This window comes from Actinacidiphila sp. bgisy167, assembly GCF_057707665.1.
Genome location: NZ_JBYIQP010000021.1, coordinates 1 through 91438 on the forward strand (window position 1 = coordinate 1; position 91438 = coordinate 91438).

Consider the following 91438-nt stretch of genomic DNA (forward strand, 5'->3'; position numbering starts at 1 on the left):
GTGCCTTCGGGTTGAGCGGGTGACGATCAGACCAGCCGAACGTTTCCAAGCAGTGTCGGTCGCGGTTCACGTGTCGAACCTCGGCCAGCCACGTGATCAGGTACGGTGCGGCGGCGTTGATTCCCACCCTGACGGGCGGTTGTGGCGTGCGCGTAGCTCCTCTTCGACAAAGGTCGTCGGCGCACCTATCCGGCGTACCGGATCTGAGTGGGCGCCAGAAAAGTCAGCAGGGAGTCAGCATCCATCCGACCAGACCCTGTCGCAGGCTCCCAGAACTGAGACTGCGCGGGCCGTGATGGCGAGCGCCTGAGAGGGGCACAGTCGATCGATCGCCGGCCCCCCCGGCCGGCCGGAGAGCCCGCACGGCGATTCGGCCAGGGCTCCACCGGCTGCACGGAATGCATTTCCGCAGGTCAGCAGGCACTTTCAGGGGGACGTTGGGGAGCTGCGGGGCCGGCAGGCCGACACCACCACGAGCAGCGGCATCGTCTACAGCGCCGCCCACGCCAGCGCGAAGCTCGGCGAGCGGGTCGCCGGCCAGATCGCCCGGCAGCTCGCCGAGGCCGTCCTGCGGGAGTTCACCGCGCCCCTCCCGTTCTGACCCCGGGTCCGCGGGCCCGGCCGGGGACCCCTCGAAGCAGGTCCACCTCATGTCCGTCAGCACCGACCTGTTCGTGTTCTCGCCCTCCGCTTCCTACCCGCGGCCGTTCCGCAGCCGTCATCGACGACCACGCCCGGATCGTCCACGCTTGGTCAAGCCCGGTCGATCAGCCCGACATCGAGACCAGCCCGCCGTCCTAGGGCGCTCTGGGCGATCTTCCCGGCGCCACCGGCCGGGTGCCTCACGGAGGCCACCGAGGGCCGCCGGGCCGCCGGCGGATGATGGAACGGCGGCTCCAGATGTAGTGCTGTCTTCACTGGGCGCTCGAGCGAACGGTCATCGAGCCCGCTCCCGAGCACCCATGCCCGTCCGATCTCGCAGCCTCCTCCCGTTGCTGGGGGAGAGGCGGGCGTCGCGGCCATCCTTCGGGCACGCAAGAGACAGAATGTCCAGCCGGATAAGCCACCGCGTGGCAGTCAGGCGGTGGTCGCCGTGGGGGTGAGCAGGTGTCCCATCGCAGCCAGGACGGACGGCTCCACGCGGTAGTACACCCAGGTACCGCGGCGCTCTGAGAGCAAAAGTCCGGCGTCCTTGAGCTTCTTTAGGTGGTGGGAGACGGTCGGCTGCGAGACGCCCACGTCCGAGATGTCGCAGACGCAGGCCTCACTGTCAGGGTGCGAAGCGACCTTGGAGAACAAGCGCAGCCTTACCGGGTCGCCGAGCGCCTTGAACATGGCGGCAGTGATCTCTGACTCTTCCACCGTCAATTCGCGCTCGGTCAGGGCAGGACAGCACGGCGCGGCGGGGAGCGGGGCCGCCGCCTCCCCCTGAAGCTTTGACATGTGTCTATGTTGACACCTATATAACGCTGCTGCCAAGATCGAATAATTAGATGTCTGTCTAATCACTAAGGAAGCCGTTCATGGCCATACCCACGCAGGCTCCGCGGCAGCCCACGGCGGTAGTGACGGGGGCGAGCAGCGGTATCGGGGCGGCCACCGCACGCGATCTGGCCCGGGCCGGGTTCGCGGTGGTTCTCACCGCTCGGCGGACCGACCGTCTGGAGGCCCTCGCCAAGGAGATCCAGGCCGACGGTGGGACCGCTGTCCCGTACACGCTGGACGTCACCGACCGCGACGCCGTCGCTGCCTTCGCCGGCGGGCTGGGCGCCTGCGATGTGCTGGTGAATATCGCCGGTGGTGCGTTCGGCGTCGAGGAAGTGGCCACCGCCGATCCCGGGGACTGGCGGCACATGTTCGAGGTGAACGTGGTGGGCGCGCTTCAGATGACACAAGCGCTTCTGCCTACATTGGTGGCCGGCGGTGACGGGGTGGTGGTTGTGCTGACCTCGACGGCCTCCTTCACCTGTTACGAGGGCGGCGGCGGTTACAGCGCCGCCAAGCACGGGGCGCACGTGCTCGCGCAGACACTGCGGCTGGAAACGGTCGGGCAGCCGCTGCGGGTGGTCGAGATCGCGCCAGGGATGGTCCACACCGAGGAGTTCTCCCTCAACCGCTACCGCGGCGACTCGGATAAGGCCGACGCGGTGTACGCGGGTGTGCCGGGGCCGTTGGTGGCCGATGACGTCGCCGAAATGGTGACATGGGCGGTGACTCGGCCGCCGCACGTCAACGTCGACCTTCTGGTGGTGCGGCCGCGGGCGCAGGCAGCACAGCACAAGGTGCACCGCACTTCCTGAGCCACCCTCTCCCGCCCACCCGCCGGGGTCCTCGGCCGCGCTGATGCCTGCACCCGGATTCAGGGGTACAGGCATCCGCGTATTGGCGGGTGGAATCAGCAGCCGGTGGCGCCAGGGGCGTCGAACAGCTCGGCGGCGTAGGCGGCCAATTGCAGGGCGGCTGTCTCGTCCACGCCGAGCTCGGCCGCCGCGGCCAGCACGGCGTCCGCGGCGCTGGAGGCGGTGCCCAGGTGCCGGGCAGTGACGTGCAGCAGCTGCTCGTGCTGCTCCGGGGACAGGCCCAGGCGCAGCGCGAGAGCCTCTCCGCCGGCGGTGGCCGAGCAGACGCCGGTCTCGGGCAGCTGCAGTTCGACGGACTGGGCGGCCTCCAGATCGCCGGCCAGGAAGGCGGCGATGGAGCGGACCTGCTCGTAGCCGGTGAGCATCAAGAAGGTGGGGGCGCGGCCGTAGCTCTTCATGCCCACGGCCCAGTAGCCGGGCTCGGGGTGGGCCAGTTCGCGGTATCCGTGGGGGGTGACGGTGCCACAGGAGTGCTGGTTGGGGTCGATCAGGGGTGCCAGGGCCCGGGGGGCGGACATGATCGGGTCGAGTTCCAGGCGCAGTTCGCTGCTGATGCCGTGGTCGGGGCGAAAGCCGGTGGCGGCCACGATGCGGTCGGCGGTGACGGTCTGCTCGCTGCCGTCGGGGCCTCGGGAGATCAGCTGGACCTGGTCTCGGGTAGGGTCGTCGCCCAGTCGGCGGATGGTGTGGGCGCGGAAGTTGGCGGCCAGGGTGACGCGGCCGGTGTCGACGAGCATCTTCAGGCCGGAGCCGAGGGCGCCGCGGGCGGGCAGTTCATCGTCGCTGCCGCCGCCGAAGGAAGCGGCCGGGTCGGTGGCGCGGATGGCCCAGGTGATGGTAGTGCCGTCTTCGGCGTCCGCGAGCTCGGCCAGGGCGAGCAGGGTGTTGGCGGCGGAGTGCCCGGCGCCGACGACGACGGTGTGGCGGCCGGCGTGCTGGGCGCGGTCGGCGCCGAAGACGTCGGGCAGGCCGTGGGTGATCCAGGCGGCGGCGTCCGGCTCGCCGTGGGCGGGCAGGCCGTTGGCGCCGACGTGGTTGGGCTGGCGCCAGGTTCCGGAGGCGTCGATGACGGCGCGGGCCAGCAGTTCCTCGCCGTCGGCCAGACGCAGCACGAAGGGGGCGTCCTCGCGGTAGGCGGTGCGCAGCCGGTCGATGCCCAGGCGGCTGATGGCGGTGACGATGGCGTTGCAGCGGATGTGCGGGGCCAGGGCGGGGAGTTCGGCCAGGGGCTGGAGGTATTGCTTGACCAGGTCGCCGCCGGTGGGGAGTTCGGTGGCGTCGGGTTCCTGCCAGCCGGTGGCGGCCAGCAGGCGGCGGGCGGCCGGGTCGGTGTTGTACTCCCAGGGGCTGAACAGCTGGATGTGGGACCAGGCCCGGACGGCTGCCGCGGGGGTGTCACCGGCTTCCACGACAGTGAAGGGGACGCCGCGTTCGGAAAGATGCGCGGCGGCCGCCAGGCCGATGGGGCCGGCTCCGATCACGGCGACGGGAAGCTGGTCGAGGCTGTGGTCAACCACGGTGTGGTGTCCTTTCAGGCACTGGGGCAGGCAGCGATGGGGGTCAGGCGCCGGGCGCGGGTTCGTGCGAGGCGGACGCGAAGGCTTCTGCCTGCGCGCGCTCGGCGGCGCGCTGCTGGACCCGGCGCTGTAATTCGGCGATGGCCGCGCAGCAGGGGCTGGCGTCGGCCGCGGGGGCGTCGGCTGGGGGCTGCGGCGGTATCTGTTCGCTCAACGGTGTCGGCTCCTGTCGCGACGGGTCCGGCGGTTGCCGGGAAGGGTCCCGCATCACAACCGCCTATATAGATAAACGACGAATCAACCTCCAGGGTCGCCGTTGATTCGATGAATGTCAACCTGGCGGCGCGGCATCGCCGGCTGTGACGAGGGTCACCTTGAGCCTCGTTGCGTCTGGCCCCCTGAGGAGCCAATCTCGATACATGTCGAAACAACGGGGGGAGTTCGGCGCGGGCAACCAGCCCGCGTCGTAACGCCATTGGGAACCGGTGGCTGATGCCGAAACGCCGCCTTCGACCCGTGAACCGCACGACGCGCTCGCCACGCGCCGCACGGTCCGCCTGACGGGACCGGCCGTTCCCTCACCCCTCGCACACCCTTTTGCGTGCACGCCCGCCACCGGGCCCGGCACTGTCGCCGGCCCGCCCGCGTGCACGCCATGGGCCTTCCCGTGCTGCGCACCGTGAACAGCTTCACCATGCCCGGAAGGACACCCATGCCCCACGACCCCACCACCACGGCCGCAGCCGGTGAGCCGATCGCCATCGTCGGCATGGCCGGACGGTTCGCCGATGCCACCAGCCCGCAAGAGCTCTGGGACATGCTGCTGCAGGGCCGCGACGCCATCACCGAGATACCTCCCGATCGCTACGACATCGACGCCGTCTACGACCCCGCGCCCCGCACGCCCGGCCGTACCGTCAGCCGGTGGGGCGGCCTGCTGCGCGACATCGACGCCTTCGACGCGGAGTTCTTCGGCATCTCCCCCCGCGAGGCCGACCGGATGGACCCCCAGCAGCGCCTGCTGCTGGAGACCGCCTACGAGGCCCTCGAAGACGCCGGCCAGCCGCTGGGCCGTATCGCCGGAACCGACACCGGCGTGTTCATCGGGCAGCTCGGCGGCGACTACTGGCACCTGCAGTACGCCGACCGTGACAAGCTCGACCTGTACGCGATGACCGGCGCCGCCTCACGCGCCATCACCTCCGGCCGCTTGTCCTACGCCTTCGACCTGCGCGGCCCCAGCTTCACCGTCGACACCGCCTGCTCCTCCGCGCTGGTCGCCGTCCACAACGCCGTCCAGGCCCTGCGGCTGGGCGAATGCCCCCTGGCCATCGCCGGCGGCGTCAACATCGTGCTGCTCCCCGAGGAAGGCGTCGTCTACTCCGGCGCCGGCATGCTCGCCTCCGACGGCCGCTGCAAGTTCGCCGACGCTTCCGGCGACGGCTTCGTGCGCAGCGACGGCATCGGCGTGGTGGTCCTCAAGCCGCTGTCCGCGGCGCTCGCCGACGGCGACCGCATCCGCGCCGTCATCCGCGGCTCGGCCGTCGGTAACGACGGTCAAAGCAGCGGCTACCTCGTCACCCCGGCCGTCGAAGGCCAGCGCGACGTGCTGCGCCGCGCCTACACAAACGCCGGAGTCGACCCCGCCGACGTCGATTACGTCGAGGCCCACGGCACAGGCACCAGCGTGGGCGACCCCGTCGAACTGCAAGCTCTTGCCGACGTCCTCGGCCCCCGCGAAGACGGCCGCCACTGCCTTGTCGGCTCGGTCAAGACCAACATCGGGCACGCCGAAGCCGCCGCCGGCATCGCCGGCCTCATCAAGGCGGTGCTGTGCCTGGAACACCGCACCGTGCCGCCCAACCTGCACCTGAACAACCCCAACCCCGCCGTCGCCTGGGACACCCTGCCCCTGGCCGTCCCCACCCAGGCCACCGCGCTGCCCGACCGGGGCCGGCCCGCCATCGCGGGCGTGAGCAGCTTCGGCTTCTCCGGCACCAACGCCCACCTGGTCATCGAAGCCGCCCCCCAGCCCGCCCCCGCCGCCACTGCGGCCGCGGCGCCCGAGCGCACCGAACTGCTGGCGCTGTCGGCGTACAGCCCCGAAGCCCTGGCCGACCTGGCCCGCCGCACCGCCGACCACCTCGACGGCGACGGCGCCGGCCACAGCCTGCGCGACATCTGCCACTCCGCCGCGCTGCGCCGCACCACCCACGACGCCCGCCTGGCGCTGCCGGTCGACAACCACACCGACGCCGCCGCCGCGCTCCGCGCGTTCGCCGACGGCGAGGACGAGCCGGGGCTGTCCTTCAGCGACTACACCGACCCCACAGGCCGTCCCCGGATCGCGTTCGTCTTCCCCGGCCAGGGCTCCCAGTGGCCCGGCATGGGCCGTGAACTCCTCGACACTGAACCGGTCTTCCACCAGGCCATGCAGGCCTGCGACACCGCGATCAAGGCCGAGACCGGCTGGTCGGTCATCGAGCTGCTGCGCTCCGCCGACGAGGAGCGCATGAAGGAACTCGACGTCATCCAGCCCACCTTGTGGGCCATGGAGATCGCGCTGGCCCAGCTGTGGCGGTCCTGGGGCGTGGAGCCCGACGTCGTCATCGGGCACAGCATGGGCGAGTCCGCGGCCGCCTACATCGCCGGTGCCCTGTCACTGGCCGACGCCGCCGCCGTCATCTGCCGCCGCAGCCGCCTGGCCAAGCGCCTGTCCGGGCGCGGCACCATGGCCTGGGTCGCGCTGCCCGCCGACGAGGCCGCCGCCGCGCTGGCCGGCCACGAGGACCTCGTCGCGGTCGCCGCCGCCAACAGCCCCACCTCCACCCTGCTGTCCGGGGACGGCAACGCCCTCGCCAAGGTCCTGGCCGGACTCGACGCCCGCGGCGTCGACGGCCGCAAGGTCAACGTCGACTTCGCCTCGCACTGCCCGCAGATGGACGCTCTGCGCGAGGACCTGCTCGCCGAACTCGCCCACCTCACCCCCCGGGCCGGCAGCATTCCGCTGCACTCCACGCTGCTCAACGAGGTGATCGACGGCTCCGGCATGGACGCCGACTACTGGGTGCGCAACATCCGCCAGCCCGTCGACTTTGTCGGCGCCGTCCGCGGCCAGCTCGACGCCGGTGACACCGTCTTCGTCGAAGTCAGCCCGCACCCGCTGCTCGTGGCCGGCATCCGCGAGACCAGCTGCGCCCACACCGGCAGCGACACCACCGCCGTCGGCAGCCTGCGCCGCCACACCGGCGAACGCGCCTGCCTGCTCACCAATGCCGGTGCCCTGCACACCGCCGGCACCGCCCTGGACTGGAACGCGCTCACCGACGGCGGCCGCTTCGTGCCGCTACCCGCCTACCCCTGGCAGCGCACCCGCCACTGGATCAGCCCTGCGCCGGCTGCTGCCGCCGAGGCCAAAGCGGCCGCAGCACCCACCCAGGCCTCGGATCAGCGGGCCGAGCACCCGCTGCTGGGACGCCCGATGCCCGCGCAGGACACCACCTTGGTCTGGCAGGGCCCGCTCGACCTGGCCGGCAACGCCTACCTGCGCGACCACCGCATCCAGGACACCATCATCCTGCCGGGCACCGCCCACCTCGAGCTCGTCGCCGCGGCCGCCCGCACCGTCCTGACCAGCGGCCCGCTGTCGGTGACCGACGTGCACTACCACCGCGCGCTGTTCCTCGACGACCACGGGCCCGCGCCCGAGGTCAAGGTCACCCTCACCCCGCGCCCGGACGGATCGCTGCACTGCTGCATCCACAGCCTGCAGGAGGGCGACGACGGCGAGTGGCTCCTGCACACCGAGGCCACCGCGCGCATGGCCCCCTCCCCCGGCGCCACCGCGCCCGCGCCCGAGTCGCTGGAGGACCTCCGCGGCCGCCTCACCGAGCACCAGGACGCCGCCGGTTTCTACCCCTGGAACGCCGAACGCGGCAACCAGTGGAACGGCACCTTCCAAGGCATCCGGGAACTGTGGCGCACCGACGGCGAGGTCCTGGCCCGCCTGGCCTGCCCAGCCCCGCTCACCGACACCTTGGCACGTCACCACTTCCACCCGGCCCTGCTGGACGCCAGCGGCCACGCCATGGCCGCCGCCCGGCCGCTGACCGTCCCCGGCGAGGAGGGCGTCTTCGTCCTCGGCGGCATCGACGAAGTCGTCTTCCACCAGCAGCCGCCCGCGTCGCTGTGGAGCCACGCCAGGCTGCTGCCCGCCGCGCGTGAGGACTCCTTTAGCGCCGACATCGGCATCCGCGCCGACGACGGGCGCCTGATCGCCCAGATGCGCGGCCTGCGCCTGCAGTACCTGGCCGGGCACGCTCCCGCCCCCCTCGCCTCCCGCCCCAAGGACACGCCCGTGATCGACCCGACCCCCGCGCCCGCCTCCGCTGCAGGCGGCAGCGGCATGGACATCTGGCTGCACACCCTCACCTGGGACAGCGCCCCGCTGCCCGCCCCCGACGGGCCTTCCGGTGCGGACGGCTTCTGGCTCGTGCTCACCGACAGCGGCCCCACCGGCCGCGCCCTGGTGCGGGAGCTGACCGGCCGCGGGCAGCGCGTCGTGGCCCTCACCACCGGATCCGGCCGCACCGCCGGGGCCGGGGACCGCTACCGCATCGACCCGGCGCGCGAAGACCAGTACGCCCACGTCCTCAAAGACATCGCCCGCGACGGCACCTGCCGCGGCGTCATCCACCTGTGGGCGCTGGACGCGCACGCCGGACTGGACGCCACTGCCACCGAGATCCGCCGCGCCCAGCTGCTGGCCGCCCACAGCGTCCTGCACCTGACACGCGCCCTGGAGCAGCAGGACCTGGGCTGGCCGCCGCTGTGGCTGGTCACCCAGCACGCCCAGGCCACCGGCACTGGCGACGGCGTCCGCAACCCCTTCCAGGCCGTGCTGTGGGGCCTGGGCCGGACTCTTGCCGCCGAAGCACCCGCGCTGGCCTGCCGCCTGGTCGACCTGGACCGCTCGGCCGCCAGCATCACGGCCCTTGCCGACCTGCTGCACCGCCCCGACGCCGAGGACCAGATGGCCCTGCGCGACGGCCACCGCTACGCCGCCCGGCTGCGTCCCGCCCCGGCCGCCCCTGCCGCCCCGCGCGCCCTGTCGCTGCCGGCCCCGGGCGTGATCGACGACCTGCAGCTGCTCGACGTGTCCCGGCGGGACGTCGCCGCCGACGAGGTCCGGATCCAGGTCAGCCACGCCGGGGTCAACTACCGGGACGTGCTGCTGGCTCTGGGCATGTATCCCGGCCAGGACAACCGGCCGCCCGTCATGGGCTGGGAGTGCTCCGGCACGGTCATTCAGACCGGGCCCGCGGTCACCGGTGTCGCCGTCGGCGACGAGGTCGTCGCCTTCGCCGAGGGCGCCCTGGCCGGGGAAGTCGTCACCCGCGCCTGTCTGACCGCTCCCAAGCCCGCCCGCCTGACCTTCGCACAGGCCGCGACGGTGCCCGCCGCCTACCTCACCGCCTACCACGCCCTTATCGACCTGGCCGGCCTGCGGAAGGGCCAGAAGATCCTCATCCACTCCGCGACCGGTGGGACCGGGCAGGCCGCACTGACCATCGCGCGGTGGAAGGGCGCCCGCATCTTCGCGACCGCCGGCAGCGACGCCAAGCGGGACCTGCTGCTGCGGCTCGGGGCCGAACAGGTCGCCGACTCCCGCTCCCTGCAGTTCGCCGACGCCTTCCGGCCCGCCGTCGGTGACGGCTTCGACGTCATCGTCAACACCCTGGCCGGCGACGCCATCGCGGCCAACCTGTCGCTGATGGCGCCCTACGGGCACTACCTGGAGCTGAGCAAGCGCGACATCCTCGAGGACAACCCGCTGCCGCTCGGCGCGTTCGCCCGCAACCTGTCCTTCCACGCGGTCGACGTCGTCCACATGATCCAGCACGCGCCCGAGCGGGCCGGGCGGGTCCTGCGCGACGCCGCCGCCCTGATCGACCAGGGCGCCCTGGATGCGCTCCCGCACACCGTGTTCCCCGCCGAACAGGCCGCCGACGCCTTCCGCCTGATGGCCCAGTCCCGCCACACCGGGAAGATCGTCTTGTCCTTCGACGGCGCCGCCACCGGAGCAGCGGCCCCGGTCCGCACCCGGCCCGCGGCCATCCACGCCGACGGCACCTACCTGGTCACCGGCGGCGCTGGCGGCATCGGCGGCCGCCTGGCGCTGTGGCTGGCCGACCAGGGAGCCCGCCACCTGCTGCTGACCGGCCGCAGCGCCCTGCCCGACCCCGGCACCCCCCTGCCCGACGGCCACCCGCAGGCCGGTGCGCTGGCCGTGCTGAAGGAACTGTCCGACCGGGGCGTGGACGTCACCTACGCGGCTGTCGACGTCGCCGACCAGCACGCCATGCGCGACCTGCTGCAGGCCCGCAGCAAGCAGGGCCTGCCGCCCGTGCGGGGGGTGTTCCACGCGGCCGGCGTCATCGACTACACCCCGCTCGCCGACCTGGACCCGGCCGGCCTGGAGCAGGTCCTGGCCGCAAAGGTCTCCGGCGCCTGGAACCTGCACCGGCTTTTGAGCAGCCACGACCTGGACGCGTTCGTGCTGTTCTCCTCCGGCTCCGCGCTGCTCAGCTCCCCCATGCTCGGCGGGTACGCGGCTGGGAACGCGTTCCTGGACGCCCTGGCCCACTACCGGCACACCCACGGCCTGCCGGCGACCGTGGTCAACTGGGGCTTCTGGGACAGCGTCGGCATGGTCGCCCGCAAGGAACAGCAGGAAGAGCGCACCCTGCTGCCGCAGGGCATGGCCTCCTTCAGCCCGAAGGACGGGCTGGCCGTTCTGGGGCGGATCCTTGGCGAGGGCCGGCTGCACACCGCGGTGCTGCGCGCCGACTGGCCGGCCTGGGCCGCCGCCTACCCGTCGGCTGCGACCGCTCCCCTGCTCACTCCGCTGACCACCGCCCGGCCCACAGCCAAGCCCACTTCTGCCGCCACGGCGGTGCAGGCGCCCGCCCGGACGCCGGCGGCCCCGGCCCCGGCGCGGGCCTCGCAGTCCGCCCCAGCACCGGTGGTGGCGGCCGAGCCGGCCGAACCGGCGGCTCCTGCACCCGCTCCCGCCGCCGCGCCTGCGGCGTCCCGACCCGACACCGCTCACGACGAGGACGTCCTGGCGTTCGTCAAGCAGGAAGTCGCCCTCGTCATCGGACTGCGCCCCGAACGCCTCAACCTCAGCCGACCCCTCAACCGGCTCGGCATGGACTCCCTCATGGCCGTCGAACTGCGCAACCGCATCGAACGCCGCTACCACGTCAAGCTGCCCATGGTGCAGCTCCTCAAGGACGGCACCATCACCACCGTCGCCCAGGCCCTGACCACCGCACTCGCCCCCGCCCCGCAGACCGCCGCGCCCGCGCCGGCTCCTTCACCGGCCGCCGAGCCTGCGGCCGCCCCCGCTCCCGCATCGGCGGTGGCGGCTGAAGCAGCAGGCGAGGCCGAAGCACCAGCCCCCGCAGCCCCGGCGCCCGCGCCTGTGGCGTCCCGGCCCGACACCGCCGCCGACGAAGAGGTCCTGGCGTTCGTCAAGCAGGAAGTCGCCCTCGTTATCGGACTGCGCCCCGAACGCCTCAACCTCAGCCGACCCCTCAACCGGCTCGGCATGGACTCCCTCATGGCCGTCGAACTGCGCAACCGCATCGAACGTCGCTACCACGTCAAGCTGCCCATGGTGCAGCTCCTCAAGGACGGCACCATCACCACCGTCGCCCAGGCCCTGACCACCGCACTCGCCCCCGCCGACACCACGGCCTGACCCGACGAGGACCTCGCAGCCCATGAAGACCACCGACATCCGCATAGCCGGACTCGGCACCTACATCCCCGACATCGTCGACGCCCGCAAGGCCGTCGCCCTGGGCCTGTACGACGCCGACGACTACGAGTTCTACGGCTGGACCGGGGCCGCCGTCGCCGACGACATGCCCGCCCCCGACATGGCCGTCGCCGCAGCCCGCCAGGCCATGGAACGCTCCCGGCTCCACCCGCACGACATCGACCTGCACATCCACGCCTGCGGCCATGAGCAGGGCCCCGAAGGCTGGTCGCCGCAGCACTACATCCTGCGGCACATCACCGACCGCGACGTGCCCTCCTTCCGCGTCTGGCAGGCCTGCAGCGGCCTGATCGGTTCCCTGGAGATGGCCGCCTGCTATCTCATGGCCGTCCCCGAACGCACCACCGCGCTGCTGACCGGTGCCGACAACGTCGGTACCCCCAACTTCAACCGGTGGGCATTCGGCATCCAAAACGGCGTCCTGGGCGACGGCGCCAGCTCGGTCCTGCTGTCCAAGACCGACGGCTTCGCCAGCCTCCTGTCGATCAACACCGGCTCCACCGCCGAAGTCGAGGAGCAGTACCGCGGCTCGGAGCCGCTGTTCCCACCGTCCCTGACCGTCGGCCGCGGCATGGACTTCAAGGAGCGCCTGGCCGCCGCTGGAGGGCTGGAGGAGACAGTCGCCGAAGTCGTGCGCCGCCAGGGCGAGCTGCGCACCGAGATCGCGCTGCGCACGCTGGCCGAGGCCGGCCTGGAACCGGGCGACGTCACCCGCGTCGCCCACGTCTTCACCGGCCAGGAGAGCTACCTGAAGGTCATACTCGACCCGATGGGACTGTCCCCGCAGCAGGGCCTGCTCGACTTCGGCCGGAACCTGGGCCACATGACGGTCAACGACCAGGTCGTGGGCCTGACCCACCTCGTGGAGACCGGCCAGGTCGGACCCGGCGACCACGTCCTGATCGTCGCTCACGGCGGGGGTGTCTCCATCACCTGCGCCGTCGTGCGCATCGACCAGCGGCCCGCCTGGGCCGCCGGTTGAGCACCCCCGCACCGTGTGCCGGCCCCGTCACAGGGGCCGGCACACGGGCATGACCACCCGCTGGCACCACCACATCCCAGGGATTGACGTCCATGCTGACCACTGCCGCATCACCCTTGCTCAACGCCGAGGCGCTGATATCCACCTTCGGCCTGCTCGGCATCATGGCCACCGTCTTCGCCGAGTCCGGCCTGATCGTCTGCTTCTTCCTGCCCGGCGACTCGCTGCTGTTCACCGCGGGCCTGCTGGTCGCCAACGACCAGATCCTGCACCAGCCGCTGTGGCTGGTCATGCTCGCCATCGCCGTCGCCGCCGTGCTGGGCGACCAGTTCGGCTACGCCTTCGGCCGCAAGATCGGGCCGGCGCTGTTCCGGCGGCCCAACTCGCGGTTGTTCAAGCAGGAAAACGCGCAGCGCGCCCAGGAATTCATGCTCAAGCACGGCCCCAAGGCGCTGGTGATGGCCCGCTTCATCCCGGTCTTCCGCACCTTCATCCCGATCACCGCCGGCGTCGGCCGGATGGCGTACCGCACGTTCTTCCTCTTCAACGTCATCGGTGCCGTGCTGTGGTCGGTCAGCCTCACCCTGGTCGGCTACTACCTCGGCCAGATCGCGTTCGTCCGCGACAACATCGAGGGCATCGTCATCGGCATCGTCCTGGTCTCCGGGATCCCGATCATCATCGAGGGCATCCGGATGCGGCGCCGTGCCCGCGCCGCGAAGACTGAGCAGACTCCCGCCGCCCCCGCAACCCCCGCCGCCAGCCCGGAAACGGAGATGCCCCGCGCATGATTTCCGCTGAAGACTTCTGCGTCATCCTCGCCGACCGCGGCTTCACCACCGCCAGCGGTGTGCCCTGCTCCCACTTCGGCGGGCCGATCGCCCACCTGAGCACACAGAGCGGCCGGTACGTGCCGGCTCCGAACGAGGGCAGTGCCCTCGCGGTGGCCGCCGGCGCCGCCCTGGCCGGCCGGCGCGCCTACGTCATGCTCCAGAACTCCGGGCTGGGCAACCTCATCAACCCGCTCACCTCGCTGGTGATGACGTACCAGCTGCCGATCCTGACCTTCACCAGCCTGCGCGGCTGGCCCGACCCGGCCACCGACGAGCCCCAGCACGCCGTGATGGGCCCGGCCACACCCGCGCTCCTGGACAGTGTGGGCAGCCCGCACTACACGCTGCACGCGGCCGACACCGCCGAGGAGTTCCAGGCGATCCTCGACGCGGCGGAGAAGGATCTGGCCGCCCAACGAGCGCCGTTCGTGCTCGTCGAGCGCGGCGCCATCGGCAAGGCCACGGCTGCCGCCGAGCCAGCAGACCAAGGCCTGGAAGCGGCCGTGGCCATCGGTGTGGTCACCGCCGCCGCGCCGCAGGCCGCGGTCATCGCCACCACCGGCTACACCGGACGGGACGTGTTCGCCGTCGCCGACCGACCCGGCAACTTCTACATGCAAGGCTCCATGGGGCACGCCGGTTCCCTCGGCCTGGGCGTGGCGTTGTCCCAGCCGGAACGGACCGTGGTCGTGCTGGACGGGGACGGGGCGGTGCTCATGCACCTGGGGGCGCTGTCAATGATCGGGCACGAGGCCCCGGCGAACCTGATCCACGTAGTGCTCGACAACCGGGTGCACGAGTCGACCGGCGGGCAGGCGACGACGTCGGCTACCACCTCCTTCCCGCAGGTGGCGCTGGCGGCCGGATACGCCAGCGCGGTGGCGTGTGACAGCAGCGACGCACTGAGCGAGGCCATGGGGCGCGCGCAGGCCGCCCCGGGGCCGCACCTGATCAGTGTGCGGACGCTGCCGCGGACCGGGGCGATCCCGCCGCGGGCGACGAACGCGCTCAGCCCGCAGGACATCCGTGACCGCTTCCAGGCCAGCCTCACGCAGTAGGGGCTGCGCCCACCACACGCCAAGGGCCGTACCCCGCAGGTCGGGGGTACGGCCCAAGGCATGGCGTTCAGGTCAGCTGCCGGCGGCCGCCAGGGGTGTGTCGGCCTCGGGGTGGAGGCAGGCCGCCACCGTCTCCGGGTCCAGCGCGGCCAGGCTGGCGATCATCCGCAGCGGCTCGGCCAGAGTCTGGCAGCACATCACGTACTGGTTGCTGCGGCCCTGGGGGATGGCCTCCACCAACTGCTGCTCCCGCAGCGGGGCCAGGTGGTGGCTGACCAGGGTCTGACTCAGGCCGGTCGCTTCCTGCAACTCCTTGACCGTGCGAGGACGCTGGGCGATGAGCAGGATCAGCGTCAGCCGTGTCTCGTCGGCCAGCGCCCGCAGCTTGGGCGCCAGCATCTGGGCCCGCTCGCGTTCACTGAGCCACTGGGCGGGATCACTGACCGCGACCTTGAGCTTCGACGGCCGGGCCATCGCCACCTCCTCATCACCCCCGGGCCGGCCGCCGGCTGGCCCTCCCGCTACGGGAACGCTCCGGGCAGGCCGGGCGGTGCCTTCAATCCTACGCACGACGTTCCTCCCGGTCAGTTACGAGGTGGCATGTACGTCAGCGCTGCCGGGCTGGGTTGCCGGCTCGGCCTGCGCGGTGCCGTCGTCGGTGGTGCGGGCGCGGGGCAGAACGATCGCCGAGGCGACCGCGCCGGCCAGGGCGATGCCCACCGCGATCAGCAACGTGGTGGCGAAGCCGCCGACGAAGGCGTCCTGGGCGGCCTGCAGCACCCGCTGCCCGGCCGCTCCGCCGACTTCCTGGGCGACCGCCGAGGCACCGGCCAGGGACTCGCGTACGGCCTCACCTGCCTGGCCGGGCAGTTGTGCGGCCTGCGGGAGGTCATCGCGGTACAGGGTGGCGATCACACTGCCGCTCACCGCGATGCCGAGTGCGCCGCCGACCTGCATGCCGACGTCGGCCACCGCGGAGCCGGCGCCGGCCTGGCGGGCGGCGGAGACCACCAAGATGGCGTCCACAGCGGCCGGCAGCGCGATTCCCATGCCCAGCCCGAACACCGCAAGCCCCCACAGCGCCTGGGCCTGGTCGTCAACCTGGAGTCCGGCCAGCAGGCCCAGGCCTGCCGCGCACAGCAGCAGACCGATGACCACGGTGGCCTTCAGCCCGGCGCGCTCCACAAGCTTGGCCGACAGCGGGGCGCCGACCATCATGGTGCCGATCGCGAGCATCCGCAGGCCCGCGCCGAGCGGGTCCAGCTCGAGCACGGACTGCAGATACTGGGTCAGCAGGTAAAGGCCGCTGTAGAGGCCGAAGGAGGTGCAGGCGATGGCCAGTGCGCCGCCGCCGTAGCGGGCGTTGAAGAACAGACCGATGTCGATCATGGGGTGGGCGATGTTGCGTTCCCAGACCACGAAGGCGACCATCAGCGCGACACCGATCGCAAGGGAGGCGAGGGTGACGACGTCGCCCCAGCCGTAGTGCGGGGCTTCTACCAGGCCGTAGACAATCGCGACGAGGCCGGCCACGGACAGCAGGGCTCCGGTCAGGTCCAAGCCGGGGTGGCCTTCGGCCTTGGACTCGGGGATCAGCTTGGCGCCGCCGATCAGGGCGATCGCGGCCAGGGGGACGTTGATGAGGAACATCGAGCCCCACCAGAAGTGCTCCAGCAGCACGCCGCTGACCAGCGGGCCGAGCGGCACGCCGACGGCTGCGGCACCGGACCAGATGCCGATGGCCTTGCCCTGCTCCTCGGGCGGGAAGACGTCCTTGATGATGGCGAGGGTGGCAGGCATCATCAGCGCCGCCGCGATACCCATCAGGGCCCGGAAGGTGATCAGCAGTTCGGTGCTGGCAGCGAAGGCCGCGCCCAGGCTGGTCACCGCGAACGCGGCCAGTCCGATGGCCAGCAGCCGCTTGCGGCCGAACCGGTCGGACAGGCCGCCGGCCATCAGCAACAGGCCGCCGAAGGCCAGCGCGTAGGAGTCGACCGTCCACTGCAGTTGGCTGCTGGTGGCGTCCAGGTCCTTCTGGATGCTGGGCAGGGCCAAGTTCAGGATCAGGGTGTCGAGCCCGATCAGGACCAGGCTCAGACAAAGGATGGTCAGGATCTGCCATCGGCGCGGGTGTCCGGCGGGGCGGTTCACTAACAGATCTCCCTCAACGGTGTGTAAGTGGCAGCGCCGGCTCGGTGGTTGCGAAGGCACAAAAGCGGCAAGACGCTGCTCGATCGGACCGGCCGAGCACTGGCCGGTGCCTGCGGGATGTCGGCGCCGACCAGTCCCGGCCCCTCACAGGGTTATCAGCAGATCCTGCTAATAACAGTGAACGCTGTTGGAAATGGTCACCCGACGCTATGAGTTCCGGCCATCTGGCCGACCCCTCCCTACCTACCGGTATACCGAGCAGTACAGCGTGCTGACCTGGCCGAACATGAACTCGCCATGGCGCAAGCGCTCCCACAGACCAACCGGTCGGGATCTTGCGCCACCACACATCGCCGACACGCCCGTCATATGCCAAACCCGCAGTTCAGCTTCGTTTCCCCCGACCACAGCCTCTCAGTGAGGACGTCGGGCGACGAAATCTTGTCGGTATGGCGCAAAAGGTTCGCCGCCCGACGACCTACCCTCGAACACTTCGACCGCCATCGATAAATTGAGCGTGTAGCAGCACGAGGGGTGCCTGTGCAGGTTCCCTTCCAGATGCGCAGGGGGGTTGAACAACGTGCGCGCAACAGCCGGCAAGCCGTCACTTGGTGCGGTCACCTCCGGCACCGCCGCAGTCAGCCCCGCCGCATCCTCGGATTCTCTGGGACCGCGCGTGGCGGCACGGTCCCTGACATCTCCCCAGACACCCATCACGGCAGCGGCCTACGCGGTCGGCACGCGCACCGCTGCCCTCCCGAGGCTGGAACCGTCAATGGCGACGGCTGCGTTCCAGACCCTCTGAATCCTGTTCCGAAAGGGAAAACGATGTCAGTCTCTACGCAGCCGCGCCTTGCCCTGGTGGGAGACCGAGGCAATCACAACGAGCCCGCCCACCCCAAGATCGATGCAATGCGAGAGCAGTGGGACCTGGCTACCGAGTGGATCCCGACCGTGGACATCCACGACGCGTCCCTGCTGGAGGGCTTCGACGGCATCTGGGTGGTTCCCGGGGCGCCGTACTTCAACCAGAAGGGCGTGCACATCGCCGTGCGGCACGCCCGCGAGAACCAGCTGCCGTTCCTGGGCACCTGCGGCGGCTTCTTCAGCGCCCTGATCGAGCACGCCCAGAACGTGCTGCACCTGCCGGCAGCCGAGGGCGTGGACGAGGACCCGGAAAAGCTCATGCCGCTGGTCACGCCGCTGTCGTGCTCCTTCCGCGGGGAGAAGGCCCCGCTGACGGTCCGGGAGGACTCCCTGCTCGCCTCGATCTACGGCACGACCGAGGTCGACGAGATCTTCCACTGCGACTACGGGCTGACCGACGAGTTCATGGACGACGCCAGCCAGGGTGCGCTGCGCATCAGCGCCTGGGACCGTGACGGCGCGCCCCGCGCTCTGGAGATCACCGGTCACCCGTTCTTCATGGGCAGCCTCTTCCAGCCGGAGCTGTCCTCCGAGCCCGGAGCCGAACACAAGATCCTGCAGGCCTTCCTGGCGGCCGTGCGCACCAGGGCCGCCGCCCTGCAGGCCAAGACGGTGGCCTGACCTCCACAACTTCAGCAGTTCACGCGGCCGTGCGCCCCCAGTGGAGCGCACGGTCCCGGGCACCGCCATGCCCGCCTTGTTCCCCCACGCCAGGCGGAAGGATCCCTCACCTTCATGAAGCACGATCACAGCGGCCTGTCCCGGCGCAGTTTCGTTCGCGGCAGCGTCGTCGGCAGTGCAGGCATCGGCGGCCCCATGCTCCTGCCGGTGGTGTCCGCAAACGCTTCCGGAACCTCGAGCGCCGGTTCCGGCACAGGCGCTCATGGCGCCGGTTCGGGCCAGGCGGGCGCCGGCGGTGTGCCGGCGGCGTTCACCGACCAGTCCGCGGCCCTGACCCCGGACCGCACGGTGGCCACGGCCTGCCAGTTCTGCAACTCCAACTGCCGGCTCAACGTCGATCTCAAGGCCGGCCGGGTGCTCGCGGTCCGCGGCGAGGACGACGACCCCGTGCAGCAGGGGCAGATCTGCGTCAAGGCCGAGATGATGCCCCAGCTCGTGTACAACACCGAGCGCCTGACCACACCGCTGCGCCGCGTATCGGGCAAGAAGGGCTCCAGCAACTCCCGGTTCGAGGCCATCAGCTGGGAGGAGGCACTGCGCACCATCGCCGCCAAGCTGCTGAAGCTGCGCGACGCCGGGCAGGCCCACACCATCGCCAACCGCACCACCGGGCGGCTGCCCCGCGGCACCGGATCGCTGGTGGCGCGGCTGTTCGCGATGCTCGGCAGCCCCAACAACACCGACGTCGGCCCGGTGTGCAACGACGCCGGCGGCAACGCGCTCGCGGCCACGTTCGGGCTGGGCAACTTCACCAACGGGTACGGCGTCGACGGCGCCACCGGCAAGGACGACCTCGGCTCGGCGCGCCACTACCTGTTCCTGGGCACCAACCAGGCCGAGACCCACCCCGTGACCTTCGACTACCTGCTGCGCGGGCGGGCCAAGACCAAGGCCACGCTCACCGTCGTCGACCCGCGGCTGACCCCCACCGGGGCGGCCGCCGACCGGTGGGTGGCGCCCAAGCCGCACACAGACCTCGCGCTGCTGCTGGCCATGCTCCACCACATCGTCGAGCAGGGCCTGTTCGACCGGCAGTTCGTCAAGCGGTGGGTGATCGGCTTCGAGGAGCTGCGCGCCCACCTGGACAAGCACCAGTACACCCCGGCGTGGGCGGCAAAGGTCACCGGCGTGCCCGCCACGACGATCACAGCCATGGCCGAGGAGTACGCGTCGGCGAAACCGGCGGCGATCTTCTGCAACGCCGGGATCTCGCACCAGCTCGGCGCCTTCGACACCTACCGGGTGGCGACCTTCCTGGCCGCGGTGACCGGCAACATCGGCCGGCCCGGCGGCGGCTGCAACTTCATGCACAACACCTGGCCCGGTGATCTGCACCTGCCGCCGTTGAAGGCGGCGGTACCCGAGCGGCGCGAGGCGCTGCCGGTCGGCCCGGACTACTTCGCCCAGTCCATCCTGACCGGTGAGCCGTACGGGCTGCGCGCCATCATCACCCAGGGCAACCCGCTGGTGTCTTCCGCCAACACCAGCAAGGTCCGCAAGGCCTTCGAGCAGCTCGACTTCTACGTCTACACCGGGCTGTTCATGGAGGAGGCCGCCTACTACGCCGACATCATCCTGCCGGTGTGCAGCGGCCTGGAGATGGGCGGCGTCTACATGCGGCGCGACGACCGGGCCATCCGCTGGCAGGAGCAGGTCGTCGACCGCGTCGGCCAGTCCCGCCCGGACTGGGAGATCTGGATCGGCCTGGCCCATGCGCTGGCCGAGCTGGACACCCGCCGACCCGCCCACGAGTGGCGCGAGGCCTTCCCGAAGCGGTGGATGGACTACCGGCAGCTGTGGGACGACTTTGTCGCCCACACCCCCGGCATGGGCGGCATGACCCGCGAGCGCATGGCACAGCGCACCGAACCGCTGCGCTGGCCGTGCCCTACCACCGAACACCCCGGGGTCAGCACCCTGTATCTGGACCACCCCAGCTGGTACGAAGCCGTCGAGTCGCTGGATGCGGCCCATCGCGGCAAACGCTTCCTGACCCCCAGCGGCAAGGTCGAGCTGACCACCCCCGAGCTGGACAAGCAGCTCGCCGTGACCGGGCACAGCGCTCTTCCGATCTTCTACACGCATCCGGAAGTCACCGGCGCGCATCCCACCCTCGCCTACAGCCGCAAGCTGGTCACCAACCCCGTCAACCCGCAGGCGGTCACCCACCCGGTGCGGCTGGGCGTGCCCGGCAGCGACGAGGTGCACCGGCGCTTCCCGCTGATGGGCATGACCGGGCGTCCCAGCGTCGTCCACTTCGCCGAGGTCACCCACTGGACGGCCACCGGCAAGCAGCTCAACGGCATCCGCTTCGTGCAGATTCACCCCGACACCGCCCGCCGGGCCGGCATCGCCGACGGCGACGAGGTCCGCGTCGAAAGCCCCCGCGGCGCGGTGACCGGCACCGCGTTGCTGTGGGAGGGGATCCGGCCGGACACGGTGTTCGTGCCCAACACCTTTGGCCCGGCGCAGAAGGTTGGCGACGTCTTCGACGACCCGCGCTACGAGGCGGCCAACACCCTGCCCGACGACCAGTACTACGACAATCTCTCCGGCCAGCAGGCCTACAAGTGCTTCGCCTGCCGGGTCGTCAAAGCCTGACCCGGCAGACGAAACCGTGCGTCACCCGTCCCCCAACCATGGAGGCAGCCCATGACCCCCACTCCTGACCCCCGTCTGAAAGCCGAGACTCTCACGGTTGTTCCTCTGGCCGCCTTCGACGAGACCGTGCGCGTCCTGGGCTCCAAGAGCTACACCAACCGGTACCTGGCCATCGCCTCCCTGTCCGGGCAGGAGACGGTCATCGACAACGCGCTGCTGTCGGACGACACCGTCTTCCTCGCCCGGGCCATCGAGGCGTTCGGTCACGTCACCTGCGACATCGAGCACGATGCGGCGCGGATCCGGGTCACCCCCACCGGGCAGCCGATGCGCGCTCCGGACCAGGACATCTTCGTCGGCGGCGCCGGCACCCCGCTGCGGTTCCTGATCTCCATGGCCGGGCACGCCGAGGGCACTACGATCATCACAGGCAACGCCCGTATGCAGGAACGCCCCATGGGTGACCTCCTCAAGGCCTTGCCGGCCCTCGGGGTGGACGCCACCGCGGTGCGCGGCAACGGCAGCCCGCCGATCCGCGTGGTCGGCGGCTCCTTCAAGGGCGGCGCCACCAGCATCAGCGGCGCGGTGTCCAGCCAGTTCACCTCCAGCCTGATCATCAACGCGCTGCGCGCGGAGAACGACACCGAGATCACCATCAGCGACGAGCTGATCTCCAAGCCGTATGTGGAGATGACTCTGGCCGCGCTGGAGGAGATGGGCGTGTCCGTCGAGCGGGACGGCTACCGGCGCTTCACCGTGCCGGCCGGGCAGCAGGCGCGCGGCGGGCAGGTGACCGTGGAGCCGGACGCCTCCGGCATGTCGTACTTCCTGGCCGCCGCGGCCATCCTCCAGTCGCGGGTGACCATCCCCGGGATCGGCGCCGGATCCCACCAGGGCGACGTGCACCTGGTAGAGGCGCTCGAGCGGATGGGCTGCCACACCCAGGTCTCCGACAGCGAAATCACCCTGAGCGGTGGCCGGTTGCGCGGCATCGACATCGACATGGAGGCCATGCCCGACGTCGTCCCGTCGCTGGCCATCGCCGCCGCCTACGCCGAGGGCGTCACCCGCATCACCAACATCGCCTCGCTGCGCGTCAAGGAGTGCGACCGCATCGCCGCTGTCACCACCGAGCTCCGCAAGATGGGCATCGAGGTCGAGGAGCACCCCGACGCGATGTACATCACCGGCGGCACCCCGCACGGGGCGGTCATCGACACCTACGACGACCACCGCATCGCCATGACCTTCGCGATCGGCGGGCTGCGCACCGAGGGCGTGGTCATCAAGGACCCCGGCTGCGTCGCCAAGTCCTTCCCCACCTTCTGGCAGACCCTCGACACCCTGCACCCCACCCTGGAGAGCACCAAGTGAGCACTTCCGGTGCCGAGTTCGCCGGGCCGGGCATCCTGCTGGTGCTGGACGGCTGGGGGCACGCGCCGCCGGCCGCCGACAACGCCCTGGCCGCCGCGCACACCCCTGTCCTGGACGAGCTGGTGGCGCAGGGTGCGAGCACGTTCGCCGATGCGTCCGGCGAGGCGGTCGGCCTGCTGCCGGATACGGTCGGCAACTCCGAGATCGGGCACATGGTCATCGGGGCCGGCCGGCCCCTGCCCTATGACAGCCTGCTGGTCCAGCAGGCCATCGACTCCGGCGCCCTGCGCACCCACCCCGAGCTGGGCACGGCCCTGGAGGACGTGGCTGCCTCCGGCGGCGCCCTGCACCTGATCGGCCTGTGCTCCGACGGGCAGATCCACGCCCACGTCGAGCACCTCGGCGACCTGTTGGCCGTCGCGGCCGCCCACCGGGTGGGGCGTGTGTTCATTCACGCGATCACCGACGGCCGGGACGTCGCCGACCACATGGCCGGGGCCTACCTGCAGCGCGTGGCCGAACTCGCCGAGCGGGCCGGGACGGGACAGGTCGCCACGGTCATCGGCCGCGGGTACGCCCTGGACAAGGCCGGGAAGCTCGAGCTGACCGAGCAGGCGGTCGCGCTGGTCGCCGACGGTGTCGGTGCCCGCGTCGGCACTGCGCCCGAGGCGGTGACCGGCTCGGAGCGCGGTGATGAGTGGGTGCCGCCGAGCGTGGTGGCCGCGGCCGGGGACGCGCGCGTCGCCGACGGGGACGCCGTGGTGTGGTTCAACTTCCGCAGCGACCGCATCCAGCAGTTCGCCGACGCCCTGGTGGAGCACCTGGCTGCGTCCGGCCGCACGGTGGGCATGCTCAGCCTCGCCCAGTACGACACCCGCGCTTCGATTCCCGCCCTGGTCAAGCGGGCGGACGCCTCCGGCGGCCTGGGAGATGAACTCGCCGCGGCCGGGCTGCGCAGTGTCCGCATCGCCGAGGCGGAGAAGTTCGAGCACGTCACCTACTACATCAACGGCCGTGACGGCACCGTGCGGGACGTTGAGGAGCACGTGCGGATCACCGGGGCCCAGGCGCCGGACTACCTGACGCGGCCGCAGATGAACCTGGACCGGGTCACCGACGCGGTCGCGCAGGCTGCGACCCGCGACGACGTCGACCTGGTGATCGCGAACCTGGCCAACATCGACGTCGTCGGGCACACCGGCAACTACCAGGCCACCGTGACGGCGTGCGAGCACACCGATGCCGCGGTGGCCCGCATCCTCGATGCGGCCCGCGGCAGCGGCCGCTGGGTGCTGCTGGTCGGCGACCACGGCAACGCCGAGAAGATGACCAAGCAGGCTCCCGACGGCACCACCCGCCCCTACGGCGGGCACACCACCAACCCGGTGCCGCTGGTGATCGTCCCCGCCGCTGCGGGCACCGCGCCGGCCGCGTTGCCGGAGCAGGCCACGCTCGCCGACGTGGCCCCCACCGTGCTGCACCTGCTGGGACACAAACCCGGATCCGCCATGACAGGAAGGCCTTTGCTGTGAGCACGCTCGCCCCCGCTGCCGCACCCAACCGCACCGATGGCGCGCTGCCCGGTCTGCTCGCGTCCTTGCAGACGACCCTGCAGCACGCGCCCGGCCTCACCGGCTGCATGGCGTCCTCGCCGATCGCGGCCGCCTTCGCCGAGGACTCCGTCGTTCGGCCTCTCACCATCCCCGAGGGTGTGTGGGCCGTTCTGCGCGAGTCCGGCGACCGGACGCAGGCAGTGCTGTGCCTGCACAATCCGTCCGCCGACGCCGTCCGCGTCCGTCTCGACGCGGTCCTGCCCGGCCGTGCGGCCGAGCAGCTGCGCTTCGTCAGCGGCGCCATGCACACCACCCAGGAGGGCGACCAGCACTACGTCCACCTGGACGCCGTCGGCCACGTCTGGCTGGCCTACACCCCCTAAGGAGGATCTCCCGTAACACCCGGGCCGCTCGCTGCCGGATTGGCCGCGAGGTCAGGCCCGGTTCTGCAACCGGCCGCCGGTCGACAACGGCCGCCGGCCTCTGTGGTCCAGATCCACTTGCAGCCTGACGCAGGGCAGCCGCCTCCTGGCGGCGCTACTGCCCCGCGTTTCCTTTCAGGGCACCGCCAACCCCGAAGGATCTGACATGGACATACTCGTACTCGTCTTGGTGCTGGCGTTAGCCGCCGCCAACGGAGCCAATGACGTCCCCAAGGGCGTCGCCACCCTCGCCGGCGCCGGCGAGGCAAAGATCAAGACAGCCATCGCCTGGGGAACCGTCACCACAGCCATCGGCTGCCTGGTCTCCCTGCACTTCGCCAACAAGATGACCGCCCTGTTCTCCAAGGGCATCGTCTCCGCCTCCCCCACTACCTCCTTCGCCGCCGCCGTGCTGCTGGGCACCGCCGCCTGGATTGCGCTGGCCACCTGGCGCGGCCTGCCGGTGTCGACCACGCACGCCCTGACCGGTTCGCTGCTGGGCGCCGGCGCGCTGTTCGCCGGCAGTTCCGTGCAGTGGAATGTGCTGCTGGTCAAGGTGGTGCAACCGCTGCTGCTGAGCGTCCTGATCGCGTATGCGATCTCCGCGGCCCTGTCCACGGTGGGGCGCATCACCGCCCGGCGCCGCGCCTCACGCAGTCTGCAGCCTCAGCCCGACCCGGAGCCGGTACTGGTGACCACCGGCAGGCAGCAGACGCAGCGTGTCGCCGAGGCCGCCGTCGCGCAGCCGCAGGAGGCCGGTTCCGGGCGGATGAGCCCGGTCAGCATCGCCCATTGGGCCACCAGCGGGCTGACCAGCTTCGCGCGCGGCATGAACGACGCTCCTAAGATCGTGGCGATCGGTTCGTTCGCCATGGTCTCCGGCATGACGACCACGCATCTGCTGGTCGCGGTCACGCTCGCCATGGCCGTCGGTGGTCTGCTGGTCGGGCGCCGGGTGGCGGAGCGGATGGCCAACGACGTCATCAAGATGACGCACGTTGAGGGCTTCACCGCCAACCTGACCACCGCCGCTCTGGTCGGTGTCGGCGCGTTCCAGGGGCTGCCGATGTCGACCACGCAGGTGTCCATCGGCGGGATCTCCGGCACCGCGGGCACCGACCTGTCACGCATCAAGAAGAAGACGGTGCGTGACTTCGCGATCGCCTGGCTGGTCACACCGCCGTTCTCGGCCGCTGTGGCTGCCGTGGCGTATCTGCTGCTGCGCTGACCGGGGCCCCTGAGCAGGCAGTGCTCAGGGCCCCCGGCCCCTTATCCGGCCCCGTACCGCGGTGATTGGCCCACTGCGGTGCGGGGCCGGAGCCTTCCTCCCCGCCAGGTCCGTGCGGCTGGTCGAGCGGCCGCGAGGGCGGACCGGGCAGGTGCGCGATGCGCAGCAGCGCGGCGTGGGCCTCCTCGTTCATGCGATAGAAGACCACGCGTCCTTCGCGCCGCCCCTGGATCAGGCCGGCGCAGCGCAGGCGCTTGAGGTGGTGGCTGACGGTCGACAACGACACTCCGACGTCGCCGAGTTCGTGGACGGGGAGCTCGGCGCCTTGCTGCGCGGCCAGTTGGGCGAGCAGTTGCAGGCGTACCGGGTCGCCGAGGGTTTTGAACAGGTCGGCCCATCGCAGGGCGTCGACGGCGCTCAGTTTCAGGCATTGTCCGGTGCAGGCGGCGTCACCGGCCTGGTGGCACATGTCGTCTCCTTACCCCAGCGTCCCTCTGGGTGATGTGGATGGCAGGCATGTCCCACTGATCTCTGGCCGTGTTGTGCGCGCCGCGTGCTCCGTTGCGGGTTCAGGCTGCCGGGGACAGCAGGCCCGCGATGCTGGAGAGAACGCCGGGTGCTACGCGGTAGTACACCCAGCTGGCCCGCCGCTCCGACACCAGCAGTCCGGCTTCGCGCAGTTTGCGCAGGTGGTGGCTGACGGTGGGCTGGGATACCCCGACGTCCTGGATGTCGCAGACGCAGGCTTCCCCGCCGGGTTGGGCGGCGACCCTGGAGAACAGCCGCAGCCTGACCGGATCGGACAGCGCCTTGAACATGGCGGCGATCCGTTCCGCGTCGGGGGCGGAGAGTTCTTCTCGCCCCAGCGGCTGGCAGCACTCCAACGACGCGGTGATGTCCAGAACGCCGGAGTCCAGATTAGACATGCCTCTATGTTGACACTCATCTAATCACTTGCCAACCCTGCACGAAAGACGAATTCTCCTCGCTGATTCGACACACCTCTATGTTGACGGATGTCTATTCAGGGTCCATGCTGAGTGGCATAGACGCACATCGAAACCGAGGAGCGCTCCGTGACCCCGCCCGTTACTGCCGAGCTGCCCGTCGCCGTCATCGGGGCCGGACCCATCGGTCTGGCCGCCGCCGCCCACCTGGTGGAGCGCGGTCTCGTTCCCCTCGTCCTGGAGGCCGGACCGGCTGCGGGCGCCGCGCTGCGCCAGTGGTCGCACGTGCGGCTGTTCTCCACCTGGTCCGAGCTCACCGACGAGGCCGCCGAGAAGCTGCTCGCGCCTACCTGATGGGCCAAGCCCGACGCCGCTTCCTACCCCACCGGCGGCGACTGGGCCGCTCAGTATCTGGAGCCCCTGGCCGGCGTCCTCGGCGACAAGATCCGCTACGGCGCCACCGTCACCGGTGTCTCCCGTGCCGGGCGTGACCGCATCGTCGACGCCGACCGCGACACCCAGCCGTTCGCGCTGCACGTGAGTTACGCCGACGGCCGCGAGGAGCGCGTGGTGGCGCGCGCCGTGATCGACGCCTCCGGCACCTGGACAACGCCCAGCCCGGCCGGCGGCAACGGCCTGCCCGCGCTGGGCGAGAAGGCGGCGGCCGACCGGATCACCTACCGCGTCCCGGACCTGAAGGACCCTGCCGTGCGGGCCCGTTACGCGGGCAGGCGCACCGCCGTGATCGGTTCCGGCGCCTCCGCCTTCACCGCCCTTGCCCTGCTCGCCGACCTGGCCAAGGCCGAGGAGGGCAGCGGCACGCACGCGGTGTGGATCCTGCGCCGCGGGATCTCCGGTTCCACCTTCGGCGGGGGCACGGCCGACCAGCTGCCCGCCCGCGGCGCGCTGGGCCTGGCCGCCAAGGCCGCCGTCGACGCCGGCCACGCCGACGCCGTCACGGGTTTCCGCACCGAGGCGATCGAGCGCGACAGCGACGGGCGTCTGGTGCTGGTCGCCGACGACGGCCGGCGGCTGGAGCCGGTCGACGAGGTGATCGTGCTGACCGGGTTCCGGCCCGACCTGTCGTTCCTGTCGGAGATCCGTCTCGGCCTGGACGAGCGTCTGCAGGCCCCCGTGGAGCTGGCGCCGCTGATCGACCCCAACGTGCACTCCTGCGGCACCGTCTACCCGCACGGCCGCAAGGAGCTCTCCCACCCCGAACAGGGCATCTACCTGGTCGGCATGAAGTCCTACGGCCGCGCCCCGACGTTCCTGGCCATGACCGGCTACGAGCAGGCACGCTCCGTGGTCGCCGCCATCGCCGGTGACCTGGAGGCCGCCGACCGGGTCGAGCTGGTGCTGCCGGAATCCGGCGTGTGCGGCGGAGCCGGCCTGTTCGACACCCCGAACGCGCAGCAGGACACCGCAGGTGGCTGCTGCTCGGCCCCTGCTCCGCAGCTGATCCAGATCGCGCCCGGCGCCCTGACCCTCCCGGTCGCCGGCACCACGGGTTCCGGCAACTGCTGCTGACCCCGTCCTGGGTCCAGGGCCGGTGAGCCGGCCCCGGAACCGGTTTCCTTCCCCAACACCCCTGGAGGAACGACGATGTCCCGGCTCCAACTCGCCCTGCGCGTCCCCGACCTCGACGCGGCCATCGCCTTCTACAGCAAGCTGTTCGCCACCGAGCCCGCCAAGCTCCGCGACGGCTACGCCAACTTCGCCATCGCCGAGCCCCCGCTCAAGCTCGTCCTGTTCCAGGGCGAGCCCAGCGAGGACACCCGCATGGACCACCTCGGCGTGGAGGTCGCCTCCACCGACGACGTCACAGCTGCCACCCGCCGACTCGACCAGGCGGGCCTGGCCACCTTCGAGGAGAACGACACCACCTGCTGCTACGCCCTGCAGGACAAGGTCTGGGTCCACGGCCCCGGCAAGGAGTCCTGGGAGGTCTACGTCGTCAAGGCCGACGCCCCCGCCAAGGAACCCGCCGCCGGCGCCTGCTGCAGCACGGCCGAGCCCGGCACCAGCCAGACGGCTGCGGCCGGTTGCTGCTGATCCAGACGTGAACCTGTCCGCCCGCACGCGCGCGGCCGCACCCGACACCGGTCATCAAACGCGGCCGCGCGCCGCCCTGCCGGCGCTGTGCCTGACCCAGATCACCGGCTGGGGCATCGTCTACTACGCCTTCCCCGTCCTGAACCCGCAGATCACCGCAGCCACCGACTGGTCCCCCGCCGCGACCACCGCGGCGTTCTCCGCCGCACTGCTGGTCTCCGCGCTCTGCGGCATCCGCGTCGGACGCATCCTGGACGCCCGCGGACCGCGCACCGTCATGACCGCCGGGTCCGCCCTGGCCACCCTCGCCCTGATCGTCATCGCCACCGCCCCCAGCCTGCCCGTCTTCATCGCCGGCTGGCTGCTGGCCGGACCGGCCATGGCCGCCACCTTCTACCAGCCCGCGTTCGCCGCCGTCACCCGCTGGCGGGCCCCCGACCACGTGCGCGCCCTGACCGTCGTCACCCTGGCCGGCGGGCTGGCCTCCACCGTCTTCGCCCCCCTGACCGCCCAACTGTCCGGCCACCTCACCTGGCGCGGCACCTACCTGGTCCTGGCCGGCGTGCTCGCCGCCATCACCATCCCCGCCCATGCCATGGCCCTGCGCGCTCCCTGGCCCCCCGCGCCCCGCCCGACCGCCGGAGCGCCGCACACCACCACCGCGGTGGCACGCAGCCCCGTCTTCTGGCTGCTGGCCACCGCGCTGACCCTGTCCGCGTTCGCGATGTACGCCGTGGTCGTCACGCTCGTCCCGCTGCTGCTGCACCGCGGCTTCTCCACCACCCAGGCCGCCTGGCTGCTGGGCCTGGGCGGAGCCGGGCAGACCCTCGGCCGCACCCTGTACGCCGCGCTCGCCCGGCGCACCTCCCCCGCCGTGCGCACCACAGCCCTCATCGGCCTGGGCTGCCTGACCACCGCCGCTTTCGCGGTCATCCCCGGCCCCTATGCACTGCTGGCCGCCCTGTCCGTGCTCGCCGGAACCATCCGCGGCAACCTCACCCTGCTCCAGGCCACCGCCATCACCGACCGCTGGGGCACCACGCACTACGGGCGGCTGTCCGGGCTGCTGGCCGCCCCGGCCACCACGGCCTCCGCTCTCGCCCCGTTCGCCGGCACCGCCCTGACCGCTCCCCTGGGCGGCTACCCGCACCTTTTCGCCGTCCTGGCCCTCATCTCCGCAGCCGCCGCACTCATTGCATGGCACACCGCCCCGCGCACGCCCTGAGCCCCTGACCGGGCAATCACCGCAGGTCAGGGCGGCCGGACCCCTATGGTTCGATATGTGTGAACATAGATGCATGTCGAAAGCCAAAGGTCCGCCGGTACTCGACCTCGAGTCCGTGGCTCCGTGCTGCCCCTCGCTGACCGAGCGCCCGCTGAAGGTGGAGGAGGCCGAGGTCGCCGCCCGGATGTTCAAGGCGCTGGGTGACCCGGTCCGGCTCCGCCTGTTCTCCGCGGTCGCCTCCCATGAGGGCGGCGAGGCCTGCATCTGCGACATCTCCGACGTCGGCGTCACGCAGCCGACCGTCTCCCACCACCTGAAGAAGCTTAAGGAATCCGGCCTGCTCACCTCCGAGCGGCGCGGCACCTGGGTCTACTACCGCGTCGAGCCGTCCGTGCTGACCGCGATGGGCAAGCTGCTGTCCAGTGCCGGGGCGGCCTGACCCAAGCTCTCCCGGGCCGGCTCGCCGCTCCAGCGGTGGTCCTGGGGCCGACTGGCGGTCCCTGGCCCACCGCACCCGCGCCGACCTGGAGGCCGCCAGCCTCGACCTGCAGCTGAACACCCGCGCGGTGTCGATCGATGCGCAGCGGCGCACCGTCACCGTCCAGCACGCCGAGGACGGCACCCATGACGAACTGGGCTACGACCAGCTCGCGATCGGCACCGGTGCCGTTCCGGTACGCCGCCCGCCGATCGACGGCCTGGTGCTCGTGGTCGTCGGCGTGCGCCCCGACACCGCCGTGGCCGAGACCGCCGGGGTGAAGTTGGGGGTCCGTGGCGCGATCGCCGTCGACCGGACCATGCGCACCAGCGTGGACGGCATCTTCGCCGCCGGGGCCTGTGCGCAGACTTGCCACCGGGTGCTGGACACCGACACGTATCCCGCTGGGCACCACCGCCCACAAGCAGGGCCGCGTTGCCGGCGAGAACGCCCTCGGCGGCGCCCGGCAGTTCACCGGATCGCTGGGCACGCAGGCGGTGAAGGTGTTCGACCTGGTCATCGCCCGCACCGGACTGCGCGATAACGAAGCGGTCGCCGGAGGCTTCACCCCGGTCACGATGGCCGCGGCCGCCGACGACCACAAGGTGTACTACCCGGGCTCCCGCACGATCCGCTCGCGGATCACCGGCGACGCCGCCACCGGGCGGCTGCTCGGCGCGCAGCTCGTCGGCCACCTGGACAGTGCCGTGCACAAGCGGGTCGATGTCTTTGCCACCGCCTTGTTCCACGGCATGACCGTCGACGCGATCGAAGTTCTCGACCTGTCCTACACTCCCCCGCTGGGCAGCCCCTTCGACGCCGTGCAGAGGGTCACCCAGACCTGGGCCCGCGGTCGTCACCTTCACGACACCCGCTAGCGACCCGCGAAGTACGGGGCTAGGCACCTGAACGGCATCGATAGGTACCGGTGGCACCTATAAATTCAGGCAAGATAGACGGGCATCAATTTTAGGGCTGCTCTTTCGGTGGCCTCCATGCAAGATCGGGGCCCGTCTATCGCCGTCGTCGACCGTCGGCTGTGCCCGGGTAGCGGCAACGGCCCGCGCTGCCCTGCCCCGTGTGTGTGGGGCACGGCGGGCCGACACGCTCCGAGTAGCCGACCGAACCCGTGCAGCCAGGCGGTCAGCTCAGATGGCGCCGCACAAGGTCTCGCTCGGCACAGTGATCTGCATCCGGAAGGTCGTGGCGTCACGACCCACGAGTTCTGCGCCGTCGGGCATCTGGAACTCGTCGTTGTTCCTCACGGATTGATTGTGGCCCCGGGACTGACACTCAGGGGCGTCTTGCAGCCGAGGACGCCCGCGCCCGAACCGACAGGCATGCCCCCTCGCTCGCTGTCGGTTCGGGTCTATCACTGTGGGCCGTGCTCTGGGGTGAGGAGGGCTTTGATCTCGCGTGCCGCTTCGCGCGCGGGGCGGCCGACGCCGATGAGGGTGGCTGAGGCGGGGCCGGTCCAGTCTCCGTAGCCGAGCAGGTGCAGGCGGGGTTCGCCCAAGGCCCGGGTGCCGGTGGTGGCGACGCGGCCGTGCCGGTCACGCAGACGCAGGGGCGCCAGGTGGGCGAGGGCGGGGCGGAAGCCGGTGCACCAGATGACGGCGTCGGTGTGGGTGATGCTGCCGTCGGGCCACTGGGGTCCGGTGGCGGTGAGCCCGGTGAACATCGGGACCGCGTTCAGCAGGCCGGCATCCCGCGCAGCACGGACTGGGGGCACAGCAACGATGTCCCCAAGTCCTGCCACGCCGCCGGTGTCGGCATTGCCGTTGTCCAGGGCGCGCCGGCGGGCGGTGGCGGCATCGAACAGTGCCCGGCCGTCGATGTCGTCGGCCAGGAAGCGGGGGGCTCTGCCGGTGCGGGCGGCTCACCGGCTGGTTCCCTGCAGGGTCGGCGCGGCGAACTTCTTGCGCCAGGCCAGGGAGACGTAGACCAGGGCCACCAGGACGGGCACCTCGATCAGCGGGCCGACGACGCCCGACAGGGCCTGGCCGCTGGTGACCCCGAAGGTGGCGATGGCGACCGCGATGGCGAGTTCGAAGTTGTTGCCGGCTGCGGTGAAGGCCAGCGTGGCGGTGCGGTCGTAGGCGAGGCCGATGCCCTTGCCCAGGGCGAAGGTCCCGAACCACATGACGGCGAAGTACACCAGCAGCGGCAGGGCGATGCGGACGACGTCCAGCGGCTGGGACGTGATGGTCTTGCCCTGGAGGGCGAAGAGGATCACGATCGTGAACAGCAGGCCGTACAGGGCCCACGGGCCGATCTTCGGCAGGAAGTTGGTCTCGTAGTTCTGGCGGCCGAGCTTCTTCTCGCCGATCCGGCGCGTGAGGAAGCCTGCGATCAGGGGAACGCCCAGGAAGATCACGACGTTGAGTGCGATCTTCCACATGGAGATGTCCAGGTGCTGTCCGTCGCCCAGGCCGAGCCAGCCCGGCAGCAGGTCGAGGTAGAACCAGCCCAGCAGGCCGAAGGCGATGACCTGGAACACCGAGTTCAGGGCGACCAGGACGGCGGCGGCTTCCCGGTCACCGCACGCGAGGTCGTTCCAGATGATGACCATGGCGATGCAGCGGGCGAGACCGACGATGATCAGGCCGGTGCGGTATTCCGGCAGGTCGGGCAGGAACGTCCACGCCAGGGTGAACATCACGGCGGGCCCGATCAGCCAGTTGATGGCCAGCGAGGACACCATCAGCTTTTTGTCGCCGGTGACGGTGTCGAGCTTGTCGTAGCGGACCTTGGCGAGCACCGGGTACATCATGATCAGCAGGCCGAGGGCAATGGGCAGTGAGATGCCGCCGATCTCGACCTTGCTGAGGGCGTCGTTCAGGCCGGGGATGAGCCGGCCCAGTCCCAGGCCCAGTGCCATCGCGGCGAGGATCCACACGGCAAGAAAACGGTCCAAGGTCGACAGTTTGCCGACGATCCCCGCAGGGGCCGTTGTCGTGTCGGGAGGAGCGGTGGTGGTCACGGGCAGGCCCTCTTGGTGTCGGTTTCGAAGGTGGCGCGAGCAGTGGCGGCCAGTTCCGTGAAGGAGCCGGCCAGGGCTTCGATGACCTCAGGCCGCAGCTTGTAGTACGTGAACCGGCCGCAGGGCTCGGTCTCCACGACGCCGGCGTCTCTGAGCACCTTCAGGTGGTTGGAGAGGTTGGTCTGCCGGGCGCCGGTCTCCTCCACCAGGTGGGTGGTGCACAGCGTCTCGCGGGCGAGCAGGGTCACGATCTGAAGCCTGAGCGGGTCCGCCAGCACCCGGATCAGATCAGTGTCGACTGACGTCATCATGGACTGATACTGTCACATCAGCCGGGGCTGACACCAGTCCGGGCTGACTTTTCCCCGTCGTGAGACAAGAGAGACCGCCATGTCCGACAAGCCCTCCGTGCTCTTCGTCTGTGTCCACAACGCCGGCCGCTCCCAGATGGCCGCCGCGTGGCTGACCCACCTCGCCGGGGACCGCGTGGAGGTCCGCTCGGCCGGTTCCACCCCCGCCGACCAGGTCAACCCGGCCGTTGTCGAGGCGATGAAGGAGGTCGGCATCGACGTGTCGGCCGAGATCCCGAAGGTGCTGACCGTCGAGGCGGTCCAGGCTTCGGACGTGTGCATCACCATGGGCTGCGGCGACGCCTGCCCAGTCTTCCCCGGCAAGCGCTACCTGGACTGGACGCTGGAGGACCCTGCCGGTCAGGGCGTCGAGGCCGTCCGCCCCATCCGGGACGAGATCAAGGCCCGGATCGAGGGCCTGATCGCCGAGATCGCCCCGGAGCCCAAGGCATGAGCGAGCAGGTCCGCGACGTCATCGTCATCGGCTCCGGACCCGCCGGGTACACCGCCGCCCTCTACACCGCCCGCGCGTCGCTGAAGCCGCTGGTCTTCGAGCGCTCGGTCACCGCCGGCGGCGCGCTGATGCAGACCACCGAGGTCGAGAACTTCCCCGGTTTCCGCGACGGCATCATGGGCCCGGACCTCATGGACAACATGCGGGCCCAGGCCGAGCGGTTCGGCTCCGAACTCGTCCCAGACGACGTGAGTGCGGTCGACTTCAGCGAGGACGTCAAGACCGTCACCGACTCCGAGGGCACCGTCCACCGGGCCAGGGCCGTGATCGTCGCCACCGGCTCGCAGCACCGCAAACTCGGCCTGCCGGGCGAGGACGAACTGTCGGGGCGGGGCGTTTCGTACTGCGCCACCTGCGACGGGTTCTTCTTCCGCGAGCACGACATCGCCGTCATCGGCGGCGGCGACACCGCCATCGAAGAGGGGTGTTCCTGTCCCGCTTCGCCAAGACCGTCACCATCGTGCACCGCCGCGACACCCTGCGTGCCTCCAAGGCCATGCAGATGCGGGCCTTCGCCGACCCGAAGATCTCCTTCGCCTGGGACAGCGAGGTCGCCGCCATCCACGGCACCGACGGCAAGCTGTCGGGCCTGACGCTGAAGGACACCCGGACCGCCGACAGTCGCGAACTGCCCGTGACCGGCCTGTTCGTGGCCATCGGCCACGACCCGCGCACCGAACTGTTCAAGGGCATCCTCGATCTCGACGGCGAGGGCTACCTCAAGGTCGACGCGCCCAGCACCCGCACCAATGTCGCCGGCGTCTTCGCCGCCGGCGACGTGGTCGACCACACTTACCGCCAGGCCATCACCGCCGCCGGCACCGGCTGCTCCGCTGCCCTGGATGCCGAGCGCTACCTCGCCGCCCTGAACGACACCACCGCCTAGCAAACCGCGGCCGCCCGGCCGCAACCATCCTTTCTGCAGGTCAGCGGGCACTCCCCCGAGGCTTGAGAGGGACATTGGGGAGCTGCGGGGCCGGCAGGCGGTCTCCGTGGTAGCCCGTGACCTCACCGAACCGGGACCCGTTCTCCCAGTCGGCTCGCGCCTGCACGATCTCCTCGCTGGTCCGGCCGATGAAGTTCCACCACATGATGATCCGCTCACCGAGGGGCGGTCCCCCGAGCAGCACCGCGCGGGCGGGGGCGTCGGAGTGGTTGGTCAGGGTCAGCTCGTCGCCGCCGGGGGCCAGGTAGCCGAGCTCGGACGGGCTCAGGCGCGTGCCGGCCGTCTCGATGTCGCCGCTGTCGACGAGCAGGCCGTGCTCGTAGGCCGGGTCGACCGCCAGCGTGACGGTCGCACCGGGGTCGAGGGTGAGTTCGGCGCCGAGCAGCGGGGTGAACGTCGCCACCGGCGAGGCGTCTCCGGCCAGAGCCCCGAGGAACACCCGTGCTGTGCCCCCGCCGAGCGGCACGGGCCGCGGGGCGTAGTGCTCGAAGGCGGGCGCGGCGCCGCGGTCCCGCTCGGGGAGCACGACCCACAGCTGGACGCCGTGCAGGACAGTGGTGCGCTCGGTGGAGACCTCCGAGTGACTGATGCCGTGCCCACTGGTCATGAGGTTGAGTTCGCCGGGCCGCACATAGGCGTGCGTCCCGAGGCTGTCGCGGTGCTCGATCTCGCCGCTGAAGAGCCAGCTCACGGTCTGGAGCCCGATGTGCGGATGCGGTGCGACGTCCATGCCCCCAGTCTCGGAGACGTCGTCCGGACCGTAGTGGTCGGCGAAGCACCAGGCGCCGATCAGCGAGCGCTCCCGCTGCGGCAGGGTGCGCCGCACCGTCATCGCGCGGGGTCCGCCGAGCGGGACGTCGCGGGGGGACAGGATCTCCACGGCGGTCTCTGCCTGGGCCCCGTTCATGTCGCGCTTCTCACACGACAACTGCTTCGAAATTCAACAATCATGGTGTCGATGATACGGCGATGCCCGGGACGGACGACAGGGCATCCCGACGACGGCCGGAGACGGCCAGGCGAAGGAGTACCGGTGAGCGACACCACGGCGGTCCGGCGGCGCAGGCGGATCTTCATCGACAAGCAGAGTCCCCGGGCCTACAAGGCGATGCTGGCGGCCGCCGAGACCGTGCGCGACGTGGCCGCCGAGGCCGGTCTCGAACGCGAGCTGGTGGAGCTGGTGAACATCCGCGTGTCGCAGCTGAACGGTTGCGCCTTCTGCCTCGACCGCCACACCAGGGCCGCCCTCGAAGCGGGGGAGACGTCGCGGCGGCTGAGCCTGCTGCCGGCCTGGCGCGACACCGAGCTGTTCAGCCCGCGCGAGCGGGCCGCGCTCGCGGTGGCCGAGGTGACCACCGACCCGACCGACGCCACCGCCCAGGAACAGGCCTACCAGGCCGCGCTCGAGGTGTTCGGCGACGACGAGCTCTCCGCTCTCATCTGGGTGGCGATCACCATCAACTCCTTCAACCGGGTCTCCATACTCAGCAAGCACCCGGTCCGTGCCGTCCAGAAGCGATGAGGCGCCCACGCCGGGCCGCGCGGCACGGAACGCACAGGTGAAGGGCGCGGAACGCACGTAGGGAAGGGCGCGGTCACGCCGTTCCTGACGGCGGGACCGCGCCCTTCCTGGACCGGCGTCGTCAGCCGAGCGGCTCCCGTCGCGCACCCGGGCCGCTCTGCACCCGCTCGATGTACTCGGGCGCCAGCCGGCTGACCTCGTCGAGCGCGGCGAGGTCCTCCTCTGTGAGCGTGAGCCCGGCCGCGGCGAGGGAGCTGCTCCACGCGAGTCGCGCCGACCAAGACGCTGCTGACCCCGGGCTGCTGCATCACCCGGGCGAGGGCGACCTGCGCGACCGTCGCACCGTGCCGTGCGGCGATCTCGTCGAGGCCGTCGACCACGACGTAGCCGCGCGCCTCCTCGACCGGCGGGTTCGATGCCTTGCCCCAGCGTGTCGACTGGTCGCGCTCGCGACGCGGCGGAACTTGCCCCTCAGGAAGCCGCCGGCCAGGGGGCTGCAGACCATCAGGCCCAGGCACTGGTCGCGCACGGCGGGCAGGATCTCGCGACCGATGTCCCGGCCGACGCGGGAGTAGTAGGTCTGCAGGGAGACGAAGCGCTCCAGGCCATGCAGGGCCGAGACGCCCAGCGCGGTACGACTCGCCGGATGGCGAGGCCGACGCACCCCGTGGCGCCCGGGAGACCCGGAGACGCACCGCCCGTCCGCACCGCCTCGTGCCCGACGTCGTCGCGCAGCCGGGCGGCGCGAGGTCTCGGGCCGTCAGCTCCCTTCGTACGGCCGCAGCCCGGCCACCGAGCGGCGGACGGCGTCGGCGTGCCCGAAGAGCCGGGGCAGGCCGCCGGTGTGCAGGAAGACCGTGCGCTGTCCGCGGTGGATGACGCCCTCGCGGACGGCGGCGAGAAGGCCGGCCATGGCCCGCCCCGTGTAGGTGGGGTCCAGGACGATGCCTTCGGTGGCCGCCGCCGTCCGCATCGCGTCCAGGACGGGCTCATGGAGCGCCGCGTAGCCGGCGCCGACCTGGTCGGAACGAATGCGCAGCGCGTCCGGGGCGACTCGGCGGTGGGCGACCGCCCCGGCCAGGTCCGCCACGATCGGGGCGGGCCTTGTCACGGCGCCGCAGTGGACGCCGAGCACCCGCTCCTCACCCAGCGCGGCGACAAGACCGGCCATGGTGCCGCCGGAACCGAGTGCCACCACCACGTGGGCGAGGTTGGGCAGTTGGGCACGCAGTTCCTCGCCGCCCTCGCCATAACCGCGGGCGCCGGCCGGGCTGGAACCGCCGAAGGGAATGAGGTGGGGCAGCGCACCCGCGCGGCGCAGCCGGTCGCAGACCTCCATGGCCGCGTCCGCCAGGCCGGCCGGTTCGGCGTCGCCGGCCCAGACCACCCGGGCGCCGAAGAGGCCGTCGAGGACGAGGTTGCCGGTACCGGACCCTGCGGCGGGTTCCTTGCCGGGGAGGACGAGGACGACGTCGAGGCCGAGCCGTGCGCCGGCCGCGGCGGTGAGACGGGCGTGGTTGCTCTGCGCCGCACCGACCGTCACCAGTGTGTCCGCGCCCGCGTCGATTGCCTCGCCGACCGTCCACTCGAGCTTGCGGACCTTGTTGCCGCCGCCGCCGAGCCCTGTGAGGTCGTCGCGCTTGATCCACAGGTCGTCCGGGTCGAGGCCGACAGCTGCGGCCAGCCGGGGCAGGGGCTCGACAGGGGTGGGCCAGGCGGACAGCGTGATCTTGCCGGGCATCGGCGGCGCTCCAGGGTCTGACGGCGGCGGTGACCGGCGTCCGAGACGTCGGCGACTCCATTGTGGGCGCTGCGTGTGGGTACTGCGTCTGAGCCCTGCGTATGGTCCGCCGAGCGTCGCTCCGGCGGGCGGGCGGGACGCGCCCGGTCCGGCGTCGTCGGCCGAGTCCGCTGTGATCGACACGCTCGACACGCCTCCTTCGCCGCCTGACCGCCTGGGGCCGTGGCAGGCGGTCGCCGCGGCACGCCGTTCGCCTACGGGGCGTGCGTGCCGGGCGCGTTGGGGCTCGGCCTCCGTCGGCGGGTGGGGAGCGGGCCCATGACGCGTTCCTCCACCGCGGACAGCACAAGGAGCATCCCGAGCAGGAGCACCGGCAGTCCGAGCAGCAGCGCGTGGGTCATCGCCGATCCCCCGTGTGCGGCAGTCGGGTTCGTGGGTGGCGGGCAAGGGCGCGTCCGGATCGAGGGCGGCGGCCTCGGGTGCGGTGGAACACGGCGGACATGAGCACCTCCACTTCGGCGTCGCGTCCCCGCCTTCCCCGCTGTAGGCGTTGTATGGGTGCGTCGCCCGCACTCCGTCGCCTCCTCGCGTTCCGGCGCCGGGCGCCACCGCGCCCCGTCGGGTCAGTAGCGGAAGGCGTCGGAACCGTCCAGCCGCCCGAAGCGCCGCGGACGCGGGATCTGCTCCGGCCGCTGGGCCCACCGCGCGCGGTGGTTCGGGGCGCTTGCGCGCTCGCCCCGGGAGAGGACCGCTACGGCACCGGCAGCAGCGCACAGCAACGCCCCGACGACCACGCTGGAGAGCGTGCCCGCCGAGATCGCGCCGACCACCGCGCCCAGCACGACTACCGGCATCACGGCACCGGAGATGAGCCTGCGAATCTTCAAATCCATGAAGAATCACTTCCTTTCACAGGAACGCATTCCCCGGTGAACGTACGCCTATCCATGGATCGCCTTAACGAGTGACCGCCTGGATCGGCATGGTGATGCCTCCTCAGGCCGCTTCAACGGCAATTCCCGGCCACGTCAGGAAGGATGGCGTCAGCTGAGGGCGGACACCGCGGTTCCGTACAGGACTTCCTCGGCCCGGTCCCATGACCAGCCGTTCTCCACCACGAGTGTGCGCCAGCCGGTGGGGCCGAACCAGAACCAGAGCAGGTCCGCGGTCTCCTCGGGCGAGTACCGCCGGGCAGGAGCGCCGACTTCCAGGAAATGCCGCGCGACCGCGCGCAGCGCCTTCCGGTAGTCGGCCGTCGCCCTTTCCCACAGCGCTTCGCCGTTCTCGTGCACGGGCAGCGCCTTGCGAATCGCCTCGTGCGCCTTGAACTGGCTCTCGTTGCCGGCCCGGGTGCCGTGAGCGAGCGCCCGCAGCACGCCCTCGGGCGTCCGCACGGACAGGATGCGCGCGACGGCCTCCTCGTATCCCGACTGGGCGACCGCCTTGTCGACGATCCGGTCCAGGATGTCCGACTTGCTGCCGACGCTGGCGAAGACGGTCTTCGAGGCGACCCCGGACGCCGCCGCGATGTCCGCGACGGTCACCCGGCCGTAGCCGCGTTCGGCGAAGAGCAGCTCAGCGTGTTCGAGGATCAGCGCGCGCGTCCGCGCCGCGGCCTGTTCCCGGAGCGGTGATACATAAGCGCGCTTGGTGGCCATGACGGCATCCTAAGGGATGTCCATGCCGCTTTGACCTATCCAATCGGTCATCTATAACCTCAATAGTCGATGCGCGTCCTGCGTATCCGATGAGACCGGCCACGCGGGGCCGGCGGGCGAAAGGTGGGACCGATGGCGATGGACGCCAAGGACGTGGCCGAAGGCCTTTTCCGGATCCTGGAGACGGGCGACGCGGCCCTGGCCGCCGAGGTTGTGGCTCCCGACAACGACAACCGTGAGGCGGCCGTCGCGCCCGCCGCCTGTTCGATACCCGGTCCGGCGGGCGCCCTCGCCTCGGGCGCGTGGCTGCGCTCGGCCTTCAGCGATCTGCGCTTCCCCGTGCTGGACATCGCCCGCAATGACGACCAGGTGTGGATACGGCTCCGTATGCAGGGCCGGCACACCGGCCCTTTCGTGCGCTTCCGGAACGGCGTCCTCGACCAGGCGGTCCCTCCCACGGGGCGCGAGGTCGACTTCGAGCAGGTGCACCTGCTCGACCTGCGCGACGGCAAGGTCGTCCGGCACGAGGCACTGCGCGACGACATGACGATGCTGAGCCAGCTCGGCGTCTTCCCCCCGTCGCCTGCCATCGCCCTGCGCATGGCGGGCTGGAAGCTCTCCGGACGCGCCAAGCGGGCCGCCGAGGAGGTCACGAAGCTCGCCGCAGAGGCTGCCGGACAGGCACACTGATGAGGGCCGCCGACCCGAGTCGGCTCGCACGAACCCGCAGATGCGGGCGGGGTCACATGTGCGGGTAACGGCGGCGGCGCCAGATCCAGGCGATCGCGGCGGCGGCCACTGCCCAGCCGAGGAGCACGAGGTAAGGGAAGGCGTACTGGTCGTCGGCGAAGTAGATCGCGTTGTGCTGCGCGTTCACCGACGCCCCGGGCGGCAGCCAGCGGCCGATGACGCCCAGCGGCTGCGGCAGGAGCAGCCAGGAGACCGCGCCGCCCGAGGACGGGTTGCCCAGCAGCACCATCAGCAGCCACGTGGGCAGGATGGCCCACTTGTCGAACAGCATGTAGAACGCCGTGAACACCAGCCCCGAGGTCACCATCGTCAGGGTGAGTACCGCCCAGGACTCGGGGAAGGGCAGCCGCAGCACATGCAGGCCCCAGTCCACCACCGCGACGATGGAGAGGCTGCCGAGCGCGGAGTACACGACGATCGCCGCGAAGCGCTCCAGTGGTCTCAGCTCGGACGCGTGCACGGTCAGCTGCACCGCGCCGAGAAAGCCCACGATGACGGCGGCCAGCGTGATGTAGAAGATCGCGAGGCCCTGGGGGTCGCCGGGCTGCAGCGGTTTGAGATCGCCCAGGCTGAGCCGCACCCCGGCCTGCGCGGCCGCCGTCGGGGCGGCCGCCGCCAGGACGCGGGCCACCGACGCCCCCGCGGCGGACACGAGGTCGAAGGAGATCGCGCCGTTCTCGGCCTTCGTCTGCACCACGGCGAACACCCGCTGCCGCTCGACGGCGTCGACGGCGGCGGCGCGCGTTGCGAAGCGCCGCTGCACCAGCCGGGTGCTCAGCTCCGCGTCCATCCGTGCCACGAACCGCCGCGCCGACGGGGAGTCGTCCACGACCGCGACCGGGATGTGATGCGGCGTCGGATGCGCCATGGCGAAGCTGTAGGAGCCGGCGAAGAGGCCCGCGCCCACGGCGAGCAGCAGGACGATGACCACGGCCGGCCGGAAGCGTGAGCGCCCGGAGGGGTCGGTCATCGGCATACCCCCATCGCGCCCTCCGGACAGCAGGGGCCGCCCCGGCGGCGGCTGCAGGGGCCCGGGCCGTACGGCGGACCCGCCGCCCAACGTAATCCCGGTGGTCCACCCCCGCTACCGGACGGGAATGCGGCCCCGAGCACCGGCGCAGCCGCCTCCGGGGCGGCCCCGCTGCGCACCCGGCCCCGCGCCGTCGCTGGAGGCGTCGCGCGGCCGGCCCTGAGCACGACGGCGGCAGACGGTGCGCGCCGACATCATGGGCGCCGACGTCGTCCTGCTGCTCGGCGGCATCCATCAGACGGCGGCGCTGCTGCTGCCCGTGCAGCCGCAGGCGTGGCGCCGTTATCTCGCGCTGGCCTTCGACGGCCTGGTCGCCGCCGGCGCCGGGCCGCTGCCGGAACCGCCCCCCGCGCGCCTGGAGATCGTCGAACCCGCGACGCAGTCGTAGGACATACCTCGCCAGGCACCCCTCCCCGGTGCCCCTCCCCCGGCGTCAGTCACCCCTGCGGCCGCACTCCTCCGGCGCCAGTCGCCCCTCCGGACTTCGGAACACGCCGGGCAACCGATGTATACACACCAACGGGTGTTGACCGCACCCACCCCAAGGGAGAGCATTGCTCTCGTCGGTAAGTGATGCTCTCCACGGGGATGGCGATGATGACGACCTGGTTCAGTGCGGGCCCGCCGCTGCGGGAACTCCACGAGCTGTATGCCAAGAAGGGCCGGCTGGACGAGCGGGCGCCGATCAGGTCGACGAGCTCGATCTTGGTGGACGCACCGGTCGCCGTGGTGTGGCGGCTCGTCAGTGACCTGGGCTCCTGGCACACCTGGCGCTCCGACGCCCGGGTTGTCGACTTCGGGGCGCTGGAGCCCGACGCGCGCTTCCGATGGAAGCTGCGGGGGGTGGCGATCACGTCCACCTTCGCCATGGTTGCGCCCGAGCGGGAGCTGTCCTGGACCGGCGTGGCGATGGGCTGTATGAGAGCCGTCGAACGGATACGGATGACGCCCGTAGACGACGACCGGACGGCGGTCACCATGGAGGAGTCGCTCTCCGGACCGCTGCTGACGCTCTTCTACGACGAAGCGCGCCTCCGGAAGGGCCACGAGGCGATACTTCGCATGCTCAGGGCCGCTGCCGAGACCGGACGAGGCGGCGGCCGACCCGAACACCCGGAGGCGCCGGCCAGGACGGGGGAAGCCTGACCGGCGCCGGTCCTACGATGCGGGGCCGTGGTGGCGGTCACCCCCTGCAGGAGGCTCCGTGGGGCTGCAGCGGACGACGTCCCCACGGGCGGAACCACAGGGCCCGGGGACATCGGCCCACGCACGGCACCCGCGTCCATCCGGACCGTGCCGCGGCCCGCGTTGTTCCCGCGTCCCGGTGGTCCGTGCCCCGGGAAGGCATGCCGGTGGCCCGCTGCGGGGAAGCGCGTTGCATGACGAAGACCGGTCTCCCGGAGGGCATCCGGGCCTGCCTGTTCGATCTCGACGGAGTGCTGACCAAGACCGCGGTCGTCCACGCCGCCGCCTGGAAGGAGGTCTTCGACGACTTCCTTCGCCGTCGGGAGGCCGCCGGCTTCCGCCCCTTCGACGAGGTGGCCGACTACGACGAGTACGTCGACGGCCGCCCGCGCGCGGACGGCGTGCGGGCGTTCCTGGCGTCACGCGGCATCGAGCTGCCCGAGGGCGCCGCGGACGATCCGCCCGAGCGCGACACGGTGCACGGGGTGGGCAACCGCAAGAACGAGATCCTGCTGCAGAAGATCCGCGCCGAAGGCGTCGAGGCCTATCCGGGCTCCGTGCGCTATGTGGAGGCCGTACGGGCCGCCGGCCTGCGGACCGCCGTGGTCTCCTCGAGCGCCAACTGCCGCGACGTGCTGGTCTCGGCCGGCATCGAGGACCTCTTCGAGGTGCGCATCGACGGCGTCGTCGCAGCTGAGCGCAAGTTGCCGGGGAAGCCCAACCCGGACACCTTCCTGGAGGCAGCGCGCGAGTTCGGGCTCCAGGCGAAGGACGCGGTCGTCTTCGAGGACGCGCTGGCCGGTATGGATGCCGGCCGCTCCGGCCACTTCGGCTACGTCGTGGGGGTGGACCGGGTGGGCCAGGCGGACGCGCTGCGCGCGCACGGCGCCGACATCGTCGTACGGGACCTCGCCGAGCTGCTGGAGGCGGACGCGTGATCAGCCACTCCTCGTACATGGTCGAACCGTGGTGCGTGCGCGAGACCGAACTGGACCTCGAGGTGCTCGCCCAGAGCGAGTCGGTGTTTGCTCTGTCCAACGGCCACGTCGGCTGGCGCGGCAACCTCGACGAGGGCGAGCCGCACGGGCTGCCCGGCTCCTATCTGAACGGTGTCCACGAGCGCCACCCGCTGCCGTACGCGGAGGCGGGCTACGGCTATCCGGAGGCCGGCCAGACCGTCATCAACGTCACCAACGGCAAGATCATTCGTCTGCTCGTCAACGACGAGCCCTTCGACGTGCGCTACGGGCGACTCGTCTCGCACGAACGCGTCCTCGACCTGCGCAGCGGGCACCTGCGCCGGACCTGCGAATGGACCTCGCCGGCTGGCTGCACCGTCCGGGTGACCTCGACCCGGCTGGTCTCACTCACCCAGCGGTCCATCGCGGCGGTCGTCTACGAGGTCGAGGCCGTGGACGATGTGCGGCTGGTCGTCCAGTCCGAGCTGGTGGCCAACGAGCAGCTGCCGCAGACCTCGGGCGACCCCCGGGTCTCCGCCGTGCTGGAATCACCCATGATGCCGGAGGAGAACCAGGCGCGGGACAACCGGCTGCGCCTGGTGCACTCCACCGCGGTCACCGGGCTGCGGGTCGCGGCCGCGGCCGATCACACCGTGGACGGGCCGCCCTCGACGCGCTGTTTCAGCGAGAGCGCCGACGACACCAGCCGGCTCACCATCACCTGCTCCCTGGCCGCCGGGGAGAAACTCCGCCTGGAGAAGATGGTCTCCTACGGCTGGTCGCAGGTCCGCTCGCTTCCCGCCGTGCGCGATCAGGTGGAGGCGGCGCTCACCGGCGCCCGCAGCACCGGCTGGCAGGGGCTGTGCGACGAGCAGCGCGACTATCTCGACGCGTTCTGGGCGCGGGCGGACGTGGAGATCGACGGGGACGCCGAGATCCAGCAGGCGGTCCGCTTCGCCATGTTCCACGTGCTGCAGGCGGGCGCTCGCGCCGAGCAACGGGCGATCCCGTCGAAGGGCCTGACCGGCTCGGGATACGACGGGCACTCCTTCTGGGACACGGAGACCTTCGTCCTGCCGCTGCTCACCCTGACCTCGCCCGACTCCGTCGCGGAAGCCCTGCGCTGGCGCCAGGCCACCCTGCCCGCCGCCCGCGACCGTGCCCGCCAACTGGGCCTGAGGGGTGCAGCCTTCCCATGGCGCACCATCGACGGCTCGGAGGGCTCCGGCTACTGGCCGGCGGGAACGGCCGCGTTCCACATCAACGCGGACATCGCCGACGCCGTGGTCCTCTATGTCTCCCTCACCGGCGACGAGGACTTCGAGCGCGAGACGGGCGTGGAGATCCTCGTGGAGACGGCACGCATGTGGCACTCCCTCGGCCACCACGACCCGCACGGCAACTTCCACATCGACGGGGTCACCGGACCCGACGAGTACAGCGCCATCGCGGACGACAACGTCTACACCAATCTCATGGCCCGGGCGAACCTGCGGGCCGCCGCCGACATCGTCGAACGCCATCCCAAGGAGGGCGCGGCCCTCGGCGTCGACGACGAGGAGACGGCGGCGTGGCGGGACGCGGCCGCGGCCATGACCGTGCCGTACGACAGCGCGATCGGCGTCCACGAGCAGTCGGCGGGGTTCACCCGGCACCAGGCGTGGGACTTCGCCGCCACGCGGCCGGACCAGTATCCGCTGCTGCTGCACTTCCCCTACTTCGACCTGTACCGCAGGCAGGTCGTCAAGCAGGCGGATCTGGTGCTGGCGATGGTCAAGCAGCCGGAGGCCTTCACCGAGGAGCAGAAGGCCCGCAACTTCGCCTACTACGAGCCGCTGACGGTGCGTGACTCGTCCCTGTCGGCGGCGACGCAGGCGGTCATGGCCGCCGAGGTGGGCCATCTGCGCCTCGCCTACGACTATCTGGGCGAGGCGGCGCTGATGGACCTGCACGACCTGGAGAACAACACCCGCGACGGGCTGCACATCGCCTCCCTCGCGGGCACCTGGGCCGCCCTGGTCGGCGGCTTCGGGGGGATGCGGTACCGCAACGGCCGTGCCGCCTTCGCGCCGCGGCTGCCGGAGAAGCTGCGTCGGCTCGCGTTCACGGTGCAGGTGCGGGGTCGGCGGCTGAAGGTGGAGATCACGGGCGCCGCCGCGACGTACACCCTGCTGGACGGGGAGCCGCTGGAGCTGCAGCACTACAACGACCTGTTCACGCTCGCCACCGGTGACCCGCAGACACGCAAGGTGCCGGTCCTCCCGAGCCGTACGGCCCCGGAGCAGCCGCCGGGACGCAGTCCCCGGCACCGTTGACCCGGAGGGCCGGAGGGCCGGGGGGCCGGGGGGCCGGAAGGGCTGAGGAGCACCGTGCCGGCGCCGCGTCCCGGGGCCGGGCCCAGTGCCGCGTGCACGGCCGGGAAGTACGGCTGTGCCTTCCCGGCCGTTCACGCGGCGCCTCTGGGCGGGACGGCCCTGGACCGGCGATGCCGGTGATCTCCTCCCCGGCACTCCCCTCCTCCGGCGGTCAGTGCGGGGCGGTCAGCACGCTGTCCTCGGAGGTCGCCGCCCCCGTGACGAGCCGGCTGGGCCGGCCGCCGCCCCTCTTCTCCAGCGCCGCGGAGACGACCGCGAGCACGAGGGCCGAGGCGGTCAGGAGCGCGCCGACGAGATTCGGCGAGGTATAACCGAAGCCCGCGGCGATCACCACCCCGCCCAGCCAGGCGGAAAGGGCGTTGCCGAGGTTGAAGGCGCCGATGTTGACCGCCGAGGCCAGGGTGGGGGCGCCGGACGCCTGGTCCAGGACCCGCTTCTGCAGCGGCGGCACGGTCGCGAACCCCAGGGCGCCGATGAGGAAGATCGTCAAGCCGGCGGTGAATCCGTTGTGCGCGGTGAGCATGAACAGCGCCAGCACCGCTGCCAGGGCGCCCAGCGCCGTGTAGAGCATCGGCATCAGGGCGCGGTCGGCGTACCTGCCGCCGATCAGGTTGCCGACGACCATGCCGAGGCCGAAGAGCACGAGCAGCCAGGTGATCGAGGAGTCGGCGAAGCCGGTGACCTCGGTCATCATCGGAGCGATGTAGGTGATGGCCGCGAAGACGCCCCCGAAGCCGAGCACGGTCATCGCCATGGCCAGCAGCACCTGGACGTTGCGGAAGGCGCCCAGTTCGTGGCGCAGGCGCACGCCGTGCGGCTTGGGCATGTCGGGCACCAGCGTGAAGACGCCGGCGAGTCCGACGACGCCGAGGACGGCGACGACGGAGAAGGTCACGCGCCAGCCGGCGCTCTGCCCGATGAACGTGCCCAGCGGAACGCCGACCACGTTGGCCACGGTGAGGCCGGCGAACATCATCGAGATCGCGCGTGCCTTCTTCTCCGGGGCCACCAGGTCGGCGGCGACGACCGAGCCGATGCCGAAGAAGGCGCCGTGGGTGAAGGACGCGAGGATGCGCCCGGCCATCATCACCACGAAGGCGGGGGCGAGGGCGGAGACCAGGTTGCCGAGCACGAACAGGCCCATAAGCAGCATCAGCATGTTCTTGCGGGACACCTTGGTGCCGAGCAGCGTCATGATCGGTGCGCCGATCATGACGCCGAGTCCGTAGCCGGTCACGAGCAGGCCGGCGGCGGGGACCGAGACCCCGAAGTCGGCGGCGACCTCGGGCAGCAGACCCATGATCACGAACTCGGTGGTTCCGATCCCGAAAGCCCCGATGGCGAGGGCCAGGAGCGCGAGAGGCATAGCGGAGACCTTCCCTGTAGTGCAATGGCACCTAGCAGGCGCATACAATAATTGCAGGCGCGCTATAACGTCAAGCGCTAGACATCTACGCAGGGCGGCTTACCATGACCAGTAGGGGGAACATGCCTTCACCCGCACCCGCAGCCGCCGCACGAAGGGGACTCTCGATGACCGCCACCGATCCGGCACTGACCGCCCTCGCCCAGGGATGGCACGCCCTGTCACTGCTGCACGGACGGATCGAGGGGCGGATCGAGAAACAACTGCAGACCCACCACGATCTGAGCGTGCGGGAGTACTCCCTGCTCGACGTCCTCAGCCGCCAGCACGACGGCGAGGGAGGCCATCTGCAGATGCGCCAGGTCGCCGACGCCGTGGTGCTCAGCCAGTCGGCGACGACCCGCCTGGTCACCCGGCTGGAGGATCGCGGCCTGCTGGCCCGCTACCTGTGCCCCACCGACCGGCGCGGCATCTACACGGATGTGACCGAGACCGGCCTGAAACTGCTCGAGGAAGCACGCCCCACCAACAACGCGGCGCTGCGCGCGGCCATGGACGAGGCGGCGCTCGTCCCGGAGCTGGCACCCCTGGTCAAGGCGGTGGAGGGCCTGCAGGGCGCGAAGGTGCCGACCGCCTGAGCCCATCCGGGCATTCATCGACGCACGAGCTTAGTCCGCGCTTGCAATTAACTGCGTTTACAACTAATGTGGTCGTGGAGCCCGGGGCGGCGCGTCACCGCCCCTCCCTGGGACGTTCACCCGTCCGCACGCGCACCGGCGCCGCCGCCGGCCGCGACGCGAAAGGATCGCCTCATGGCCACTCCCGTCCCGCACATCACCCTGAACAACGGCGTCACCATGCCGCAGCTCGGCTTCGGCGTCTTCCAGGTGCCTGACGCCGACACCTCGGCCACCGTCGCCTCGGCCCTTGAGAGCGGCTACCGCAGCATCGACACGGCGGCGATCTACGGCAACGAGGCCGGTGTCGGCCAGGCCCTCGCCGCCTCAGGCATCGCCCGCGACGAACTCTTCGTCACCACCAAGCTGTGGAACGCCGACCAGGGCCACGACAGCACCCTCGCCGCCTTCGACGCCTCGCTCGCCAAGCTCGGCCTGGACCACGTGGACCTCTATCTGATCCACTGGCCGGCCCCTGCCCGCGACGCGTACCTGGACACCTGGCGGGCCTTCGAGAAGATCTATGCGGAGGGCCGGGCCCGGGCCATCGGGGTCTCGAACTTCCAGCCCGCGCACCTGCAGCGCCTGATCGACAACAGCGATGTCGTCCCCGCCGTCAACCAGGTGGAGCTGCACCCTCAGCTCCAGCAGGCAGAGCTGCGCTCCTTCCACGCCCGGCACGGCATCGCCACGGAGGCGTGGAGCCCGCTCGCGCAGGGCGCCCTCCTGCAGGACCCGGTCGTCACCGGCATCGCCGGCCGCCTGGGCAGGACCCCCGCCCAGGTGATCCTGCGCTGGCACCTGCAGCTCGGCAACGTGGTCATCCCCAAGTCGGTGACTCCCGAACGGATCCGCCAGAACATCGACGTCTTCGACTTCGTGCTCTCCGACGACGACATCGCGGCGATCACCGCCCTCGACAGCAGCACCCGCATCGGTCCGGACCCCGACGCCTTCAACTGACCATCCGGGCCGAAGCCGTCCGCCGGAACGCGGCGCCGACCCCACGACCCGACGGACGGCCCTGGCCGCACAGGCTCAGGAAGCGGCGGCGCGCTCCTCGATGCGGCGCAGAGCCTGCTTCAGGTAGCCGGCGAAGCGCGGGTAGTTCTCGCTCATCGGGAAGTGCCCGATCTCCTTCATCTCGATGAACTCGGCGCCGCGGATCTGCTCCGCGGTACGGGCCCCGTCCGCGGGCGTGGTCAGGTAGTCGTACTCGCCGGTGAGCATGACGACCGGACAGCGTTCCCCGTCGATCTCCCCCAGCCTGCCGCGCAGGTCGTGGTCGACGGAGTAGAAGTACAGGTCGCCCTTGAACGCCTCGGAGCCCTGGCTGTAGTAGAACCAGGTCGCCCAGCGGTCGGCGTCGGGCGACTGAGGCGCCATCAGGTCCCATACCCCGCTGGCGCAGACCTGTGCCGCGTTGACGTGCGGATGCTGCCACCAGTCGAGGTAAAAGCCCGGCGAGTAGTCGGCGCCCTCCACGGGGATCACCGCTTTGAAGCGGTCCGGGTGCCGCAGCGCGAGCTGCAGCGCCACGTTCCCGCCGAAGGAGGAACCCATGAAGATCGGGTCCTCCAGGCCGAGCGCGTCACAGAACGCGGTGATGAAGGCGACGTAGTGGTCGGCGGTGAGCTTGTACTCCTCCTTCCACCACTCCTTGTTCAGCGGCGGGTCCGACTTCCCGTGGCGGGCGAGGTCGTAGGCGATGACTCGGTGGTTGCCGGTGATCTCCTCGTCCTCCAGGAGGCCGCGCCATTGGTGGTTGTGGCAGCCCGCCGTGTGCTGGCACACCAGCGGCTGCCCCTGGCCGTTCTCCAGGTAGAAGACCCTGTACTGGACGTCCTCCACGTCGATCGTGACGTAGTGGCCGGTCACAGGGGAGATGCGGGAGGCGGTGCTCATGAAGGGGTCCTTTCGGCGGTGCGGAACCGGAGCGGTGGTTCAGCCCAGCGGGCCGGTGAGGCGGAGCAGTTCCAGCTGACGGGTGAGGCAGCGCAGGTTCTGCATGAGCACCAGCAGGTCGCCCTCAAGCCGCATGTCCCGCTGGAAGCTCGCCGCCCAGATGCCGTGGTACATCGGCTTCGGCGTCGGCACGCAGAACTCCCGCCAGGTCTCGGCACTGGCCCTGATGGCGAAGTCGTAGGCCGTGAGCGGCTCGGGGTCGACGACGAGGTCCTCCACCCGGCCGCGGTGCATGCGCACCAGGAAGGTGTGCCTCTCCATGTCCAGCAGATAGGTGCAGCTGAAGTACGCCCCGTGTGCCGTGAGCTCCGTGTCGCCGTCACTGAGGCGGCGGAACTCCGCCACGGGCCCCTGTTCCGTTGCCGTCGTCATGTCCACTCCTCGCTGACGCCGATCTTCCGGTCAGTCACAGCTAATACACCGTCAGGTTGCAGGGGACGCGGGCACGCCGGTACGTCCCCCGCACGGCGCGCTCCCCGAGTGCCGGGGCCCGGCCCGGGAAGGGGGGAAGGGGCCGGTCGCGCCGCGTCCGACGCCATCCGAGACCGTGACGGACCGAAGCAGCGGTACATGCGCATCGACCTCACCGGCCCTCCCGGGACGGCAGCCGGCGGGCCCTGAGCGGCTGCACCGCTCTGCCCTACGACATGGCCCCGCGGCTGCGCGGCCGGCTGAACGCCGGAGATGAACGTGCTCATCGCCGCGAACGACTACAGCCGGCAGAGCGAGCAGCCGCTGATGAAGAGCGTGAGGGTCACCATCGGACCCACTCCCTGAAGCGGATCCATCCCGGCACCGCGGCGCGGCGAAGCCGCCCCGCCACTGGCGGGGCGGCTCCCGGACGGGTGGTTCAGCCCACGACGGTGGCGTGGAGCGCCTCGAGGCCGTCGCGGTAGATGCCGGTGAACAACTCCACGACCTGCGCCTCGCTCGCCCCCTCCGAGACGAACCGGCCACTCCACACGACCTCGGCGGCTTCCGGCTGTCCGGGCACGGCGTGGACCCGCAGGTCGGAGAGATATCCGGTCACGGGGAAAGGCGATTCCACGATCGCGTAGGCATAGTGGCGCTCGGCTTCGCTGAAGGCCACCATGCGCTCGACGATCACCTCACCCTCGGGATTGCGGAGCCTGCGCGCCCGCCCGCCCTCCAGCGGGGTGCTCTCGGCGATGAACGGGAGCCAGTCGGGCAGGGCGTGAAAGCCGCCGATCAGGTTCCAGACGCGTTCGGGCGACGCGGGTACGACACGGCTGACCGAGGTGGATGCCATGGCCTTCCTCCTTGATTGTGGGGGTGCTTGACGTGCGGGCGTGTTTGATGTGCGCACGTCGGGGAGACGGCGGCAGGACCGGTTCAGGCGCCGGCAGGGAGCGGCGCTGCGGGGCTGACGAGGCCGGATGCGCGCAGATCCGCCCAGAAGTCGGCCGGGATCTCCTGGTGGAGCGCGGCGACGTCCTCCGCGATGCGACTCGGCTTGGTCGCGCCGGGGACGGCGGCGACGGCCACCGGATGCGCGAGGGAGAACTGCAGGGCCGCTGCCTTGACGCTCACCGCGTGGCGGGCCGCGACCTCCTTGATGCGCCGTACGCGCTCCACGACCTCCGGGGGCGCGTCCTGGTACTCGAAGTGGGTGCCGCCGGCGAGAACCCCCGAGCTGTAGGGGCCGCCGACGACCATGCCGACTCCCTGCTCCTGCGCCTTGGGCAGCAGCCGCTCCAGCGGGCGCTCGTGGTCGAGCAGGGTGTAGCGGCCAGCGAGCAGAAAGCCGTCTGGCTGCGGCTCGTCCAGGTCCAGCGTCAGCTCGATGGGCTCGACCCGGTTCACACCGAGGCCCCATGCCTTGATGACGCCCTCGTCGCGCAGCCGCGACAGCACGCGGAAGGCGCCGGTCCGGGCCTCCTCGAACGTGCCGAGCCAGAGGTCGCCGTGGAAGTCCTGGGCGATGTCGTGCACCCAGACGATGTCCAGGCGATCGACGCCGAGGCGCTGCAGACTGCCCTCGATCGACCGTTCGGTGGCGTCGGCGGTCCACTCGTGCAGCATCGCGTTCGGCCGGCCGTGCTGGAACAGTCCGCCTTTCTCGCCGAGGGCGCGGGCGCCCGGTTCGGGCTCGTCGAGGATGACACGGCCGACCTTGGTGGCCAGCACGAACGCGTCGCGGGGCTGCTGCGAGAGCAGCTCGCCGAGGCGCAGCTCCGCGAGGCCCGCGCCGTAGAAGGGGGCGGTGTCGTAGAAGCGGATGCCCTGCTCCCAGGCGGCTGCCAGGGTCGCGCGCGCCTCCTCTTCGGGGATCGCGCGGAACATGTTGCCGAGGGGGGCGGTACCGAAGCCGAGGCGACCGGGGATGAGTTCCTTGAGCGACATGATGGTGCCTTTCGTACGACCGAGCGGGGAGCGGGGTGCTCTGCCGTGGGGGCCGGGTGGTGAGGGGATCGTCTCCGGGGACGGGGCCGACGACTGCGGAGCGAGACCAAGTCCGCCGGAGTGGCGGCACAGGGCGTATCCCGCGTTCGGCGCCTCACCCAAACTACTTGCAAACGCACACTAATGCAAACGCTTGATATTTGCGTCATCTGGATGTGGGCGCAGGGTGGCGTACGAAGCATCTGAGCGCGCAATTATTGATTGAGCCTGTTGGGCGCAGGCGCATGGCGCGCGCGAGGGATGCGCGGCCGCCCCGACCGCCTGGACCGCTTGACCGCCTGCAAGAGGAGACAGTTTCGTGAGCACCACCCTGTTCGAACCTTTCACGCTCCGCTCGCTGACCGTTCCGAACCGGATCTGGATGGCCGCCATGTGCCAGTACAGCGCCGCGCCGGACGGGGAGCTCGCGGGCGTCCCGAACGACTGGCACTTCACGCACCTCGCCGCTCGTGCCGCCGGCGGCACCGGGCTGATCATCACCGAGGCTACCGCGGTCGGCCTGGACGGCCGGATCAGCCCGTACGACCTCGGCATCTGGAACGACACCCAGGTCGAGGCCTTCCGGCGGATCACCTCGTTCCTGAAGTCCCAGGGCACGGTGCCCGGCATCCAGCTCGCCCACGCCGGCCGCAAGGCGTCGACCGAGCGGACCTGGATGGGCGGTGCCCCCTTGCCCCCAGGGAAGCCGTACGGCTGGACGCCCGTCGCGCCCAGTGCCATCCCGTTCCACACCGGATCCACCACGCCGGAGGAGCTCAGCACCGAGCAGATCGACCGGGTCGTGACCGAATTCGCCGACGCCGCGCGGCGCGCACTGGACGCCGGCTTCCAGGTCGCCGAGATCCACGGCGCCCACGGATACCTCATCAACCAGTTCCTTTCCCCGCACAGCAACCACCGCACCGACGGCTACGGCGGGGACTTCGAGGGCCGCACCCGCTTCGCGCTGGAGGTCGTCGAGGCCGTCCGCGCCGTGTGGCCGCAGGAGCTGCCGGTCTTCTTCCGCATCTCCGCGACCGACTGGCTGAGCGAGAACGCCGACGACCACCGCGAGGGGTGGACCGCCGACGACACCGTCCGGTTCGCCAAGGAACTGCAGGCCCGGGGCGTCGACCTGATGGACGTCTCCACGGGCGGCAACGCGCCGAACGCCAAGATCTCCCCGGCTCCGGGCTACCAGGTGCCGTTCGCCGAGCGCGTCCGCAACGAGACGGGCATGCCCGTCGGCGCCGTCGGCCTCATCACCGAGCCGGAGCAGGCGCAGGCCATCGTCGCCTCCGGCCAGGCGGACGCCGTCCTCCTCGGCCGCGAGCTGCTGCGGGACCCGTACTGGGCGCGCCGCGCGGCCTCCGCACTGGGCGGCGAGGTCAACACCCCGATCCAGTACCACCGCGCCTGACCGGAGAGGAGCCCCGTCCCCGTCGTGCCGCAAAGGCACGGCGGGACGGGGCGCCCCTGGGGATGGGCCTGTGCCTGGACCGGGGCACGGACATCACCTTGCGCGGCACCATCCGGCGCGGGGAGCATCGCCTCCGTCATCCACCGACGCCGTGAGAGGTTCCCCCGGCATGAGCTACACACTGCGTGAGTACACCCCAGCCGACGAGTCCTCCTGGCTGCGCTGCAGGGTGCTCGCATTCCTGCGCACCGCCTACTACGACGACGTCGACCGCGCCAAGCCGTCGATCCCCGCCCCGGGCCTGCAACTCGTCGCCGTCGACACGGCCGGGACGGTCGTCGGCATCATGGACACCGCCGTCGACGCCTCGCTGGCGACCATCGACACCGTCGCCGTCCATCCCGACCACCAGGGCCGGGGCCTCGCAGCCGCCCTGCTGCGCCGCACCCGCGCCGTGGTCCGCGAGCGCGGCGCGTCCACCCTGGACGCCTGGACCCGCGACGATCCCGACACCCTGTCCTGGTACCACGCCATGGGCTTCACGGAGAGCGACCACTACCTGCACGTGTACGCCCACGAGTACACCGCCCCCGGCGAACCGGACCGCGCGGTCCTCACCCCCCGCCCGGGGCTGCGGCTCATGGCGGCCTTCCTCCACGCGAAGCTGGAGGACGAGGAGCGCATGCGGGCGGAGTTCAGCCGGGTGCATGTGTGCCGGCGCTTCTCGATGACGGCCTGACACTCCGGCAGAGGCGTTGCTCCGGAGCAGGCGAACCGACCTGCCTGACGACGGCCGCACGGCGGTAGTGTCGGACCCGTGATCGTATGGCTCAACGGCACCCATGGCGCGGGCAAGACGACGACCAGTGCGCTCGTCCAGCAACTGATCCCGGATTCGCGGGTGTTCGACGCCGAGAAGGTCGGCGAGACACTCATGGACATCTCCCCGGGGCTGCCCGAGACGGACAACTTCCAGCACTGGCCGCCGTGGCGGCCGCTGGTGGTCGAGACGGCCCGCCGCGTACTCGAGTACACCGGCGGCACTCTGGTGATCCCCATGACGGTCCTGGTCGAGCCGTACTGGCGAGAGATCAGCGCGGGCTCGCCCAGCACTCCATCCCGGTGCGGCACTTCGTCCTCCATGCCGACGCCGACACCCTCCGCGCGCGCATCGCGGGCGACACCGCGGTCGGCCCCGACTCCCCGTTCCGTCTCCGATACCTCGAGCCCTACGCCGAGGCGGCCCGCACCTGGCTGCACGCCGAGGCCGAGGTCGTCGACACCACGCACCTCACGCCCGCGCAGGCGGCCCTGCGTGTGGCGGAGGCCATGGGGCGGTGACACCAGGCCGTTGTGCGTGCCCAGCCTGCCCGAGCCGGCCGCGGTCCAGATCGTCGGCGAGGTCCCCGATGGGCCGCCGGGGCCCGAACCGCCACGGCCTTGAACGCAGTCCCCTGCTCCACGCCGTTCTACCCGACAGCGACGGCGTGCTGCGCGCACGATGGTGACCCGATTCATGAGCCGACGCTCAGAAGTTGTCCGGGCACCGGGCTGAGCCGGCGAATGGTGGCGGAGCTCGCGGCCTTGGACCCGCAGCGACGTCCTCATCGAGAAGATCGATTCCGGCACCGGCATGTCCTCCGGCCAGGCGGAGCGACCGCCCCCTGTCCGGTCAGCGCACCGGCCCGATGGCAGTGACATTCCCTACCCTGCGCTCAGGCCCGGGACGGCTCTGAAACCTCGTCCCGACCGGCGCTCTCTCGTCAAGTTCAACGGCTTTGCGACGATGGTTGGTTCCGAATAGGGACGTGACGTTTCGCTCAGCCCGTTGACCTGTAGCAGCACACCGAGACGGCGCCATACTCCAGGACCTGACGAACCGACCGGCGAAGGAGCACGGTGAGCGCAGCAGCTGCAGCAGGTACCTGGAAGCTCGGGGACCTGGAGGTGAATCGCATCGGCTACGGCGCACTGCGGCTGACGGGCAACGGCATGATGGGGAACTCCGGCGGCACGCCGATCGATCGCCATGCCGCCGTCGAGTTGCTGCACAGCGCGTTCGAGCAGGGCGTCAACCACATCGACACGGCCGCCTTCTACTTCTCACCACTGCGGTCCGCGAACGAGCTCATCAACCGCGCCCTCTCGACCTGGCACGGTGACGTGGTCGTGGTGACCAAGGTCGGCCCGGCACGCGATCCCTCCGGCGAGTGGATCTACGCCGTCCGCCCCGAACAGCTGCGTGGCCAGGTCGAGGAGAACCTGCGCCAGCTCGGCCGGGACTGCCTGGACGTGGTGAACCTGCGCGCCGGCGGCCCGGCCTCGATCGCCGAGCACTTCGGCGCCCTCGCCGAACTGCGCGATGCCGGCCTGATCCGGCACCTCGGGCTCTCCGCTGTCCGGCCCGAGCAGGTGACCGAGGCCCAAACGATCGCACCCGTGGTCTGCGTGCAGAACTCCTACGGCCTGGACTGGCGCCGCGCCGACGAGAGCGGGCTGGTGGACCTGTGCGGGGAACAGGGCATCGCCTTCGTCCCGTTCTTCGCGGTCTCCGGCCTGCGTCGCGAGGCAGCCGCAGGCCAGGAGCAGGATGCGCGCGTCCACTCCGTCGCCCGCGCCCACAACGCGACGCCGGCCCAGATACGGCTCGCCTGGACCCTCCACCGCGGTCCGCACGTGCTGGCCATTCCCGGCACCACGAATCCGGCGCACCTGGCGGAGAACATCACCTCCGGAAGCCTGCGCCTGACCGAGGAGGAGCTGGCCCTCCTCGACAAGCCGGACGAGAGCACCGCCTGACTCTGTGCCCGCGTTGCTCGGCGAACTTCCCCAGTCCGTTCGAGAACCGGACCGAAGGGGGCGAGGAGTGTCCCCGGCCGGTGTCAGGAACGTGTCCCGGGCATGGAAGCAAGCCTGGTCGGCGCCGATTGCGACTGGTTCCGACTCTCGTGACCAGGTTCCGACCAAACGTGTCACGGCTCAGGGTCCCGAGAGCGTTCAGTGACAGCGGCTGGTGACAAGCCTGCCCATGTGACAACCACCGTGCTCCGGGCCGCCCCTTGTGACTGAGCGCTTCAGCTGGCGAGTTGAGCGCTGTGGTCGGTGAGCAAGTCGATCGGTGACAACCAGCCTGCCTATGTGACAACCATCGTGCTTCGGCTCAGTGAGTGTGCCGAGGCTCGATAGTTGTCACCGGCGGAGCCGAGTGGCCTGGCAGAAGGGCCCGGCCGAAGCAGCCTGGTCGTCACCTGGAAGGCAGGCTACTTGTCACAGACGCTCGGTGCCTTTCGGTCCCTCACCTCGTTGGTCGGCCGTCGGCGGCTCGGGCTCGACGGCCGTATCGACATAGCGTGACGGCTCCGGTCGCGAGGCCGCGCTTGCGCCATCTCCCCGGGGCGGCGCGAACCGGAAACGCGTCACCAGGGCACCTCTCCCTCGTCGTCGAAGAAGCGGCCCGTCGGCCGTCGACCGATACGGTGGCCAGCCGGATCGCAGCGACTGCGCCCTGCTGGGGGGTCCGCACTCCCCGGAAGCCATTGAGGTCGGTCGCCGTGAAGCCGGGACAGACGGCGTTGATCAGGATGTGCGTGTCGGCCAGTTCCTTGGCGTACTGCACGGTGACGGCGTTGAGGAACGTCTTCGACGGAGCGTAAGCGATGGCGATGGGGCCGGTCTCGGCGCCGGGCGTGGTCTGGAGTGTGAGGGAGCCGACGCTGCTGGAGACGTTCACGATCCGCGGTGACGGCGAGCGGCGCAGCAGCGGCAGCAGGGCGTTGGTGACGCGGATGACGCCGATCACGTTGGTCTCCACGGCCGCCCGTACCCGGTTCACGTCGACCGTGGTGGGCTCCTGCGGCCCGCCCCCGGTGATCCCCGCGTTGTTGACGAGCGCGTCGAGCCGCCCGGCCCGCTCCTCCATCAGCCGAGCCGCCGCTGTCACGCTCGCGTCGTCGGTCACATCCAGCGGCACGCCGAACGCATCGGCTCCGGCCGCGCGCAGCTTATCCACAGCGGCCTGGCGCCGTTCCTCGTTCCGCGCGCCGATTCCGACGGACCAGCCGAGGGCGCCGAGCCCGGCGGCGATCTCGTACCCAATGCCCTTGTTGGCCCCGGTCACCAGCGCGACCTTGTGGTGGTTCACAGTGTTCGTGTTCGTCTCACTCATGACATCGATGCTTCTCCCTCGCTGGGCAGGGCGTCCAAGACCGACTGGGTGGACGGCGATACCGCCCGGGTATCGCTGCTGATCGGTCCGGTTAAGCTGGTGGGGTGGAGACACGTGAGCTGCGGGACTTCGTCGCGGTTGCCGAAGAGCTGCACTTCGGCCGGGCCGCGCGGCGGCTCGGGATTGCCCAACCCCCGCTGTCGCGGGCGATCGGCGGGCTCGAACGCCGCCTGGGCACCCTCCTGCTGGAGCGCGGCAGTCGGGGTGTCTCCCTGACTGGGGCAGGGGCGGTGCTGCTGCGGGAGGCGCGGGCTGCGCTGGACGCCGTCGAGGCCGCCGAACGGCGCACCCGCCGGGCCGCCCTCGCCGCGACCGGGCGCCCCACCGTGGTCCTGGCCGCGAAGGCGGGCGCCTCCGGTGAACTGCTGGCGAAACTCCTCGACGCCTACGCCGCCGAGCCCGGCGCCGTCGCCGTGGACGTCGTGCTTTGCGGACCGGGCGAGCAGGCACGGTTGCTGCACGATGGCCGGGCCGACGCAGCCCTGCTGCATCGGCCATTCGACGACACGGCCGGCTTCGACACCGAGGACCTGCACTGCGAGGGTCAGGTCGCGATCGTCCCGGCGGGCCACCCTCTCAGCACCCGCCCCCACGTGCGGCTCGCCGAGGTCACCGACCTTCCCGACCTGCCCCTGCCCCGCTGGCCGCGCCCTGACGGCACCTTCCCGGACGGCCTCGGACCGCAGGTGCGCGACCATACGCAACTCACCCAGCTCATCGCCCTCGGCCGCGCCTGCGCGGTCGTCCCGGAGTCGGGCCTCACCGGCCTGCGCGAGGGCCTCACCGCCGTACCGGTCGTCGACGCCCCCCACGTCACCACGGTCATCGCGTGGCCCCCGCACAGCCGCTCAACGGCGGTCGCAGGTCTGGTCCGCGCCGCCACTGCCCTGTGACCGACGGCGGTGGACGCCAGGACGTCGTGCTGGATTTCGGGGACAGCGTCCGGTCTCCCATCAGCTCCCGGCACATCATGCGGTACGAGGTGACTGGCCTGCACTGGCGTTGCCAGAACCGCGCCCCTGGCACAGCCAGGCTCCGACGCGAAGTGACAACAAGCTTGCCTTGGTGACACCTATCACGCCTCGGCTCAACAGCCCCCAGCGCGAGGAGCGCTGGGGGGTGGTTCAGAACTCGAACTCCACGTAGTCGATGTCGGTGAAGTCGACCTGGAGGCCCTGGGCGCGGCGGCCCCGGTCCCTGAAATAGATCTCCTGCAGTCCCTCCGCCGCGATGGCGCGCAGCTGCGCCTCCCCCGCGCCCGCGGACTGGGCGGTGAAGAGGCGGGCCGCGTAGTCGGGGGGCAGGGCCTGGGTCACGAGGCGGATGCGGGCGTCGTCCGTGGAGCCCGGGGCGGCCGTGAACCCGAAGCGGGCCCGGGTCTCGATGACGATGCCGCCGGTCGTGGCCGCGCGCCGCCGGGCGCGCTCGCGGACGCGGGGCTGCCACCGCCTGCGGACCTCGTCCTCGAGGCGGGCGGCGAGGTCCCCCCGCGGGCGTCTGATCTGGCCCGTCAGGTAGCGCTCGACGGTGCGCTGTGAGACGCCCAGCAGCGCGGCGACCGCCCTGGTGCCCTTCTCCTGCTTGACCAGGAAGCGCATCTGGGCCTGTGCCGACTTGGGCACGGGCCGCGTGAAGGTCTTCGCCGCGGCCTTGTCGAGGCTGTCGCCGAGCGTGCCCACGGGGCTCTCCTATTCTCCGTCGAGTGCGGCGTCGCCGCCCTTGATGTGGCGGGCGGGGTTGTGGCCGTCCTCCAGCAGCTCGACGGCCCACAGGAGGGGCTGGGTGCCCTCGTGCTTGACCATCCCGGGCGAGACGCCGAGCCGGAAACCGCCCGGCAGCGGCTTGCCGTCCGGCGTACGCGGCAGGAAGTCCAGCGGGCTCGGGCCGTCGGAGAGGTACACCGCGCAGTCGGAGAGCACCGCGACCGGGAAGAGGCCCGCGGCGGCGAAGCGGACCATCTTGCGGTGCATGTTGACGCGTGCCGTGGCGATGACCGCGGCGCGGATGTCAGGGCGCCACGTGGGGCGGTCGAGGGCGGGCCAGCGCTCCCCCGGGCGGTAACCGGCGCCCTGGGGGCGCTCACGGAGCTTGCCGATGCCGCCCTTGACCGTGGCTTTGACGGCCGAGAGGAGTGCGGCGCGTGCCGGGTCGGCGGCCTTGTGGTGTTCCATCGCGGTCAGGAACTCGGCCTCGGACATACCCGGGACGACGCCGAGTTCGGCCATGGTCGTCATATAGGCGTCGCGCAGGCGGCCGTACCAGGCGTCGAGGTACGCGCCGTGTTCGGGTCGGACGTACGCCTCGACCGGGCGCACCTCATGGCCGAGTTCGACGGCATAGGCCACGGTGGGGGTGGCGTACCAGGCGGGGCCCTCGGGGCGGGCGCCGTCAGGGGTGAAGGGGTTCGGCAGGCGCGGGTCGACGTCGACGTGGGAGAGGTCGACGAGCCAGGAGCCGGGCAGCGCCTTGTCGAACTGCGGGGCTCGGACGTGGACGGCTGCGCCCAGTCCGACGTTCAGCCGGTTGGCGGCGGCGGCGAAGGCCATGTTGACGTCGATTCCGACCGCGAATCTCCGGCCGCACTCGTCGTCGGCGAGCAGTTGCGGGTCCCGGATCCAGTCGAAGGCCTCCTCGTCGAGGACCTCGCCCGGGGTGCGGCGGTGTCCCCGCGCGAACCGCGAGGCCACAGCGGGGTGTTCGTCCGGGGCCTCGGGGGGCGCCGGGTCCACGGGTTCCGTGAGGGCTCCTGGGTTCGGTGCGGATACCCAGGCGCCGGTCGCCTGGTCCCTGACGGCACGGGTCGGCGGGCGCAGGGCCGTCATGAGCTCCAGCCCGGTCACGGCGGTGGACCCTCGCGGGGTCAGGACGCGTCGCGCGTACTCCGTGAGGAGCTCGGCGAGTTCGGGGGGCGGAAGACGTTCGGCGTCGCCCCAGGAACGGCTGTCGAGGGCGCCCCAGGGCAGGACGGCGAGTTGCACGCACTGGCGCCTGCCGTCCTGCGCCGGCCGGTAGACACGGGCCCAGGGGCCGAAGCCGCGGCGGGTGAGCTGCCACTTGGCGCGGGTGATCTGCCGGACGACCGTGTGGTCCGCGGGCAGGCGCAATGCCCGCCGGTCCTCCAGACGGGTGGGCAGGCCGAGGCGCTCGGCGGCCGGGGCCGTCAGGACGATGAGGGGATCGGAGTCCTTGCCGTTGCGGTGCAGCCGCGGCGCCCCCAGTCGCGCCTCGGAGAGCGCCCAGGTGACGAGCGAGGGGACATCGGTCGCGGGGCACGACAGCACGAGGCCGTCGGCGCAGTAGGCGGTGCCGTCACCGTCCAGCACAGCGAGCGGGCCGTGGGCGAAACGCGGGTCGGACGCGGTGGGTTCGGGCTCCGGTCCGCGCCGCGCGGGAGCGGTCGTCGGGCGCACCCGGGCGGTGGGGGCGGGCGCGGGCGGCGCGGCGGCGGGGGGCGTGGACGCTGGGGCGGCGGGCGCCGGCCCAAGTTCCGGGGTACGAGTGGGTTCCACGGACCCGAGCTGGGCGGCGATCCCGTCCAGGAGTCTGGCGTACGCGGATCGGGTGGCTCCCTGCGGCTCGCTGCGCCCGGCCTCCCACCCCGCCACCGTCGTCCGCGTCACGTCGAGCGCCGCGGCCACCTCCGCCTGCGTGAGGCCGTACTCCGTGCGCAGCCTGGCGCGTTCGGCGGGCTCGGGCAGGCGGGTCCGCCGCGGCCCCGACTCGAGGAGGGCGTCGACGGGATCGGACGTGCTGGCCATGCGGCGGCGGGCTCCTTCACTGCTTCAGTCCTGGCCTGATCCGACGGAGGCGGCGGGGTTCCGCGTCGAGGAATTCGCGCAGGTGCTGCCTCGTGAGGATACGGGCCAGGGCGTGTCCCGGGGGCGGCGGCAGCCCGCGTTCCGGTGCCCGGGGCAAGCGCCGTGCGGGTGCCGGGGCGAAGACGTACGTGTCGCCGTTGCGGCCATCGGGGCGGCTGCCGCGGCCTCGAATTCACCGACGCGGACCCGGCCGTCGACGAACACCGGCAGGAAGTCCCCGTGCCGCGCGACCGCCCGAGACGAGAAGCGCCGGGCACGGGGCGCGCTCTCCTCGACCGCGCGCCGCCGCGCTGTGCCTGTCGCGCGTCCATCACCGGCATCCCCGGCCCTCCCTCCACTGCCGCCACCGGCCCCGGGCCCGTTCCCCGTCAGTTCCACCGCACTTTATCGTCCGCGTCAGACGGCTGCCGCGCAGCGACGCCTCGTAGAAGGGGCCCGCACTAACGTGTCGTCCATGGAGGACCTGCTGGGCTGTCTGATCCTCGCGGCCGTGCTGGCCTCGGCCATGAGCGCGTCGGGCCGGCTGGCCCGTGTCCTGCGGCTCCGCGGTGCCGCCGGGCACGCGGTCGCCGCCGCCCTTGCGTTTTGCGAGGAGGCGTTCCGTGTCACCTCCCACGAGGCTCATCAGGAGATGCGCGCCCAGGCCGAACGCGGGCTGCCCTTCGAGGCTCCGGACGAGCCGTCGCGGCCCGGGCGGCTCACCCGGCCGCACGCCCGGCACGGGGGCCGCGCACGTGGATCTCCCGGCTGCGGCGGCGCCGCTGACCGGTCACCCCGGGCGATTCCGGGAAGCTCGCGGCGTGGCGGCGCAGGACGGGTCCATCGTCTCGCACACCCGCGCACGTTCCGCCCGGCCGCTCCTCTCCGCTCCTATCCGCTCCGATCCGGTCAGGGACGGTAGACGGCGCCCGGCTGCGGGGTGCCCGGCGCGAGGAGCTGGGGAACGGTCACGAAGGTGAAGCCGCGCTTCTTGAGCGCGTCGATGATGTCGGGCACGGCCTTGAGTGTGCCGCGGTAGCCCTTGGAGGTCGGGCCGGGGACGACGTCATGGAGCAGGATGATGCCGTCACGGTCGGCCTGGTCCAGGACGCGCTTGGTGATCAGGGCGGAGTCGCTGGTCTCGTAGTCCTTGGCGGTGACGCTCCACAGCACCTCGGACAGGCCCATCTCGCGCGCGATCTCCTGGACGGTGTCGTTGGTGCGTCCCTGCGGCGGGCGCACGAGGGTGGGACGACGACCGGTGATCCGCTCTATGGCGTCGTCGGGACGGCGCAGCTCCTCGCGGATCTCCTTGGGATCGATCTCCGGGAGGATCTTGTGCGACCAGGTGTGGCTGGCCACTTCGTGCCCCTCGGCGGCCATGCGCTTGACCATGTCCGGGTAGCGCTCGACGTGCTTCTTCCCGAGCAGGAAGAAAGTGGCGTGCACCTGCTTGTCCTTCAGGACGTCGAGCAGCTTCGCCGTGTTCTTGCTGGGCCCCGCGTCGAAGGTGAGCGCGATGCACTTGGCCTTGCGGCAGTCGACGCTGCCGAACGCGCCCTTACCGGTCGTGCCGGCCTCCTGCCGTACGGTGCTGGGCGAGGTGGTGTGCACGCGGGTGCAGCCGGTGAGTGCCAGCGCGAGCGCAAGCAGCGCCGCGGGCGCCGCTGCCCATCCGGCTCTGCGGACGGTCCCTGCGGGGGCGGAGGCCGAATGAGTGGGCAGGGAACGTCGAAATCGCATGAACGAGAAGATACACGGGGGTATACGCACCGTTCATACCGGGGCCTTGTCCGCGCATACCCGCTCAATTCTGACGTGTATGCCTCAAACATATAGTGGCGCCCATGTCCATCGGTCACACCCTCCTCGGCCTCCTCGAATCCGGCCCGCGCCACGGCTACGACCTCAAGCGCGCCTTCGACGAGCGATTCGGCCAGGACCGCCCGCTGCACTACGGGCAGGTCTACTCCACGATGTCGCGGCTGCTCAGGAACGGACTGGTCGAGATCGACGCCATAGAGCCCGGCGAGGGCCCGGAGCGCAAGCGCTACGCGATCACGGAGGCGGGCGTCACCGACGTCGGGCGGTGGCTGGCGACCCCGGAGAAGCCCGAGCCGTATCTGCAGTCGACGCTCTACACGAAGGTCGTCCTCGCCCTGCTCACCCGCCGTGACGCCACGGCGCTCCTGGACGTGCAGCGCGCCGAGCACCTGCGGATGATGCGCGAACTGACCGAGCGCAAACGGAACGGGGATCTGGCCGACCAGCTGATCTGCGACCACGCCCTGTTCCATCTCGAGGCCGACCTGCGCTGGCTGGAGCTGACCGCGGCGCGCCTCGACAGGCTCGCCCGGCAGGTGAGCACCTGACGGCCGCCGACCCCCGTCCACCGCCGACCCCGCGGGAGGCGGGACCGATCAGTCGGCCGCGGTCGGCGGCGGGGCGGTGGTGGCCCGGCGGGTCAGCCGCGCGGAGAGCTGGGTGGTCTCCGGTACGTCGATCCGGCCGGCGAGCTTGGCCAGCAGGAGTTCGACCGCACGGGTGCCGATCTCGGCGGAGGGGATGGCGACCGACGTGATCGGCACGGGTGCCTGCTCGGCGGTCTCGTCGGGGCAGATCGCGGCCACCGACAGGTCCTCCGGAACGCGTAGGCCCATGGCCTGGAAGGCGGAGATCAGGGGCTGGGTGATCGGCTCGTTGTGGACGACGATCCCGGACAGCCCCGGCTGCTCGTGGAGAAGCCGCTCGGCCAACGCCTGTGCGGCGGACGGGGTCTGCTGGCAGGGGTGGACGGACGAACGCAGGCCGAGACGGTCGGCGGCGGCCGTGAACCCCGCGGCGACCCGGCGGGCGAAGCCCGTGCCCCGGACGTAGACCTCCGGCGGTGAGCCGACGAGGGCCACGGTGCGGTGGCCGAGCGAGGCGAGATGTTCGGCACACGCCGCACCCGCGCCGGCGAAGTCCAGGTCGACGCAGGTCAGCCCGGCCGGGTCGGAGGGGAAGCCGATCAGTACGGACGGCCGCTCCAAAGCGCGCAGCAGCGGCAGCCGCCGGTCGTCCATCTCGACGTCCATGACGATGAAGGCGTCCGCCATCGCGCTCTGGGCGACCCGGGTGATGCCCTCCTCCCCCTCGTCCTGCGTGAGGAGGAGGACATCGTGGTCGTCTTCCCGGGCGGCGGTCAGCACGGAGGTGACGAACTGCATCACCACCGGCACATGGACGCCCTTGCGGAGGGGCAGCACCAGGCCGATCACCCGTGACCTGCTGCTGGCCAGGGACCGGGCTCCGGCGTGCGGCCGGTAGCCCAGTTCACGGATGCTGGCCTCGATGCGCCGCCGGGTCTCCGGGGAGATCGGCCGCTTGCCGCTGAGGGCGTAGCTGACGGTGCTCGGCGACACGTTGGCGTGCCGCGCGACGTCAGTGATCTTGACCATGCGGTTCCGTTCCCGTCCTTGCGCACCGCCTTGTTCTGTGCCGTGCCGTCCTCAGGAGCCGGCGAGCTCCAGAGTGAGGACGCCGGTACCGGCGGCGGCACGCGCGGAGGGACCGCCGGCGACCTCGACGCCCCACGGCAGGGACGCGTCGGAGGTCTCGGCCCGCAGCGTGGAGCCCTCGCGCACGACGGTGATCTCGGCCGCGGCCGTGCCGTCCTCGCGGGGGATCCGCACGGTGGTGCGGGAGCCGTCGGCCGGCTCGAACACCCGGACGGTCACGTCGTCGGCCCACACGTAGTCGGGGCGGTCGTCGACCGAGCCGACCGGGATCACGGAGCCGGGCCGGGCCAGCAGCGGGACGCTGAGGTAGTCGTGGGTCTCGCGCACCCAGCGCGGGCCGGTGACCTTCTCGCCGGTCGTGAAGTGCGTCCAGGTGCCCTCGGGCACGTAGTACGACACCTCGCCGTCCTCGGAGAACACCGGCGCGACGAGCAGGTCCCCGCCGAGCATGTACTGGCGCTCCAGCGAGGCGCAGCCCGGGTCGTCCGGGAACTCCAGCACCATGGCGCGCATCATCGGGACGCCCTCGGTGTGCGCCTCGTGCGCGGTGGCGTAGAGGTAGGGCATGAGGCCGAGCTTGAGCTTGGTGAAGTGGCGCAGGACGTCCACGGCCTCCTCGTCGAAGAGCCACGGCACGCGGTAGGAGGAGGAGCCGTGCAGCCGGCTGTGCGAGGAGAGCATCCCGAAGGCGATCCAGCGCTTGAACAGGCCGGCGTCGGGCAGGCCCTCGAAGCCGCCGATGTCATGGCTCCAGTAGCCGAAGCCGGACAGGCCGAGGGACAGGCCGCCGCGCAGGGACTCGGCCATCGACTCGTACGTGGACTCGCAGTCGCCGCCCCAGTGCACGGGGAACTGCTGGCCGCCGGCCGTGGCGGAGCGGGCGAAGAGCACCGCCTCGCCCTCTCCGCGGTGCTTGCGCAGCACGTCGAAGACCGTCTTGTTGTAGAGCTGCGTGTAGTAGTTGTGCATCCGCTCCGGGTCGGAGCCGTCGAACCAGGCGACGTCGGTGGGGACACGCTCGCCGAAGTCGGTCTTGAAGCAGTCGACGCCCATGTCGAGCAGGGCCTCGAGCTTGGAGGCGTACCAGGCGCAGGCGTCGGGGTTGGTGAAGTCGACCAGGGCCATGCCGGGCTGCCACAGGTCCCACTGCCAGACTCCGCCGTCGGGGCGCTTGAGAAGGTAGCCGGCGGCCTTGCCCTCGGCGAAGAGCGGGGAGCGCTGGGCGATGTAGGGGTTGATCCACACGCAGATGTGCAGGTCGCGCTCCTTCAGCCGGCGCAGCATGCCCTCGGGGTCGGGGAAGACGCGCGGGTCCCACTCGAAGTCGCACCAGTTGAACTCGCGCATCCAGAAGCAGTCGAAGTGGAAGGCGGACAGCGGCAGGTCGCGCTCGGCCATCCCCTCGACGAACCCGGTGACGGTCTGCTCGTCGTAGGAGGTGGTGAAGGAGGTGGTCAGCCACAGCCCGAACGACCAGGCGGGCGGCAGGGCGGGACGACCGGTCAGCGCGGTGTACTTGCGCAGGATCTCCTTCGGCGTGGGGCCGTGGATGACGTAGTACTGCAGTTGCTGGCGCTCGGCGCTGAACTGGACGCGCGAGACCTGCTCGGAGGCGACCTCGAAGGAGACCTTGCCGGGGTCGTCGACGAAGACGCCGTAGCCGGCGTCGGTCAGATAGAAGGGGACGTTCTTGTAGGACTGCTCGCTGCTCGTGCCGCCGTCGGCGTTCCAGATGTCGACGGTCTGGCCGTTCTTGACGAGGGGTCCGAAGCGCTCGCCGAGCCCGTAGACGGAGGTGCCGACGGCCAGCCGGAGCTGCTCGCGGATGTGGTGCTCCCCCTCGGCAGTCTCCATCAGCGCCATGGCCTTGACATCACTGCTGGTGAGGGTGCGTCCGTCGGCCTGGAACTCCATCCGCCACTCGCCGTCGAGGCGGAAGCGGACGCTCAGCTCGCCGGAGGTGAGGACGGCCTGCTCCTCGTCGACGGTCACGACGGGCTCGTGCGGCTCGTGGTGCAGCTCGAAGTTCGGCCCGGTCTCGACGCCGCCCTCGAAGTGGGTGATCCGCACACCGATGACGCCGGGCATCGGCGCGGTGCAGTCCACGGTGACGAGCGGGCCCTTGAGCGTGTCGCCGCGGTGCCGGATGTGCTGGGTGGGGGCGTGGACGCGCAGGGTTCCGGGGCCCGGCACGGCATCGAGGACCTCGGCCGGATACGCCGCCGTGACGCCTTCGCGCAGCAGCCAGTATCCGTTGGTGAACTTCATGGTCGATGCCTTTCCCGGTGGGCGGCCACCGGCGTCTCGGTACGAGTGGGGGCGAAGGGGGGTGGCTCTGCCTCCTTCCCCGGGAGGGGGAGGAGCGGAGGCAGAGCCACGGGCGGGAGGCGGGAGGCCGCCACCCGTCAGGCCTCGGACGACGCGGTCCGGGCGCGGATCACTTCACGGCGCCGACGGCGATGCCTCGGGTCAGGGTCCGCTGGAAGAGGAGGAAGAAGACGATGGCGGGCAGCGCGCCGAGGAGCCCGGCCGCGTTGGTCATCGTCGCGTCCATCAGACGCTGTCCCTGCAGCACGCCGAGCGCCACCGAAACGGTCTGGTTGTCGTTCGACGGCAGCATGACAAGAGGGAGCAGGAACTCGTTCCAGGTCCAGATGAAGAAGAACACCAGCAGGACGCCCAGGGTGGGCCGGCTGACCGGGACCACCATCCGCCAAAGGATCTGCCAGCTGTTGGCGCCGTCGATCCTGGCCGCCTCGATGATCTCCTTCGGGAAGGCCCCGAGCACCGAGGAGAGGAGGTACGTGCCGAAGGCCGCCTGCACGACGCTGAAGACGATGATCAGGCTCAGCCTCGTGTCGTAGAGCCCCACCTGCTTGGACAGGTAGTAGAGCGGGTAGACCAGGGCCTCCTGCGGCAGCACGTTGGCCAGCACGAAGAAGGCGAGGAAGTACGCCTTGCCCTTGATCCTGCCGATGCCGATCGCATAGGCGTTGAGCACCGAGAGGATCACGCCGAACACCGCGACGGAACCGGAGATCACGACCGAGTTCAGCAGCGTGTGCCCGAAGTCGACCCGCGTCCAGAAGTCCTTCAGGCCGTCCAGATGAAGGCCTTGGGGCAGGGAGAGCGGGCCGTGCGCGGAGTAGTCGGCCGGCGACTTCAGCGCGTTGATGAGCACGATCAGGAGCGGCAGCACCATGAAGACCGCGCCGAGGCTCATCGCCACCAGCACCGGGTAGCGCTTGAGCGCCTTCACTGTGCGTCCTCCGATCGGGTCTGGAAGCGCAGGCCGACCGTGGTCAGCGCCAGGATGATCAGGGTGAGGACCGTCGCGATCGCCGAACCGTAGCCGACGTCGGTCTTCTCGAAGAAGGTCGAGAAGGAGAAGTAGGACGGAACGATGGTCGCGTCGGCGGGTCCGCCCTTGGTGAGGACGTAGACCGCGCCGAAGACCTTCAGGGCGGCGATGGTGCACCACAGCATCACCACGTAGATCTCGGGGCGGATCTGAGGCAGCGTCACGTGCCAGAAACGCTGCCACCAGTTCGTCCCGTCCAGCTCGGCCGCCTCATAGAGCGAGGGGTCGACCCGCTGGAGTCCCGCCATGAAGATCACGACGGGGAAGCCCAGCTGCACCCAGACCATGACGGCCATCACGCTGTAGAGCGCGAACTTCGGGTCACCCAGCCAGTCCTGCTGGAGCGAACCCAGGCCGACCGCCTTCAGCAGCTCGTTGAGCGAGCCGTTCTCAGGGGCGAGGATCCAGCTCCAGACGATGCCCGCGACGGTGATGGGCAGGACCTGGGGGAGGTAGAAGCAGGCACGCAGCACACTGGCCAGCTTCGAACCGAAGTGCTTGCCGATAAAGTCGAACAGCGCCGCAGCCACCACGAGGCCTACCGCGGTGGGGATCACCGCCATCGCCAGGACCATGGCGACGCTGTGCCGGAAGGACTCCCAGAACCGCGAGTCCTTCATCAACTCCTGGTAGTTCTCCAGCCCGGCCCAGGTCGGCGAACCGACACCTTGCCAGTGGGTGAGGCTGAAGTAGATGTTCATCGCGAACGGCACGATCACGACGGCCAGGAAGGCGATGACACCCGGGATCAGGTACAGCGCGTAGGGATTGCGCAGCCGGAGGGGTCGGACGCTCATGACGTGGGCGCACCCGCGTCATAGGCCTTCTGCAGCTCGTCGAGGACCGCGTCGGGGCTCGCGCTGCCAGTGATCAGCTTCTGGGTGGCCGATACCAGCACGTCGTAGAAGCCGGGGACCGGCCAGTCCGGGTAGAAGGCGAGGCCGTCCTCGGACGAGACCTTGTTGAAGTTCTCGATCAGCTCCTTGGAACTGGGGTCGGTGATCGCCGAGGGATCGGCCGCGACAGGCACACCGCCGTTGTTGCCGAGGGTGTTCTGGATCCCCTTCTTCATCGTGATGTCGATGAAGTCGTAGGCCAGCTGCTTGTTCTTGGCGTTCTTCGGCACGACCCAGAGGTTGCCGCCGGAGCCGAGGGTCAGCTTGGTGCCGGGGAAGAGGAACGAGCCCCACTGGAACTTGTTCTCGTCACGGAAGCGGCCGTACCACCAGCTGCCCGAGAAGAAGATCGGGGACTTGCCGCTGATGAAGGAGACACCGGCGTCCTCGGCCTTCGCGCCGCTGCTGGTCTTGGCGATGTAGCCCCTCTTCACCCAGTCCGAGAGGGTGTTGGCGGCGTACGTCCAGGCGGCGTCGTGGAAGTCCGCCTTGCCCTTGTAGAGCTCGAAGGAGTCGACCCAGCTGCGGTCGGCCTTGGTCAGGGCGAGCTGGTACAGGTACTGGTGGGCCGGGTACTCGGCACCGCCGTTGGCGAGCGGGGTGATCCCCTTGGCCTTGAAGGCGGCGAGAGCCTGCTCGAACTCGTCGAACGTGGTCGGGACCTTCACGCCGTTCTGCGCGAAGAGGTCCTTGTTGTAGTACACCATCGTGTACTCGCCGAAGTTCGGGACGCCGTACCAGTTGCCGGAGCCCATGACGCCCTTGGCGTCGTAGCGGCTGGTGGTGGTGACGCTCGGGCTGAGCAGTTTGTCCCAGCCGTTCTTGGTGACCTGCGGGGTGAGGTCGGTGAGCAGGCCCTGCTTGGCCAGCAGGCCGGCCGTGGCGTTGCCCTTGTTGTACTCCATGAGGTCAGGGGCGTTGCTCGAGTTGAGCACCATCGAGGCCGTCTTCTGGATCTGCTCGAAGCCCTTCGCCTCGAACGCGACCTTGACGCCGGGGTGGCTCTTCTTGAACTCCTCTATCGCCTGGTTCCAGGCGATGCCCATGGCACTGTTCGGAGCTTCGTAGTGCCACAGCTTGAGCGTCTTTCCGTCGCCCTGCGCATCGCCGTCCGAGCTTGCGCACGAAGTGATGAGCATGGCGCCCGCAAGGGCAGCTGCTGCGAGAGCCAGCGGTCTGCGCACCTTCAACATTGAAGTGACCTCCACCTGGGCCGGACGAGTGAGGCGTCCATCGAATGTTTCGATGCGACGCGTCGAAGCGCTTCGACGCAGGACCGTATGCAGCGATCGCGAGTATGTCAATGGTGTTAACAAATCGCCGACCAGGGATTTTGAAGCGTCACGCCGGTACGACGACTGCATGACGCCGCACCGGATGCCCGCAGTGACGACCTAGGGACACAGCGCTTCCGTCATCGGCGCGGAAGCGCTTGGCGACGATTCGGACTCACTCGCTCCGAATTCCCGCGGAGTTCCCCTTGGCGCTCATGGGCAATTTCGTCTCTTCTGTCACAGTTTCCACACCAGCCCCTGCGATGTGCGGTTTCCGGCCCGCGCGGGAAGCTCGATGCATCCTCAACCAACCGGCGTACAAAGGGATTTCGGGGCCCGTCAGGCCGGCGGAGCCTCTACGGGGCGGACGGCCGAAAGAGCGTCAGAGTAGGGCACAAAGGAGCGGTGCGCACTTTTTGCCAGATCCCTTTGACTGGCGGTGCAAAACGTGCCTACCGTGCATATAGGGACGTCTTCAACTACAGACATCTGTTCCGGCGTTCCACGTCCGCAAGGTGCGTCGCTCCCCTGCGACCGCACCCCTATCCGCCGGGATGCCGCAGGTTCCCGCGCGACGGCGGTCAGCTCCGTGCGGACCGCGACCCGAAGAAGTCCAGATCCCCGAAGGGGGAGTCATGCGCACGCTTACCATCCGCAGGATCGCCGCCGCCGCTGTGGTGGCGCCCCTGCTCGCCTTCGCCGGAGCCACCGCGGCCAGCGCGGCGACGCCACAGACCGCACCCGTCACTGCGCAGTCCGTCGCACCGCAAGGCGGCGGCTGGGGCGGCGGACACGGCGGCTGGGGCGGCCACGGCGGCTGGGGCTGGGGTAACGGCTACGGCTGGGGCGGCTGGGGCTACGGCGGCTACTACGGCTTCTACCCCGGCTTCTACGGGACCGGCTTCTACGGACCCTTCTTCCGCTGAGGTCCTATGACAGGCGGCCGGCGGGCCCGCCCGGCGACGGGCCCGCCCGGCAGCGGCTCCCCGTTCAGCCGCCTGATGTGCCGCTGATGACGGCCCGCCCGGCGGCGGCTCCGCGGACCCGGGCCGTCCGGGCCCCTGGTTCGGGCGGTGGCGGTCGGCGGCGAGGCTGCTGTGCGGCGGGCGGAGGGCGGCAGCCGCGGGTGCCTGGACGGCAGCCGGAAAGGATCATTGCAGGCAGCAGCGGAAGCGGCCCCTCATGGGGGGCCGCTTCGGCGTGTGACGGCACAGGGCATGAGGCATGAGCGCCTTCGCTGCCTTCCTCAGGAGCGGGCCGTCGCCCTCATGAACGGGTCAGCATCGTCCCCACGGTCGGGCGCGCGGCCGTGCTCAGCCCCGTCACGCGGTCGGGCGCCTGTTCAGTCCCACAGTTCGCGGACCGGGTCGTGCGGCCAGGAAGGCTCGGTGTCGACATAGGTGATCGTGAGCTTGGTGAAGTGCCGCAGCTTCGGGTCGCCGGTCCAGGGTTTGGGGTCGGACAGCCTGATCTTGACCGGGAAGCTGTGGAAGTGGCCCGCCGCGCAGTAGGGATCGCAGTCGTTGGCCTCCTCGTAACCGGTTCCCACGGCATAGTCACTGCCCCAGTGCGACCAGTACAGGCCGCCCAGCCGGTCGTTCCCGTCCCCGCAGGCCAGCAGGAAGTCGGGGGGCATGACCAGCCCCCGGCCGAAGCAGGTGACCAGGACCGTGGCCTGGGTCGGCTCGGCCGCGGGCGCGAAGGCCTGGGCCGCCGGAACGCTGACGCCTGCCGAGGCGGGGGCGGCCGCCGCCACGGTCGCCAGCGCGGCGGAGGTGACGGTCAGCGCAAGGGTACGGAGGAGTGACATCTCGGCCTGCCTTCCTGGCCGCTGCCGCAGGGGTGGCGGTCGAGGACGAGGGTGCGGCCCCTGAAGCCGCTGTGCCGGTAAGCGGGGGTTGAGGGGCTTGGGCTGCGGGGACGACGGAGGGGGCGGGGAACGCCGGGCCTCCGGGGCGCCCGCACAGCCACGCAGTCACGTTCCTCCAAGCGGGTGAGGCGTGCAACCCGACCGGGGCGCGACGGGCCCGACGAGCACGCTCAGCTTTGCGTCGGATACGGAGAGGGAGCTCCCGGATCCGGATCGGCGGTGGAACAAATGCGACACTGGTTCCGGTTGAAGCCCCTGTCAAGGAGTTCGCCGTACCTCGAGGTGATGCCGCCATGGGCACCGACATGAGCAGTCCGACCACGGAGACGTTCAAGCGCGCCGTACTTTTCTTCAACCGGCAACGCTACGCGGCCGCGGCACGGACGCTCGCGTCGATCGTGGAGATCGCGCCCCGCAACATGGCGGTGCGCATGCTGCTGGCCAGGTCGTACTACTTCTCCGCGCAGCTCTCGCGAGCGGAGGCGGAACTGCGCGACCTGCTGCGCGCCGAGCCGCAGGACGCACATGCCCACCTCCTTCTCGGCCGCACGCTCGAGCGTCAGGGCCGTCTCGCCGAAGCGGCCCCCCACCTGCGGCTCGCCGACACGATGACGGCTTGGGACCTCGTCGCCGTGTGAGCCCAGGCCGGGGAAGACCGTGGAGCGTGCCGCGTCCGCGGGCCACTCCCCCGGCCCATCCCGAATTGTCCGAACCGTGTCGCCTCCGCAGGCTGCTCACGTGGGGGCCCATGACAGACCACGGTTCGGAGACCCGCAATGACCTGTCCGCACGTCCGGTCCATAGCGCGACGCAGGGCACGCTACGCCGTCGCAGTCCTGCTCGCCGCCGCCGCGAGCCTCACCGCCTGCGGTGAGAAGACGTCGAACGCCATGCGCGTCGACCACGCGGTGCCTGCCGACACGCCGGCGCCGAAGGTGCCCTGCGGCAATCCGCCGGTGGAGCTGGACCCCCAGGCCCAGACCTTCCTCGACCAGCTGGCGGCTGCCGGGGGCCCGCCGCTGTACTCGCTCTCCTACCCGGCTGCCCGAGAAGTGCTGGACACGTTGCAGGCGGGACCGGTGGACATGCTGCCGGCGCAGATCAGCCGGCGGACGGTGCCCGGAGGACCGACCGGCCCGGTGTCGGTGCACGTCGTACGGCCCGAAGGCGCCGAGGGGGACCTGCCCGGGATCGTCTACATCCACGGCGGCGGCTGGGTACTCGGCAACTTCTCGACACATGAGCGCCTGGTACGCGAGCTGGCCAACGGCGCGCAGGCGGCGGTGGTCTTCGTCGACTACACCCCCTCCCCCGAGGCCCGGTTCCCCGTGGCGATCGAGCAGGCGTACGCCGTGGCCAAGTGGGTCGCCGCCAACGGCGGCGAGATCGGGGTCGACCCCTCGCGCCTGGCCGTCGCCGGCGACTCGGTCGGCGGCAACATGACGGCTGCCGTGGCGATGATGGCCGAACAGCGCGGCGGACCCGACTTCCGCCGTCAGGTGATGCTGTACCCGGTCACGGACGCGAACTTCGACACGGCCTCGTATCACCGCTTCGCGGAGAACTGCTGGCTGACCAAGCCCGCGATGAAGTGGTTCTGGGACGCCTACGCACCGGACCTGAAGGACCGGCAGAACCCGCTGGCGTCCCCGCTGCGCGCCCCGGTCAGCGATCTCCGCGGCCTGCCGTCGGCGCTGATGATCACGGACTCGGACGTGCTGTACTCCGAGGGCACGGCGTACGCGCAGAAGCTGCGCGAGGCCGGAGTGCCCGTTCAGCTGACGCACTACCCGAAGATCACACACGACTTCATGATGCTCAACGCCCTGCGCGAGACGGAGTCCAACAAGAAGGCGGTGGCCGAGGTGACCGCGGCGCTCCGCGAGGCGCTGCACGGGGCTGCCGACCCCGGCAAGTAAGACGTCGCGCCGAGAGGCGCGGTGGGGTAAAGAGCGGGTCGAGGGCCGAGCCCGACAAGGCGGGGAAGGCAGCCGCAGCGCAGCTGCGGCGACCGACGAGAACGCCGCCGGGCGAGAGCCGTCGACCCGCGACGCCGCCCCGCCCTGTCCACGCGACCTCCAAGCCCCGGCACGACACGGGGCGTGGAAGGGGCGGGCACCCGAGGGCCGCCCTTTTGCGCCCCATCGACGGAGAGTGGTTCCTTTGGTAACAAGTTCTTGTTATCGTTGATTCATGGACGAGAGGGCGACCACCAGGGAGCGGATCATGTCCGCCGCCGCTGCCCTGCTCGCCGAGGGCGGCCGGGACGCGGTCTCCACTCGGTCGGTCAGCAGGGCGGCGGCCGTTCAGCCGCCGACCATCTACCGGCAGTTCGGCGACATGCAGGGCCTGCTCGACGCCGTCGCGGCGGAGGGCTTCGCAGACTACCTGCACCGCAAGACCGACCGGGCCCGGGCCGCCGATCCCATCGAGGACCTGCGCTGGGGTTGGGACCTGCACATCGAGTTCGGGGTGGCCCACCCGGAGATCTACCAGCTGATGTTCGCCCAGCCCAGGCCCGGGGCGGAGCCGGAGGCCGTGAAGGAGTCCTTCAACGTCCTGCGCGGCCTGGTGAGCCGGGTCGCCGAGGCGGGCCGACTGAAGGTCGGCGTCGAACGCGCCATGCTCATGATCCACGCTGCCGGCTGCGGGGTGGTCCTGACGCTGAACGCCATGCCGCCCGAGGCCCGCGACGCGGACCTGTCGCCGCGGACGCGCGAGGCCCTACTCGCTGCCATCACCACGGCGGAGCCCGGAGAGTCCCCTGCTGAAGAGCGCCGGGCGATCGCCCGTACCGTCGCCTTCAAGGCCGTGCTCCCCGAGATCGAGGAGATCCTCACCCCCGGGGAACGCATCCTGCTGACCGAGCTGCTGGACCGCATCACCCAGTCCGCCTGAGCCGTGCGCGTGCCGGGCTGCGGCGTGCGCCGCGGCGGCCTCACGGCTGCCGCGGTGCACGCGCCGCGATGACTCGTGATCGACCTTCCTGTGGCGCTTCCACCGGCCCTCCTCGCTGTTCCCACCACCGGCCGGTCAGCCGGTGATCCGCATCAGGGCGATCCTGTCCCCTTCGACCGTGAAGGCGAACAGTCCGAGGGGCCGTTGAAACCATTGCCACCGACCTGGGCGGAGACGATCACCTGGCTCCCACTGCGGCTCACCGCCGTGATCCGCAGGGAGACCTTGACGCCGATGAACTCGCGGTCGCTCCATGTCTCGAGGGCTTCACGGCCCACGAAGCGGCGCCCCCAGTCGTCCACCGCGCCGTCCTCGGTGAACAGGTCGAGAAAGCCCGCGGTGTCATGAGCGTTCGCCGCCTCCACAGCGCGCCTGACTGGTTCGGGAAGCCCGGAAAGGTCCGGCGTGGTGGTCATGGTGGTCTCCTTGTCGATGTCGATGAGCGTGCACCGGATCCCCGCGGGACGAGGTGCCTCGGGGCATCAGGCCCCGGCACGGGGGGACAGCAGATCTTCCAGGCCGATCCGGCGGTAGAACTCCGCGCGAATCCGGTCGGCGACCGCGGAGACGACCCCCGAGCCGTCGTCGGCGGGGTCGATGTGGGTACGGAAGGGCCGCTTGCCGGCGGGGAGTCCGACGACGCGGACGATCTCTCGTGCCACCTCTACGACGTCGGCGTCCTCCGGGGTGACGGCCGCCAGGGCGCGGCCGACCTGCTCGATCAAGCCCTCGTAGCGGCTCTGGTATGCCGCGACGGTGTCAGCGTCGGCGGGATGACCCGCGTTGGCGAAGTGATTGGTGCCGGAGGTGAAGACACCGGGGACGACGATCGAGGTGTCGATGCCGAAGCGGGCGAGTTCCGCAGCGTAGCTGACGGCGAGGGCGTCCATGGCCGCCTTCGCCGCGAAGTACGGGGCCAGGTAGGGCGGGGTCCCCCCGCGCGTGCTGCTGGAGCCGACCCAGAGCAGCAGACCGTGCCCCTGGGCCCGCAGGTGCGGCAGGGCGGCGCGGTTCACCCGCTGGGTGCCCACCTGCTCGGGTGCGGGTTGCGGGCATGCGCCGAGCCGACCGGGCATCCGGCGACGGGCGTGCCGGCCGGGCCGGGCTGAGCCAGGATGAGGGCGGCTCGAGGTCAGGCCGCTCCGCCGTTGGCGTAGATCGTCTGGCCGTTGATCCAGCGACCGGGGCCTGCCAGGAAGGAGACGATCGTGGCGACGTCCTCGGGGGACCCGAGACGCTCGAGGGGGTTCATCTTCGCGAACCGCTCGATCGTCGCCTCGTCCTTGCCCTTCAGGAACAGGTCAGTGGCGACCGGGCCGGGCGCGACGGCGTTCACCGTGATGTCGCGGCCGCGCAGCTCGCGGGCCAGAATCAGGCTGATCGCCTCTACCGCACCCTTGGACGCCGCGTACGCGGCGTAGGTCGGTGTGGCGATCCGCGTCTGGGACGTGGACACGTTGATCACCGCGCCACCGTCGCGGAGCCTGCGGGCCGCTTGCTGGTTGACGACGAAGGTGCCGCGGATGTTGGTGCGGTGCATGCGGTCCAGGGCGTCGAGGTCGAAGTCCGCCACGGTGTTCAGGATCATGAGTCCGGCCGAGTTGACCACCACGTCCACCCCGCCGAACTCCCGCTCCGCTGCGTCGAAGAGCGCCCGGACCGCCTCCTCGTCCGCGACGTCGGCCCGTACCGCGAGGGCGGAACCTCCGGCGGCGGCGATCTGCGCGACCGTCGCGTCGGCGTCAGCCTGGTTGCCGGCGTAGGCGATGACGACCGCCTGGCCGTCGGATGCCAGACGAAGGGCGACTTCCCGGCCGATGCCGCGGGAACCGCCCGTGACGAGCGCGACGCGGCGGGCGGTTTTGGTCTCGGTCATGGCAGTCTCCTGATCGAGCTATGGGGGCGACTCCTTCCGTCTCCCCGCTTCCACCGATAACACTGCCACGTTAGCGTCGAAAGCGCAAGCGACGATAGCGGAAACTCGTTAGCGTCGATAACAGGGCAGGGGGCGACCCGCGGCGCGGGCCCCCTGCGCGCCGAGGCCGCCACCCCGTACGGGGTGGCGGCCCGGGAACCGACGGCCGTCGCGCCTTCGACGTTCAGGCCGGATGGAGGTCAGCGGAAGCGACCGCCGAAGAAGAAGGGGTCGAAGAGGTAGGGGCCGAAGAAGTAGGAGCCGAAGAAGTAGGAGCCGAAGAAGCCGCGGTCGAAACGGTTGAAGTCACGGTGGCGACCGTGGCCGCCGTGGCCGCGGTCGTAGCCGCGACCGTGGTCGCCCGTGACGTGGGTTCCGTGCCCGCGGACGAGGTCCGGGGCCGCGGCACCGGCAGCGGTGGCACCACCCAGCAGTACGACAGAGGCCACGCCGAGAGCGGCCGCACAACGGGAAACACGCATACTGACTCTCCTGTCTCGACGGGCACCGTGGCGGTGCCCGCAGGGTTCCGACATGAAGAGCCTGCGTCGAGGACATCCGCGCCGCACGACGGGCGGTCGTTACGCTGTGTCACGCAACGGCGCGTCAATTACGGCGAACGGTGGACTCCGGCGACGGCGTCGACCCTCAAGGTCCTGATGAGCACGGGATGATGAGGCATCAACCGATCCACCACGGACCGTAATCACCAACCATCGCTTCAGGACCTCCCGACGGGTGAATCCTCGTCACCGACCACGGCCGGCGCACGTTCACCACCGCCTCGGGACACCCCGCGCAGGGTATCCCCGCAGCCGCGAGGAAAGTGCTGCGACACTGGTCACGGACTTGCGTGTCGCCACGGGTCCGGATCTGCCCGAAGTCACGGCGACACGCAAGCCCGGCCTTTCACGAGAAGACGGACGGCCCCGGCCGCCCCGAGCGGCGGGCACGGGGCCCCGAGGACAGCCGGACGGGCTGTCAGACGGATGACGACACCGCGTCAGCAGTCCTTCTCACGCAACGCGTGCAGGTGCGCACTCGACTTGCGGGCGAAGCTGAACGAATCGGTCGGCGTGTCGTGCTCGGTCTGCCAGTGGTGGTCGAGGCGTCCGCCGTGTGTCCGTGTCACAGCCGAGATGAACCGCTGGTAGTCGATGTCACCGTCCCCGACGTCGACCATGCGGTAGCCGTCGCGGGCGGTGTCGTCGCGCTCACCGTCCTTGACATGGAACAGGGGGTAGCGGTCGGGCTGCTTCAGTACGTAACGCAGCGGGTCGAAGGGGGCCGGGGTGCCGTCCTCCCGCTTGGAGAAGCGGAACTGACCCGCGTAGGCCCAGTAGATGTCCATCTCCAGGTAGACCAGGTCCGGGTCGGTCTCGGCGAGAAGGACGTCGTAGAGGCGCACGTTCGGGCGGTCGGTAGCGAAGGAGAACTCCTCCGCGTGGTTGTGCTGGTAGAACTTCATGCCCCGGGCCTTGGCCGCGGCTCCGTACTCGTTGAACTCCTCGGCGCAGCGCTTCCAGCCGTCGACGGTGCTGCCGTACCGCCAGGGGCCGGAGGCGGTCCCGATGTGCTTCAGCCCGAGGGCCTCCGCGTCGTCGAGGACCTTCGTCAGGTTCTGGGCGAAGGTGTAGGCCCCCGGGTTGCCGTCGTCGTAGTAGCCGACGTGGCTCCCGATGGCCTTCAGTCCGTGATCGCGGGCGAGCCGGCGCAGCTGGGCGAGCGTGATGGCCCCCGCGGAGCCCTGCGTGTAGCCGGCGTACTCGATCTCGTCGTATCCGTACTTCTCGAGCTCCGCGAAGACGGGGGCGAAGCCGAGGGTGGAGACCTTGTCGCGCAGCGAGTACAGCTGGATGCCGAGGCGGCCGGGAGGCACGACGGGACGGCCGTGGCCCTTGCCGTGGGCGGCGGCGGTGGGGGCGGTCGCGCCCAGGAGGGCGGCCGCGGTGGCTCCTGCGGCGACGCCGAGCATGCCACGTCTGCTGAGCTTGCGGCTGAGCTCCGGGTCGGGGGTGCTGTGACGACGCGTACCAGTCATTGTGGATAACTCCTTGGCGTCGGTGACATGTGGTTCAGTGGAGTCCTGCCAAGCGCAGGAGCAGGGACTTCACTTCGGTGGCCGCGACGCGGCCACCGACGGCATGCGGGACGGAGCAGATGATGAGCGGACCTTCGTCGTCGCTCGCCGGGAGACGGCCGTGGCTGCCGCGAATAGGCGAGGGATCGAGCGGCACGACCGCCATGCGGTAGCGCATGCCGAGCTTCTTGCGGGCCAGGGCAGTGGCGGCCTTGACGCGGACGTAGGGATCCTCGGGGTCCATGAACAGCTCGACGGGGTCGTAGCCGGGTTTGCGGTGGATCTCGACGAGCCTGGCGAAGTCGGGCGCCCTGTCGTCGTCGAGCCAGTAGTAGTACGTGAACCAGGCGTCCGGCTCGGCCACGGCGACGAGTTCACCGGAGCGGGGGTGGTCCAGGCCGTAGCGCTTCTTGCCCTCGTCGTCGAGGAGTTCCGCGACGCCGGGCAGAGTGGCGAGGACCTTGCGGGTGGCCTCGAGGTCCTCGGGACGTCGCACGTACACGTGCGCGATCTGGTGGTCGGCGACCGCGAACGCACGGGAGGCCATCGCGTCGAGGTATTCCATGCCGTCCTGTGTGTGGACCTCGAGCAGCCCGGCGTGCCGAAGCTCGCGGTTGATGTCCACGGGCCGGCTCACGGGTGTGATGGCGTATTCGGAGAGCGCCACCACCGTGCGGCCCTCCCGGAGCGCGTCGTCCAGGAGCGGGGCCAGGGCCTGGTCCAGCTCGGTGGCCGCGCGGCGGGACCGGGGGTCGTCAGGGCCGAAGCGCTGCAGGTCGTAGTCGAGATGCGGGAGGTAGCACAGGGCGAGGTCGGGTGTGCGGGTCCGCAGGATGTGCCGGGTGGCGTCGATGATCCAACGGCTGGAGACCAGGTCGGCTCCGGGGCCCCAGAAGTGGAACAGGGGGAAGGTGCCGAATGCTTCGGTCAGCTCGTCATGGAGCTCGGGGGGCCTGGTGTAGCAGTCGGGCTCCTTGCGGCCGTCGGCGTAGTAGACGGGGCGCGGCGTGACCGTGACATCGGTGTCAGCGCCCATGGCGTACCACCAGCAGATGTTGGCCACGGTGTATCCCGGGTGGACGCGGCGGGCGGCGTCCCACAGTTTGTCGCCGGCGACGAGGCCGTTGTGCTGGCGCCACAGCAGGACCTCGCCGAGTTCGCGGAAGTACCAGCCGTTGCCGACGATGCCGTGTTCCGCGGGCGGCGCACCGGTGAGGAAGGTGGACTGGGCGGCGCAGGTCACCGCGGGCAGGACGGTTCCCAGCGGAGCGCGCGAGCCGGTGCCCGCGAGACGTTTCAGACGCGGCATGTGGTCAAGGAGCCGGGGAGTGAGGCCGACGATGTCGAGAACGAGGAGCGGGGACGGCCCAGCGGCGTCGGTCATGGGAGTTCCTTCAGGCCGAGGTCGTGGAGGAGGTCGCGGGCGAGGCCGAGCTCCGCGGCGATGCCGTCGGCGAGCTGGGCCCTGGTGCGCGGGCGCAGCTCGGCGGGCAGGGCCTGCCATGTGTAGGTCTCGACCTCGAGGTGGCGGGTCAGCGGGGTCGGCCCGCCGACGAGTCGGGCCAGGACGTCCTTGAGGACGGGAACGGTGGAGGTGAGCGGTGGCGCGGGCGAGGCGTGCAGGGGCACGTGGAAGTGGGCGCGCCAGGGCGCGCCGGTGGGAAGCGGCCCTTCGGTGAGCGCCTGGTGGAGGTCGTCGGTGCCGTGCAATCCGCCGGCGGTGCGGGCGCGCGTCTGGTGGAGGAAGCGGGGTTCGGAGAAGGCGGCGAGCGCGTCGCGTACGCCCTGCAGGTGAGGGTGCTCTGCGTGGAGAGCGGCGGAGAGCTGGACCTTGGGAATGGTGATGCCCGCTGCGGTGAGCGCGTTCAGCGCGGCGGCGGGTTCTTCGAAGGAGGTGGCGAGGTGGCAGGTGTCGACGCACACGCCGATGCGCGGGTGGGCGATCGCGCTGAGGGGCTCGATCGCGTCCGTGGTGGTCTCGACGATGCACCCGGGTTCGGGTTCCAGGGCGATCCTGATGGATTTGCCGGTGAGTTCGGCCAGCGCGTCGAGCCGTTCGGCCAGCGTGGTCAGGGCGGCCCTGGCGGTCCGCGCGGCGCGGTCGTCCCAGGGGGTGCGCCAGGCGAGCGGGAGGGTGGAGATCGAGCCTTCGCCGACGTCGGCGGGGAGCAGGGCGGCGAGGAGGTCGGCGAGGCCGCTGGTGTAGGCGAGCCGATCCGGTTCGGTCCAGTCCGGTCGGTACACCCGGTACTTGACCTCGGCGGCGCCGAAGCCCTGGTAGGGGAAGCCGTTGAGGGTGACGACCTCGAGCCCGCGGCGGTCGAGTGCGGTACGCAGGCCGCGCAGTGCCGCCGGATCGGTGTGGAGGGCGTGCGCAGCGTCCTTGGCGAGCCACAGACCGATGCCGAGGCGGTCCCGCCCGAGCCGTTTCCGGACCGGCTCGCAGTGGTCGCGGAGCTGGGAGAGGACTCCCTCGAGCGTTTCGGCGGGATGGACGTTGGTGCAGTAGGCCAAGTGAACGATCGAGCCGTCGGGGTGCCGGAAGCGCATCGGTGCTGCCCCCTCATTCCCCGCCGCGGAGGATGGAGTTCCCCTCGTGCAGGTCCCCCGGGGCGGGGGTGTCGAGCTGCAGTCTTCCGCTGCTGCCGTAGAAGGCGACGGGGTTGCGCCACAGGACCTGGTCGACGTCGTCCTCGGTGAAGCCGGCGGCGAGCATCGCGTCGGCGGTCCGGCGGGTCTTGAGGGGGTCGCTCTTCCCCCAGTCCGCCGCCGAGTTGACCAGCATCTTCTCTGTGCCGTAGGTCTTCAGCACGGTGACCATGCGGTCCTCGTCCATCTTGGTGTCGGGGTAGATGGAGAAGCCCAGCCAGCAGCCGCTGTCGGCGGCCTCCTTGACCGTGGTCTCGTTCAGATGGTCGAGCACGACCCGTTCGGGGTCGAGTGCCGACTCGCGGACGACGTCGATGGTGCGGCGCATGCCCGCGAGCTTGTCGCGGTGCGGGGTGTGGACGAGGGCGGGCAGCCCGTGGTCGGCGGCGAGTTGGAGCTGGGTGGCCAGGGCGGCGTCCTCGGCAGGGGCCATCGAGTCGTAACCGATCTCGCCGACGGCCACCACGTTGTCCTTGACGAGGAAGCGGGGCAGCTCGTCGAGGACGGGCAGGCACCGCGGGTCGTTGGCCTCCTTGGGGTTCAGGGCGACGGTGCAGTGGTGGGCGATGCCGTACTGCGCGGCGCGGAAGGGTTCCCAGCCCAGGAGGGAGTCGAAGTAGTCGAAGAAGGACTCGGGGGAGGTGCGCGGCTGGCCGAGCCAGAAGGAGGGTTCCACCAGGGCGCGGACACCGGCGGCGTACATGGCCTCGTAGTCGTCCGTGGTGCGGGAGGTCATGTGGATGTGGGGGTCGAAGATGCGCATCAGGACTCCTCCGTCCGGGACGTCAGGGCGAGGACGCGGTGGAGGTCCGCGGGGACGGGCCGGCCCGCGGCGGTGCGTTCCGCGGCGTAGTCGCCGAGCATGCGGGCCAGTTCGGCGTCGCCGTGCGCCCTCTGCTCCAGCCGGGAGGCCGCGGCCAGCGGCACTCCGGTGAAGAGGCACTTCAAGAGGGCGTGACGCCAGGTGTGCGGATCGAGGTGCGCGGCGGCGTAGGGGCCGACGGCGGCGGCGACCAGCCGCGTGTCGTTGGTGCGCAGGGCGTCCTCGATCAGGGGCACCCCGCAGGCGGGGGCCGGCTCGAGGTGGGCCAGCGCCAGGAGGACGGCGCGGCGTTCCGCGGCCGTGCCCTGCCGGTACAGACGGGTCAGGGTGGCCGCGTCGGCGCGAGCCTCCCGCAGGAGGAGCACACGGACGCCGTCGGCGTGCTCCTGGCCGCAGTGGCGGCCCGCGGAAGCGAAGTGCCGTTCCCAGGCAAGCGGGGTGGAGGGTGGCGTGGGGGTGTCGCCGTCCGTGGCTCCGCCGGGGGCGGCGGCTCGGGCTTCGGCTAGGGCCGCGTCGAGCCAGGCGCGGGCGGGGTCGCCGAGCCGGCCGGGGAGGCCTTCGCGGGTGGGTGTCGTCATGCCATGGCTCCGTTCGTGGGGGTGTGGGAGCGCAGGAAGGGAAGGGAGGCGCGGGCGAGTTCGGGGCCGGCATGGGAGTGCCGGGGAAGTTCGACGACGGTCAGGCCCTGGTAACCGCTGTCCACCAGGGCCTGGAGAACGGGTGGGAAGTCGATCTCCCCGTCACCGAAGGGGAGGTGTTCGTGGACGCCGCGGCGCATGTCCTCGATCTGGACGTGGCGCAGCCAGGGTGCGGCCTGCTTGACGCAGTCGGCGGGGGCCAGCGGCTCCAGGCACTGGCAGTGGCCGATGTCGAGGGTGAGCCCGAGGGGTTCGGGGTCGCCGAGCAGTCCGCGGAGATGGTGGAAGTCGGCGAGGCAGGCAAGGAGGTGACCGGGCTCGGGCTCGACAGCGAGGGGGATCCCCGCGGTGGACGCCGCGTCCAGAACGGGTGCGAGGGCGTCCTGGAGGCGCTGCCAGGCGGTGGCGGGCGAGGTGCCGGCAGGCATGATCCCGCTGAAGCAGTGCACGGCGTGGGCCCCGAGGTCGGCGCCGACCTGGACGGCTCGCACGAGCAGCCGGGTGCGCGCGGCGCGGGCGTCGGGGTCCGGGTCGAGGAGGGAGGGGCCGTGCTTGCGGCGCGGGTCGAGGACATAGCGGGCGCCGGTCTCGACGGTGACGTCGAGACCGAGGAAGGACAGCCGTTGCGCGAGGCGCCGGGTACGGGCGGCGAGGTCGGGGGCGAGGGGATCGAGGTGCATGTGGTCGAGGGTGAGTCCGACGCCCTCGTAGCCGTAGTCGGCGAGGAGGGCGATGGCGTCGTCGAGACGGAGGTCGGTGAGGCCGTTGGTTCCGTAGCCGAAGCGCAGGCTCATGTGGGGCTCACCTTCCTGGCGACGCGACGGGCGACGGGACCGAGAGCGAGAACGGCCATCGCGGGGACCCCCGCGCCGGAGCGGGCGGCCAGGGCGGCTTGCAGCGGGATCATGGCGCGTATCCCGCCGCCGACAGCGCGCTGGGTGAGGGGCGGTGACGGGTTGAGGGCCGCGTGCAGGAAGGGGGTGAGCGCGGTGCCGGCGTAGGCGGCGGAGGCCAGTTCCGTGACGAGGCGGGGCAGTGCCGGTGCCTGCCTGGTCGGTGGCGCCGGTCGCCCCCGCAGGGTACCGCCCGCCCCGTGCCGGGCGGTGCCCTGGGCCGGGCTGGCCGACGCGCGCAGGTGGCGCACCGTCCGGGCGGCGTCGACGGTGACGGCGGCGATCGCCGTGGTCGTGACCAGCGCGGCGAACGGTGCCGCGCTGGAGCCGCCCTGGGTCTCGTTGCGGGAGACGGTGGTCACCGCGTAGGTGTGCGCGCCGAGCAGGGCGGCGTGGGGCAGCGCGGCGGGCAACGCCCGGGGACGGGTGGCCGCCGCACCGAGCACCAGGTCGAGGGCACGCGCCGCGGCCATGGCGGCGGGGCCGGCCGCCGTGTGCTTCAGGCGTAAGTCGTACGCCCAGACCGTGGCCGCGAGGGTGGTGGCGAGGGTGAGCGGGATACGTCCCGCGCGAGCCGCGAGCGCCAGGCCGGCCGCCGTGAGCGCTGTGGCGGCCGTCAGTGCGGCGGCCGGGCTGATCCGACCCGACGGAAGGGGGCGGTGAGGGCGGTCGACGGCGTCCTCGTCGCGGTCGGCCCAGTCGTTGAGCGCCATGCCCGCGTGGTAGAGGCACAGCGAGGTGCCGATGGCGAGGAAAGTCCCGCGGCGAGGCGCCTGTCCGGTCGCGGCGGCGCCCGCGAGGGCGTCGCCGGGAACGGTGAACAGTGCGGACACACGCAAAAGTTCGGCCCAGTCCCACAGCCGCGCGCGCGGCGCGGGCTGCACCGCGCCGGCATCGCCGGCACCCGCTGCGGCGTCGGTGGTGACGGCGTCTTCGCTATCGGTGGCAGTGGCAGCCGTGGCGGGGGCTCTTCGGTGGCTGCCGGCCCTGTGGGCGGCCGCTGCCTGATCCGTGCCCGCGCTGCTGTCCGGGGCGGCTCCCTCCTCCGCCCCGGACACAGGCGTGGCGCGCTCCCCCGTCCGCGCGGCGGCCTCCGCGGCCGTGCCGCCCTGTAAGCGGCGCGATGGGCCGCGCGTGGCGAAGGCCGTGACGACGCCGAGGGCGGCCACGACGGCCAGGGTCCGCAGTCGCCGCGCGCCGGCAACCGTCACCGGGAATCCCCCAGCCTGGTGGCGAAGTCCAGCAGTTCGCCGTACTGCTCCGACAGGGACGCCGGGGCGCCCGGGTCGGGGTCCTTGAAGTAGAAGGCGAGCTCCGGGAGGGGACCGCTGATGCCGGCCTCGTGGGCCCGGGCCGCGAAGCGGGCGAGATCGATGACGAGCGGGGCCGCGAGGGCGGAGTCGCAGCCCTGCCAGGTGGTCTGCAAAACCATGCGAGTACCGAGGAAGCCGTCGAAGGCGATGTGGTCCCAGGCCGTCTTCCAGTCTCCGAGGGCCGGGACGTCGTCGATGTGCACCTCCCCCTGCGGGGCGGCGCCGAGGGCGTCGGCGAGGACGCGCTCCTTGCCCGCGTTCTTCGCGGCGGCCGCGGCCGGATCGGCGAGGACCGCGCCGTCGCCGCCACCGAGCAGGTTGGTGCCGGACCAGGCGCGCACCGCCAGGGCGCGTTGCACGAACATCGGCGCCAGGACGGAGCGGAGCAGGGTCTGCCCCGTCTTGCCGTCCCGCCCGGCGAAGGGAAGGCCGCGGGAGCGGGCCGCCTCGGCGAGGGCCCGGGTCCGTATACCGGTGGAGGGGGTGAAGTTCACATAGGCGCATCCGGCCTCGACGGCCGCCGCGGCGTAGAGAGAGCTCGCCGGCAGGCGGTCGCTGCCGGGCTCGGGGACGGGTTCGGTGGAGGCCACGTTGACGACGACGGTCCGGGCCAGGCCATTGCGCCGGGTGAAGGCGGTGATGTCGGCCGCGAACGCCGCGATCAGCTCCTCGTCGCCGCGGGTGTCGCCGGGGATCGGTCCGCCGGTGCGGATCTCCTGATCCGCGGCGGCGAGTTCGGCGTGGAGCGCGGTCGGCAGGCCGTGCGGCAGTACGCCGCCCTCGGCGAGTTGTTCCGCCCGCTTGCCCAGCGGGCAGGCGGCTGTGTCGTGGCCGCCGAACACCAGGGACGGCAGCGGTGCGAGTCCAGCCGCCGCGAAGGGCGGGGTCTCGCTCACCATGCCCGTCGCGGGGTGGAGCCCCGCGCTGACCGCCGCGCATCCCGCGACGGCGGTGGTGGCGACGGAGCCGCGGGCTCCGATGAGCCAGACGCCGGTGCGCGGGGGCGAGGAGTTGTCCGATGCCGGTGCCGGAGCGGACGGATTCGTCACGGCTGCCTCCCTGGTGCGAGTGGTGGGTGGCGGCGGGCGGGGGCACGGCGTCTCCCCGCCCGCCGCCGGCTCGTGGGTGCCGGCAGGACCCGCCCTACGAGGAGGGCAGTTCCTTGATCTGGATGTTCCGGAAGGACACCTGGTCGTCGGCCCCGTGGTTCTGCAGGCCGATGTAGCCGTCCTTCAGGCTGCGGACCGGATCGGTGTTGGTGAAGTCGTTGATCTTGACTCCGTTGAGGAAGACCTGGACCCGCTCACCCTGGACCTTGATCTCGTAGCTGTTCCACTGGCCCGGGGGACGCAGCACCTGGTCACGGGCCGTGAGGTTGGCCGACTTGAAGGTGTAGATCGAGCCGGTGGTCCGGTCGGGGGCGTCGGTGGCGTCGATCTGGATCTCGTAGCCGTTGTCCACCGCGGACCACGGGTCGTCGGAGGCCGGGAAGCCTACGAAGATCCCGGAGTTGTCGTCCCCGTCCAGCTTCCAGTCCAACTTCAGCGAGTACGAGCCGAACTGCTTGGCCTGGTACCACAGCAGACCCATGCCGCCCTCGGTGCGCAGTTCACCGTTCACGACGTTGAACTTGCCGGGGCCCGCCTGCTTCCAGCCCTCCAGGGTGTGGCCGTTGAACAGGTCGCGGTAGCCCTTCTGCGGCGTGCAGTCGGCCTTGACCTGTCCGACGGCGTAGCGCAGTCCGCCCAGCAGGTGCTGGCGGAAGGCCGGCTCGGCGTAGGACTCCTTGGTGTGACCGCCACCGGTGTAGAAGGAGCGGCCGGACTGGTAGGTCTGGCACCACGCGATGGGGTGGTCGCCCTTCATCGTGCCGCCCTGGTAGGTGGTCTCGTCCAGGGTGGCGAGGATGCGGGCCTGGCCACGCGGGTTGGTGCGGTAGTTGTACCACTCGTCGGTGCGCTCCCAGCCGGCCGCGTCAAGGTGCGCGGTGGCCGGGTGGTCGTGGTCCTCCGCGCGGACGGTGGCCTTCTGGATCTGCGGGTGCGACTGGAAGTAGGCGCCGACGAGGCCGCCGTAGAAGGGCCAGTCGTACTCGGTGTCGGCGGCGGCGTGCACGCCCATGTAGGCGCCTCCGCCCTTGACGTAGTTCTCGAACGCCTGCTGCTGCTCGGCGTTGAGGACGTCACCGGTGGTCGACATGAACACCACCGCGTCGTAGCGCGCCAGGTTGTTGCTGGTGAACTGGCGCGGCTCCTCGGTGGCGTCGACGGTGATGTTGGCGGTGGCGCCGAGCTCCTTCAGCGCGGCGACGCCGGTGGGGATGGAGTCGTGGCGGAAGCCCGCCGTCCGGGAGAAGACCAGGACCCGCTTGGCGGCGCGGTCGGCCGGCACGTCGGAGATCTCGAAGTCGTCGAGGTCGTAGAGCGCTCCGGAGCCGCCCTTGAAGACCAGGAAGAGCTCGGTGGTCTTCTTCGGCACGGCGCGCAGCGGTACGTCGATCTCCTGGAAGGTCTCCCAGCTGCCGGTCACCGGGACGGGGGCGGAGCCCAGGATCGGGCCGGTGGCCGAGCCGGTGCGCACCTCGAGGAAACCGCCGGAGCCGCCGGAGGAGACCCGGGCGGTCAGCCGGACGGAGCCGGTGAGGTTGTACGGCTTGAAGGAGATCCAGTCGTCGTTGTCGATGTTGCCGACGGTGCGGCCGCCGTGGGCCTCGGCCTTGTCGAAGAGGTCGACGCCGGACGAGGAGGTGAAGTGCTCGGCCTGCCGGTGGCGCGGCTGCAGCTGCGCCTGGTCATGGCCGGCGAGCGCCTCCTGGCCGCCGCCTCCGCCGTCGGTGTACTCGGCGTCGATGACGCCGAAGATGTTGGCGTTGGGGTCGTGGCCGCCGTCGGCGGACGTCTTGATGGTGCCGGAGCAGCCCTTGACGGAGGTCAGGGGGTGGCCGTGGCTGTCATGGCCGAGGACGTAGTTCACCGTGACCTTGGAGCAGTCGATGGTCCCGTCCTCGGGGTCGGTGACGGTCACCTTGAACGGGATCTCGTCGCCGAACTCGAACAGGTGGCCCTCGGCGGGCAGGTCGAGCGTCACCTTGGGCGCGGTGTTGCCGACGACGACGTGGGCACTGGCCGTCGCGGTGCGCCCGGTCGGGTCCTCCACCGTGAGGGTCGCGGTGTAGGTGCCGTTCTTGCGGTAGGTGTACGCCGGGTTCGCCGCGGTGGAGGTGCCGCCGTCACCGAAGTCCCAGCTGTAGGAGAGCGTGTCGCCGTCGGGGTCGGTGGTGCCGGCCGAGGAGAAGGTGACCTTCAGCGGCGCGGTGCCCGAGGTCTTGCTGGCGGACGCCTCGGCGCTCGGGGAGCGGCCGTCGGTGGCGTTCTCGATCCGGTAGAGCCCGGAGTACTCGTCGCCGCCGAACCAGGCGGTGCCGTAGTCGAGGACGTACAGCGCGCCGTCGGGGCCGAAGGCCATGTCCATGATCTGGGTCCCGGTCCACGGGACGTCGTTGATGGACTGGACGGTGCCGTCCTCGCCCTGCTCGATGCGCTTGATCCAGCGCCGCCCGAACTCGCCGGCGAAGAAGTCGCCGTCGTAGGCCTCGGGGAACTTCACCGGGGAGTCCAGCTCGGGGTCGTACCGGTAGACCGGGCCGCCCATCGGGGACTCGGAACCGGAACCGAACTCGGGAACGGAGCCGCCGTCGTAGGGGATCCACGCGGCCTGCGCGGGCGGCAGGTCGGTCAGGCCCGTGTTGTACGGGGAGTCGTTCTTCGGCGCGGCGCAGTCGAAGGTCTCGCCCGACTGCCCGGTCGCGAAGTCGTAGTCGACGTACGGGTCGTTGTCACCGGTGCAGAAGGGCCAGCCGAAGTTGCCGGCCTTCGTCACGCGGGCGAACTCGACCTGGCCGCCGGGGCCGCGCCCGGGGTTGGCCGTTCCGGCGTCGGGACCGTAGTCGCCGACGTAGGCGATGCCGGTCTTCTTGTCCACGCTGAAGCGGAACGGGTTGCGGAAGCCCATGGCGTAGATCTCGGGCCGGGTCTTCTCGGTGCCCGGGGCGAAGAGGTTGCCCTCGGGGATCGTGTACGACCCGTCGTCGGCGACCTTGATCCGCAGCAGCTTGCCGCGCAGGTCGTTGGTGTTGCCCGAGGTGCGGCGCGCGTCGTAGGCGGGATTGCGGCCCGGACGGTCGTCGAGGGGTGAGTAGCCGTCGGAGGCGAAGGGGTTGGAGTCGTCGCCGGTCGACAGATACAGGTTGCCCTCGGCGTCGAAGTCGATGTCACCGCCGACGTGGCAGCAGATGCCGCGCGTGGTGGCGACGTCGAGGACCTTCTTCTCGCTGGCGAGGTCGAGGGTCCAGTCGTCCTTCAGCGTGAAGCGCGAGAGCCGGTTGACGCCCTCGAACTTGGCGAAGTCGGCCGCGGTGCCCTGGTCGGGCGCGTCGCCCGCGGGGGTGTCGAGCGGGGGCGCGTAGTAGAGGAAGATCGCCCGGTTCTCGTCGAAGTTCGGGTCGATACCGACGCCCTGCAGGCCTTCCTCGTCGTGCGTGTAGACAGGGACGGTGCCGATGACGGTGGTCTCGCCGGCCGCGTCGGTCCTGCGCAGCTCGCCATCCCGCGAGGTGTGCAGCACACTGCGGTCGGGCAGGACCGCAAGCGACATCGGCTCGCCGGTCTCCGGCTCCCCCTTGGCGAGGGTGACCTGCTGGAACTGCTCCGCCGCCGCTGCCGCGGGCTCCGTGCCGAGGGACCGGGCGAAGGCTCCCGAGGGGGCGGAGACGACGAGGGACGTGGCGGCCAGCAGGCCGCCGGTGAGGAGCGCGAGTCCTTGCCTGAATCGGGTTCTTGGTGCTGCGGACCGTTTTCTGTGCACGAATGTCCTCCGGGAAGGTCGTACGGGCGGATGCAGCTGCCGTGCGGAAGATCCGGGGACCGGCGTGCGCCGCCACGCTGGTCGGAGGTGCCGTGTGCAAGGACCGGCCTTGTGTTTCAGGCTTGTGTCCTGTGCACCTCAGGGACGGTAGCCGGGTTCGTCCAAAACCGGAAGCCCTTGTGACGCGATGAAGTTGAACTTTCTCCCGGGTCAGGACAAAGGCGTGCCCGGGCAGCCCGACAGGCCCGGCGGCGATGGCCGCCGGGCTGCGGACTGCTGGTGGTGACCTGGGGTGACGCCC

Annotated in this window: 74 protein-coding genes and 8 pseudogenes; 37 read left to right on the forward strand and 45 right to left on the reverse strand. The window is 70.9% G+C overall.

The genetic code is table 11. The features are described from left to right. Positions 1-1077 precede the first annotated feature (1077 nt). Positions 1078-1443 (reverse strand): ArsR/SmtB family transcription factor, encoded by a 366-nt coding sequence (locus AC3ET4_RS10980; protein ID WP_431948503.1) that lies wholly within the window; start codon positions 1441-1443, stop codon positions 1078-1080. Positions 1444-1523: 80 nt separating this feature from the next. Here AC3ET4_RS10980 and AC3ET4_RS10985 point away from each other — a divergent pair, with 80 nt between their 5' ends. After that, positions 1524-2300, forward strand: a complete 777-nt coding sequence (locus AC3ET4_RS10985; protein WP_431948504.1) for an SDR family NAD(P)-dependent oxidoreductase — start codon at positions 1524-1526, stop codon at positions 2298-2300. Between the two features lie 95 nt (positions 2301-2395). Here the strand turns inward: AC3ET4_RS10985 and AC3ET4_RS10990 are convergent, their stop codons facing one another. Together AC3ET4_RS10990 and AC3ET4_RS10995 are read right to left on the reverse strand one after the other, a co-directional pair. Further along, positions 2396-3877 (reverse strand): FAD-dependent oxidoreductase, encoded by a 1482-nt coding sequence (locus AC3ET4_RS10990; RefSeq protein WP_431948505.1) that lies wholly within the window; start codon positions 3875-3877, stop codon positions 2396-2398. A 43-nt stretch (positions 3878-3920) separates the two neighbouring features. Continuing rightward, a complete protein-coding gene (locus AC3ET4_RS10995; RefSeq protein WP_431948506.1) occupies positions 3921-4091 on the reverse strand; it encodes a hypothetical protein in 171 nt (56 codons plus the stop codon). Positions 4092-4589: 498 nt separating this feature from the next. On the opposite strand from AC3ET4_RS10995, the gene AC3ET4_RS11000 reads away from it, so the two are divergent. The 4 genes from AC3ET4_RS11000 (at position 4590) to aepY (ending at position 14596) form a co-directional block, all read left to right on the forward strand. Further along, the gene (locus AC3ET4_RS11000) at positions 4590-11642 is read left to right on the forward strand and encodes a type I polyketide synthase (protein ID WP_431948507.1); all 7053 of its coding nucleotides are present in this window, start codon (positions 4590-4592) and stop codon (positions 11640-11642) included. 22 nt (positions 11643-11664) lie between these two features. After that, on the forward strand, positions 11665-12705 hold the full coding sequence (locus AC3ET4_RS11005) for a ketoacyl-ACP synthase III family protein (RefSeq protein ID WP_431948508.1): 1041 nt from the start codon (positions 11665-11667) through the stop codon (positions 12703-12705). Between the two features lie 92 nt (positions 12706-12797). Further along, positions 12798-13496 carry a DedA family protein gene (locus AC3ET4_RS11010; RefSeq protein ID WP_431948509.1) on the forward strand — a complete coding sequence of 233 codons (699 nt, stop codon included), beginning with the start codon at positions 12798-12800 and terminating at the stop codon, positions 13494-13496. Further along, positions 13493-14596, forward strand: coding sequence for a phosphonopyruvate decarboxylase (gene aepY, locus AC3ET4_RS11015; RefSeq protein ID WP_431948510.1), 1104 nt, complete (start codon positions 13493-13495; stop codon positions 14594-14596). The genes AC3ET4_RS11010 and aepY overlap by 4 nt, the downstream gene beginning before the upstream one ends. Positions 14597-14668: 72 nt before the next feature. Here aepY and AC3ET4_RS11020 read toward each other — a convergent pair whose 3' ends face one another. Both AC3ET4_RS11020 and AC3ET4_RS11025 read right to left on the reverse strand, forming a co-directional pair. Continuing rightward, on the reverse strand, positions 14669-15070 hold the full coding sequence (locus AC3ET4_RS11020; protein ID WP_431948511.1) for an ArsR/SmtB family transcription factor: 402 nt from the start codon (positions 15068-15070) through the stop codon (positions 14669-14671). A gap of 114 nt (positions 15071-15184) precedes the next feature. Next, complete coding sequence (locus AC3ET4_RS11025) at positions 15185-16747, reverse strand: MFS transporter (RefSeq protein ID WP_431948512.1); 1563 nt, start codon at positions 16745-16747, stop codon at positions 15185-15187. A gap of 912 nt (positions 16748-17659) precedes the next feature. Here AC3ET4_RS11025 and AC3ET4_RS11030 point away from each other — a divergent pair. The 6 genes from AC3ET4_RS11030 to AC3ET4_RS11055 all read left to right on the forward strand — a co-directional run bounded on the left by AC3ET4_RS11030 (position 17660) and on the right by AC3ET4_RS11055 (position 25533). Next, a complete protein-coding gene (locus tag AC3ET4_RS11030) occupies positions 17660-18295 on the forward strand; it encodes a glutamine amidotransferase-related protein (protein WP_431948513.1) in 636 nt (211 codons plus the stop codon). A gap of 114 nt (positions 18296-18409) precedes the next feature. Then, positions 18410-20956: a molybdopterin-containing oxidoreductase family protein gene (locus tag AC3ET4_RS11035; RefSeq protein ID WP_431948514.1), complete on the forward strand. Its 2547-nt coding sequence runs from the start codon at positions 18410-18412 to the stop codon at positions 20954-20956. 51 nt (positions 20957-21007) lie between these two features. After that, complete coding sequence (aroA, locus tag AC3ET4_RS11040) at positions 21008-22330, forward strand: 3-phosphoshikimate 1-carboxyvinyltransferase (protein WP_431948515.1); 1323 nt, start codon at positions 21008-21010, stop codon at positions 22328-22330. Further along, positions 22327-23862 (forward strand): 2,3-bisphosphoglycerate-independent phosphoglycerate mutase, encoded by a 1536-nt coding sequence (gene gpmI, locus AC3ET4_RS11045; protein WP_431948516.1) that lies wholly within the window; start codon positions 22327-22329, stop codon positions 23860-23862. Before aroA ends, gpmI begins: the two co-directional genes overlap by 4 nt. Then, positions 23859-24266 (forward strand): hypothetical protein, encoded by a 408-nt coding sequence (locus AC3ET4_RS11050; RefSeq protein WP_431948517.1) that lies wholly within the window; start codon positions 23859-23861, stop codon positions 24264-24266. Before gpmI ends, AC3ET4_RS11050 begins: the two co-directional genes overlap by 4 nt. Positions 24267-24471: 205 nt before the next feature. Then, a complete protein-coding gene (locus AC3ET4_RS11055; RefSeq protein WP_431948518.1) occupies positions 24472-25533 on the forward strand; it encodes an inorganic phosphate transporter in 1062 nt (353 codons plus the stop codon). On the opposite strand, the gene AC3ET4_RS11060 is transcribed toward AC3ET4_RS11055, so the two are convergent. Together AC3ET4_RS11060 and AC3ET4_RS11065 are read right to left on the reverse strand one after the other, a co-directional pair. After that, positions 25478-26002, reverse strand: a complete 525-nt coding sequence (locus AC3ET4_RS11060; RefSeq protein WP_431948519.1) for an ArsR/SmtB family transcription factor — start codon at positions 26000-26002, stop codon at positions 25478-25480. The two genes, AC3ET4_RS11055 and AC3ET4_RS11060, sit on opposite strands and share 56 nt — an antisense overlap. 100 nt (positions 26003-26102) lie before the next feature. Continuing rightward, positions 26103-26459 carry an ArsR/SmtB family transcription factor gene (locus AC3ET4_RS11065; RefSeq protein WP_431948520.1) on the reverse strand — a complete coding sequence of 119 codons (357 nt, stop codon included), beginning with the start codon at positions 26457-26459 and terminating at the stop codon, positions 26103-26105. A gap of 150 nt (positions 26460-26609) precedes the next feature. On the opposite strand from AC3ET4_RS11065, the pseudogene AC3ET4_RS11070 reads away from it, so the two are divergent. From AC3ET4_RS11070 to AC3ET4_RS11090, 5 genes and pseudogenes are all read left to right on the forward strand, one after another. Then, positions 26610-28010: pseudogene (locus AC3ET4_RS11070) on the forward strand (NAD(P)-binding domain-containing protein). 75 nt (positions 28011-28085) lie between these two features. Continuing rightward, on the forward strand, positions 28086-28535 hold the full coding sequence (locus tag AC3ET4_RS11075; protein WP_431948521.1) for an ArsI/CadI family heavy metal resistance metalloenzyme: 450 nt from the start codon (positions 28086-28088) through the stop codon (positions 28533-28535). 7 nt (positions 28536-28542) lie between these two features. Further along, complete coding sequence (locus AC3ET4_RS11080) at positions 28543-29760, forward strand: MFS transporter (protein WP_431948522.1); 1218 nt, start codon at positions 28543-28545, stop codon at positions 29758-29760. 73 nt (positions 29761-29833) lie between these two features. Then, positions 29834-30199 (forward strand): ArsR/SmtB family transcription factor, encoded by a 366-nt coding sequence (locus AC3ET4_RS11085; RefSeq protein ID WP_431948523.1) that lies wholly within the window; start codon positions 29834-29836, stop codon positions 30197-30199. Between the two features lie 398 nt (positions 30200-30597). Further along, on the forward strand, positions 30598-31116 hold the full coding sequence (locus tag AC3ET4_RS11090) for an NAD(P)/FAD-dependent oxidoreductase (protein ID WP_431948524.1): 519 nt from the start codon (positions 30598-30600) through the stop codon (positions 31114-31116). A 494-nt stretch (positions 31117-31610) separates the two neighbouring features. Here AC3ET4_RS11090 and AC3ET4_RS11095 read toward each other — a convergent pair. From AC3ET4_RS11095 to AC3ET4_RS11105, 3 genes and pseudogenes are all read right to left on the reverse strand, one after another. Continuing rightward, positions 31611-32108: pseudogene (locus AC3ET4_RS11095) on the reverse strand (pyridine nucleotide-disulfide oxidoreductase); the annotation flags it as partial. A gap of 9 nt (positions 32109-32117) precedes the next feature. Next, positions 32118-33221 carry an ACR3 family arsenite efflux transporter gene (gene arsB / locus AC3ET4_RS11100; RefSeq protein ID WP_431948525.1) on the reverse strand — a complete coding sequence of 368 codons (1104 nt, stop codon included), beginning with the start codon at positions 33219-33221 and terminating at the stop codon, positions 32118-32120. Further along, positions 33218-33532: an ArsR/SmtB family transcription factor gene (locus tag AC3ET4_RS11105; protein ID WP_431948526.1), complete on the reverse strand. Its 315-nt coding sequence runs from the start codon at positions 33530-33532 to the stop codon at positions 33218-33220. Before AC3ET4_RS11105 ends, arsB begins: the two co-directional genes overlap by 4 nt. 79 nt (positions 33533-33611) lie before the next feature. On the opposite strand from AC3ET4_RS11105, the gene AC3ET4_RS11110 reads away from it, so the two are divergent. Beyond that, positions 33612-34025 carry an arsenate reductase ArsC gene (locus tag AC3ET4_RS11110; RefSeq protein WP_431948527.1) on the forward strand — a complete coding sequence of 138 codons (414 nt, stop codon included), beginning with the start codon at positions 33612-33614 and terminating at the stop codon, positions 34023-34025. Beyond that, positions 34022-34971: pseudogene (gene trxB / locus AC3ET4_RS11115) on the forward strand (thioredoxin-disulfide reductase). The gene AC3ET4_RS11110 and the pseudogene trxB overlap by 4 nt, the downstream one beginning before the upstream one ends. Before the next feature lie 40 nt (positions 34972-35011). On the opposite strand, the gene AC3ET4_RS11120 reads toward trxB, so the two are convergent. Then, positions 35012-35938 carry a pirin family protein gene (locus tag AC3ET4_RS11120; protein ID WP_431948528.1) on the reverse strand — a complete coding sequence of 309 codons (927 nt, stop codon included), beginning with the start codon at positions 35936-35938 and terminating at the stop codon, positions 35012-35014. 126 nt (positions 35939-36064) lie between these two features. On the opposite strand from AC3ET4_RS11120, the gene AC3ET4_RS11125 reads away from it, so the two are divergent. Next, positions 36065-36553 (forward strand): carboxymuconolactone decarboxylase family protein, encoded by a 489-nt coding sequence (locus tag AC3ET4_RS11125; protein ID WP_431948529.1) that lies wholly within the window; start codon positions 36065-36067, stop codon positions 36551-36553. Positions 36554-36816: 263 nt separating this feature from the next. Here the strand turns inward: AC3ET4_RS11125 and AC3ET4_RS11130 are convergent. From AC3ET4_RS11130 to AC3ET4_RS11150, 5 genes and pseudogenes are all read right to left on the reverse strand, one after another. Then, positions 36817-37248, reverse strand: a pseudogene (locus AC3ET4_RS11130) (hypothetical protein); the annotation flags it as partial. 65 nt (positions 37249-37313) lie between these two features. Beyond that, positions 37314-38294, reverse strand: coding sequence for a D-cysteine desulfhydrase family protein (locus AC3ET4_RS11135; RefSeq protein ID WP_431948530.1), 981 nt, complete (start codon positions 38292-38294; stop codon positions 37314-37316). Between the two features lie 254 nt (positions 38295-38548). After that, positions 38549-38695, reverse strand: a complete 147-nt coding sequence (locus tag AC3ET4_RS11140) for a hypothetical protein (RefSeq protein WP_431948531.1) — start codon at positions 38693-38695, stop codon at positions 38549-38551. Positions 38696-38917: 222 nt separating this feature from the next. Continuing rightward, positions 38918-39187, reverse strand: a complete 270-nt coding sequence (locus AC3ET4_RS11145) for a hypothetical protein (RefSeq protein WP_431948532.1) — start codon at positions 39185-39187, stop codon at positions 38918-38920. Positions 39188-39337: 150 nt separating this feature from the next. Beyond that, positions 39338-39952, reverse strand: coding sequence for a TetR/AcrR family transcriptional regulator (locus AC3ET4_RS11150; RefSeq protein ID WP_431948533.1), 615 nt, complete (start codon positions 39950-39952; stop codon positions 39338-39340). A gap of 132 nt (positions 39953-40084) precedes the next feature. Here AC3ET4_RS11150 and AC3ET4_RS11155 point away from each other — a divergent pair, with 132 nt between their 5' ends. After that, complete coding sequence (locus tag AC3ET4_RS11155) at positions 40085-40642, forward strand: ester cyclase (protein ID WP_431948534.1); 558 nt, start codon at positions 40085-40087, stop codon at positions 40640-40642. Between the two features lie 52 nt (positions 40643-40694). On the opposite strand, the gene AC3ET4_RS11160 is transcribed toward AC3ET4_RS11155, so the two are convergent. After that, positions 40695-41672 (reverse strand): ABC transporter permease, encoded by a 978-nt coding sequence (locus tag AC3ET4_RS11160; RefSeq protein ID WP_431948535.1) that lies wholly within the window; start codon positions 41670-41672, stop codon positions 40695-40697. A 241-nt stretch (positions 41673-41913) separates the two neighbouring features. Here AC3ET4_RS11160 and AC3ET4_RS11165 point away from each other — a divergent pair, with 241 nt between their 5' ends. The 4 genes from AC3ET4_RS11165 to AC3ET4_RS11180 all read left to right on the forward strand — a co-directional run bounded on the left by AC3ET4_RS11165 (position 41914) and on the right by AC3ET4_RS11180 (position 46191). After that, a complete protein-coding gene (locus AC3ET4_RS11165; RefSeq protein ID WP_431948536.1) occupies positions 41914-42120 on the forward strand; it encodes a hypothetical protein in 207 nt (68 codons plus the stop codon). A 185-nt stretch (positions 42121-42305) separates the two neighbouring features. Continuing rightward, a complete protein-coding gene (locus AC3ET4_RS11170) occupies positions 42306-42878 on the forward strand; it encodes an SRPBCC family protein (protein WP_431948575.1) in 573 nt (190 codons plus the stop codon). 233 nt (positions 42879-43111) lie between these two features. Then, positions 43112-43855, forward strand: a complete 744-nt coding sequence (locus AC3ET4_RS11175) for an HAD family hydrolase (protein ID WP_431948537.1) — start codon at positions 43112-43114, stop codon at positions 43853-43855. Continuing rightward, complete coding sequence (locus tag AC3ET4_RS11180; RefSeq protein WP_431948538.1) at positions 43852-46191, forward strand: glycoside hydrolase family 65 protein; 2340 nt, start codon at positions 43852-43854, stop codon at positions 46189-46191. Before AC3ET4_RS11175 ends, AC3ET4_RS11180 begins: the two co-directional genes overlap by 4 nt. 211 nt (positions 46192-46402) lie before the next feature. Here AC3ET4_RS11180 and AC3ET4_RS11185 read toward each other — a convergent pair whose 3' ends face one another. Continuing rightward, positions 46403-47617 carry an MFS transporter gene (locus AC3ET4_RS11185; protein WP_431948539.1) on the reverse strand — a complete coding sequence of 405 codons (1215 nt, stop codon included), beginning with the start codon at positions 47615-47617 and terminating at the stop codon, positions 46403-46405. Positions 47618-47784: 167 nt separating this feature from the next. Between AC3ET4_RS11185 and AC3ET4_RS11190 the strand changes: the two genes are divergently transcribed. Continuing rightward, a complete protein-coding gene (locus AC3ET4_RS11190; RefSeq protein ID WP_431948540.1) occupies positions 47785-48255 on the forward strand; it encodes a MarR family winged helix-turn-helix transcriptional regulator in 471 nt (156 codons plus the stop codon). A gap of 174 nt (positions 48256-48429) precedes the next feature. Beyond that, complete coding sequence (locus AC3ET4_RS11195; RefSeq protein ID WP_431948541.1) at positions 48430-49257, forward strand: aldo/keto reductase; 828 nt, start codon at positions 48430-48432, stop codon at positions 49255-49257. A 75-nt stretch (positions 49258-49332) separates the two neighbouring features. On the opposite strand, the gene AC3ET4_RS11200 is transcribed toward AC3ET4_RS11195, so the two are convergent. After that, the gene (locus AC3ET4_RS11200; RefSeq protein ID WP_431948542.1) at positions 49333-50199 is read right to left on the reverse strand and encodes an alpha/beta fold hydrolase; all 867 of its coding nucleotides are present in this window, start codon (positions 50197-50199) and stop codon (positions 49333-49335) included. Between the two features lie 39 nt (positions 50200-50238). Next, entirely contained in the window at positions 50239-50631 is a 393-nt protein-coding gene (locus tag AC3ET4_RS11205) for a hypothetical protein (protein ID WP_431948543.1), read from the reverse strand. Between the two features lie 221 nt (positions 50632-50852). On the opposite strand from AC3ET4_RS11205, the pseudogene AC3ET4_RS11210 reads away from it, so the two are divergent. Further along, a pseudogene (locus AC3ET4_RS11210) lies at positions 50853-51036 on the forward strand (hypothetical protein); the annotation flags it as partial. 73 nt (positions 51037-51109) lie between these two features. Here the strand turns inward: AC3ET4_RS11210 and AC3ET4_RS11215 are convergent. After that, entirely contained in the window at positions 51110-51529 is a 420-nt protein-coding gene (locus AC3ET4_RS11215) for an SRPBCC family protein (RefSeq protein WP_431948544.1), read from the reverse strand. 83 nt (positions 51530-51612) lie between these two features. Continuing rightward, a complete protein-coding gene (locus AC3ET4_RS11220) occupies positions 51613-52623 on the reverse strand; it encodes an aldo/keto reductase (RefSeq protein ID WP_431948545.1) in 1011 nt (336 codons plus the stop codon). A gap of 358 nt (positions 52624-52981) precedes the next feature. Between AC3ET4_RS11220 and AC3ET4_RS11225 the strand changes: the two genes are divergently transcribed. The 4 genes and pseudogenes from AC3ET4_RS11225 (at position 52982) to AC3ET4_RS11240 (ending at position 56881) form a co-directional block, all read left to right on the forward strand. Then, entirely contained in the window at positions 52982-54082 is a 1101-nt protein-coding gene (locus tag AC3ET4_RS11225) for an NADH:flavin oxidoreductase/NADH oxidase (RefSeq protein WP_431948546.1), read from the forward strand. 169 nt (positions 54083-54251) lie between these two features. Next, positions 54252-54821, forward strand: a complete 570-nt coding sequence (locus tag AC3ET4_RS11230) for a GNAT family N-acetyltransferase (protein ID WP_431948547.1) — start codon at positions 54252-54254, stop codon at positions 54819-54821. Positions 54822-54899: 78 nt separating this feature from the next. Further along, positions 54900-55423: pseudogene (locus tag AC3ET4_RS11235) on the forward strand (AAA family ATPase). A gap of 558 nt (positions 55424-55981) precedes the next feature. Continuing rightward, positions 55982-56881 carry an oxidoreductase gene (locus AC3ET4_RS11240; RefSeq protein WP_431948548.1) on the forward strand — a complete coding sequence of 300 codons (900 nt, stop codon included), beginning with the start codon at positions 55982-55984 and terminating at the stop codon, positions 56879-56881. Positions 56882-57498: 617 nt separating this feature from the next. Here the strand turns inward: AC3ET4_RS11240 and AC3ET4_RS11245 are convergent. Further along, positions 57499-58247, reverse strand: a pseudogene (locus AC3ET4_RS11245) (SDR family oxidoreductase). A gap of 104 nt (positions 58248-58351) precedes the next feature. Between AC3ET4_RS11245 and AC3ET4_RS11250 the strand changes: the two are divergent. Beyond that, positions 58352-59200, forward strand: a complete 849-nt coding sequence (locus AC3ET4_RS11250) for a LysR family transcriptional regulator (RefSeq protein WP_431948549.1) — start codon at positions 58352-58354, stop codon at positions 59198-59200. 231 nt (positions 59201-59431) lie between these two features. Here AC3ET4_RS11250 and tpg read toward each other — a convergent pair whose 3' ends face one another. The 3 genes from tpg to AC3ET4_RS11265 form a co-directional block, all read right to left on the reverse strand. Further along, positions 59432-59986: a telomere-protecting terminal protein Tpg gene (gene tpg / locus AC3ET4_RS11255; RefSeq protein WP_431948550.1), complete on the reverse strand. Its 555-nt coding sequence runs from the start codon at positions 59984-59986 to the stop codon at positions 59432-59434. A gap of 9 nt (positions 59987-59995) precedes the next feature. Continuing rightward, positions 59996-62065, reverse strand: a complete 2070-nt coding sequence (gene tap, locus AC3ET4_RS11260) for a telomere-associated protein Tap (RefSeq protein WP_431948551.1) — start codon at positions 62063-62065, stop codon at positions 59996-59998. Between the two features lie 948 nt (positions 62066-63013). Continuing rightward, a complete protein-coding gene (locus AC3ET4_RS11265) occupies positions 63014-63847 on the reverse strand; it encodes a polysaccharide deacetylase family protein (protein WP_431948552.1) in 834 nt (277 codons plus the stop codon). 104 nt (positions 63848-63951) lie between these two features. Here AC3ET4_RS11265 and AC3ET4_RS11270 point away from each other — a divergent pair, with 104 nt between their 5' ends. Continuing rightward, positions 63952-64476 (forward strand): PadR family transcriptional regulator, encoded by a 525-nt coding sequence (locus tag AC3ET4_RS11270; protein WP_431948553.1) that lies wholly within the window; start codon positions 63952-63954, stop codon positions 64474-64476. Positions 64477-64524: 48 nt separating this feature from the next. On the opposite strand, the gene AC3ET4_RS11275 is transcribed toward AC3ET4_RS11270, so the two are convergent. The 5 genes from AC3ET4_RS11275 to AC3ET4_RS11295 form a co-directional block, all read right to left on the reverse strand. After that, a complete protein-coding gene (locus tag AC3ET4_RS11275) occupies positions 64525-65544 on the reverse strand; it encodes a LacI family DNA-binding transcriptional regulator (RefSeq protein ID WP_431948554.1) in 1020 nt (339 codons plus the stop codon). Between the two features lie 51 nt (positions 65545-65595). Continuing rightward, entirely contained in the window at positions 65596-67872 is a 2277-nt protein-coding gene (yicI, locus tag AC3ET4_RS11280) for an alpha-xylosidase (protein ID WP_431948555.1), read from the reverse strand. A gap of 169 nt (positions 67873-68041) precedes the next feature. Continuing rightward, a complete protein-coding gene (locus AC3ET4_RS11285; RefSeq protein WP_431948576.1) occupies positions 68042-68827 on the reverse strand; it encodes a carbohydrate ABC transporter permease in 786 nt (261 codons plus the stop codon). 32 nt (positions 68828-68859) lie between these two features. Further along, on the reverse strand, positions 68860-69762 hold the full coding sequence (locus tag AC3ET4_RS11290) for a carbohydrate ABC transporter permease (protein WP_431948556.1): 903 nt from the start codon (positions 69760-69762) through the stop codon (positions 68860-68862). Continuing rightward, complete coding sequence (locus AC3ET4_RS11295; protein ID WP_431948557.1) at positions 69759-71000, reverse strand: ABC transporter substrate-binding protein; 1242 nt, start codon at positions 70998-71000, stop codon at positions 69759-69761. The genes AC3ET4_RS11290 and AC3ET4_RS11295 overlap by 4 nt, the downstream gene beginning before the upstream one ends. Positions 71001-71770: 770 nt before the next feature. Between AC3ET4_RS11295 and AC3ET4_RS11300 the strand changes: the two genes are divergently transcribed. Continuing rightward, positions 71771-72061, forward strand: a complete 291-nt coding sequence (locus tag AC3ET4_RS11300; protein WP_431948558.1) for a hypothetical protein — start codon at positions 71771-71773, stop codon at positions 72059-72061. A 416-nt stretch (positions 72062-72477) separates the two neighbouring features. On the opposite strand, the gene AC3ET4_RS11305 is transcribed toward AC3ET4_RS11300, so the two are convergent. Continuing rightward, the gene (locus AC3ET4_RS11305; protein ID WP_431948559.1) at positions 72478-72945 is read right to left on the reverse strand and encodes a hypothetical protein; all 468 of its coding nucleotides are present in this window, start codon (positions 72943-72945) and stop codon (positions 72478-72480) included. A gap of 353 nt (positions 72946-73298) precedes the next feature. Here AC3ET4_RS11305 and AC3ET4_RS11310 point away from each other — a divergent pair, with 353 nt between their 5' ends. From AC3ET4_RS11310 to AC3ET4_RS11320, 3 genes are all read left to right on the forward strand, one after another. Then, positions 73299-73643 (forward strand): tetratricopeptide repeat protein, encoded by a 345-nt coding sequence (locus AC3ET4_RS11310; RefSeq protein WP_431948560.1) that lies wholly within the window; start codon positions 73299-73301, stop codon positions 73641-73643. Between the two features lie 138 nt (positions 73644-73781). Continuing rightward, positions 73782-74924 (forward strand): alpha/beta hydrolase, encoded by a 1143-nt coding sequence (locus AC3ET4_RS11315; protein WP_431948561.1) that lies wholly within the window; start codon positions 73782-73784, stop codon positions 74922-74924. 274 nt (positions 74925-75198) lie between these two features. Then, the gene (locus tag AC3ET4_RS11320; protein WP_431948562.1) at positions 75199-75903 is read left to right on the forward strand and encodes a TetR/AcrR family transcriptional regulator; all 705 of its coding nucleotides are present in this window, start codon (positions 75199-75201) and stop codon (positions 75901-75903) included. 152 nt (positions 75904-76055) lie between these two features. On the opposite strand, the gene AC3ET4_RS11325 is transcribed toward AC3ET4_RS11320, so the two are convergent. The 13 genes and pseudogenes from AC3ET4_RS11325 to AC3ET4_RS11385 all read right to left on the reverse strand — a co-directional run bounded on the left by AC3ET4_RS11325 (position 76056) and on the right by AC3ET4_RS11385 (position 91137). Further along, complete coding sequence (locus AC3ET4_RS11325) at positions 76056-76379, reverse strand: nuclear transport factor 2 family protein (RefSeq protein ID WP_431948563.1); 324 nt, start codon at positions 76377-76379, stop codon at positions 76056-76058. 66 nt (positions 76380-76445) lie between these two features. Further along, a pseudogene (locus AC3ET4_RS11330) lies at positions 76446-76994 on the reverse strand (SDR family NAD(P)-dependent oxidoreductase); the annotation flags it as partial. A gap of 101 nt (positions 76995-77095) precedes the next feature. After that, positions 77096-77839 (reverse strand): SDR family oxidoreductase, encoded by a 744-nt coding sequence (locus tag AC3ET4_RS11335; RefSeq protein WP_431948564.1) that lies wholly within the window; start codon positions 77837-77839, stop codon positions 77096-77098. Between the two features lie 239 nt (positions 77840-78078). Then, positions 78079-78360 (reverse strand): hypothetical protein, encoded by a 282-nt coding sequence (locus AC3ET4_RS11340; RefSeq protein WP_431948565.1) that lies wholly within the window; start codon positions 78358-78360, stop codon positions 78079-78081. 521 nt (positions 78361-78881) lie between these two features. After that, complete coding sequence (locus AC3ET4_RS11345) at positions 78882-79919, reverse strand: sugar phosphate isomerase/epimerase family protein (RefSeq protein ID WP_431948566.1); 1038 nt, start codon at positions 79917-79919, stop codon at positions 78882-78884. Positions 79920-79953: 34 nt separating this feature from the next. Next, positions 79954-81342: an alkaline phosphatase family protein gene (locus tag AC3ET4_RS11350; protein WP_431948567.1), complete on the reverse strand. Its 1389-nt coding sequence runs from the start codon at positions 81340-81342 to the stop codon at positions 79954-79956. Next, positions 81339-82508 carry a metabolite traffic protein EboE gene (gene eboE / locus AC3ET4_RS11355; RefSeq protein ID WP_431948568.1) on the reverse strand — a complete coding sequence of 390 codons (1170 nt, stop codon included), beginning with the start codon at positions 82506-82508 and terminating at the stop codon, positions 81339-81341. The genes AC3ET4_RS11350 and eboE overlap by 4 nt, the downstream gene beginning before the upstream one ends. A gap of 13 nt (positions 82509-82521) precedes the next feature. Continuing rightward, positions 82522-83370 (reverse strand): TatD family hydrolase, encoded by an 849-nt coding sequence (locus AC3ET4_RS11360; protein WP_431948569.1) that lies wholly within the window; start codon positions 83368-83370, stop codon positions 82522-82524. Continuing rightward, positions 83370-84008 (reverse strand): EboA domain-containing protein, encoded by a 639-nt coding sequence (locus AC3ET4_RS11365; protein WP_431948570.1) that lies wholly within the window; start codon positions 84006-84008, stop codon positions 83370-83372. The genes AC3ET4_RS11360 and AC3ET4_RS11365 overlap by 1 nt, the downstream gene beginning before the upstream one ends. Beyond that, a complete protein-coding gene (locus AC3ET4_RS11370; RefSeq protein ID WP_431948571.1) occupies positions 84005-84862 on the reverse strand; it encodes a sugar phosphate isomerase/epimerase family protein in 858 nt (285 codons plus the stop codon). The genes AC3ET4_RS11365 and AC3ET4_RS11370 overlap by 4 nt, the downstream gene beginning before the upstream one ends. Next, on the reverse strand, positions 84859-86172 hold the full coding sequence (locus tag AC3ET4_RS11375) for an SCO3242 family prenyltransferase (RefSeq protein ID WP_431948572.1): 1314 nt from the start codon (positions 86170-86172) through the stop codon (positions 84859-84861). Before AC3ET4_RS11375 ends, AC3ET4_RS11370 begins: the two co-directional genes overlap by 4 nt. Then, entirely contained in the window at positions 86169-87323 is a 1155-nt protein-coding gene (locus tag AC3ET4_RS11380) for an inositol-3-phosphate synthase (protein ID WP_431948573.1), read from the reverse strand. The genes AC3ET4_RS11375 and AC3ET4_RS11380 overlap by 4 nt, the downstream gene beginning before the upstream one ends. A gap of 94 nt (positions 87324-87417) precedes the next feature. Then, a complete protein-coding gene (locus AC3ET4_RS11385; RefSeq protein ID WP_431948574.1) occupies positions 87418-91137 on the reverse strand; it encodes a ThuA domain-containing protein in 3720 nt (1239 codons plus the stop codon). Positions 91138-91438 lie beyond the last annotated feature (301 nt).

Coding starts and splice junctions, on each gene's coding strand:
- AC3ET4_RS10980 (WP_431948503.1), bottom strand. CDS start 1,443: ATGTCAAAGCTTCAGGGGGAGGCGGCGGCCCCGCTCCCCGCCGCGCCG.
- AC3ET4_RS10985 (WP_431948504.1), top strand. CDS start 1,524: ATGGCCATACCCACGCAGGCTCCGCGGCAGCCCACGGCGGTAGTGACG.
- AC3ET4_RS11000 (WP_431948507.1), top strand. CDS start 4,590: ATGCCCCACGACCCCACCACCACGGCCGCAGCCGGTGAGCCGATCGCC.
- AC3ET4_RS11005 (WP_431948508.1), top strand. CDS start 11,665: ATGAAGACCACCGACATCCGCATAGCCGGACTCGGCACCTACATCCCC.
- AC3ET4_RS11010 (WP_431948509.1), top strand. CDS start 12,798: ATGCTGACCACTGCCGCATCACCCTTGCTCAACGCCGAGGCGCTGATA.
- aepY (WP_431948510.1), top strand. CDS start 13,493: ATGATTTCCGCTGAAGACTTCTGCGTCATCCTCGCCGACCGCGGCTTC.
- AC3ET4_RS11020 (WP_431948511.1), bottom strand. CDS start 15,070: ATGGCCCGGCCGTCGAAGCTCAAGGTCGCGGTCAGTGATCCCGCCCAG.
- AC3ET4_RS11030 (WP_431948513.1), top strand. CDS start 17,660: ATGCGAGAGCAGTGGGACCTGGCTACCGAGTGGATCCCGACCGTGGAC.
- AC3ET4_RS11035 (WP_431948514.1), top strand. CDS start 18,410: ATGAAGCACGATCACAGCGGCCTGTCCCGGCGCAGTTTCGTTCGCGGC.
- aroA (WP_431948515.1), top strand. CDS start 21,008: ATGACCCCCACTCCTGACCCCCGTCTGAAAGCCGAGACTCTCACGGTT.
- AC3ET4_RS11055 (WP_431948518.1), top strand. CDS start 24,472: ATGGACATACTCGTACTCGTCTTGGTGCTGGCGTTAGCCGCCGCCAAC.
- AC3ET4_RS11060 (WP_431948519.1), bottom strand. CDS start 26,002: ATGTGCCACCAGGCCGGTGACGCCGCCTGCACCGGACAATGCCTGAAA.
- AC3ET4_RS11065 (WP_431948520.1), bottom strand. CDS start 26,459: ATGTCTAATCTGGACTCCGGCGTTCTGGACATCACCGCGTCGTTGGAG.
- AC3ET4_RS11075 (WP_431948521.1), top strand. CDS start 28,086: ATGTCCCGGCTCCAACTCGCCCTGCGCGTCCCCGACCTCGACGCGGCC.
- AC3ET4_RS11085 (WP_431948523.1), top strand. CDS start 29,834: ATGTCGAAAGCCAAAGGTCCGCCGGTACTCGACCTCGAGTCCGTGGCT.
- AC3ET4_RS11105 (WP_431948526.1), bottom strand. CDS start 33,532: ATGATGACGTCAGTCGACACTGATCTGATCCGGGTGCTGGCGGACCCG.
- AC3ET4_RS11110 (WP_431948527.1), top strand. CDS start 33,612: ATGTCCGACAAGCCCTCCGTGCTCTTCGTCTGTGTCCACAACGCCGGC.
- AC3ET4_RS11120 (WP_431948528.1), bottom strand. CDS start 35,938: ATGAACGGGGCCCAGGCAGAGACCGCCGTGGAGATCCTGTCCCCCCGC.
- AC3ET4_RS11135 (WP_431948530.1), bottom strand. CDS start 38,294: ATGCCCGGCAAGATCACGCTGTCCGCCTGGCCCACCCCTGTCGAGCCC.
- AC3ET4_RS11140 (WP_431948531.1), bottom strand. CDS start 38,695: ATGACCCACGCGCTGCTGCTCGGACTGCCGGTGCTCCTGCTCGGGATG.
- AC3ET4_RS11145 (WP_431948532.1), bottom strand. CDS start 39,187: ATGGATTTGAAGATTCGCAGGCTCATCTCCGGTGCCGTGATGCCGGTA.
- AC3ET4_RS11150 (WP_431948533.1), bottom strand. CDS start 39,952: ATGGCCACCAAGCGCGCTTATGTATCACCGCTCCGGGAACAGGCCGCG.
- AC3ET4_RS11155 (WP_431948534.1), top strand. CDS start 40,085: ATGGCGATGGACGCCAAGGACGTGGCCGAAGGCCTTTTCCGGATCCTG.
- AC3ET4_RS11160 (WP_431948535.1), bottom strand. CDS start 41,672: ATGACCGACCCCTCCGGGCGCTCACGCTTCCGGCCGGCCGTGGTCATC.
- AC3ET4_RS11170 (WP_431948575.1), top strand. CDS start 42,306: ATGCTCTCCACGGGGATGGCGATGATGACGACCTGGTTCAGTGCGGGC.
- AC3ET4_RS11175 (WP_431948537.1), top strand. CDS start 43,112: ATGACGAAGACCGGTCTCCCGGAGGGCATCCGGGCCTGCCTGTTCGAT.
- AC3ET4_RS11185 (WP_431948539.1), bottom strand. CDS start 47,617: ATGCCTCTCGCGCTCCTGGCCCTCGCCATCGGGGCTTTCGGGATCGGA.
- AC3ET4_RS11190 (WP_431948540.1), top strand. CDS start 47,785: ATGACCGCCACCGATCCGGCACTGACCGCCCTCGCCCAGGGATGGCAC.
- AC3ET4_RS11195 (WP_431948541.1), top strand. CDS start 48,430: ATGGCCACTCCCGTCCCGCACATCACCCTGAACAACGGCGTCACCATG.
- AC3ET4_RS11200 (WP_431948542.1), bottom strand. CDS start 50,199: ATGAGCACCGCCTCCCGCATCTCCCCTGTGACCGGCCACTACGTCACG.
- AC3ET4_RS11205 (WP_431948543.1), bottom strand. CDS start 50,631: ATGACGACGGCAACGGAACAGGGGCCCGTGGCGGAGTTCCGCCGCCTC.
- AC3ET4_RS11215 (WP_431948544.1), bottom strand. CDS start 51,529: ATGGCATCCACCTCGGTCAGCCGTGTCGTACCCGCGTCGCCCGAACGC.
- AC3ET4_RS11220 (WP_431948545.1), bottom strand. CDS start 52,623: ATGTCGCTCAAGGAACTCATCCCCGGTCGCCTCGGCTTCGGTACCGCC.
- AC3ET4_RS11230 (WP_431948547.1), top strand. CDS start 54,252: ATGAGCTACACACTGCGTGAGTACACCCCAGCCGACGAGTCCTCCTGG.
- tap (WP_431948551.1), bottom strand. CDS start 62,065: ATGGCCAGCACGTCCGATCCCGTCGACGCCCTCCTCGAGTCGGGGCCG.
- AC3ET4_RS11265 (WP_431948552.1), bottom strand. CDS start 63,847: ATGCGATTTCGACGTTCCCTGCCCACTCATTCGGCCTCCGCCCCCGCA.
- AC3ET4_RS11270 (WP_431948553.1), top strand. CDS start 63,952: ATGTCCATCGGTCACACCCTCCTCGGCCTCCTCGAATCCGGCCCGCGC.
- AC3ET4_RS11275 (WP_431948554.1), bottom strand. CDS start 65,544: ATGGTCAAGATCACTGACGTCGCGCGGCACGCCAACGTGTCGCCGAGC.
- yicI (WP_431948555.1), bottom strand. CDS start 67,872: ATGAAGTTCACCAACGGATACTGGCTGCTGCGCGAAGGCGTCACGGCG.
- AC3ET4_RS11285 (WP_431948576.1), bottom strand. CDS start 68,827: ATGAGCCTCGGCGCGGTCTTCATGGTGCTGCCGCTCCTGATCGTGCTC.
- AC3ET4_RS11290 (WP_431948556.1), bottom strand. CDS start 69,762: ATGAGCGTCCGACCCCTCCGGCTGCGCAATCCCTACGCGCTGTACCTG.
- AC3ET4_RS11295 (WP_431948557.1), bottom strand. CDS start 71,000: ATGCTCATCACTTCGTGCGCAAGCTCGGACGGCGATGCGCAGGGCGAC.
- AC3ET4_RS11300 (WP_431948558.1), top strand. CDS start 71,771: ATGCGCACGCTTACCATCCGCAGGATCGCCGCCGCCGCTGTGGTGGCG.
- AC3ET4_RS11305 (WP_431948559.1), bottom strand. CDS start 72,945: ATGTCACTCCTCCGTACCCTTGCGCTGACCGTCACCTCCGCCGCGCTG.
- AC3ET4_RS11310 (WP_431948560.1), top strand. CDS start 73,299: ATGGGCACCGACATGAGCAGTCCGACCACGGAGACGTTCAAGCGCGCC.
- AC3ET4_RS11315 (WP_431948561.1), top strand. CDS start 73,782: ATGACCTGTCCGCACGTCCGGTCCATAGCGCGACGCAGGGCACGCTAC.
- AC3ET4_RS11320 (WP_431948562.1), top strand. CDS start 75,199: ATGGACGAGAGGGCGACCACCAGGGAGCGGATCATGTCCGCCGCCGCT.
- AC3ET4_RS11325 (WP_431948563.1), bottom strand. CDS start 76,379: ATGACCACCACGCCGGACCTTTCCGGGCTTCCCGAACCAGTCAGGCGC.
- AC3ET4_RS11335 (WP_431948564.1), bottom strand. CDS start 77,839: ATGACCGAGACCAAAACCGCCCGCCGCGTCGCGCTCGTCACGGGCGGT.
- AC3ET4_RS11340 (WP_431948565.1), bottom strand. CDS start 78,360: ATGCGTGTTTCCCGTTGTGCGGCCGCTCTCGGCGTGGCCTCTGTCGTA.
- AC3ET4_RS11345 (WP_431948566.1), bottom strand. CDS start 79,919: ATGACTGGTACGCGTCGTCACAGCACCCCCGACCCGGAGCTCAGCCGC.
- AC3ET4_RS11350 (WP_431948567.1), bottom strand. CDS start 81,342: ATGACCGACGCCGCTGGGCCGTCCCCGCTCCTCGTTCTCGACATCGTC.
- eboE (WP_431948568.1), bottom strand. CDS start 82,508: ATGCGCTTCCGGCACCCCGACGGCTCGATCGTTCACTTGGCCTACTGC.
- AC3ET4_RS11360 (WP_431948569.1), bottom strand. CDS start 83,370: ATGCGCATCTTCGACCCCCACATCCACATGACCTCCCGCACCACGGAC.
- AC3ET4_RS11365 (WP_431948570.1), bottom strand. CDS start 84,008: ATGACGACACCCACCCGCGAAGGCCTCCCCGGCCGGCTCGGCGACCCC.
- AC3ET4_RS11370 (WP_431948571.1), bottom strand. CDS start 84,862: ATGAGCCTGCGCTTCGGCTACGGAACCAACGGCCTCACCGACCTCCGT.